115 protein-coding genes, 13 tRNA genes and 4 pseudogenes (1 of these 132 cut by a window edge) are annotated in these 109,585 nt (G+C 62.9%); 61 read left to right on the top strand and 71 right to left on the bottom strand.

The window, feature by feature from the left end; translation table 11 throughout:
• Positions 1 to 2 precede the first annotated feature (2 nt).
• The 3 pseudogenes from HU825_RS18810 to treZ all read right to left on the bottom strand — a co-directional run.
• Positions 3 to 259 (bottom strand): annotated as a pseudogene (locus tag HU825_RS18810) (alpha-amylase family glycosyl hydrolase); the annotation flags it as partial.
• A pseudogene (gene malQ, locus HU825_RS00005) lies at positions 256 to 2,337 on the bottom strand (4-alpha-glucanotransferase). The pseudogenes HU825_RS18810 and malQ, both read right to left, overlap by 4 nt.
• Positions 2,330 to 4,099, bottom strand: a pseudogene (gene treZ, locus HU825_RS00010) (malto-oligosyltrehalose trehalohydrolase). Before treZ ends, malQ begins: the two co-directional pseudogenes overlap by 8 nt.
• Positions 4,100 to 4,436: 337 nt before the next feature.
• Here treZ and HU825_RS00015 point away from each other — a divergent pair.
• Positions 4,437 to 5,030 carry a thermonuclease family protein gene (locus HU825_RS00015; protein WP_234302668.1) on the top strand — a complete coding sequence of 198 codons (594 nt, stop codon included), beginning with the start codon at positions 4,437 to 4,439 and terminating at the stop codon, positions 5,028 to 5,030.
• A gap of 254 nt (positions 5,031 to 5,284) precedes the next feature.
• Positions 5,285 to 5,491: a carbon storage regulator gene (locus HU825_RS00020; protein ID WP_234302656.1), complete on the top strand. Its 207-nt coding sequence runs from the start codon at positions 5,285 to 5,287 to the stop codon at positions 5,489 to 5,491.
• A gap of 882 nt (positions 5,492 to 6,373) precedes the next feature.
• On the opposite strand, the gene umuC is transcribed toward HU825_RS00020, so the two are convergent.
• Positions 6,374 to 7,630 (bottom strand): translesion error-prone DNA polymerase V subunit UmuC, encoded by a 1,257-nt coding sequence (gene umuC, locus HU825_RS00025; protein WP_234302657.1) that lies wholly within the window; start codon positions 7,628 to 7,630, stop codon positions 6,374 to 6,376.
• Positions 7,618 to 8,043, bottom strand: coding sequence for a LexA family protein (locus HU825_RS00030; RefSeq protein WP_234302658.1), 426 nt, complete (start codon positions 8,041 to 8,043; stop codon positions 7,618 to 7,620). Before HU825_RS00030 ends, umuC begins: the two co-directional genes overlap by 13 nt.
• A gap of 100 nt (positions 8,044 to 8,143) precedes the next feature.
• Here HU825_RS00030 and HU825_RS00035 point away from each other — a divergent pair, with 100 nt between their 5' ends.
• Positions 8,144 to 8,848, top strand: a complete 705-nt coding sequence (locus tag HU825_RS00035; RefSeq protein ID WP_234302659.1) for an SOS response-associated peptidase family protein — start codon at positions 8,144 to 8,146, stop codon at positions 8,846 to 8,848.
• Positions 8,849 to 8,881: 33 nt separating this feature from the next.
• Here HU825_RS00035 and HU825_RS00040 read toward each other — a convergent pair whose 3' ends face one another.
• On the bottom strand, positions 8,882 to 9,226 hold the full coding sequence (locus HU825_RS00040; RefSeq protein ID WP_234302660.1) for a hypothetical protein: 345 nt from the start codon (positions 9,224 to 9,226) through the stop codon (positions 8,882 to 8,884).
• A gap of 249 nt (positions 9,227 to 9,475) precedes the next feature.
• Here HU825_RS00040 and HU825_RS00045 point away from each other — a divergent pair, with 249 nt between their 5' ends.
• The 12 genes from HU825_RS00045 to HU825_RS00100 all read left to right on the top strand — a co-directional run bounded on the left by HU825_RS00045 (position 9,476) and on the right by HU825_RS00100 (position 16,532).
• Positions 9,476 to 9,652: a hypothetical protein gene (locus HU825_RS00045; protein WP_234302661.1), complete on the top strand. Its 177-nt coding sequence runs from the start codon at positions 9,476 to 9,478 to the stop codon at positions 9,650 to 9,652.
• Positions 9,649 to 9,834 (top strand): hypothetical protein, encoded by a 186-nt coding sequence (locus tag HU825_RS00050; RefSeq protein WP_234302662.1) that lies wholly within the window; start codon positions 9,649 to 9,651, stop codon positions 9,832 to 9,834. Before HU825_RS00045 ends, HU825_RS00050 begins: the two co-directional genes overlap by 4 nt.
• The gene (locus HU825_RS00055; protein ID WP_234302663.1) at positions 9,831 to 10,040 is read left to right on the top strand and encodes a hypothetical protein; all 210 of its coding nucleotides are present in this window, start codon (positions 9,831 to 9,833) and stop codon (positions 10,038 to 10,040) included. The genes HU825_RS00050 and HU825_RS00055 overlap by 4 nt, the downstream gene beginning before the upstream one ends.
• Positions 10,041 to 10,056: 16 nt before the next feature.
• Complete coding sequence (locus tag HU825_RS00060) at positions 10,057 to 10,911, top strand: coiled-coil domain-containing protein (protein ID WP_234302664.1); 855 nt, start codon at positions 10,057 to 10,059, stop codon at positions 10,909 to 10,911.
• 139 nt (positions 10,912 to 11,050) lie between these two features.
• Positions 11,051 to 11,248 carry a hypothetical protein gene (locus tag HU825_RS00065; RefSeq protein WP_234302665.1) on the top strand — a complete coding sequence of 66 codons (198 nt, stop codon included), beginning with the start codon at positions 11,051 to 11,053 and terminating at the stop codon, positions 11,246 to 11,248.
• A complete protein-coding gene (locus HU825_RS00070; protein ID WP_234302666.1) occupies positions 11,224 to 11,562 on the top strand; it encodes a hypothetical protein in 339 nt (112 codons plus the stop codon). The genes HU825_RS00065 and HU825_RS00070 overlap by 25 nt, the downstream gene beginning before the upstream one ends.
• Positions 11,559 to 13,604 carry a tape measure protein gene (locus HU825_RS00075; RefSeq protein ID WP_234302667.1) on the top strand — a complete coding sequence of 682 codons (2,046 nt, stop codon included), beginning with the start codon at positions 11,559 to 11,561 and terminating at the stop codon, positions 13,602 to 13,604. The genes HU825_RS00070 and HU825_RS00075 overlap by 4 nt, the downstream gene beginning before the upstream one ends.
• A gap of 73 nt (positions 13,605 to 13,677) precedes the next feature.
• Positions 13,678 to 14,529, top strand: a complete 852-nt coding sequence (locus HU825_RS00080) for a S49 family peptidase (RefSeq protein WP_234302669.1) — start codon at positions 13,678 to 13,680, stop codon at positions 14,527 to 14,529.
• On the top strand, positions 14,526 to 15,227 hold the full coding sequence (locus HU825_RS00085; protein ID WP_234302670.1) for a hypothetical protein: 702 nt from the start codon (positions 14,526 to 14,528) through the stop codon (positions 15,225 to 15,227). Before HU825_RS00080 ends, HU825_RS00085 begins: the two co-directional genes overlap by 4 nt.
• Positions 15,228 to 15,573: 346 nt before the next feature.
• Positions 15,574 to 15,771 carry a hypothetical protein gene (locus HU825_RS00090; RefSeq protein WP_234302671.1) on the top strand — a complete coding sequence of 66 codons (198 nt, stop codon included), beginning with the start codon at positions 15,574 to 15,576 and terminating at the stop codon, positions 15,769 to 15,771.
• 186 nt (positions 15,772 to 15,957) lie between these two features.
• Positions 15,958 to 16,164: a DUF4224 domain-containing protein gene (locus HU825_RS00095; RefSeq protein ID WP_234302672.1), complete on the top strand. Its 207-nt coding sequence runs from the start codon at positions 15,958 to 15,960 to the stop codon at positions 16,162 to 16,164.
• A 152-nt stretch (positions 16,165 to 16,316) separates the two neighbouring features.
• Positions 16,317 to 16,532, top strand: coding sequence for a hypothetical protein (locus tag HU825_RS00100; RefSeq protein ID WP_234303427.1), 216 nt, complete (start codon positions 16,317 to 16,319; stop codon positions 16,530 to 16,532).
• A gap of 234 nt (positions 16,533 to 16,766) precedes the next feature.
• On the opposite strand, the gene HU825_RS00105 is transcribed toward HU825_RS00100, so the two are convergent.
• A tRNA-Arg gene (locus HU825_RS00105) sits at positions 16,767 to 16,843 on the bottom strand.
• A gap of 464 nt (positions 16,844 to 17,307) precedes the next feature.
• On the opposite strand from HU825_RS00105, the gene HU825_RS00110 reads away from it, so the two are divergent.
• Complete coding sequence (locus HU825_RS00110) at positions 17,308 to 17,496, top strand: PA3371 family protein (RefSeq protein ID WP_043299236.1); 189 nt, start codon at positions 17,308 to 17,310, stop codon at positions 17,494 to 17,496.
• A gap of 226 nt (positions 17,497 to 17,722) precedes the next feature.
• Complete coding sequence (locus HU825_RS00115) at positions 17,723 to 18,049, top strand: Arc family DNA-binding protein (protein WP_003287433.1); 327 nt, start codon at positions 17,723 to 17,725, stop codon at positions 18,047 to 18,049.
• Positions 18,050 to 18,155: 106 nt separating this feature from the next.
• Here HU825_RS00115 and mgtE read toward each other — a convergent pair.
• A pseudogene (gene mgtE / locus HU825_RS00120) lies at positions 18,156 to 19,599 on the bottom strand (magnesium transporter).
• Between the two features lie 528 nt (positions 19,600 to 20,127).
• On the opposite strand from mgtE, the gene bamE reads away from it, so the two are divergent.
• A complete protein-coding gene (gene bamE / locus HU825_RS18795; RefSeq protein WP_348983338.1) occupies positions 20,128 to 20,433 on the top strand; it encodes an outer membrane protein assembly factor BamE domain-containing protein in 306 nt (101 codons plus the stop codon).
• A gap of 51 nt (positions 20,434 to 20,484) precedes the next feature.
• On the opposite strand, the gene HU825_RS00130 is transcribed toward bamE, so the two are convergent.
• From HU825_RS00130 to rnd, 11 genes are all read right to left on the bottom strand, one after another.
• Positions 20,485 to 20,561, bottom strand: a tRNA-Arg gene (locus HU825_RS00130).
• 71 nt (positions 20,562 to 20,632) lie between these two features.
• A tRNA-Arg gene (locus HU825_RS00135) sits at positions 20,633 to 20,709 on the bottom strand.
• Between the two features lie 107 nt (positions 20,710 to 20,816).
• Positions 20,817 to 20,907, bottom strand: a tRNA-Ser gene (locus tag HU825_RS00140).
• Positions 20,908 to 20,969: 62 nt separating this feature from the next.
• Positions 20,970 to 21,155, bottom strand: a complete 186-nt coding sequence (gene csrA / locus HU825_RS00145; RefSeq protein WP_003283978.1) for a carbon storage regulator CsrA — start codon at positions 21,153 to 21,155, stop codon at positions 20,970 to 20,972.
• 180 nt (positions 21,156 to 21,335) lie between these two features.
• Positions 21,336 to 22,574, bottom strand: coding sequence for an aspartate kinase (locus tag HU825_RS00150; protein ID WP_043299231.1), 1,239 nt, complete (start codon positions 22,572 to 22,574; stop codon positions 21,336 to 21,338).
• A gap of 52 nt (positions 22,575 to 22,626) precedes the next feature.
• Positions 22,627 to 25,251: an alanine--tRNA ligase gene (gene alaS / locus HU825_RS00155; protein WP_234302673.1), complete on the bottom strand. Its 2,625-nt coding sequence runs from the start codon at positions 25,249 to 25,251 to the stop codon at positions 22,627 to 22,629.
• Between the two features lie 199 nt (positions 25,252 to 25,450).
• On the bottom strand, positions 25,451 to 26,671 hold the full coding sequence (locus HU825_RS00160; RefSeq protein WP_054095137.1) for a hypothetical protein: 1,221 nt from the start codon (positions 26,669 to 26,671) through the stop codon (positions 25,451 to 25,453).
• Between the two features lie 56 nt (positions 26,672 to 26,727).
• Positions 26,728 to 27,177 carry a YcgN family cysteine cluster protein gene (locus tag HU825_RS00165; RefSeq protein WP_054095138.1) on the bottom strand — a complete coding sequence of 150 codons (450 nt, stop codon included), beginning with the start codon at positions 27,175 to 27,177 and terminating at the stop codon, positions 26,728 to 26,730.
• A gap of 118 nt (positions 27,178 to 27,295) precedes the next feature.
• Entirely contained in the window at positions 27,296 to 27,691 is a 396-nt protein-coding gene (locus HU825_RS00170) for a hypothetical protein (protein ID WP_043299225.1), read from the bottom strand.
• 89 nt (positions 27,692 to 27,780) lie between these two features.
• The gene (locus HU825_RS00175) at positions 27,781 to 28,074 is read right to left on the bottom strand and encodes a YcgL domain-containing protein (RefSeq protein WP_054095139.1); all 294 of its coding nucleotides are present in this window, start codon (positions 28,072 to 28,074) and stop codon (positions 27,781 to 27,783) included.
• The gene (rnd, locus tag HU825_RS00180; protein ID WP_193749413.1) at positions 28,071 to 29,198 is read right to left on the bottom strand and encodes a ribonuclease D; all 1,128 of its coding nucleotides are present in this window, start codon (positions 29,196 to 29,198) and stop codon (positions 28,071 to 28,073) included. The genes HU825_RS00175 and rnd overlap by 4 nt, the downstream gene beginning before the upstream one ends.
• Before the next feature lie 144 nt (positions 29,199 to 29,342).
• On the opposite strand from rnd, the gene HU825_RS00185 reads away from it, so the two are divergent.
• On the top strand, positions 29,343 to 30,185 hold the full coding sequence (locus tag HU825_RS00185) for a sulfurtransferase (RefSeq protein WP_234302674.1): 843 nt from the start codon (positions 29,343 to 29,345) through the stop codon (positions 30,183 to 30,185).
• 171 nt (positions 30,186 to 30,356) lie between these two features.
• On the top strand, positions 30,357 to 31,604 hold the full coding sequence (locus HU825_RS00190) for an OmpP1/FadL family transporter (protein ID WP_234302675.1): 1,248 nt from the start codon (positions 30,357 to 30,359) through the stop codon (positions 31,602 to 31,604).
• Between the two features lie 37 nt (positions 31,605 to 31,641).
• Here the strand turns inward: HU825_RS00190 and HU825_RS00195 are convergent, their stop codons facing one another.
• Entirely contained in the window at positions 31,642 to 32,190 is a 549-nt protein-coding gene (locus tag HU825_RS00195) for a glutathione peroxidase (protein ID WP_234302676.1), read from the bottom strand.
• A gap of 212 nt (positions 32,191 to 32,402) precedes the next feature.
• Between HU825_RS00195 and HU825_RS00200 the strand changes: the two genes are divergently transcribed.
• Entirely contained in the window at positions 32,403 to 32,774 is a 372-nt protein-coding gene (locus HU825_RS00200) for a DUF6746 family protein (RefSeq protein ID WP_234302677.1), read from the top strand.
• Positions 32,775 to 32,824: 50 nt separating this feature from the next.
• On the opposite strand, the gene HU825_RS00205 is transcribed toward HU825_RS00200, so the two are convergent.
• Positions 32,825 to 33,262 (bottom strand): hypothetical protein, encoded by a 438-nt coding sequence (locus HU825_RS00205; protein ID WP_043299212.1) that lies wholly within the window; start codon positions 33,260 to 33,262, stop codon positions 32,825 to 32,827.
• Between the two features lie 99 nt (positions 33,263 to 33,361).
• Entirely contained in the window at positions 33,362 to 33,556 is a 195-nt protein-coding gene (locus HU825_RS00210) for a hypothetical protein (RefSeq protein WP_043299210.1), read from the bottom strand.
• 336 nt (positions 33,557 to 33,892) lie between these two features.
• On the opposite strand from HU825_RS00210, the gene HU825_RS00215 reads away from it, so the two are divergent.
• Positions 33,893 to 34,291 carry a hypothetical protein gene (locus HU825_RS00215; protein ID WP_043299208.1) on the top strand — a complete coding sequence of 133 codons (399 nt, stop codon included), beginning with the start codon at positions 33,893 to 33,895 and terminating at the stop codon, positions 34,289 to 34,291.
• A gap of 230 nt (positions 34,292 to 34,521) precedes the next feature.
• On the top strand, positions 34,522 to 35,787 hold the full coding sequence (locus HU825_RS00220; RefSeq protein ID WP_054095145.1) for a DUF445 domain-containing protein: 1,266 nt from the start codon (positions 34,522 to 34,524) through the stop codon (positions 35,785 to 35,787).
• A gap of 6 nt (positions 35,788 to 35,793) precedes the next feature.
• Here HU825_RS00220 and HU825_RS00225 read toward each other — a convergent pair whose 3' ends face one another.
• The 4 genes from HU825_RS00225 to HU825_RS00240 all read right to left on the bottom strand — a co-directional run bounded on the left by HU825_RS00225 (position 35,794) and on the right by HU825_RS00240 (position 38,706).
• Complete coding sequence (locus HU825_RS00225; RefSeq protein ID WP_234302678.1) at positions 35,794 to 36,447, bottom strand: ABC transporter ATP-binding protein; 654 nt, start codon at positions 36,445 to 36,447, stop codon at positions 35,794 to 35,796.
• On the bottom strand, positions 36,440 to 37,201 hold the full coding sequence (locus HU825_RS00230; protein WP_234302679.1) for an ABC transporter permease: 762 nt from the start codon (positions 37,199 to 37,201) through the stop codon (positions 36,440 to 36,442). Before HU825_RS00230 ends, HU825_RS00225 begins: the two co-directional genes overlap by 8 nt.
• Positions 37,198 to 38,163, bottom strand: coding sequence for an ABC transporter substrate-binding protein (locus HU825_RS00235; protein ID WP_234302680.1), 966 nt, complete (start codon positions 38,161 to 38,163; stop codon positions 37,198 to 37,200). The genes HU825_RS00230 and HU825_RS00235 overlap by 4 nt, the downstream gene beginning before the upstream one ends.
• A gap of 99 nt (positions 38,164 to 38,262) precedes the next feature.
• A complete protein-coding gene (locus HU825_RS00240) occupies positions 38,263 to 38,706 on the bottom strand; it encodes an HIT family protein (protein WP_234302681.1) in 444 nt (147 codons plus the stop codon).
• A 109-nt stretch (positions 38,707 to 38,815) separates the two neighbouring features.
• Here HU825_RS00240 and HU825_RS00245 point away from each other — a divergent pair, with 109 nt between their 5' ends.
• Positions 38,816 to 39,508 carry an MOSC domain-containing protein gene (locus HU825_RS00245; protein ID WP_234302682.1) on the top strand — a complete coding sequence of 231 codons (693 nt, stop codon included), beginning with the start codon at positions 38,816 to 38,818 and terminating at the stop codon, positions 39,506 to 39,508.
• Between the two features lie 30 nt (positions 39,509 to 39,538).
• Here the strand turns inward: HU825_RS00245 and ttcA are convergent, their stop codons facing one another.
• Positions 39,539 to 40,363 carry a tRNA 2-thiocytidine(32) synthetase TtcA gene (gene ttcA, locus HU825_RS00250; protein ID WP_008569930.1) on the bottom strand — a complete coding sequence of 275 codons (825 nt, stop codon included), beginning with the start codon at positions 40,361 to 40,363 and terminating at the stop codon, positions 39,539 to 39,541.
• A gap of 133 nt (positions 40,364 to 40,496) precedes the next feature.
• Between ttcA and HU825_RS00255 the strand changes: the two genes are divergently transcribed.
• The 12 genes from HU825_RS00255 (at position 40,497) to HU825_RS00310 (ending at position 49,436) form a co-directional block, all read left to right on the top strand.
• A complete protein-coding gene (locus HU825_RS00255) occupies positions 40,497 to 41,090 on the top strand; it encodes a DNA-J related domain-containing protein (protein ID WP_234302683.1) in 594 nt (197 codons plus the stop codon).
• A gap of 139 nt (positions 41,091 to 41,229) precedes the next feature.
• Positions 41,230 to 41,829, top strand: a complete 600-nt coding sequence (locus tag HU825_RS00260) for a Yip1 family protein (RefSeq protein WP_043299194.1) — start codon at positions 41,230 to 41,232, stop codon at positions 41,827 to 41,829.
• A gap of 148 nt (positions 41,830 to 41,977) precedes the next feature.
• Positions 41,978 to 42,649 carry a Yip1 family protein gene (locus tag HU825_RS00265; RefSeq protein ID WP_138300266.1) on the top strand — a complete coding sequence of 224 codons (672 nt, stop codon included), beginning with the start codon at positions 41,978 to 41,980 and terminating at the stop codon, positions 42,647 to 42,649.
• 41 nt (positions 42,650 to 42,690) lie between these two features.
• On the top strand, positions 42,691 to 43,185 hold the full coding sequence (locus HU825_RS00270) for a SprT family zinc-dependent metalloprotease (RefSeq protein WP_043299191.1): 495 nt from the start codon (positions 42,691 to 42,693) through the stop codon (positions 43,183 to 43,185).
• 276 nt (positions 43,186 to 43,461) lie between these two features.
• The gene (gene napE, locus HU825_RS00275; RefSeq protein ID WP_008569939.1) at positions 43,462 to 43,638 is read left to right on the top strand and encodes a periplasmic nitrate reductase, NapE protein; all 177 of its coding nucleotides are present in this window, start codon (positions 43,462 to 43,464) and stop codon (positions 43,636 to 43,638) included.
• A gap of 72 nt (positions 43,639 to 43,710) precedes the next feature.
• On the top strand, positions 43,711 to 43,971 hold the full coding sequence (locus HU825_RS00280; RefSeq protein WP_043299190.1) for a chaperone NapD: 261 nt from the start codon (positions 43,711 to 43,713) through the stop codon (positions 43,969 to 43,971).
• Positions 43,971 to 46,475, top strand: a complete 2,505-nt coding sequence (napA, locus tag HU825_RS00285) for a nitrate reductase catalytic subunit NapA (protein ID WP_234302684.1) — start codon at positions 43,971 to 43,973, stop codon at positions 46,473 to 46,475. The genes HU825_RS00280 and napA overlap by 1 nt, the downstream gene beginning before the upstream one ends.
• Positions 46,476 to 46,486: 11 nt before the next feature.
• Positions 46,487 to 46,975, top strand: coding sequence for a nitrate reductase cytochrome c-type subunit (locus HU825_RS00290; protein WP_054095155.1), 489 nt, complete (start codon positions 46,487 to 46,489; stop codon positions 46,973 to 46,975).
• 10 nt (positions 46,976 to 46,985) lie between these two features.
• On the top strand, positions 46,986 to 47,582 hold the full coding sequence (locus tag HU825_RS00295; protein ID WP_054095156.1) for a cytochrome c3 family protein: 597 nt from the start codon (positions 46,986 to 46,988) through the stop codon (positions 47,580 to 47,582).
• Positions 47,583 to 47,713: 131 nt separating this feature from the next.
• Entirely contained in the window at positions 47,714 to 48,520 is an 807-nt protein-coding gene (locus HU825_RS00300; RefSeq protein WP_054095157.1) for a dienelactone hydrolase family protein, read from the top strand.
• A gap of 77 nt (positions 48,521 to 48,597) precedes the next feature.
• Positions 48,598 to 49,032, top strand: a complete 435-nt coding sequence (locus HU825_RS00305; protein ID WP_234302685.1) for a hypothetical protein — start codon at positions 48,598 to 48,600, stop codon at positions 49,030 to 49,032.
• Positions 49,029 to 49,436, top strand: coding sequence for an META domain-containing protein (locus HU825_RS00310; protein ID WP_043299179.1), 408 nt, complete (start codon positions 49,029 to 49,031; stop codon positions 49,434 to 49,436). Before HU825_RS00305 ends, HU825_RS00310 begins: the two co-directional genes overlap by 4 nt.
• 206 nt (positions 49,437 to 49,642) lie before the next feature.
• Here the strand turns inward: HU825_RS00310 and dinB are convergent, their stop codons facing one another.
• The 8 genes from dinB to uvrB all read right to left on the bottom strand — a co-directional run bounded on the left by dinB (position 49,643) and on the right by uvrB (position 55,687).
• A complete protein-coding gene (gene dinB, locus HU825_RS00315) occupies positions 49,643 to 50,641 on the bottom strand; it encodes a DNA polymerase IV (RefSeq protein WP_231736850.1) in 999 nt (332 codons plus the stop codon).
• Between the two features lie 155 nt (positions 50,642 to 50,796).
• On the bottom strand, positions 50,797 to 51,246 hold the full coding sequence (locus HU825_RS00320) for an acyl-CoA thioesterase (protein ID WP_054095159.1): 450 nt from the start codon (positions 51,244 to 51,246) through the stop codon (positions 50,797 to 50,799).
• Positions 51,247 to 51,460: 214 nt separating this feature from the next.
• Positions 51,461 to 51,536, bottom strand: a tRNA-Glu gene (locus HU825_RS00325).
• 45 nt (positions 51,537 to 51,581) lie between these two features.
• Positions 51,582 to 51,657: transfer RNA gene (locus HU825_RS00330), tRNA-Ala, on the bottom strand.
• A 50-nt stretch (positions 51,658 to 51,707) separates the two neighbouring features.
• Positions 51,708 to 51,783: transfer RNA gene (locus tag HU825_RS00335), tRNA-Glu, on the bottom strand.
• A 50-nt stretch (positions 51,784 to 51,833) separates the two neighbouring features.
• Positions 51,834 to 51,909 (bottom strand) — tRNA-Ala (locus HU825_RS00340).
• Between the two features lie 178 nt (positions 51,910 to 52,087).
• Complete coding sequence (gltX, locus tag HU825_RS00345; protein ID WP_234302686.1) at positions 52,088 to 53,569, bottom strand: glutamate--tRNA ligase; 1,482 nt, start codon at positions 53,567 to 53,569, stop codon at positions 52,088 to 52,090.
• A gap of 102 nt (positions 53,570 to 53,671) precedes the next feature.
• Entirely contained in the window at positions 53,672 to 55,687 is a 2,016-nt protein-coding gene (gene uvrB, locus HU825_RS00350; RefSeq protein ID WP_043299175.1) for an excinuclease ABC subunit UvrB, read from the bottom strand.
• Positions 55,688 to 55,896: 209 nt separating this feature from the next.
• Between uvrB and HU825_RS00355 the strand changes: the two genes are divergently transcribed.
• Both HU825_RS00355 and HU825_RS00360 read left to right on the top strand, forming a co-directional pair.
• Positions 55,897 to 57,093, top strand: a complete 1,197-nt coding sequence (locus tag HU825_RS00355; protein ID WP_234302687.1) for an amino acid aminotransferase — start codon at positions 55,897 to 55,899, stop codon at positions 57,091 to 57,093.
• 101 nt (positions 57,094 to 57,194) lie between these two features.
• Positions 57,195 to 57,270, top strand: a tRNA-Asn gene (locus tag HU825_RS00360).
• A 105-nt stretch (positions 57,271 to 57,375) separates the two neighbouring features.
• On the opposite strand, the gene HU825_RS00365 is transcribed toward HU825_RS00360, so the two are convergent.
• The 4 genes from HU825_RS00365 to HU825_RS00380 form a co-directional block, all read right to left on the bottom strand.
• Positions 57,376 to 57,738 (bottom strand): VanZ family protein, encoded by a 363-nt coding sequence (locus tag HU825_RS00365; protein ID WP_138300273.1) that lies wholly within the window; start codon positions 57,736 to 57,738, stop codon positions 57,376 to 57,378.
• A gap of 197 nt (positions 57,739 to 57,935) precedes the next feature.
• Positions 57,936 to 58,688 carry a BamJ family beta-barrel-assembly machinery protein gene (locus HU825_RS00370; protein WP_431978481.1) on the bottom strand — a complete coding sequence of 251 codons (753 nt, stop codon included), beginning with the start codon at positions 58,686 to 58,688 and terminating at the stop codon, positions 57,936 to 57,938.
• A 265-nt stretch (positions 58,689 to 58,953) separates the two neighbouring features.
• Positions 58,954 to 59,030: transfer RNA gene (locus HU825_RS00375), tRNA-Asp, on the bottom strand.
• A 13-nt stretch (positions 59,031 to 59,043) separates the two neighbouring features.
• Positions 59,044 to 59,119, bottom strand: a tRNA-Val gene (locus HU825_RS00380).
• Between the two features lie 211 nt (positions 59,120 to 59,330).
• Here HU825_RS00380 and rdgC point away from each other — a divergent pair.
• Complete coding sequence (gene rdgC / locus HU825_RS00385) at positions 59,331 to 60,251, top strand: recombination-associated protein RdgC (RefSeq protein WP_234303428.1); 921 nt, start codon at positions 59,331 to 59,333, stop codon at positions 60,249 to 60,251.
• 54 nt (positions 60,252 to 60,305) lie between these two features.
• Here rdgC and HU825_RS00390 read toward each other — a convergent pair whose 3' ends face one another.
• From HU825_RS00390 to HU825_RS00405, 4 genes are all read right to left on the bottom strand, one after another.
• On the bottom strand, positions 60,306 to 61,667 hold the full coding sequence (locus HU825_RS00390; RefSeq protein ID WP_156715148.1) for an MFS transporter: 1,362 nt from the start codon (positions 61,665 to 61,667) through the stop codon (positions 60,306 to 60,308).
• Positions 61,668 to 61,674: 7 nt separating this feature from the next.
• On the bottom strand, positions 61,675 to 62,001 hold the full coding sequence (locus HU825_RS00395) for an AzlD domain-containing protein (RefSeq protein WP_043297618.1): 327 nt from the start codon (positions 61,999 to 62,001) through the stop codon (positions 61,675 to 61,677).
• Positions 61,998 to 62,714, bottom strand: a complete 717-nt coding sequence (locus HU825_RS00400) for an AzlC family ABC transporter permease (RefSeq protein WP_043297617.1) — start codon at positions 62,712 to 62,714, stop codon at positions 61,998 to 62,000. Before HU825_RS00400 ends, HU825_RS00395 begins: the two co-directional genes overlap by 4 nt.
• Positions 62,715 to 62,890: 176 nt before the next feature.
• The gene (locus tag HU825_RS00405) at positions 62,891 to 63,451 is read right to left on the bottom strand and encodes a GNAT family N-acetyltransferase (RefSeq protein WP_043297616.1); all 561 of its coding nucleotides are present in this window, start codon (positions 63,449 to 63,451) and stop codon (positions 62,891 to 62,893) included.
• Positions 63,452 to 63,730: 279 nt separating this feature from the next.
• On the opposite strand from HU825_RS00405, the gene HU825_RS00410 reads away from it, so the two are divergent.
• Together HU825_RS00410 and HU825_RS00415 are read left to right on the top strand one after the other, a co-directional pair.
• Entirely contained in the window at positions 63,731 to 67,198 is a 3,468-nt protein-coding gene (locus HU825_RS00410) for a hybrid sensor histidine kinase/response regulator (RefSeq protein WP_234302688.1), read from the top strand.
• Positions 67,199 to 67,271: 73 nt separating this feature from the next.
• Positions 67,272 to 68,519, top strand: a complete 1,248-nt coding sequence (locus HU825_RS00415; protein WP_077684009.1) for an MgtC/SapB family protein — start codon at positions 67,272 to 67,274, stop codon at positions 68,517 to 68,519.
• Positions 68,520 to 68,525: 6 nt separating this feature from the next.
• Here the strand turns inward: HU825_RS00415 and rmuC are convergent, their stop codons facing one another.
• Positions 68,526 to 69,878 (bottom strand): DNA recombination protein RmuC, encoded by a 1,353-nt coding sequence (gene rmuC / locus HU825_RS00420; RefSeq protein WP_177325165.1) that lies wholly within the window; start codon positions 69,876 to 69,878, stop codon positions 68,526 to 68,528.
• A 156-nt stretch (positions 69,879 to 70,034) separates the two neighbouring features.
• The gene (locus HU825_RS00425; protein ID WP_008567628.1) at positions 70,035 to 70,388 is read right to left on the bottom strand and encodes a tetratricopeptide repeat protein; all 354 of its coding nucleotides are present in this window, start codon (positions 70,386 to 70,388) and stop codon (positions 70,035 to 70,037) included.
• Between the two features lie 548 nt (positions 70,389 to 70,936).
• On the opposite strand from HU825_RS00425, the gene HU825_RS00430 reads away from it, so the two are divergent.
• From HU825_RS00430 to HU825_RS00445, 4 genes are read left to right on the top strand one after another with little or no spacing between them, the layout of a single operon-like run.
• Positions 70,937 to 73,498, top strand: a complete 2,562-nt coding sequence (locus tag HU825_RS00430) for an intermembrane phospholipid transport YdbH family protein (RefSeq protein ID WP_234302689.1) — start codon at positions 70,937 to 70,939, stop codon at positions 73,496 to 73,498.
• 35 nt (positions 73,499 to 73,533) lie between these two features.
• Positions 73,534 to 73,725 (top strand): YnbE family lipoprotein, encoded by a 192-nt coding sequence (locus HU825_RS00435; protein ID WP_008567630.1) that lies wholly within the window; start codon positions 73,534 to 73,536, stop codon positions 73,723 to 73,725.
• Between the two features lie 8 nt (positions 73,726 to 73,733).
• Positions 73,734 to 74,078: a YdbL family probable chaperone protein gene (locus HU825_RS00440; RefSeq protein ID WP_043297611.1), complete on the top strand. Its 345-nt coding sequence runs from the start codon at positions 73,734 to 73,736 to the stop codon at positions 74,076 to 74,078.
• A gap of 49 nt (positions 74,079 to 74,127) precedes the next feature.
• Positions 74,128 to 75,672, top strand: coding sequence for a phospholipase D family protein (locus HU825_RS00445; protein ID WP_234302690.1), 1,545 nt, complete (start codon positions 74,128 to 74,130; stop codon positions 75,670 to 75,672).
• A 40-nt stretch (positions 75,673 to 75,712) separates the two neighbouring features.
• On the opposite strand, the gene HU825_RS00450 is transcribed toward HU825_RS00445, so the two are convergent.
• Positions 75,713 to 78,079, bottom strand: coding sequence for a DNA polymerase II (locus HU825_RS00450; RefSeq protein ID WP_234302691.1), 2,367 nt, complete (start codon positions 78,077 to 78,079; stop codon positions 75,713 to 75,715).
• A 51-nt stretch (positions 78,080 to 78,130) separates the two neighbouring features.
• Positions 78,131 to 79,102, bottom strand: coding sequence for a GlxA family transcriptional regulator (locus HU825_RS00455; protein ID WP_234302692.1), 972 nt, complete (start codon positions 79,100 to 79,102; stop codon positions 78,131 to 78,133).
• A 106-nt stretch (positions 79,103 to 79,208) separates the two neighbouring features.
• On the opposite strand from HU825_RS00455, the gene HU825_RS00460 reads away from it, so the two are divergent.
• The 3 genes from HU825_RS00460 to HU825_RS00470 all read left to right on the top strand — a co-directional run bounded on the left by HU825_RS00460 (position 79,209) and on the right by HU825_RS00470 (position 81,620).
• Positions 79,209 to 79,757, top strand: a complete 549-nt coding sequence (locus tag HU825_RS00460) for a cysteine hydrolase family protein (protein WP_234302693.1) — start codon at positions 79,209 to 79,211, stop codon at positions 79,755 to 79,757.
• 347 nt (positions 79,758 to 80,104) lie between these two features.
• Positions 80,105 to 80,821 (top strand): hypothetical protein, encoded by a 717-nt coding sequence (locus HU825_RS00465; protein ID WP_234302694.1) that lies wholly within the window; start codon positions 80,105 to 80,107, stop codon positions 80,819 to 80,821.
• A 40-nt stretch (positions 80,822 to 80,861) separates the two neighbouring features.
• The gene (locus HU825_RS00470; RefSeq protein WP_234302695.1) at positions 80,862 to 81,620 is read left to right on the top strand and encodes a TIR domain-containing protein; all 759 of its coding nucleotides are present in this window, start codon (positions 80,862 to 80,864) and stop codon (positions 81,618 to 81,620) included.
• Positions 81,621 to 81,730: 110 nt separating this feature from the next.
• Here the strand turns inward: HU825_RS00470 and HU825_RS00475 are convergent, their stop codons facing one another.
• Positions 81,731 to 81,967, bottom strand: coding sequence for a DNA-binding protein (locus HU825_RS00475; protein WP_081104932.1), 237 nt, complete (start codon positions 81,965 to 81,967; stop codon positions 81,731 to 81,733).
• A 152-nt stretch (positions 81,968 to 82,119) separates the two neighbouring features.
• On the opposite strand from HU825_RS00475, the gene HU825_RS00480 reads away from it, so the two are divergent.
• The 6 genes from HU825_RS00480 (at position 82,120) to HU825_RS00505 (ending at position 85,682) form a co-directional block, all read left to right on the top strand.
• The gene (locus tag HU825_RS00480; RefSeq protein WP_234302696.1) at positions 82,120 to 82,338 is read left to right on the top strand and encodes a DNA-binding protein; all 219 of its coding nucleotides are present in this window, start codon (positions 82,120 to 82,122) and stop codon (positions 82,336 to 82,338) included.
• Positions 82,335 to 82,550 (top strand): hypothetical protein, encoded by a 216-nt coding sequence (locus HU825_RS00485; RefSeq protein ID WP_165594146.1) that lies wholly within the window; start codon positions 82,335 to 82,337, stop codon positions 82,548 to 82,550. The genes HU825_RS00480 and HU825_RS00485 overlap by 4 nt, the downstream gene beginning before the upstream one ends.
• A complete protein-coding gene (locus HU825_RS00490; RefSeq protein ID WP_175415048.1) occupies positions 82,543 to 82,929 on the top strand; it encodes a hypothetical protein in 387 nt (128 codons plus the stop codon). The genes HU825_RS00485 and HU825_RS00490 overlap by 8 nt, the downstream gene beginning before the upstream one ends.
• 108 nt (positions 82,930 to 83,037) lie before the next feature.
• Entirely contained in the window at positions 83,038 to 83,319 is a 282-nt protein-coding gene (locus HU825_RS00495; protein WP_234303429.1) for a hypothetical protein, read from the top strand.
• Positions 83,320 to 83,388: 69 nt separating this feature from the next.
• Entirely contained in the window at positions 83,389 to 84,669 is a 1,281-nt protein-coding gene (locus HU825_RS00500; protein ID WP_234302697.1) for a hypothetical protein, read from the top strand.
• Entirely contained in the window at positions 84,669 to 85,682 is a 1,014-nt protein-coding gene (locus HU825_RS00505; RefSeq protein WP_234302698.1) for a phage integrase, read from the top strand. The genes HU825_RS00500 and HU825_RS00505 overlap by 1 nt, the downstream gene beginning before the upstream one ends.
• A gap of 54 nt (positions 85,683 to 85,736) precedes the next feature.
• On the opposite strand, the gene HU825_RS00510 is transcribed toward HU825_RS00505, so the two are convergent.
• From HU825_RS00510 to dapA, 4 genes are all read right to left on the bottom strand, one after another.
• Positions 85,737 to 85,826, bottom strand: a tRNA-Ser gene (locus HU825_RS00510).
• A 108-nt stretch (positions 85,827 to 85,934) separates the two neighbouring features.
• The gene (locus HU825_RS00515; protein WP_156715161.1) at positions 85,935 to 86,804 is read right to left on the bottom strand and encodes a phosphoribosylaminoimidazolesuccinocarboxamide synthase; all 870 of its coding nucleotides are present in this window, start codon (positions 86,802 to 86,804) and stop codon (positions 85,935 to 85,937) included.
• 91 nt (positions 86,805 to 86,895) lie between these two features.
• Complete coding sequence (bamC, locus tag HU825_RS00520; protein WP_043297604.1) at positions 86,896 to 87,993, bottom strand: NlpB/DapX family lipoprotein; 1,098 nt, start codon at positions 87,991 to 87,993, stop codon at positions 86,896 to 86,898.
• Positions 87,994 to 88,010: 17 nt separating this feature from the next.
• Positions 88,011 to 88,889 (bottom strand): 4-hydroxy-tetrahydrodipicolinate synthase, encoded by an 879-nt coding sequence (gene dapA / locus HU825_RS00525; RefSeq protein ID WP_234302699.1) that lies wholly within the window; start codon positions 88,887 to 88,889, stop codon positions 88,011 to 88,013.
• 222 nt (positions 88,890 to 89,111) lie between these two features.
• On the opposite strand from dapA, the gene HU825_RS00530 reads away from it, so the two are divergent.
• On the top strand, positions 89,112 to 89,672 hold the full coding sequence (locus tag HU825_RS00530; protein WP_043297601.1) for a glycine cleavage system transcriptional repressor: 561 nt from the start codon (positions 89,112 to 89,114) through the stop codon (positions 89,670 to 89,672).
• 11 nt (positions 89,673 to 89,683) lie between these two features.
• A complete protein-coding gene (locus tag HU825_RS00535; RefSeq protein ID WP_054094978.1) occupies positions 89,684 to 90,157 on the top strand; it encodes a peroxiredoxin in 474 nt (157 codons plus the stop codon).
• Positions 90,158 to 90,205: 48 nt separating this feature from the next.
• Here the strand turns inward: HU825_RS00535 and HU825_RS00540 are convergent, their stop codons facing one another.
• Complete coding sequence (locus HU825_RS00540) at positions 90,206 to 90,457, bottom strand: sulfurtransferase TusA family protein (protein WP_043297597.1); 252 nt, start codon at positions 90,455 to 90,457, stop codon at positions 90,206 to 90,208.
• Positions 90,458 to 90,564: 107 nt separating this feature from the next.
• Between HU825_RS00540 and HU825_RS00545 the strand changes: the two genes are divergently transcribed.
• On the top strand, positions 90,565 to 91,995 hold the full coding sequence (locus HU825_RS00545) for a M48 family metalloprotease (protein ID WP_054094979.1): 1,431 nt from the start codon (positions 90,565 to 90,567) through the stop codon (positions 91,993 to 91,995).
• An 83-nt stretch (positions 91,996 to 92,078) separates the two neighbouring features.
• Here HU825_RS00545 and nadA read toward each other — a convergent pair whose 3' ends face one another.
• From nadA to aspS, 16 genes are all read right to left on the bottom strand, one after another.
• Positions 92,079 to 93,137, bottom strand: coding sequence for a quinolinate synthase NadA (nadA, locus tag HU825_RS00550; protein WP_234302700.1), 1,059 nt, complete (start codon positions 93,135 to 93,137; stop codon positions 92,079 to 92,081).
• 237 nt (positions 93,138 to 93,374) lie between these two features.
• A tRNA-Lys gene (locus HU825_RS00555) sits at positions 93,375 to 93,450 on the bottom strand.
• A 58-nt stretch (positions 93,451 to 93,508) separates the two neighbouring features.
• Positions 93,509 to 94,183 carry a 7-cyano-7-deazaguanine synthase QueC gene (queC, locus tag HU825_RS00560; protein WP_234302701.1) on the bottom strand — a complete coding sequence of 225 codons (675 nt, stop codon included), beginning with the start codon at positions 94,181 to 94,183 and terminating at the stop codon, positions 93,509 to 93,511.
• A gap of 46 nt (positions 94,184 to 94,229) precedes the next feature.
• Positions 94,230 to 94,877, bottom strand: coding sequence for a 7-carboxy-7-deazaguanine synthase QueE (queE, locus tag HU825_RS00565; RefSeq protein ID WP_054094982.1), 648 nt, complete (start codon positions 94,875 to 94,877; stop codon positions 94,230 to 94,232).
• A 113-nt stretch (positions 94,878 to 94,990) separates the two neighbouring features.
• Entirely contained in the window at positions 94,991 to 95,809 is an 819-nt protein-coding gene (gene ybgF / locus HU825_RS00570) for a tol-pal system protein YbgF (protein ID WP_234302702.1), read from the bottom strand.
• Between the two features lie 6 nt (positions 95,810 to 95,815).
• The gene (gene pal, locus HU825_RS00575; RefSeq protein ID WP_008567647.1) at positions 95,816 to 96,319 is read right to left on the bottom strand and encodes a peptidoglycan-associated lipoprotein Pal; all 504 of its coding nucleotides are present in this window, start codon (positions 96,317 to 96,319) and stop codon (positions 95,816 to 95,818) included.
• Between the two features lie 58 nt (positions 96,320 to 96,377).
• Complete coding sequence (gene tolB, locus HU825_RS00580; protein WP_054094983.1) at positions 96,378 to 97,679, bottom strand: Tol-Pal system beta propeller repeat protein TolB; 1,302 nt, start codon at positions 97,677 to 97,679, stop codon at positions 96,378 to 96,380.
• Positions 97,676 to 98,677 (bottom strand): cell envelope integrity protein TolA, encoded by a 1,002-nt coding sequence (tolA, locus tag HU825_RS00585; RefSeq protein ID WP_043297587.1) that lies wholly within the window; start codon positions 98,675 to 98,677, stop codon positions 97,676 to 97,678. Before tolA ends, tolB begins: the two co-directional genes overlap by 4 nt.
• A complete protein-coding gene (gene tolR, locus HU825_RS00590) occupies positions 98,677 to 99,129 on the bottom strand; it encodes a protein TolR (protein WP_054094985.1) in 453 nt (150 codons plus the stop codon). Before tolR ends, tolA begins: the two co-directional genes overlap by 1 nt.
• An 11-nt stretch (positions 99,130 to 99,140) precedes the next feature.
• Positions 99,141 to 99,833: a protein TolQ gene (tolQ, locus tag HU825_RS00595; RefSeq protein ID WP_008567652.1), complete on the bottom strand. Its 693-nt coding sequence runs from the start codon at positions 99,831 to 99,833 to the stop codon at positions 99,141 to 99,143.
• Between the two features lie 2 nt (positions 99,834 to 99,835).
• Entirely contained in the window at positions 99,836 to 100,279 is a 444-nt protein-coding gene (gene ybgC, locus HU825_RS00600) for a tol-pal system-associated acyl-CoA thioesterase (protein WP_054094986.1), read from the bottom strand.
• A gap of 51 nt (positions 100,280 to 100,330) precedes the next feature.
• Complete coding sequence (gene ruvB / locus HU825_RS00605) at positions 100,331 to 101,383, bottom strand: Holliday junction branch migration DNA helicase RuvB (protein WP_043297584.1); 1,053 nt, start codon at positions 101,381 to 101,383, stop codon at positions 100,331 to 100,333.
• A gap of 4 nt (positions 101,384 to 101,387) precedes the next feature.
• Positions 101,388 to 101,993, bottom strand: coding sequence for a Holliday junction branch migration protein RuvA (gene ruvA, locus HU825_RS00610; RefSeq protein ID WP_054094987.1), 606 nt, complete (start codon positions 101,991 to 101,993; stop codon positions 101,388 to 101,390).
• A gap of 71 nt (positions 101,994 to 102,064) precedes the next feature.
• Entirely contained in the window at positions 102,065 to 102,589 is a 525-nt protein-coding gene (gene ruvC, locus HU825_RS00615; RefSeq protein WP_003290080.1) for a crossover junction endodeoxyribonuclease RuvC, read from the bottom strand.
• Positions 102,590 to 102,753: 164 nt separating this feature from the next.
• Positions 102,754 to 103,503: a YebC/PmpR family DNA-binding transcriptional regulator gene (locus tag HU825_RS00620; RefSeq protein ID WP_043297581.1), complete on the bottom strand. Its 750-nt coding sequence runs from the start codon at positions 103,501 to 103,503 to the stop codon at positions 102,754 to 102,756.
• Positions 103,504 to 103,632: 129 nt separating this feature from the next.
• Positions 103,633 to 105,408, bottom strand: coding sequence for an aspartate--tRNA ligase (aspS, locus tag HU825_RS00625; RefSeq protein ID WP_054094988.1), 1,776 nt, complete (start codon positions 105,406 to 105,408; stop codon positions 103,633 to 103,635).
• A 301-nt stretch (positions 105,409 to 105,709) separates the two neighbouring features.
• Between aspS and HU825_RS00630 the strand changes: the two genes are divergently transcribed.
• Together HU825_RS00630 and HU825_RS18745 are read left to right on the top strand one after the other, a co-directional pair.
• Positions 105,710 to 106,180 carry a Dps family protein gene (locus tag HU825_RS00630; protein ID WP_008567659.1) on the top strand — a complete coding sequence of 157 codons (471 nt, stop codon included), beginning with the start codon at positions 105,710 to 105,712 and terminating at the stop codon, positions 106,178 to 106,180.
• Positions 106,181 to 106,425: 245 nt separating this feature from the next.
• On the top strand, positions 106,426 to 107,037 hold the full coding sequence (locus tag HU825_RS18745; RefSeq protein WP_043297579.1) for a cold-shock protein: 612 nt from the start codon (positions 106,426 to 106,428) through the stop codon (positions 107,035 to 107,037).
• Positions 107,038 to 107,087: 50 nt separating this feature from the next.
• Here HU825_RS18745 and HU825_RS00640 read toward each other — a convergent pair whose 3' ends face one another.
• Positions 107,088 to 107,294 (bottom strand): SlyX family protein, encoded by a 207-nt coding sequence (locus HU825_RS00640; protein ID WP_008567663.1) that lies wholly within the window; start codon positions 107,292 to 107,294, stop codon positions 107,088 to 107,090.
• Between the two features lie 3 nt (positions 107,295 to 107,297).
• On the bottom strand, positions 107,298 to 107,720 hold the full coding sequence (locus HU825_RS00645; RefSeq protein ID WP_054094991.1) for an HIT family protein: 423 nt from the start codon (positions 107,718 to 107,720) through the stop codon (positions 107,298 to 107,300).
• Positions 107,721 to 108,127: 407 nt separating this feature from the next.
• Between HU825_RS00645 and HU825_RS00650 the strand changes: the two genes are divergently transcribed.
• Together HU825_RS00650 and HU825_RS00655 are read left to right on the top strand one after the other, a co-directional pair.
• Positions 108,128 to 109,375 (top strand): OprD family porin, encoded by a 1,248-nt coding sequence (locus HU825_RS00650; RefSeq protein WP_234303430.1) that lies wholly within the window; start codon positions 108,128 to 108,130, stop codon positions 109,373 to 109,375.
• A gap of 166 nt (positions 109,376 to 109,541) precedes the next feature.
• Positions 109,542 to 109,585, top strand: partial view of a proline--tRNA ligase gene (locus tag HU825_RS00655; protein WP_043297574.1) — the 5' portion only. It continues 1,672 nt past the right edge of the window; 44 of the gene's 1,716 nt are visible here — the first part of the coding sequence; it begins with the start codon at positions 109,542 to 109,544; its stop codon lies off the right edge, out of view.

A 109,585-nucleotide genomic window follows, 5' to 3' on the forward strand; every position in this document is an offset into this window, starting at 1 on the left:
TCGAGGATCAGCCCCATGCCGCGTGCCCGCAGTGCCTCGACCAAGCGACGCAGCGCCGCCTCGCCGCCCAGCTCGGGATTGATGCGGGTCGGGTCGATCACGTCGTAGCCGTGCATCGAGCCGGGGCGGGCGGTCAGCAACGGCGAGGCGTACAGATGGCTGATGCGAGTGCGGCGAAGTAGTCGACCAGCGCGGTGGCGTCGTCGAGGGTGAAGTCGCGGTGGAACTGCAGGCGCAGCGTGGCAGTGAGCGGCTTCATCGACGGCTTCCTTCGCGGTGATCGTGGCGGGCCTTGTTCAGGCAATGCAGGCGGCGGCTGCAGACGGGTGGTCGAGCGGGTGGCGCTGTCGTACGGGTAGCGCCGTCGCCAGTTCGGATGGATTTCGACGATGCGGGCATATTGGTCTGCTCGCTGAGGCCGAGCGCATCCTCCACCGGCAGCAATGCCAGCGGCGCGGGGGTATGGCCGAGGAAACAGGCGGCGGCATCGACCGCCTGTTGAACCTCCAGCAGCTGCCCGGGATCGCGCCCGCCGTCTTCGCAGAGCACGCGCTTCAGCCGGATGCTCGCGCTCGTCGGCGCGCTCGTGCTCGAGTGCGCGCAGAGAGACTCGCGCTCCGCTTCGCTAGCTGGCCGATCCTGATCGCCAGTCGATGTCATGCCCGCTCCACCACCCGGCGAGCGGCGGAATATCGTGGGTGGTGCTGGTCGCCAGCGCCTGATCGGAGTACTGACCGGCGCGCTGGAAATGGCCGTCGTGCTGCTCGAACAGCAGCACGCGCATGCCGAGTATGCCGCGCGCGGCGAGCACCTCGCGCAGGCCTTCGGGGATGGTGCCGAGGTCTTCGCCGAGGATCACCGCGCGGTGCCGCCAGGCCTCCAGGCAGAGCAGGCGCAGCATGTCGTCGAAGGGGTAGTTGAGGTACACGCCGCGCTTCGGATCGGCGCCGGCCGGCATCACCCACAGGCGCTTGAGGCCCAGCACGTGGTCGATGCGCATGCCGCCAGCGTGCGCAAGGTTGGCGCGCAGCATCTCGATGTAGGCGCGAAAGCCGTGGCGCTGCAGGCCCCAGGGTGAGAACGCGGAGATGCCCCAGTTCTGCCCGGCGCGATTCATCACGTCCGGTGGCGCGCCGACGCTGAGCGCAGCCAGGAGTTCGGCCTGCCGGCTCCAGGCCTGACTGCCGCCGCCATCGGCGCCGACGGCCAGATCCGAGATCAGGCCGATGCGCATGCCGGCGCTACGCGCGGCGACATGGGCGCGTTGCAGGCCGCGCGCCATCAGCCATGGGCCGAAGGCGTGGTAGCTGACCGCATCGGCGTGTTCGCGGGCAAACGCGGCCACCGCCGGGCTGGCCGGATCGCGGTATTCGGCCGGCCAGGCATTCCAGTGCTGCGGGTTGCCCTCGGCATCGCGCAGGTGGTCGTGCAGCGCCTCGAACCGGCAGTGGTTTTCCAGCGCTTCGCCCCGCTGGCGCGGAAGCTGTCGAAATCGACCTGCTGCGCATTGCCGCCGCGATTGAAATCCTCGAACAGCTGACGCAGCAGGCGCTGACGGCTGAGCGCCACGGCCGGCCAGTCGATCAGCTCCAGCTGCTCCAGACGCTCCGCTCGCGGCCCAGATCGCAGGTTTGGATGCCTAGCTGCACCGGGCGCTCGCCGAGGATTGCGCCGGGCGCGGCGTGCAGCACATTGAGGAAAAGCCGGCTGGATGGCGAGTAGGGGCTGTACTGATGGGGATAGGCGCCGAACATGGCGTGCACCGGCTGATGCCCAGCGCGTCGGCACCATGGGCGGCGGCACTGCGGGCCAGGGTTTCCAGCGCCTGGGTATCGCCCAGGCCGCCGTCGCCTGGCCGGCGCAGGGCATACAGCTGCACGGTGAGGCCCCAGGCGTCGGGACCGGCGATGTCCGCACAGTCGGGCAGGCATGCGGCGCCACCGCCACGGTCAGCTGGTGCTCGGCGATGCTCAGCTGGTAGTAGCCGGGAGTGCCGATCGCCGGCAGCCGCGCCTGCTCGTCGAGCTGGCCGTCACGGGCTTCGCCGTCCTCGGACGTCAGCTGGTAGTGGCTCGCCGGCGCGAAATAGCTGCCCAGTTCCAGCGCGGCGTGCTGGTCGCAGGTCAACAGCGGCGGCACGCCGCCGTGGTTGTACTGTTGCGCGAGCAGATCGAGGCTGGCCTGAATGTCGGCTTCGCTGTGCGCGGCCAGCCCGAGGCAGCCCAGCACCTCGCGAAGCACCTGCGGCTCGACGCGTTGCGGGCAGTTGTCGGCGTCCGTCCAGTCGACGGACAGCCCCGCGGCAGTGGCCAGGCGGATCAGCGATTCGTCACTCATGGTCTTTCTCCAGATACAGCCTGGCCAGACGCGGCGCCAACGTATCGCGTGCATCGACCACCTCGCGGCTGGCGAACAGCAGTTGGGCAACGGCGGGGCCTCCGACAGCGGCGCGGCCTGCTCGCCGAGATTCAGCTCCAGGCGCAATCGGCAGCCGCCGCCGAGGCGCCAGTGCACCAGCACCGCTGCATCGCCCAGCACACAGGCATCGAGAAAACGCGCACCGGCAGGCGCGGCACGATCTCGCGCCGACGAATGTCCAGCAGCTGGCGATACAGCGCCTGCCATTCGGCATGCCCCGGCTCCTGGCGCGCGCCGAAATCCGGGCACGAGGCGTCGAAGGTGGCGATGGCGTTGGGGTCCGGGATGCGCTCGCGGGTGTTCTCGTCGGCGAACTCGGCAAAACTCGGCGAACTCGTTGCGGCGGCCTTCGCGCACGGCGTCCGCCAGTTCGCCGTGGTGGCTGGTAAAGAACAGGAACGGCTGGCGCGCGCCCATTCTTCGCCCATGAATAGCAGCGGAATCATCGGCGAGAGCAACAGCACGGCCGTCGCGGCACGCAGCGATTGCGGGTCGGCGAGGCTGATCAGGCGCTCGCCGAAGGCGCGGTTGCCGATCTGGTCGTGGTTCTGCAGGAACAGCACGAAAGCGGTCGGGGACAGGTGGCCGCTGGGTTCACCGCGCGTCTCGCCACGGCGGTTGGCCTCGCCCTGGTAGATGAAACCCTCGCCGAGAAAGCGCGCCAGCTTGGCCGTGGCGTCGCCGTGGTAGTCGGCGTAGTAGCCCTGGCGCTCGCCGGTGAGCAGACAGTGCAGGACATTGTGGCCGTCGTCGTTCCACTGCGCGGTGAAGCCCTGGGCCAGCAGGCTGGCGCGGTTGTCCTCGTTCTCCAGCACCAGGTGGACGTGCCGGCCGGGTTCGGTTGCCTCGCGCACCCGGGCCGCCAGTTCGGTGAGGGAAGCTGCGTTCCGGGATGGCGTGCACGGCGTCCAGGCGCAGGCCGTCGAAGCGCGGTATCCTGCAGCCACATCAACGCGTTGTCGATGAAGAAATCGCGCACCTCGCGGCGGCGGAAGTCGATGGCATCGCCCCAAGGCGTCTGCTGGTCATGGCGGAAGAAGTGCTTGGCGTAACGGCCGAGGTAGTTGCCGTCCGGGCGAAGTGGTTGTAGACCACATCGAGGAAGACCATCAGGCCGTGGCCGTGGGCGCTGTCGATCAGCTGCTTGAGCTCGGCCGGCGAGCCGTAGGCCGCCTCCGGGGCGTAGGGCAGTACGCCGTCGTAGCCCCAGTTGCGCTCGCCAGGAAATTCCGCCAGCGGCATCAGCTCGATGGCCGTGACGCCAGCGCGGCGAGGTCCGCCAGGCGCCGCTCGACCCCGGCAAAGCCACGAGCAGGCCAGCATGCAATTCGTAGAGCACCGTTTCGTGCCACGGGCGGCCCTGCCAGTCGGCGTGACGCCACAGGTAGTCGTGGGGTCGACCACCACGCTGGGGTCGTGCACATCGCCGGCCTGCGCGCGTGACGCCGGGTCGGGCACCTGCAGTTCGCCGTCGATGAGGAAAGCGATTACAGCGTACCCGCGCCATACGGAGCATCCACGCCGTACCAGCCATCCGCCTCGGGCTGCATCGGCAGCGTTTCGCCGCCAACGATAACCAGCGCCACGCTTGCGGCATCCGGCGCCCAGAGCCTGAAGCGGGTGTGTTGCAGTCCAGCAGTTGTGGGCCGTGTCGTCCGATGGGGGCACGCATGGATGGCATTGACTGTCTCGGTGGCGCACTCAGGAAATGGCGTGGGCGGCCTCGCGGTGGACGCCCAGCAGTGCTGGTACAGGATGGTCGTACGGGGCGATGGCGTGGCGCCAGAAGAATCGGTGGCCATCCCCGGCAGCGCATGGCGCACAGCCGCTCGGCCCGAGAAGCTACAAGCTCCCCATGGAGCTTGCAGAAGGGATGCGCCAGGCGACCAAGAATTGGCAGGATCTTTACCAGATGCCTGAAAGAGGGCACTCAAGCAAAAACGCCCCACTCGCGTTTGATCGACTGTAAGCAAGGCCCGCATCTCGCGGGGCTTTTTACGCTAGCGCAAGGAAGCGCCATGTATCGAATCGCTGCAACTCTGCTACTCCTTCCCTTACCAGTTATCGCCGCACAGCTTGAATGCCGAGTGATTGGGATTTCTGACGGCGACACCATCAACTGTCTAACCGCCGACCGCGTGCCCGAGCGAATACGCCTGCGAGGGATTGATGCACCCGAAAGCAAACAGCCCTTCGGTGCCCAATCTAAGCAGCACCTGTCCGGGCTGGTGTACCGGAGGACGGTGATCGTTGATTCAGCTAGCCGCGACAGATGGGGCCGCATCATCGGCACCGTATGGGTAGAGCCTGCTGATTGCGTCAACTGCGGCCCAACGCTGGATGCAGGCCGGGCGCAACTCGCCTCTGGTATGGCTTGGTGGTTCAGGCGCTACGCGAAGCAGCAACCATTGGAGGAGCGGCTCTCGTATGAGTTTGAGGAGAAAGAGGCCTCACTCGTCGAATCGGGCTATGGCGTGACCCTCAGCCTATTCCGCCTTGGGACTGGCGCCGCGGAAAACGGTGATCCTCACTACTTAGTAACTGATGACAGACTCAACCCGATCAGTGATCGGCTTATAACCCCCCGCTACGAATCTCAATGCGACTCATAGCTCTGGCTCTCACTACCATATTCACCATTAGCGGCTGCGCTATGCACTCAGAGAAAGCCTCGTTGTCCTCCGGCCAAATTGGCTGCGCTCCTTCGCAGATAACGATATCGGACGACGACGTCACCTTCAGAACCGCTTCATGGGTAGCCACTTGCAAAGGCAAGAGGTTCTATTGCGTTCGAAAGGCTTACGACGACACCAACTGCACCAAAGAACTGGATTAGTCCAACGGGCTGAGGCAAGGAAGCGTAAACATGAGCTATCTGGTGCTAACCCGCCGACAAGGCGAAAAAATCACTCTGCGCGTTCAGCCAGGCACGAATGCCGAGGATCTCCTAGCCGAGCTCTTGTTGGACGGCATTACCGTTACGGTTAAGGAGATCAAGGGCAGCAAGGCGCAGATAGCGATTGAAGCTCCGCTCGATTTGCAGATTCTGCGGAGAGAACTGGAAGAGCGGTGAGAGGCACGTCGTTTGCGCATGATCCCGTCGGGACGGCAAGCACATGGTCAATACCAATACAGCAATTCTGAAAACTGAGGTGCGTGTTGGCTGTAGCTGGGTTGATTAAAGGTATCGAGACACTATCGAACCGGTTAGCGTCGGCTAGGAAAGGAATCATTTACCTTCCAAGGGCGCTTTATACCTCAGGGTTTGTCGCTGTGCTCGCAGCATTCTTAAAGCGAAACAAGGCAGCGCCGGCACGTTTGCTTCCATCATATGACCAATTAGCCCCGCACTTAGCGGGGCTTTTTGTATCTGTCCTGCGCCTGTTATTCGTAATCAGTGCAAGCCTGACCGGCTGTGGCCTTTAACCCAAGTCGGGGACTGCCAGGCCGGCGGAAGGCGCAGTCACCTTTCGCCTCCTTGTGTATGAAGACCCCTCTCTTTGATTTGTGGGTCGTCTTCGGGCCAGTCCAGTACTTACAGCTACCGCAACGATTTAGGAGATGAGGGCTATCGATCGCCAGGTGATTGAGTTGAAAACTGGTCAGGTCGTTAGCTGCGCTCGCCGGGGTCTCCTAGCGCTTGATCGCTCTTGCTTGTCCCGCTTTTCCTGCTTGTCGAACCAACCATGAATAATCGGCGCAAGCACCACAGCCACGATCATGAACAGTGGTGACTTGGTCAGATCGCTAAGTAGAAGCGCGGCCCCGACCAAACCGCCTATCCATAGCCATCGCTTCATTTCTTTCCCTCGAAATTCATATCCAAGCTAGATCGGCCAAAGGGCAGAATCCTTAACGCCAAGAAAACTTCACCGCATGACGTAAAACGCACCACGCGGGGCTTTTCGTTTCAGGTCCCTGCCCTAATTCCTCCACACCAACCGCACCCACGGCCCTACCGTACCACCATCAACTCATCCCACCTCGTCGTATAACGCTGGCTCATCAGCTCACGCTTCATCGACCACTCAGCCGTGGCCGGGATGCGACCGAGACGAACCGTGCCCCTACCCTCACGCGCGTTGATTCGGTCGACAACTTCCATCAGCCGGTCGGCACCGAGTCGAGGTGCATCCGCGAACAGGTCGCCAGTGAATTCGCCGCGCTGACGCAGATCCATCAGCAGTACCTCTGCCTTGCTGTAGGCGTAGCCGAGCCGAAAAATCGCTTCCAACCCACGAACAGCCGCGGCGGCGAGCACCCGGGTGTCATCGGTGGGATATGGCAGAGGGCAGCTAATTGCGTTGGCGTAGCGCGGCTGATTGGGGTTGTGCATACCGGTGCGGATGGCCAACTGCAGCGCACCGGCCAGGCTATTCTGCGCGCGGAGCTTCTCGGCAGCCTTGGTGACGTAGGCCACGACAGCTTCGCGGATTGGGGCGATGTCACGCAGGCGGCTGCCGAACATCTTCGAGGAGCAGATCATCTGCCGGGGCGGTACCGCCTCCTCCAGATCGAGGCAGGAGATTCCGCGCAGCTCGCGCGCAGTTTTCTCCAGCACCACACTGAACTGCCGGCGCAGCGATGCCGGGTCGCATTGCGCCAGATCCCAGGCCGTTTGGATGCCCAGCGGACGCAGGCGAGCAGTTAGCCGTCGGCCAACGCCCCATACCTCGCCAACCTCTGTCATCCGCAACAGCCTGTCGCGCCGCTCCGGGTCACGCAGGTCGATCACGCCGCCGGACTTGCGCCAGGTCTTCGCTGCCCAGTTGGCGAGCTTGGCCAAGGTCTTCGTCGGCCCGATCCCAACCCCCACCGGTATACCGGTCCAGCGCAGCACTCGCTCTCGCGCCTCATGCCCCAGCGGCAACAGGTCGCCCGTCATCCCTGCCAGGTCGGCGAACGCCTCGTCGATGCTGTACACCTCGATACGCGGAAACATCCCCTCCAACGTCGTCATCACCCGGGCACTCATCTGCCCGTAAAGCTCATAGTTGCTTGAGAAACAGACCACGCCCCACTCGCGCATCTGGTCGCGCCATTGGAAATACGGAGCGCCCATCGGAATGCCGAGCCGTTTGGCCTCTCGGGTACGAGCGATTACGCAGCCGTCGTTGTTGCTCAGCACCACGACCGGTACGCCATCCAGCCACGGACGGTAGACGCGTTCACATGAGCAGTAGAACGAGTTGCAGTCGATCAGCGCGAACATAGCTGGTGCAGATTGTGAGTGGCCACACCCCAAACGTGCAGGGACTCGGTAACGCGGATAGCGCGGTAATCGGGATTCTCGGCCTGCAGCCACACGCCTTCCTGCGACACCTGCAGTCGTTTAACAGTCATGCCGCCGTCGACGTAGGCAACGACAATGTGCCCGGCGCGCGCCTCCAGTGCCCGGTTCACCACGAGCACATCGCCGTCGTAAATGCCGGCGCCGACCATACTGGGCCCCTCTACCCTCACCAGATAGACGTGTGGCGTACGCAGGTCGACCAGCTCATCAATAGATAGCGTGACCTCCTCATAGTCCGCCGCGGGCGAAGGAAAGCCCGCGGGAACGCGAGTGTCGACGAACTGGAGGAATGTTGACGACGGGCCAAGCTGGCCGAGGATAGTGGCGCGCATGATACTGCTCTGCGATTACTGTATATGCGTACAGTAAACCGTGAGCACTTCATGCGGTCAATGAAGTAAGGCAGCCATCCGATAGCAGGCTGGAGGGGATATGTGCGGTCGCTTTACACAGTACCGAACAGCGGTCGAGTACCTAGATGCGCTGCGCTATGACAAGCCGATCGAAAGCGCCATCAATCCAGAGCCGATAGACCGCTTCAACGTAGCGCCGCGCTCGAAGGTAATGATTTTCTACGAGACAGACACCGGCTTACGAATGGCGCGGTTACCGTGGGGCTATCAGCCATTTTGGGCAATGGGAAAACGACCGCCAGCCATCAACGCGCGTGTCGAGACGGCAGCGACCAGCCGGTTTTTCCGAGACATCTGGGCCACCGGTCGAACGCTAGTTGCGGCAGATGGGTGGTTCGAGTGGGTAAAAGACCCCACCGACCCGAAGAAGAAACAGCCTTACTACATCCGTCGCAAGGACGGCGCGCCGCTATGGTTCGCCGCGCTGGCTCAGCTGGATCGCACCGGCCTGACCGATCACAACGGGGATGGGTTCGTAATCATCACCGCCGACAGCGACCAGGGGATGCTAGACATCCATGATCGACGGCCTGTCGTGTTTGAGGCTGACCGCGCGCGAGAATGGATCGAGCCGGACCTGTCTTTAGAACGAGCCGAGGAGCTGGCTCGCGACTTGGCATTACCGGTCGACGCCTTCGAATGGTTCGCTGTAGATAAGGCAGTCGGCAACGTTCGTAATGAGGGGCGGCATCTGATCGAGCCGACATCCGCACCCTTGCTCTGACCCTAGGTTCGGGCTTCGTTCCAGCAGGCGCTCTTAGTAGTGCCCCGATTTGGTCCCGCCGCACATCATGCACTTGCTGTAATCGCCCCAACGGCCTTCAAGGTGCCTGACGAATCCGCCGCATCGATGACAACCGCCATCGGCGCCGTTCTCCCATCGGTACAGGAGGACCAAGCGCCAGGCGAACCAAAGAGCGCCCAAACCAGATAGTCCGGCCAGAAACCACCTGGCAGGGACAATCACCGTCTCAAGCGTCGGGCTAAGGGTGTCCATCGCGCCGCCGGTGAAGGCCAGCAGAGCGAGCCCGAGCAGCATGAGTGCCGTTGGTAGCGCGAATAGCCGAACAGATCGCTCGACAGCCGTTACGTTGATTTCCACCTGAAATACCTCCGTGTATGTGATAGCCAAACGCTAGCCATAAAGCGCGTGGTTGTCTCCCCTGGGGGAATCTGACGTGTCTACTTTTCGCACGGGTTCTTCCTCTCGGCGCTATCGCAGCCCCGTCCCGGCAATCCCCACACCCGCAAATACTGGATACCCAACCAGTAAAAAGCTTGCATAAGGCCAAATCGAGAGTAACATGACGTTAATTACGACATGTCTTGTTGATTTACAGTGAGGCAGCTTATGAGCACTATCGACAAGCCGAGAGGCCGCCAGGTGCGCCCCAACCGAGCCGAACTAACCGCAGCCTGGTCACGCATTCGTGATGCGGCAGATAAGGGCAGCATTCCCGCCAGCGCCCTTCTCATCGCACTTAGCGAGAACAAGCCCTTTGTCAGCTGCCGGGAGCTTTTCGTATGAGCACCAGAGCCGCACAACTCGCAAACAAGCGCGACGACATACAGCGGCTCGCCGAGCAGCGAGGCCTGCAGATTGAAACGCTTCCCTCTGGCCACATTCGCGTCTTTGGCGTTGGCGTCGATATCCGCGTGGTCGACCTGGCGTACCTGAGCAGCTACGACCTGCTCCCGGCGACCCGATGAGCGCGCTCGCCATCACCGCGCATGACCCGCACCCAAGGCCCTTCCACAAGGGATTTGCACCGAAGTATCACGCTCGCCTAAAGCACGACGGCCGGACCCTGGCAGTGCTCCAAGGCGATACCCAGGAGAGCGCATTCAGCCGCGCCGAGCGCCTAACTGAAGCTCTCTTACTCAATCGCAGCAGCGTCTCGATCGAAGACGCCTGACTCAAGGAGACATACCGTGTTCGGACTGAAACTGCTCAGCGAGCCTCAAGAACCCACCCTCGAAGATCAGCTTGAAGAAGCGCACGCGCTCGCTGATTCCTTGCGCAGCGAAATCGAAGCCGCAACGAACGACAGCACAGCTGCCAAGCGTCCCATCAGTGGGATGCACGACGATCTCCGCGCCACTGAAGGCGAGATTGATCGGCTCGGCCGCGAAATCGTGAAGCGCGACGACCTGCTGAATTGGAAGGCGGCGCGAGACAGCGCCGACGCAGACATCAAGGCCGCTAAGAAAGAGATGGACGCAGCAGGCAAAGCCCTGGCGGCGCTTGATGCTGACTATGAAAAGGCGAGTGCCAAACTGACCAAGCTGCAAGCCGCTGCCGATGCAGAACTCGCCGAGGCCAAACATAGCGAGAGCCAAGCTGCAGAGGCCTACGCAGCCGCAATGGCGCAGGGCAGCGAGTCTGAAGAAGCCGCCGCCCTGGACACGCTAAATGGTCGTTCCGAAGCGCTTGAGCAGGTCCAGCGCAAGACCGCTCGGCAGGCCGTCATCCTCCAAGCACTGCAAAGTCAGGTCGATTCGATTGAGCAGAAGCGTGCCGCTGAAAGGCAGCGCTTTGAGAGCGCCCGCGAGCGCCGGCTGCTCGCCGTACGACACAAGCTCGGCGCACGGTGGGACGCGATGGCAAGCGAGATGTCGGAGCTGGCCGCTCAAATCGTCGCCGTGGATTGGGCAATTAGCCGCAATTCTCGGGCGATGGACGACCTGCACATCCCCGTCACTGCGAAAGACGGTGGTGCGCCGATTACTGCGAGGAAAGTACGAGACTCCAGCGGCGCCATTGATGTCGACGCGCTGCGTCCCTGAGTAAACCTGCAAGGCGCCCAGTCGGCCAGTGGCGTAGTAACCCCGACAGCCGGCGCGCTCCTACCTTTGGGGGCGGTGGTCGGCACTACTCCAGGCAACTCATGCCAACCGCGACCGCCCGCCCCAAGAGGACAGCGCCATGACCATCGATCTCAACAATGATTTTCTGCTGGACGGGGCTATCCGTTACGCCCTGGCGGATATGGAGAAGCAGCGCGATTGCTTGCTCCGAGCCTTAGCAGGAAGCCAGGTCGACCGAGAATTCGTCCGCGGCATATTGAATCTTGCTCTCCCACTCATGGAGGACGGGGAATGTCTCGCTACCTCGGCGCACTAATCGACCTGGCCTTCGATTTGTGGGATGAGGCGCGAGAACTACTGTTTGATCGCCTTAATAAGCCAGAACGGTCAATCAGCACGCCCCAACCGAATTTTGTCATCGCCGAGCGTACAGAAGACCGAGCACTCGACGAGGTTTTGCTCGTCGCTCTTGAGGAGCTGAATCTAAGGGCTCCCGGTATGGATCCAGACGACGTGACAACGCAGCGCACGCATCTGCTTGCAGCGCTAGCTGGCAATAAGGAGCACCGACTCATAGCAGCGCAAGTCCTCAAGGATCTTCACGTCGAAACAGAAGGGGCCGTCCAGTGAAAAACGTAGCAACGCAGGTCGTCATCGACGGTAAGAACAACACGCGCTCTGCCTTCGACGACCTCAACCGCCAGATTGACCAGACCAATCAAAAACTGGCCGTAGCCGGCAGGGTTTTTAAGGCTGCCTTTTCAGCTGCCGCTGTTACTGCCGCAGCTCGAAGCTACTCGACGCTGGCAGACCAAAGCACCCAGATCAATTCTCGGTTGAAGCTGACGGCGAGGTCCCAGGAAGAATTCAACCGCGCGCTAGGCGATGTGCGCCGGATTGCGAACGAAAACGGCGCCTCGATTACGTCGGTCACGCAGCTATATTCCCGCCTAACCCCCGCTCTGCGCGAAGCCGGTCGCAGCCAAACCGACGTCGCCAAGGTGACCGAGGCAGTTACCAAGGCAATGCGCATCTCTGGCGCGTCAGCATCAGAGTCCGCTTCAGGTATCCAACAGTTCGCCCAGGCCCTGGGGGCCGGTGTGCTGCGCGGTGACGAGTTCAACAGCATCGCTGAAACCGCGCCACGCCTGATGCAGGCGCTGGCTGATGGGCTTGGTGTACCAGTAGGAAAGCTGCGCGAGATGGCCGCCGCGGGCCAGCTTACGGCCGAAGTTGTCACGAATGCGTTGCTCACTCAGCTGCCTAAACTGACGGCCGAGTTCGAGGCGATGGGCGAAACGTTCGGCACGGCCGGACAGCGTCTTGAGAACGCTGCTATCGATATGGTCGGCGCCTTCGACAAGATGACCGGCGCATCTTCAGCGGCCACGAAGGCAATGAATGACCTTGCCGAAGCCATGAACAAGGTTTCGAGCGGTGAGTTCCTCGATACCTTCCGTGACGAGAAGCAGACAGTAGGCGGAATCAACACCGAGATATCGGTTCTGCTCTCCAAGCTTCGCGAGCTCAACAGCCAGCGAGACAAGCTGAAGAGCGGAAACTGGTTCGAACGCTTGGCTATGTCGCTGAGGGGAGTCACAGAGGAATCCATCAAGACCGAGGAGCAGCAAACCAAGCGGCAGATTCAATCGCTCCGTGACCAACTGAAGGGGCGGGCCGACGTAAACGAAGAGATATCGGCTGAAGAAAAAGCCCACGGCGACCGGATTGGCCAGCTGAAAGCCAATCAGCTTGAGTCCCTGAAGAAGAACTTAAGCGACGAAGAAAAGGCGCAGAAGGCTGCCAACGACAGAATGGCAAGCCTCAAAGCCGAACGCCTCCGGATTGAGGAAGAGTTCGCCACCTCGATTAACAAGACGAGTGCAGGAGCAAGCGGAGAGCCGAGTTTCAACGGCGCCATGGGCCTGAAAGCCGGGGCGCGCGAATCCCTCCTGGTCGATAAGAACGGCGAGCAGACAGTGCGCCAGGCGAGAGAAGCGCTATCCATCCTGGAACAGCTCGAATCGGCCGGCGTGAATAGCTACGGATTCAAAGGCCTGAAGGAAGAGCTGCAAGCACTAGCGTTAGCTGGTAATGACCTGCAGCAGCAACAGGCACAAGAGAACATCGACCAGATTGGTAGCAGCATCGACTCGCTGAAAACGAAGATCGACAGCCTGCCTAAGGTGGTCGTCGGCTTCGAGTACTCATCGGAAGACGACGCGACTATCAGAGGGATGATCGACCAGCTTGCGGTTGATCTGACGAGGCGGCTCACCATTCCCGTCAATGTCACCGGGCAGGCCGGCGCCATTAACAGTGATGTTCCGGATGTCCCGCAGTACGCAACTGGCGGCTACATCAGCGGCCCCGGCACCGGAACCAGCGACAGCATCCCGGCGCTCCTCTCGAATGGCGAGTACGTCATACGGGCGGCAGCCGTACGCAAGCTGGGCAAGAACGCGCTCGACCTACTCAACCGCGGGATCCACATCCCACGGTTTGCCGATGGCGGGATGGTTGGGACCGTTGCGAGCTTAGACACCGGGCCGCGCAATCTCGGATCGCTTGATATCAACCTCGGCGGCGATACGTTCCAAGTGCTGGCGGACTCCGCCCAAGCCGACCAGCTGCGCCTGGCCGCTAAGAAGTTCGGTCGCACCCACCGATGACCCGCTCATGATAGATATCCTCACGTCCGCAACAGACAGTCGGTGGCTCCTCGTCCCATGGCTTAATGATGAGATGGCTCAACCCCTGCAGACAGTCCAAGCCTTCCAGCTGACTCACAGCCATCGCCTACCGGGCACGCTCGTTACGATGACGGCGAACGGTACCGCGATCATTCATATCATTGGCCCGATCCTACGTTATGCGAACCGCAAGTACGTCAGCACGGAACAGTTAGCTCTCGACTTCAAAGCTGCTTTGGATAGCACTGCTGTGCGGTCGATCGTGCTCAACGTGGACAGTCCCGGCGGCCAAGTTGCAGGCATCAATGAGCTAGCCGAACTGATCTACCGGGCGCGCCCAAGAAAGCGAATCACGGCCTATGTCGGTGGCACTGCAGCAAGCGCGGCTTACTGGATCGCCAGCGCAGCGCATCGGATCGTGATCGACGAAACCGCCCTGGTCGGCGGTATCGGCGCGGTGGCAGAGTACGCCGGCCGCACCGGCACCCTTCAGATCGTCAGCCGCAATGCTCCGAACAAGCGACCGGATCTATCTACCGAGCAAGGCCGCGCGAAGGTAGCCGAGACGATCGATGCGATCGGGGAGTTTTTTGCTCAACGGGTCGCTCGGAACCTCGGCGTAAAGCCTGAGCAGATTGCAAAGATTGGCGATCAAGGCGGGCTCCGAATGGGCGCTGACGCGGTTAGAGCTGGTCTAGCTCATGGCCTCGGGTCTCTGCAGACCGTGCTTGCAGGTAAGCCAGCAACGCTGCCGCCAGCGCGCAAGATCGCCCAGCCATCCAAGGCATCTACCGCAGCCATATCCGTACCAGCACCGGCAGCGCCTGAGCCTACCCCTGAAAATCTCGCGTCCCGCTCAGAGATAACGACGGCAAGCATCTGGCAAAAGAGGAACTGCCGATGATCCGCATCGTCGCCAAGGGATTCAAAGAGGCTAAGAAGGAGCTTGCCAGGATCGAGAAGCAGATCCCGTATGCCACAGCCCGGGCGCTCACCTTCACGGCCAAGGCAGCTAAGCAGGACATTGAGAGCGAGATGCGCTCGGTATTCGACCGTCCTACCCGCTGGACGCTGAATAGCCTCTATCTGGAAGCAGCGCGCAAGGACAAGCTGCAGGCTCGGATAGGTGTGAAGGGGGATGCAAGCCGGGGCGATCCGCCAAGCAAGTGGCTGACCCCCGAGGTTCATGGTGGGACACGAACTCCAAAGCCCAGCGAACGCGCACTGCGTCAGCGTGGCTTGCTCCCTTCGGGCAAGTATGTGCTGCCAGGCAAGGGCATGAAGCTCGACTCGTTCGGCAACGTCAGCGGCGCCAGGATGAAGAGCATCCTCGAACGGATCGGACTCAAGCCACAGCAGGAAGACGGCAAGCCAAAGAACCGTCGAAGTGTCTTTGTCATTCGTCGAGGGAATCAGCCCATCGGAATTGCTGAGCGCACTGGCAAGGGGGCCGACAAGATGAGCGTGATCCTCGCCTTCGGTAGGCGCCCCACCTATAAGCGCCGACTGGACTTCTACCGCATCGCTGACAAGGCGATCGCCGTGAACCTGAACCGTGAGATGAAGAAAGCCTTGGCTCATGCCCTACGGACGGCTAGGTAGCCCACCCCCATTGGGTCCTTCCAGACCCACCCCCCTATCGCGGGTCAATTCGCGCGCGACCATTCGCTACTTACGAGCCTTTCTCAGGGGTTGGTTGTTGTTTAGTAGTGCGAGTCCACCCCCTCCCCGCTTCCGCCCCGCTTGGGGCCTTGAGCCAGGCAGGCCGCGCCTTAAAACAACAACCGGAACCGGAAGCGGTCTGTCCTGTAAAAGTTCATATGTAGCGATAGGCCGCGCGCGAATTGACCCGCACTACCCCTCCCCTCCGGAAGGACCCAAGCCCCCCTGTACGGCTGAGATCAAATAGAGCAAGCCCGATAACCCCCATCGCCAACGGAGAGAATCAATGTCGATCACCTACGGACGACCAGCGCAAGAAACCGTCCCGTTTCCGAGAGAACTTGCTGTCCTGATCGTAAAGAAGGCGTGTCGGATGGCAGAGAAGTTCGAGAACGAATGCATTGACACAATGCAGCGTGATGCCAGCCGAGCCCTCCAGCGTGGCACCGATCCTGCCGTAATTGTTCGCCAGCTTGGCCTCTGATAAACAATCATTGGATATCAAGTGGAGGGGGCAGTCGGCAGATGCGACCCAAGCGAACCCCCTGTCGGCACTATATTATCTAGTTGCCGAGTGGGGGCCACCCGGCACTGTCATCTACGTAGGGGGCTAGTCGTAAACGGGAGACTGCATTCAACCGCCCTCGCTCACACTGCTAAGGAGAGCATGATGTTCCTTACGTCTGAAGAGCTTGAGCAACTAACCGGATATCAAAAGTCGTCAGCCCAGGCTCGCTGGCTGGCACGCGAACGCCTGCCATTCGTCAAAGGTGGAGACGGTAAAATGAAGGTATTGCGCCAAGCAGTTGAACAGCGACTAGGTTTGAAACCCGAAGCCTCGAAGCCAGAACCCAGGCTGAGACTCACTAGTATCTGACCGCACCCGCCCCTCGCCTGCTCAGTTTCGTCTATGACTACCAAGCACTTCAGGTTAGGAGTTACGGCGTTGCGATCTACGCATAGTTACCACGTCGGTCGGGCCGCCGCCCCTAGGATCGATGTGCCGGCGATTCCTTAATGGGCAACACCATGAAGATAGAGCTAATCAAGATCAGCGAATTTCAACGGCGCCGCTGGGGTGAGAACGGGACGCCTATGTGTGCGCAAGCGATCCGAAAGCAAATCAAGGATGGGAAGATTCCCGGAGAGCGGATCGGGAAACTTTGGTACGTAGACTGGACCGCCTACAAAAATGCAAATGGGAACGACCTAGTCGCGATGGTTCTGAGACGCGCTTTCGATTGATCGAAGAGCAGCTCAAGCGGGTCGTGAGGCGTCCCAGCAGACGTTTCCTTTTCCGCTGTGGCTTCTGACTTTGAAGAGGCCCTAGCTAACCAGAGGCGCTCGACTAGCTGTAAGTCTATTTACAGGAGTGCTTAACGAGCGGCCTGGCAATGCCTGCTGCAGATTTTCTGCACCCATGGCGCACCCATGGATTTGCGGAAAAATTCAAGAAACCAGCTAGGAGGCCTAGATATATGGCGTCCCAGGCGAGGTTCGAACTCACAACCTTCCCCTTAGGAGGGGGACGCTCTATCCAATTGAGCTACTGGGACGTGCGCGCGGCATGTTAGCGAGCCGAGCCGTTTTTGTCATGTCACGTCACCCATCAGCCAGCATGCAAAATGCAATTCCGATTTTTGAAATCATGCATCCTGCAATGCGCCACCGCCTCATAGTTATTCTAACTTGTTGATTTTAAAGTCATTTATTTTAGCCAGCCACTGGCATGACGTGTGCTTACTATGGGATAGCCCATCAGCGAAGGATACGCATTATGTGGAAAATGATTTGCCTGCTCGGCATGACGCTCGCGGTCGATGCAGCCATGACACACCCTCCGACGGAACACAGCACCGAATTTAGAACAGCGAATGCAGCGCAGTCAGGCGTGCTAAGCCTCGAAGCGCCTGCCGCACGCGTTTTGAACATGAGCGGAATCGGCCCAGCGAGCGTCAGCCAACCACAGCGATGGATCTTCTGATCGATTTAGCCAACGACTAACCTAGAGGGAGCCGCAATGTCTTATTTCGCCATCTTCTATTTAGCCATTGGGGCAATCTTCGGCGCCTTTCTCATCCTCGTCGATCCACAAGTCGCCAAAGGCTGGTACATCGCTGCGCAGGCAGGACTAGGCATCTGCAGCCTAGCCTTTCTAGGCGCCATGTTGATTGGGCGACGCATCAAGTTCGACCCTTTGCTGCGTTGACATGATTCGCACCTGCCTGGCAATTATCTGGGTGCGGCGGATCACAATCGGCGCGCGCTAATAGCAAAATGCCTTTACCCGCCTCGCATAACCGCCGTACAATTGGCGCCACCAACCCGTCCCAAAAGTTTTTCTACGCACACGGAACAGCGCGGGACGGCGGTTGTCAGACCAATGACCTTTCACGGCAATAAGCCACCACGCCAACCTGACTAACCGGTTTATTATGCGCCCTATGAAGCAGGCAGTTTATTCCAGCCGAACGGCTGACAAATTCGTGGTTCGACTGCCCGACGGCATGCGTGAGCGCATTGCCGACGTCGCGCGCAACCACCACCGCAGCATGAACTCTGAGATCATTGCGCGCCTGGAGCAGAGTCTCCTCCAGGAAGGCGCATTAGATGATGACCTGAGCATGCGCCTGGACAGCCCAGAACTGTCGATGCACGAGCGTGAGCTGTTGCAGCGCTTCCGCCAGCTCACGCATCGCCAACAAAATGCCCTGATCGCCCTGATCGCTCAGGACGCAGAACTGGCTAAAGAAGAGGCCTGAGTACCAGCAGCCGCAAAGGTGGCCTTGCTAGTTGCGATGAGTGCCAATAAAAAATCCGATGCCCCTTTCGCAAGGACATCGGATTTTTTATGCCCGGACGACGGGACTAGAGAAGGAAAACTGTCGCCAACCCCAAAAAGATGAAAAAAACCACCGCTGTCGGTCATAGCCGTGATCATCACACTGGCCCCCATTGCCGGATCGCGCCCCAGACGGGCAAGCGTCATGGGAATAAGTACCCCCATCAGCGCAGCCAGAAGCAGATTCAGAGTCATCGCGGCCGTCATCACCACGCCCAGCGACCAGCTGCCGTACAACCAGTAGGCCACAAGGCCAATCACCCCGCCCCAAACCACGCCATTGGCCAGGCCCACCCCCAGCTCCTTGCGCAACAAGCGGGCCGTATTGCCGGTACCAACCTGATCGAGCGCCATAGCGCGCACGATCATGGTGATTGTCTGGTTACCCGAGTTGCCACCGATCCCAGCCACAATCGGCATCAGCGCGGCAAGCGCCACCAGTTTCTCGATCGAGCCATCGAAGAGACCGATCACACGTGAAGCAATAAACGCGGTAACCAGATTCACCGCGAGCCAAGCCCAACGGTTGCGAACTGATTTCCACACTGACGCGAATATATCCTCCTCTTCGCGCAGACCAGCCATGCTGAGCACTTCGCTTTCGCTCTCTTCGCGAATCAGGTCGACCATCTCATCGATCGTGAGTCGCCCAATCAACTTCCCACCCTTGTCAACAACAGGCGTGGAAACCAGGTCATAGCGCTCAAAGGCTTGCGCCGCCTCATAGGCGTCTTCGTCAGGATGAAAGGTGACGGGATCGCTGGCCATGACCTCAGCCACCTGTTTTTCCGGGTCATTGACCAGCAGCCGCTTGATCGGCAGCACCCCTTTGAGCACGCCGTCGTAATCGACCACGAACAGCTTGTCGGTATGACCAGGCAGCTCCTTGAGGCGACGCAGATAGCGCAGCACGACCTCCAGACTGACATCCTCGCGGATGGTCACCATCTCGAAGTCCATCAGCGCACCGACCTGATCTTCCTCATAGGACAAGGCCGAGCGAACCCGCTCTCGCTGCTGTGCGTCGAGCGTTTCCATCAGCTCGTGAACGACATCTCGTGGAAGTTCGGGCGCGAGATCAGCCAGCTCATCGGCATCCATTTCCTTGGCGGCCGCGAGCAGCTCGTGATCATCCATGTCGGCGATCAGCGTCTCTCGCACCGCGTCGGAAACTTCGAGAAGGATGTCGCCGTCACGCTCGGCTTTTACCAGCTGCCAAACGGTAAGACGATCGTCGAGAGGAAGAGCCTCGAGAATATGCGCAACGTCAGCCGGATGTAGCGCATCGAGCTTGCGCTGCAATTCCGCCAGATTCTGCCGATGCACCAGGCTCTCCACCAGCTCCTGATGCTCGCCCTCCTGGCGATGGGTGAGATCCTCGACCAGGCGGTGCCGATGCAATAGCTCGATCACCTGCGCCAGGCGATCCTGCAGCGTTTCTTGCGTTTTTTTTGCTTCTACTTCTGTCATGGCGCACTCCACCCTCAGCGCGAGGGGCACGCCAAGAGGATCAATCAGTCATGTGATTGGTAAGCAGGATTCTCAAGCGACTACTGGGTAAGTCCATGGGATGGTTCGATTCCACAAGCCCGAAGGCGAACGCCGCAATGATACCACCGCTCTTTCGGCAAGGCTGTTCAAATGACTGCAGATACAACTGCTTGCGCGGCACTACAGCCCCGAACATCGGCAACAACAAGCTAGGCCCATCTGTCGACGCCTTCACGCCACAGCGAGGCACAGCTGCACAAAGAAGAATTTTGCGCCTAGGCTTATGCCCTTTCTTCGTCACGGAGGACGAACATGCACTCCCCCCTTTCCGCCACCCTATTCACCATCACCGTACTGATCAGCCAGACATCTGCCGCAGCAACGGTATTTCGCTGTACGGACGCCACTGGGTGAATCACCTACACTCAGCAAGGCTGTCCAGGTGACACCAACATACAGAAGCAGCAGGCTTACAACCCCACTCCAGGTAGCGGCAAGGCGGTGAGAATGGCTTCGACCAACCCGACACGCAATCCGCACAAGGCAAGCCCTCCGTCCACCCACCAGCTCACCATCGTTGCCGAACGGCACGATGGCTGCGGCAACCGCATCAGCGGCGGAGAGCGCCGCGACGCGATCATCAAACAGCGGATACTTAGCGGGATGACCCGCTCAGACGTGGAGAGCGCCCTAGGACGCCCCAATAGCGTCGTCAGCATCAATGGTCGCACTCGCTATCGCTACGAGAAGAGCGAAGGCCGAGGACGCACCGTAACCTTCGATGAAAACGGCTGCGTTACCGGTAAACGATGATCGGCTCAGAAACGAAAAAGGGCCTGCATTTACTGCAGACCCTTTTTGGTATGGCGCACTCAGGAGGATTCGAACCTCCGACCGCTCGGTTCGTAGCCGAGTACTCTATCCAGCTGAGCTATGAGTGCGTAAGCGCTTGATAAGCCAGTTCGCTTCTGGCTGCAGGAGCTTCGATGAGAAACCAAAGCTTCTTACATAATGGCGCACTCAGGAGGATTCGAACCTCCGACCGCTCGGTTCGTAGCCGAGTACTCTATCCAGCTGAGCTATGAGTGCGCTGAGCGTGCGCATTATAGGGAGTTGAGAATGTCGGTCAAGCATTTTACCCTGGCGCCTTCAATCGAAGACAGGTATCCGCAAATCAAAAACCCTGTAACGCAAAATGGCGGAGAAGGGGGGATTCGAACCCCCGACACCCTTTTGAGGTGTACTCCCTTAGCAGGGGAGCGCCTTCGGCCACTCGGCCACCTCTCCGCAACACGGGGCGCATCATAACCATCTTTACCCCGTTTGCAAAGCCAGAAATTACATAAAAATTAGTGGCTTGGTTCTTGGTCCTTCTCTTTCTGGATGCGCTGATAAATCTCTTCGCGATGCACTGCAACCTCCTTGGGTGCATTCACACCGATGCGTACCTGGTTCCCCTTCACACCCAAAACAGTGACAGTCACATCGTCACCCACCATCAGGGTCTCTCCGACCCGGCGAGTCAGAATCAGCATTCCTTTCTCCTTAAAACGGATTCAGTCAGTAAGCAGTCTGCAAAATAAAAGGCGGATAATGCGCCGCGACACGCTTAGCGTACAGCTTGCACCAGCTATTGACCTTCTGGCGAGGCGGTAAAGTTCCTCGGCCCACAGCCAATACGACAGAAGGCGCGTACTAGACGCGCCTTCTGTGCTTCACTCGGCTGTTTTGGCAGCCGGGGCATCCAGTTCGAATGCAGTATGCAGCGCGCGCACGGCGAGCTCGAGATACTTTTCCTCGATCACCACCGAAACCTTGATTTCGGAAGTCGAGATCATCTGAATATTGATGTTCTCCTTCGCCAGCGCCTCGAACATACGACTCGCAACGCCAGCGTGCGAGCGCATGCCGACCCCGACGATCGATACCTTGGCGATATCGGTGTCGCCGATTACCTCCCGAGCCCCCATCTCGTTCGCAATGGTCTGCAGAATCTGCAACGCGCTGTTGTAGTCGTTGCGATGCACGGTGAAGGTGAAGTCCGTGGTGTTATCGTGCGCCACGTTCTGCACAATCATGTCGACTTCGACATTGGCGGCACTGATCGGACCGAGAATCTTGAAGGCCACGCCCGGCGTGTCCGGCACCCCACGGATGGTCAGCTTGGCTTCGTCGCGATTGAAGGCGATGCCTGAGATGATCGGCTGTTCCATGGATTCCTCTTCATCAAGGGTGATGAGGGTCCCGGGACCCTCCTGAAAGCTATGCAGCACGCGCAGAGGCACGCTGTACTTACCGGCAAACTCGACGGCGCGAATCTGCAGCACTTTCGAGCCCAGACTGGCCATTTCGAGCATTTCCTCGAAGGTGATCTTGTCCAGGCGCCGAGCCTTGGCGACGACACGTGGATCGGTGGTATAGACGCCGTCGACGTCCGTGTAAATCTGGCACTCATCGGCCTTGAGTGCGGCGGCCAGCGCCACGCCCGTAGTATCCGAGCCGCCGCGACCCAGCGTGGTGATATTGCCTTTCCCGTCCACCCCTTGGAAGCCTGCCACCACCACCACACGACCTGCCTTAAGCTCGCGCTGGATGCGCTGCGAATCGATCTGCAGGATGCGCGCCTTGGTGTGTGCGCTGTCAGTCAGAATGCGCACCTGATTGCCCGTAAACGAAACCGCCGGCACGCCGCGCTTGATCAACGCCATAGCCAGCAAGGCGATCGTTACTTGCTCGCCGGTGGAAACCATCACGTCCAGCTCGCGCGCTACCGGCTGATCGCTGATCTGCTTGGCCAGATCGATAAGACGATTGGTTTCACCGCTCATGGCCGATACCACAACGACGATATCGTCTCCGCCGTTGCGGAACTTCTTGATCTTCTCGGCCACTTGCTCGATGCGCTCCACGGAGCCGACCGACGTGCCGCCAAATTTCTGTACGATCAAAGCCATTTCACTACCGCCTACGCCCCATCAAGGGCAGTCGTTAACTGTCCAGCTCGTCTCAGAGCCCCTGCTCGACGAAAGAGCGCGCAAGACCGAGGGCATCGTCCAGCCGCCCAGGCTCGCTACCGCCCCCCTGGGCCATATCCGGACGCCCGCCGCCCTTGCCGCCCACCGCTGCCGCGGCCTGCTTCATGAGGTCGCCCGCTTTGAATCGAGCCGTAAGATCCTGGGTCACGCCCGCCACCAGGACCACTTTGTCGTCCTGCACGCCACCGAGCAGGATCACCGCACTGCCAAGCTTGTTTTTGAGCTGATCGACCAGCGCGAGCAGAGCCTTGCCATCCAGCCCATCCAGGCGCGACGCCAGCACTCGCACGCCCTGCAGCTCGATTGCCGAACCGGCAAGATCATCGCCAGCAGCACTAGCCGCTTTGGCCTTGAGCTGCTCCAGCTCCTTTTCCAGCTGACGGTTGCGCTCAAGCACACCGGACAGCTTGTCGAGTAGGTTCTCCCGGCTGCCCTTGACCAGGCTCGCCGCTTCTTTCAGCTGCTCCTCGGCATCGTTCAGATATGCCAGCGCCTGCGCCCCAGTTACCGCCTCGATACGCCGGACTCCGGCAGCTACGCCACCTTCGCTGACGATCTTGAACAGGCCGATGTCGCCTGTACGCGACACGTGGGTGCCGCCGCACAGTTCCACCGAGAAACCGCCACCCATGCTCAGCACCCGCACGGTGTCGCCGTACTTCTCGCCGAACAGCGCCATCGCGCCCTTCGCCTTGGCGGTATCGATGTCGGTTTCCTCGATATCCACTGCGGTATTGCGGCGGATCTCGGCGTTGACCTTGTCTTCGAGGGCCTTGAGTTGTGCGGGCTTGATTGCCTCGAAATGGCTGAAATCGAAACGCAGCCGCTGGCTATCTACCAGCGATCCCTTCTGACTCACATGCTCACCGAGCGTCTCGCGCAGTGCGGCATGCAGCAAATGGGTTGCCGAATGATTGAGCGCCGTGGCCTGGCGCACCGAGGCGTCAACAGTCGCATCGACGCTGGCGCCGACGCGCAGGTTGCCGCTGTCGAGTATGCCGTGGTGTAGAAACGCCCCGCCGGCCTTGCTGGTGTCGCGCACATCGAAGCGCAGGCCTTCGGCCGCGAGATAGCCGCAGTCACCGACCTGACCGCCCGATTCGGCATAGAACGGCGTCTGGTCTAGAACCACCACGCCCTCGTCGCCAGCGCTCAGGCTATCCACCGCCATGCCTTCCTTGAACAACGCCAACACCGTGCCCTGACCGACCGTACCCTGGTAGCCCGTGAAACGGGTTTCGCCCTCGACCTTGACCAGGCTGTTGTAGTCCATGCCGAAGGCACTGGCCGAGCGGGCGCGCTCGCGCTGGGCCTGCATTTCGCGCTCGAAGCCTTCCTCATCGAGGGTAAGCTCCCGTTCGCGGGCAATATCCGCGGTCAGGTCCACCGGGAAGCCATAGGTGTCGTACAGCTTGAACACCACATCGCCCGGAATGATGCTGCCCGACAGTTCGGCCAAGTCCTGCTCGAGAATCTTCAGTCCCTGCTCGAGGGTCTTGGCAAACTGCTCTTCCTCGTTCTTAAGCACGCGTTCGATATGCGCCTGCTGCTGTTTCAGTTCCGGGAAAGCCTCACCCATTTCGGCAACCAACGCCGCAACGATGCGATAGAAGAAGCTACCTCTGGCGCCCAGCTTGTTGCCGTGGCGACAGGCGCGGCGAATGATGCGCCGCAGCACGTAGCCGCGCCCCTCATTGGACGGGGTCACCCCGTCAGCGATCAGAAAGCCGCAGGAACGGATGTGGTCCGCGACCACTTTGAGCGAAGCCTGGCCTTCGTTGGCGCAACCGATGGCCTCGGCTGCCGCGTTGAGCAGACGCTGGAACAGGTCGATTTCGTAGTTGGAGTTCACGTGCTGCAGCACGGCACTGATGCGTTCCAGCCCCATGCCGGTATCCACGCTCGGCGCCGGCAGCGGATGCAGGACGCCATCGGCGGTGCGGTTGAACTGCATGAACACGTTGTTCCAGATTTCGATGTAGCGGTCACCGTCCTCTTCCGCAGAGCCAGGCGGACCGCCCCAGATATGCTCGCCGTGGTCGAAGAAAATCTCGGTGCAGGGACCGCATGGGCCGGTATCGCCCATCGCCCAGAAATTGTCCGAGGCGTAAGGCGCACCCTTGTTGTCACCGATGCGTACCATGCGCTCGGCGGGAATCCCGACTTCCTTAGTCCAAATGTCGTAGGCCTCGTCGTCGGTGGCGTAGACGGTGACCCAGAGTTTTTCCTCGGGCAGGTTCAGCCACTTCTCGGAGGTAAGGAATTCCCAAGCATAGGTGATGGCGTCGCGCTTGAAATAATCGCCGAAGCTGAAGTTGCCGAGCATCTCGAAGAACGTGTGGTGCCGCGCGGTGTAGCCGACGTTTTCCAGATCGTTGTGCTTGCCGCCGGCACGCACGCATTTCTGGCTGGTAGTGGCGCGGGTATAGGCGCGCTTCTCCAGGCCGAGAAAGCAGTCCTTGAACTGGTTCATGCCGGCGTTGGTGAACAGCAGCGTCGGATCGTTCGCCGGAATCAACGAACTGGAGGCCACACGGGTGTGCCCCTTCTCTTCGAAGAAGCTCAGGAAGGCTTCACGGATTTCTGCGCTTTTCATAGATTTCTTCCAGAGGACTGCGGCCGAACGCCACAAAACGGCACGGTGCGACGGCACCGCGAGCTGTTATGCAACCATCCAAACGGATATCGGCAAAGGGCCGCATTATATCGGCACGGCGCACCGGGTATAGGGGATAAATGCGATTGAATCAACCCATTTGACCGCAGGCGCAACGCGCGTTTGCGCAGCGCCGACCTCAACGCAACAGCGGCGTGGCAAGCACCTTGGAGGCACCGCCGAGCAGCGCCGCAGTGATATCGATGAAATCATCGGTGCTGACCTTGTCCAGACGCATCAGCCCACGACTGACATCGTCCAGCGAATGCCGCCCCTTGCTGCGCTGGCGGATTTCCCGATCCAGCTCCTGCAGCAGCAGCACCGCCCGGGCGGTGACCGGCCCGGTGGCTCGCTCGGTGCGTAGACTGGTGATTCCGCGGCTCCACTCCGCAAGGTGCTCGCGCACCGCCTGGTAGCGCCCCTCGCTCATGCCGCCGGCACGACGCATCAGCTCGATCGCGTAGTACTCGGCCAGTCCTTCGCTGATCCAGTCGCTGCGGTCGGTGTCGCTGATGCGGCTGAAGACGTGTACCAGCTCATGAACCAGTGAGCTGGTGCCATTCTCGCTGACCAGCGGGCGGTCGGCGTGCAGATAAAGGGAATTCGGCGCGGAGAGCCCGCCACGCCACATCGGATCGCCGGCGCCGACGATCAACAGCTTGTCCGGGTCGCGCGGAAATACGTTCTGCAGCTCCGGCCAGACGAAGGTCAGCAGTGTGAGGATGTCCATGCGCCGCACGCCCTCGCCCACCGGCGCGGCGACCGTGACATCAGTTTCGCCTAACCGTGCGCGGCGGCTGCCCAGCTTGCCGGCAAGCATCCAGCCGGTGGGGCGATCGAAGATTCGCTCGGAGTTGTCGATACGGAAGCGGTTCTTGCCGATACGCGGCCAGCCGGTTTCGACGCTTTTCCAACCCTCCGGCAGCTCGAAGCTAAGGCGCGAAACCAGTTTCGTACCCTCCACCTCATCGAGCCGTGCCGCCGGCACCAAATCATCGCCGCGAAACAGCGCCCAATCCGCCGTCATCCGCGCATCGAAACGGCCATTGTCGCGAGGATGGCTGATGCGCACGCGGTAGGTCAGCCGGGCCTGACCCTTGGCCGGCCGCCAGATGCCCCGTTCAGGCGACTGCTGCAGCCATTCGCCGTCCGCCTGGAAGTCGCTGTAGTAACCTTCGTCGCCGAGGTTCAAATCGAGGCTGCGTATTACCTCGCCTTTCTCCAGCGTCAATTGCACTTCGGCCTGATCCTGCTCGGGGAAAAAACGCACGAGGTAATCGAGATCGACCCGCTGCCCGGCCCACGCCGGTGTCGCGCCGAGCAGCAGAACGGCAAGGAGGGAAAGCAGATGAACGGGCATCGGGGCTGTGACTCCGGGACTGGGGGGGACAGATAGATATCAGACAAGCGCCGGACTCATCCGGCACGGAAGATCAGGTGATCCTCCCAATCCTCTTCGGCAACGCTGCCTTCAGCGAGCATCCGACCGGCTTGCGATATACGTTCGACGTGCACCGCGTTGCGGTCGCCACAGACGAGGTGGTGCCAGAGCGGCAGATCCTTGCCCTCGGCGACCAAACGGTAGGCGCAGGTCGGCGGCAACCATTTGAATTGCGCGGCATCCCGCGCATTGAGCTGGATGCAGTCCGGCACGCTGGCGCGGCGATTGGGGTAATCGCTGCAGCGACAGCTATCCAGATCCAGCAACTTGCAGGCGATGCGCGTGTAATAGACGCTGCCGTCTTCCTCGTCTTCGAGCTTCTGCAGGCAGCACAGACCACAGCCGTCGCACAGCGACTCCCACTCCTCGGCGTCGAGTTCGGCAAGAGTTTTGCGCTTCCAGAAGGGTTCGACTTTGGCGGCCATTACGACTGAGGTTCCCGGCAAAACTGCGAGTCTAGCCCTTGGCCCGTGACGGGCCAAGGGCGGCCGGATGGCGTGCTACTCGGGCCGCCGGGCGCGGCCCGGGTAGCACGCGGGATCATTACTGGTCGAGCATCTGACGATGGCTGCGCATCTGCTCGAGCATCTGCTCCATGTGCTGAATACGCAGATCGAGCATCTCCTTGGTCGGCGCGCCCATCATGCCCCCGCCCATCATGCCCTTGCCGCCCTTCATGCCCATGCCTGGACCGCCAGCCATCGGGCAGCCGCCTATCATGCCCATGCCGGATTGCATGCTCTGCCAGTGTTCGGCCTGCAGTTTCTGCCGTTCCTGCGGGGTCTTTGCCGCCTGCCAGGCCTGCCGATACTCCTGCATCTGCTGCCAGTGCTGCTGCCAGGCCGCGGAATTGTCGGCCGCGGCCGGTGCGTCTTGCGCCTGGGCCGTCAGCGCCAGGCCAGCGAACAGGGAACCGAGTAACCACGATTGGATGTTCATGAACCGTCTCCTTTGTTCAGGGGACTTTCAGCATAGGCCCGAAAACCGCTCGCAACCCGATCCAGGTCAAGCTCGACTGCGTAACGTTGTCACAGCGGATCGTTCATGCGCAGCAGCTCTTCGGGCAGGTGCTCGATGTAATCGTCTTCGGCCGGCGGCATCTGCAGGTGGTAGCCCTGCGTCTCGAGATTGGCCAGTACCTTGGCGATGTCCTCGCGCGCCAGCTGGCGCTCCGGCGTCAGTACCAGTTCGAACGCGAGCTGTGGCGTGCCGAATGCGGCGAGCAGCCCCTCGGGCACGCGAGAGAGCGCGTCGCGCTTGTCGACGTACAGGTACATCCCGTTCTTGCGCAGACTTTTATAGATGGAGCAGATGCGTTTCATGATGGCGATTTTTCCAGTACGTCGAGCAATGCCTGCCCCATGCGCTCGCGGCGCCAACCGCGCAGCGACTCGGGGAGACTGTAGGGACCGTCGGGATAGCCGCTCTTGAGCAGCGCCTCGAGAATTTTCTTGCGCAGCATGATCTCCGGCGCGATATCCAATTCCTTCGCCGTGCGCTGGCCGACCGCACGCAGCTTCTTCAATACGGACGCCGCTTCCAGCGGTAACGGCTCGGGTAACGCGGCAGGCCATTCCTGCGCCGGCAGCGCGGCGGCCTGGCGAATCAGCTCGAGCAGCGCCTCGCCATCCTGGCGCACCGTGCGCGGATGCATGTCTTCGATACGCGCCAGCGCTACCAAGTCCTTCGGTTGCGTGCGCGCCAGCGGCCACAGGCTCGCCTCGCGCAGGATGCGGTTGCGCGGCTGATTGCGCGCACGCGCCTGTCGCTCGCGCCAGGCCGTCAGTACACGCAGCACGGCAAGTTGCTGCGGTCGCAATCGCCAGGCCTGTTTGACCTCGCGATATGCTTCGTCCGGATCGGTTTCACGCTGCAGGTTGGCAACCAGCTCGGCGCCATCCTCTATCACCCAGCGCCGCTTGTCTTCGCTGAGGCGCGGCAGCAGCGCGGCATACAGTTCGGCCAGATGTTGCACATCTTCCGCCGCGTAGCGCATCTGCATCTCGCTCAGCGGGCGCTGCAGCCAGTCGGAGCGGGTTTCATCCTTCGGCAGATCAAGTCCCAGCACCGCGTGCACCAGGCGCGAATAGCCCATGGAAAAGCCGAGATTGAGGTAGCCGCCGGCCAGCTGCGTATCGAACAGCGGTGCCGGCAGTTGCCCGGTCAGACGCGACAGCACCTCGAGGTCCTCACCGCAGGCGTGCAACACCTTGACCACGGCAGTGTCCTGCAACAGCCCGGCGAACGGCTGCCAGTCCTTTATTGTCAGCGGATCGATCAGATAGGCGCATTGCCCATCGCCGATCTGCACCAGACCGGCGATCGGGTAGAAGGTGTCGACGCGCATGAACTCGGTATCGAGCGCCACGAAGGGCAATTGCCGCCACTCGGCGCACAGGCGGGCCAGATGCGCATCATCCAGGACCCATTGAGTTTCGATGGCCACACGGCCCTCCTTGATTCGGCTGACGACCGGCGCGCGGCCGAACGAGGCGCGCAGTATATATCGCGACTGCCGCGCGCCGGGGGCATTCATCGGGCGCTCACGGCCTGCTAGTGTGCAGCACTCATCGCCGACCGGAGCCCGTCCATGTCTCTTGCCCAACTCATCAGCGCGCAGCAACTGGCCGAACGCCTGCAGCAGCCGCAACTGCGCATTCTCGACTGCCGCTTCGCGCTGGAGGACCCGGCATACGGCCGACGTAGCCATGCGCAGAGCCATATTCCGGGAGCGCAGTTCGCCGATCTGGAGCAGGACCTTTCCGGCCCGGCGATCAACGGCGTGACCGGCCGCCATCCACTGCCAGAAGCCGCGGAGCTCGTAACCCGCCTGCGCAGCTGGGGAATCGATAACGACAGTCAGATCGTGCTGTACGACGACGGCCCCGGCGCGTTTGCCGCACGCGCCTGGTGGCTGCTGGCCTGGCTCGGCAAGCACGAAGACGTGTTCGTGCTTGATGGTGGTTTCAAGGCGTGGAGCGCGGCCAGCCTGCCACTCGACACACAGCCAGCCATGGCACGGAACGGCAACTTCTCCGGCGCGCCCGACAATCGTCTGATCATCGAGGCGCAGCAGCTGCTTGCCCAACTCGACACGCTCGACCAACCACTGCTGGACGCGCGCGCGCTGCCGCGCTTTCGCGGCGAAGTCGAGCCGATCGACCCGGTTGCCGGGCATATCCCCGGGGCGATCTGCGCGCCGTTCACCGACAACCTCGCGGCCGACGGGCGCTTCCTTAGCCCGGCGCAGCTGCGCGAACGCTTCGCAAGCCTGCTGCACGGCTATACCGGCGAGGTGATCGCCTACTGCGGCTCGGGCGTGACCGCCTGCCACAACCTGTTCGCCCTGAGTCTGGCGGGTTATCCGCTGGGACGACTGTATCCCGGCTCGTGGAGCGAGTGGATCACCGACCCCGCCCGGCCGCGTGCCTGACGGCGCGCCACCAGACCGATCAGTCAGTTTCGGAATATTCGGTTTTCACCCTAAACTCGTGTTTTTTCACGACCGATCGTCGTGTGATTTACGAAAAATTGCACTGTTTCATTTGCGGCTCGTCAGAAAAGATTGCTAGGTTCCGGCGCGTTTTTTCTAAGGAGTACAACAATGAAAACAACATGGTTGAAGACCGCTCTAGCCTTGGCCGTGGGCGCAATGTCCAGCCAGACCATGGCCGCTGGTTTCGCCCTGAACGAACAGAGCATCAGCGGCATGGGCACCTCCTACGCCGGCCGATCATCTTCGGCTGACGACGCCACCACCCTGTTCGGCAACCCGGCCGGCATGTCCCGCCTGACCCGTGAAGAAGTCAGCTTCGGCGCAGCGGCGATCGAGGCCAACTCGGATATCGACGACACCAGCAGCTTTCCGGCGACCGGCTCCAATGATGGCGATATGGTGCCAGCGACCGCTGTGCCGATGGGTTATTACGTCAATCCGATCGACGACAAGTGGGCACTGGGCGTCGGCATCTATGTGCCGTTCGGTCTGGCGACCGATTACGAAAGCGGCTTCCAGGGGCGTTTTTTCGGCGATTACAGTGAGGTTCGCGTAATCACCGTGCAGCCGACCATCAGCTACCGTTTCAACGACAAACTGTCGTTCGGTATCGGTCCGACCCTCAACCGCATCGATGGCGAGCTGCAGAGCGCCACACTCAACGGCGGCCGGGTCAAGGTCAAAGGTGATGACACCGCCGTCGGCTTCAATGCGGGGGTGCTCTATGAGTTCACGCCGCACACGCGTATGGGCGTGACCTACCACTCGAAGGTCGAATACACCCTTGAAGGCGATACCAAGCTCAGCGGAGCAGGCTTCGGTCCGTTCGCCGGCAAGTACGACGCCTCCCTGGATCTGACCACCCCGGAATCGGTCGACGTCTCCCTGACTCACGAGCTGAATGACCGTTGGACCCTGTACGCAGGCGCGATGTGGACACGCTGGAGCCGTTTCGAGGCGATTGTCATCGAGAACGAGTCGCTTCCGGGCCCGCTGCAAGGTGGCAGTCTGGACCCGATCATCGAAGAGCAGGACTGGCACGACACCTGGTCCTATGCGCTGGGTGCAGCCTTCAAGCTGAACCAGCAATGGACCCTGCGCAGCGGCCTGGCCTTCGATCAGAGCCCGACCAACAACACCCACCGTTCGCCACGCATCCCATCCGGCGACCGTACGGCGGTAAGCTTCGGTGTGGCTTGGGACCCAACCGAGGACGTCACGGTCGATCTGGCCTACTCCTACCTGTGGGAAGAAGACACCAAGATTCGCCGTAGCAGCCCCACCCGTGGTGTCTACAACGCCACCTACGAAAACAGCGCCCACGGTTTTGGCGCTTCGTTGAGCTACCGCTTCTGATGCAAAAAAAGCCCCGGTCCTACCGGGGCTTTTTGTTTCAGCGCTGTAGCGCCTGCTCCACCGCCGCCAGCAGACGCGGGTCGTCTGGCTTCACTTTGCTGGGAAAGTACGCCACCACCTGGCCGTGGCGGTCTACGACGTACTTGTAGAAGTTCCAGCGCGGCGCCACGCCGGCCTGTTCGGCGAGTTGGCGAAACAGCGGCGTAGCATCGCTGCCGCGCACCGGCTGCGTCTGCGTCATGGCGAAGGTCACGCCGTAGTTCACATAGCACACCTCGGCCGTCTCGGCCTCGTCATCGGATTCCTGAAAGAAATCGTCCGACGGCACGCCCAGCACTTCCAGCCCCTGGCCTTTGTAGCGCTGGTAAAGCGCCTCGAGCCCCTTGAACTGAGGTGTGAAACCGCAGTGGCTGGCGGTATTGACGACGACCAGCGCTTTACCTTGGAACTGCCGGCAAAGATCGATGGTTTCCTTCGAACGCAGCTTGGGCAGTTCGTGCTGCAGCAATGCCGGGCATTCACTGGCCACCGCCGAAACAATGGGTGATGTCAGTGCAAGCAAAGCGACGAGGGTCAGGGCCTTCATGGCTGATCTCCGCAGGGTTGGATGTCCACGCTACTCCGCCGCAGGTTAACGGGCAAATCGCAGCAACCGTGCCGCTGGTGCGACCAAACCGATCGAGCAGCAGCTAGACACTCGTTCCAGGGCTGCTCGCCTGCGCCAAACTGTGCACTGCTGCACAGCGACAGAATTGGCAGATGATACTTTCGCGCCCCTCATTACCAGAGGGACCTGCCGTGAAAACGCTCATCCAGACTGCCGTTCTGGCACTTGCCGCGACCATCGCCTCCAACACCTTCGCCGACGACGGCGCCGCACCGGTTCACGGCGTTCCGTCTCGCACGCTGACCGAGGCCGTCGCCAATTTCTCCGAATACAACCAGCGACTCGAAAAAGCGCTGGCACAAGAACCGACAGCGGAACGCCTGCAGGAAATCCACGAGCTGACCTACACGCTGCAAAACGCGCTGGAAAAGATCAACGAAGATATGGACGGCCTGACTGACACGCTCGAAGAGATTCACATCAGCTCGGAAGCTCAACAAGCCGACGCGGTACGGGAGCACGCAAACGAATTCCTGAAGACCGCACGCACCGTTATCAAGTAAGCGCAGCAGCATGAAAAAGCCCGTCGATCTGACGGGCTTTTCTTCCGAGCTTAGCGCCCGACGTCAGGGGCCACGGGCAGGATGTCGAAGCCGACATCGTTACCGCTGATAACACGAAATTCCAGCGTTTGCCCTGCCACGACCTTCGCCAGCTTCTCGCGGCGCAGACTCAGCTTGCCGCACAGACTGTCATCCAGCGGGTCAGTGCCGATGCCGACGATACGAGCGCCCGCTGGCACCTGAAAGCGCACCCGCTCACCGACATGAATGCGCGCCGCCAGTTCTCTGTCGATCAGCAGCGCGATGTAACAACCGCCACCGCGCCAGCCGAAATCCCGTGTGACCACTATCTCGCCGGCATTATCCAGTGGTTGCTGGAAGGCCAGGACGCGCTCCGCGGGCACCGGCTTGATTTCTTCCGGTTGCGGTTGCCACGACGAGCAGCCCGCCAGCATCAGCAGGCAGGAAACGGCAGACAGCAGGCGCATGGGCGAATCCTCGGCGACACAGCGAAGCGACAAGCCTAGGCCAAGCATTGATCGCCAGCACGCAAAAAGCGCGGCCGCTCTGCGCGTTACCAGGTGAGGTCAGGCGCCGGGCCCGCTGGAACCATCGTTGCCGAGGATATCGGGATCGTCCGGCAGCACTTCGGGCTCCCGATCATCCTCGATCGGAGGAGACGGCTTGTCGTCGAAATCCGGATCCTCACCGGGATTTTTCTCGCCGGCGTTCGTCATCGTCACATCGGGTTCTTCGTTCGGCTGATCGTCGTTGCGACTCATGGCGTCCTCGGGTCTGCGGGTTCGGCTGTCGATAGCCATTGGAGACGGCAAACCGCGCGACGTTCGGCATGCCTCCTGCCGGCGGTCAGAAGGCTGCCGCTTGCGACGTCTCGCCGACCAGGACTAAAGCGCTGCGGGCGGCAGTCTGCTGGCCGCGAATTTCGTATCCAAGTCGACCATTTCCACGCCTGAAGGCAGACGAGGCAAGCCACACGTGGCGCCGGGCTGCGCCGACGCTGCGGGGTTTCGCCGAAACGTGCGACCACGCTTCCGATTGCACTGCCCTGGCGGCTCCACCACACTGGCCGCTCACACCCAACCGCAGTCGGAGATTCCATGCAGACACTCACCCCCCAATCCCGCGCGGCCATTCTCGAAAACCCGGACGCCCTGGAATGCACCCTGTACCGCCCCGACGAATACGACGAGGAAGCGGAAGAACAGGACCTCGGCGACGCGCGCATCATCATTAGCGGCCCCTTTGAAGCACCTGCCGAATGGGACGCCAAGGACCGTGACGACTATTTCGACGGTACCGCGCCGGAAGCCTTTGTCGTCGCTCGCATCGCCTGCGAAGCCGCGCCTGGCTCCGGCGCCTACTTCACCGTCGTGCCTGGCGACTATGCGGCCGTCACCGAGCAGCCGGGCAAGGTCTCGATGTTCTATGTCTGGGACTGCCTGAGCGACGCCGAAGGTCAGTACGTCCTGATCCGCGAGGAAGAAGAGCAGCTCTGATCACACCGCGTCCGCCGTTCGGCATTTCGGTGGATGTAAAAAGCGGCATCCACCCTACGGGTTCACAACGGACCGTAGGGTGGGCTTCAGCCCACCCATGAACCGCAACACTACCGGCCGACTGAATCCGTCCTTCGAAGCGGTACGCCCTTCGGCTACCCGTACCGACCGCGTAACCCTGCTTCACTGTCTATTGCATACCTGCCCCACCATCAACGACGAGGAATCCCATGCGTTTGTTGATCAGCGCCTGGCAATCGCCGGTTTCTCGCATGAAGCTGGTCGCCGGCCTTCTGCTGCTGTTGGCCGCCCTGCTCTACGTCATCGCGACCCACTTCGAGGCCGCGCATCCCGCCTGGGGCTACCTCGCCTCGTTCGCCGAAGCGGCAATGGTCGGCGCAATCGCCGACTGGTTCGCCGTCACCGCATTGTTTCGCCATCCGCTCGGCCTGCCGATCCCGCACACGGCGATCATTCCGCGCAGCAAGGCACGCATCGGGCAGAGCCTGTCGGGTTTCATCACCACGCATTTCCTCGCCACACCGCTGGTGCTGGCCAAGCTGCAGGAACTGGACCTCGCTGCGCGCCTGGCGGGTTGGCTGCGCCATCCGGCGAATGCCGAAGCGGTCGGCCGCCAGCTCACCGGGGTTGCGCATTTCGGCATCGCCGCGCTGCATGATGAGCGCGTGCGCGCCTTCGTCGAAGCCAAGGTCATCGGCCGCGTCCGCAAGTTCGACCTCGCCCCGCCGCTGGCCCAGGCGCTGCGCGTGCTGACCAGCCAGGGCCGGCATCAGGCGATGCTCGACGAGCTGATGTTGCGCCTGGATTCGATCATGCAGGACGAGGACACCCGCGCGCTGGTGGCGGACGCCATCAGCCGGGAGATCCGCACGCTGCGCTATCTGGGCCTGAGTCGCCCGGTCAGCGGCTGGTCAGCCAACAAGTTCGTAGACGGTCTGTCCGCGCTGATCGCCGAAATCGCCGCCGACCCGGAACATCTAATCCGCCAGCGCTTCGACGAGCACGTCGGCGAATACATCGAGCGCCTGGAACAGGACCCGGATTATGCGCTGGAAGTCGAACGCATCCTCGCGCAGCTGCTGGACCACCCGGCCACCAGCACCTATTTCCGCGACCTCTGGGCGGAGCTGACGCAATGGCTGGAAAGCGATCTGGCCAGCACCGACTCACGCATCGGCCGACGCATCGTCGCGCTGTGCCGCGGCCTGGGCGACGGGCTGGCGGCCGACCAGGCCATGCGCAACTGGATCAACGAACAACTGCTGGCCGCCGCACCCGGCCTGCTGGAACGCTATCGCGGGCAGATCGGCACCTACATCGCCGAACGCGTGGAGAACTGGGAAAGCCGCGAGCTGGTCGAGCAGCTGGAGCAGAGCGTCGGCAAGGACCTGCAGTACATCCGCATCAACGGCACGCTGGTCGGCGGGCTGGTCGGGCTGCTGCTGCATGCGCTGACGCAGCTCGTCGCCGGTTGAAGCGCGTCAGGCGCTGCGCAGCCGCGCGCTGATCTGGCTGGCGCTGGCCGAACCGGAGAGGCGCTCGTCACAGCGCAGCGTCGCCGGCGTACCGCTCAGGTACCACAGGCGGTTGGCCAGCTCATCCGCATCGCGCGGGTCGTGGGTCACGCAGATCATCGCCATGTCGGGATGCTGATCCAGCAGACGGGTGATCAGCTGGCGCAGCTCGCCGGCGCGTTCGGCGTCCAGCGAGGCAAAGGGCTCGTCGAGCAGCAGCAGGTCGGGTTTGATCGCCAGGCTGCGCGCCAGCGCCGCGCGGCGCGCCATGCCCAGCGACAGCTGCTCCGGGAAGCAATCGCCAGCGCCAACAAGCCCCACCTCGGCCAGCAGCCGCTCGCTGTCCGCAGCACTGGCACCGACCATTGCAAGGTTCTGCCGCACCGTGCGCCAGGGCAGCAGGCGATGCTCCTGGAACAAATAGCCGACGCGTAGCTCCGCACGACGGCGGATCAGCGAGCTGAGCTGCGAATCGAGACCGGCAATGGCGTTGAGCAGCGTGGTCTTGCCGACACCGGATGGGCCGAGCAGACAGATGCGGTCGCCGGCGCGTACCTCGGCCTCGATCACGCCAAGTATCGGATGGCCGACGCCGGGGCCGTCCAAGCGTAGATCAAGCATGACGCACGCCCGCTTCGCGCCAGGCCGAGGCGCGCCGCTCCAACGGTTGCAGCAGCGCCAGCTCGATCAGCTGCACCACGGCGATGAAGGCCAGGCTGTAGGCGAGGATGCTGGCCACGTCGAATACCTGGAAGGCCATGTGCAGCTGAAAGCCGATACCATCCGAACGCCCAAGCAGCTCCACCACCAGCACAATCTTCCAGATCAGCGCCAGCCCGCCGCGCGTCGCCGCCATCAGGTAGGGAAACAGCTGCGGCAGCCAGACATCGACGACCCGCTGCCAGCGGCTGAAGCCATAGACCCGCGCCATCTGTTCAAGCTTGGGATCGAGGCTGCGCGCGCCTTCGCGCACCGTCACCGCCACGTTCGGCACCTTATTGACCACCACCGCCAGCACCGCCGCCGCCTCCACCAGACCGAACCAGACATACAGCAGGATGATGGTGACCAGCGCCGGCAGGTTGAGAAACAGCACCAGCACCGGATTGAGCAGCGCATTGGCCAGCCGCGAACGGCCCATCCACACGCCGAGCAGCGTGCCCAGCGTCATCGCCAGGGCGAAGCTGAACAGCACACGGCGCAGGGTCACCAGCAGGTGTTCGGGCAGCTCGCCGCTCTGCACGGCCTGCCGGAAGGTATCGAGCACCGCCGCCGGACTCGGCAGCAAGGGCGTCTGCACCGCCAGCGCCACCGCCGCCCAGAGTGCCAGCAGCACCGGCAGGGCGATCCAGCAGGCCCAGCGCGAGCCGTTCATGGCGCGCTCTGGAACGCCGTGGCTGGCATCAGCCTCGCCGGATCGGCGCCGGTCAGCACCAGCAGTCGCTGCAGGTCGGCGAGGCGCGCCGCATCCAATGGCGGCGGAATGCCTTCGACAAAGCTGCCACGCAAGGCGGCGAACACCGCGTCGCTCTCGGCGCGCATCAGCGGACGCAGCGCCTGCCAGTGTTCCGGCTCGCGAGCCAATTCGTTCTTGGTCTGGCGCAGTGCGCGGGCGAAGCGCTGCAGCAGGTCTTCGTGGCTCTGCGCCCAGGGCTCGGGGAACAGATAGCCGAGTACCGGCAAGTGCGTATCAAGCTCAAACGACTTCATCAGGTCGGCCAGACCGAATGCGCTCTGCACCCCGCCCTCGCCACGCATGCGCGCGGAGAAATGCCAGAAGGTCAGCAGCGCGTCCAGCTGACCGCGGCGCAGTGCCTGACCGAGCAGCGGCGGTGCGGCGTACTGCACCTGCGCCTCCCGAGCCAGATCGATACCCTGCCTTACCGCCGCCTGCTGCAACAACCGCCAGCCCAGCCCGTCGGGGCCACCGGCAACACCGAGGCGCTTGCCGCGCAGGTCCGCCAGCTGGCGAATGGCACTGCCGGTGGGCACCAGCACTTCGCCGATCTGCGCGGAAAACGGCAGGTAGCGGTAGGCTGAGCCGGCTTGGTAGCGCGCCTGGGCCCAGAGCAGGTCGCTCACCGCACCGTCGGCACTGCCACTGGACAGCGCCAGCCGCGAGGCAGGCACATCGGCCACCAACCGCACCCGCAGCTCGAAGCCGTTGGCACGGTCCAGCTGCTGGCGCTTGAGGTGCTCCAGCTCCCAGTGCGGCGTGCCGAACTGCAGCACGCTGAGGGTCAGCACCGGCAGCTCCTGCGCCTGCGCGCACAGCGGCAGCAGCACCAGCGTCAGGCGCAGAAGGGATCGGATGAGGGCGGGCAATGAAGGCATCATGCCCGCAGGTTACGAAGCCACCCGTGGGGCACGAATAGTACTTTGGTGCCTGTTGCCTGCTGCGATGGTCGCCCCGCGCCACGACCCTCGCCGCATGACTCAGGCCAGCGCGGCGATGCGCCGCTGCAGACGCACCTGCAGTTTTTCCAGCTCGGCCGGATCGGCCTTGCCGGCGGCGTGGATGCCGAGCCCCTCGCCGGCGTAGCGCGGGACGATGTGCATGTGGATGTGGAACACCGTCTGCCCCGCCGGGGCGCCGTTGAACTGCGCGACCTGCACGCCGTCCGGCTGCAGCTCGGCGACGATCGCGCGGGTCAGCTGCTGCACCACGCGCATCACGGCCGCCAGCGCATCGCTGTCCACGTCGAGGATGTTGCACGCCGCCGAGCGCTTGGGGATCACCAGCGTGTGGCCGAACGATTGCGGAAACAGATCGAGAAAGGCGAGCACCTCGTCATCCTCGTAGAGCTTGTAGCAGGGCGCGTCGCCGCGGATGATCTGGGCGAAAATGTTCTGCGGGTCGTAACTGGCGATCAGGGACACCGGACTTCTCCAGGCTGAGGACGAACGCAGACCATAGCCGGAGCCCGCGGCCAGGCCAAGCGTCGCCGCGGCCGCCGGCCCGATCTTCCACTCAGCCAAGGAGCCGCGCATGCAACTGGCCAGAATCGAACACCTGCTCGTCGGCAAGGCCGTCCCCTATACCCGCCCGGGCAGCCACAGCGCCATCGCCAAGCAGCCGGTGGCCGGGCCGCTGGCGGTCGGTGTCGAGGGGCTGGCCGGCGACGAACAGGGCGATCGACGCGTGCATGGCGGCATCCACAAGGCCGTGCATCACTATCCTTACGAGCACTACCAACGCTGGATCGAGCAGCTCGGTCGGCTGCCGGTGCTCGAACAGCCCGGTGCGTTCGGCGAGAACATCAGCACCCGCGGGCTCAGCGAGGCCGATCTGTGCCTGGGCGACGTGCTGCGCTGCGGCGACGTGTTGCTGCAGGTGGCGCAATCGCGCCAGCCGTGCTGGAAGCTCAACGATCGTTTCGGCGTCACCGACATGGCGCTACGCGTGCAGCAGAGCGGCATGACCGGCTGGTATTACCAAGTGCTGGAGCCCGGCGAGCTGCAGGCCGGACAGAGCCTGATGCTGGAGCAGCGCCCCTACCCGCGCTGGTCGCTGACCAGGGTGATGGACGTGCTCTACCGCCACACCCTCGACCACGCCGCCCTGCAGGAACTGGCCGAGCTGCCGCTGGTGCCGAACTGGCGCAAGCTGGTGGAGCGGAGGCTGGAGGTCAACGCGGTGGAAGACTGGAGCAAGCGCCTGTACGGCGCGCCGGACGCCTGAGCGGCCCGGCGCGAGCAGGCACGGCGCTGGTTACAGGCTCATCACGTCGACGAAGCGCGGTGTGGCGCTGTCGTCGATGCGCAGGCTCTTGAAGTCGAACAGGTTGCGGTCGGCCAGCTGCGAGGGCACCACGTTCTGCAGCGCACGGAACATGATCTCGGTGCGCCCCGGCGACTTGCGCTCCCACTCCTGCAGCATCTCCTTGACCACCTGGCGCTGCAGGTTTTCCTGCGAGCCACAGAGGTTGCAGGGGATGATCGGGAACTCCTTCATCTTCGAGTAGGCCTCGATATCCGCCTCGTTGCAGTAGGCCAGCGGACGGATCACCACGTTGCGGCCGTCATCGGAGAGCAGCTTGGGCGGCATGGCCTTGAGCGTGCCGCCGTAGAACATGTTGAGGAAGAAGGTTTCCAGGATGTCGTCGCGGTGATGCCCGAGCGCCATTTTGGTCGCCCCGATCTCGTCGGCGAAGGTATACAGCGTGCCGCGACGCAGGCGCGAACACAGCGAGCAGGTGGTCTTGCCTTCCGGAATTTTCTCCTTCACCACCGAGTAGGTGTCCTTCTCGATGATGTGGTACTCGATGCCGAGGCCCTTCAGGTACTCGGGCAGCACGTGTTCGGGGAAGCCCGGCTGCTTCTGGTCCATGTTGACCGCCACGACCTCGAACTTGATCGGCGCGACCTTCTGCAGATACAGCAGCACGTCGAGCATGGTGTAGCTGTCCTTGCCGCCGGACAGGCAGACCATGACCTTGTCGCCGTCCTCGATCATGTTGAAGTCGGTGACGGCCTCGCCGGCCAGGCGGCGCAGGCGCTTCTGCAGTTTGTTCTGGTTGACCGAAAGGGTGCCCATGCTGGAAATCCGGAGGAATGCGAAAGCCGCGCATTTTACGCGCAAAGCGCGTGCGGCCCCAGCCCATCCGGCAGGCGCGACGCTGTGAAGCGCCGCAGACTTGGCCGGGGATACGCTGTGCTAGGCTGCGCGCATGGACGACCTCTCCCCCGCGATGGACCTGCCAGCGCAACTGCTCATCCTGCTGCGCGAGCAGCCGCAAGGCTTCAGCGAATTCGAGCTGATCCAGCAGCTCAAGCGGCGCCACTGCACGCACATTCCCCACTTGCCGCTGACCGACAAGCTGGTGCTGTTCCGCACCCACTTTCTGCTGTTCAACGCGCTCTATCAACTGCGCGACCAGCTCTGGCGGGATGCCGGCGGCCATCTGCACATCACGGCGCTCTGCATCCAGCTGCATCCCTACGACGCCGGCACCCACGCGCTGGTCGAAGAAGACCCGCTGCGCGCCTACTACCTGGACCTCAGCAACCTGCGCGACACCGACGAGCCCGCCGTCGAACGCCTGCTGGCCAGCTTCTGGACCCGCATGCAGGGCGACGAGGACAAACGCGCGGCGCTGGAGCTGTTCGAGCTGGATCGCCTCGCCCAGCCGCTGGACATGCACATCATCAAGCAGCGCTACCGCCAGCTGGTGAGCCAGCATCATCCCGACCGCGGCGGCAGCACGCAGCGCCTGCAATCGATCAATCTGGCGATGGAAATTCTGCAACGCTATTACCGTTGACCACCTAGCTTCGATTCGCTCTAACCAAGCACCTGCATCCTCGGCATGCCTCCCTATACTGCGGCATAAGGTCGCACGTTGCCGTCGCTCGGACGAATTGCCAGGCGCGCGGCCGACCAATAGCAGAGGAGACGCTGGCATGATCAATCACGTGTGGGGCCTGTTCACCCATCCCGGTCAGGAATGGCGTGAGATCCGCGGCGAGAATGAATCCATCGGCCGCATGTACCTGGGACATGTGCTGCTACTGGCGGCCATTCCCGCGATATCCGCCTTCATCGGCGCCACCCAGGTCGGCTGGAGCATCGGCGGCGGCGAGCCGGTCAGGCTGACCGAAGCGAGCTGTCTGCAATTGGTGATCCTCTCGTACCTCGCCATGCTCGCGGGCGTCGCGGTCATGGGTGGTTTCATCCACTGGATGGCGCGCACCTATGACGCCAGTCCGACGCTCAGCCAATGCATCGCCTTCGCCGCCTACACCGCAACTCCGCTGTTCATTGGCGGTCTGGCGGGGCTATACCCGCATGTCTGGCTGTTCATGCTGGTGGGCACCGCGGCGATCTGCTACACCGCCTACCTGCTCTACGTCGGGTTGCCGAAGTTCATGAACATCCCGGAGGACGAGGGCTTCATGTTCTCCAGCTCGGTGCTGGCCGTCGGGCTGGTAGTGCTGGTGGCGATCATCGCGATCTCGGTGATCACCTGGGGCATGGGCTTCGGGCCGGTCTACGTGCGCTGAGCGTTCAGCGGCATCCATCAGGGGCCGCCGTGGGCGGCCCTTGCATGTATGGTGGCGAAACCCTTGCGGCATCCGCCGTTCTACATCTGTAACGCGACCGCGCCCGCTACGGCGGCCGGCCTCTCCCGCACGCAGATGGAGACTCGGTATGACCCCGCACCTGTTCACCTTGCTGACCCGCCCTGACAAGGCGTGGACCGACATCCGGCGCGACGAGGCCAGTAACAGTTCCAACTATCTGCTGCATCTGCTGCTGTTCGCCCTGCTGCCGGCGGTCTGCATGTTCATCGGTACACGTCTGGTGGGCTGGAGCCTGGTCGAGGACGAGCGCATCCGCCTGGATACACGCAGCGCGCTGCAACTGAGCGTGGTGATCTACCTGAGCATCATCCTCGGCACCTTTGTCATGGGCTGGTTTCTGCGCTGGATGTCACGCTCGTTCGAGGCGCGACCGACATTCAACCAATGCGTCGGCTTCACCGCCTACGTCATCACGCCATTCTTCCTCGCCGGCCTGGGCGCGCTGTATCCGACGCGCTGGCTCGCGCTCGTCGTGCTGATTGCCGCCGGACTCTATGCGACTTATCTGTTGCTGGTCGGCCTGCCGACGTTCATGCGCCTCGACAGCCGCAACAGCTTTCTCTATGCCGCCAGCGCTTGGGGCGTCGGCCTGCTGGTGCTGGTCAACATCAAGATACCGATGATCCTGTTCTGGATGCTGGTACTCGACCCGAACTACGAGCGCGATCTGGTGCAGGATCAGAGCTACGGCACCCAGGAGGAGCGTCCGCGCCAGGAGCCGCCGGGCCTGCAGCGCTGAAGCCGGCTTTGGCATAATGCCCCACCCGCGGTGGAGCCCCCATGCCCGAACGACTCAACGCCCGTGTCGAAGCCTGTTACCAGCAAGCCGAGGCCTTTTTCAAGCAACGCTTCGAACGCCCGCAGGTGAGCTTCCGCCTGCGCGGACAGAAGGCCGGCGTGGCGCACCTGCAGGAAAATCTGCTGCGCTTCAATCCGCAGCTGTACCGGGAGAACAGCGAGCACTTTCTCCGGCAGACCGTTGCCCACGAAGTTGCCCACCTGATTGCCCACCGCGTCTTCGGCCCGAACATTCAGCCACATGGCGCGGAGTGGCGGCTGATCATGCAGGGCGTCTACGAACTACCGCCGGAGCGCTGCCACAGCTACACGATCGTCCGACGCCAGCGCACGCTGTACCTGTATCGCTGCGCGTGCACGGAGCGCGACTTCCCCTTCACCGCACAACGCCATGCCCTGGTGCGCAAGGGCCGTCGCTACATCTGCCGCAGTTGCCGGACGACGCTGGTCTTCACCGGCCAGCAACGCGTCGAGTAACGGCGCAGCGCCGCTCCGGCGACCGTTCCCTGCCCGTCGCGCCCGAGAATGCATTACCGAATGTAACCGTGACCAAAGCGGCACCACGTCGCGCGAATCCGATAAAACCCCTCGCCCCTGCGTCGAAAAGTCGCAACATTGCGCTGTCAGGATTAATCTGCGCGCCCACTGCTGTTCACGCGGCGGAGCGTGCGACGCGCGCTAATCGGATGAACGCCGATTGCCATCCGGAGGTCACTGACTAGACTGCCTTGCACGTCGGTTCGGAGTACGAAAATGACAACAACACCCGATACGCCTGACTCGTCGCCCTCGCAGAAGCGCGATGAAACCCGCCTGTTCATCTTCCTCATCGTCTTCCTGTTCCCCTTGCTGAGCATCGCGCTGGTCAGCGGGTACGGCTTCATCGTCTGGATTTCGCAGATGTTCTTCGGTCCGCCGGGACCGGCCTGACAAGCGCCGCGCTATCCGTGTTTCTCGCCGGGGCTCGCGTCCCGAACTCATCGATCAGCCGGAACATTACCGATGGATCACACCCTGCATATCGCCAGCCTGCTGGTGCATTGCCGCCCCGAAGTGCTGCCGGCGGTCAAGGCCAACCTGCGCCGCCTGCCGAACCTCGAACTGCATCAGGAGAGCGCCGCCGGCAAGCTGGTGGTGGTGCTCGAAGCCGAGCATGAACGCCACATCCTGAACGCCATCGACCAGATCCAGCAGCTGCCGGGCGTACTCAACGCCGCCCTGATCTACCACGAAGAACTTCTCGGCCTCGAAGGAGAAGCCTGATGAGCATGACCCGTCGTCAATTCGCCAAGGCCAACGCGGCGGCCATCGCCGCCACCGTCGCCGGCATGCCGATCGCCACCAGCGCGGCCAACCTCGTCACCGAAGCGGACGCCACCAACCTGAACTGGAACAAGGCGCCCTGCCGTTTCTGCGGCACCGGCTGCAGTGTGATGGTGGCCACCCGGGAGAACCGCGTGGTGGCCACCCACGGCGACGTCAAGGCCGAGGTCAACCGCGGCATCAACTGCGTCAAGGGCTACTTCCTGTCGAAGATCATGTACGGCAGCGACCGCCTGACCCAGCCCCTGCTGCGCATGAAGGATGGCAAGTTCGACAAACAGGGCGAGTTCCAGCCGATCAGCTGGGAGCAGGCGTTCGACATCATGGAAGAGAAGTACAAGGCCGCACTCAAGGCCGGCGGCCCGGAAGCCATCGGCATGTTCGGCTCCGGTCAGTGGACGATCTGGGAAGGCTACGCCGCCAACAAGCTGATGAAGGCCGGCTTTCGTTCCAACAACATCGACCCCAACGCCCGCCACTGCATGGCCTCGGCGGCGTTCGGCTTCATGCGCACCTTCGGAATGGACGAACCGATGGGCTGCTACGACGACATCGAAGTGGCCGACGCCTTCGTGCTCTGGGGCTCGAACATGGCCGAGATGCACCCGGTGCTGTGGACGCGCGTGACCGACCGCCGCCTGAGCGCGCCGCACGTGAAAGTCGCGGTGATGTCGACCTTCGAGCATCGCAGCTTCGAGCTCGCCGACATCCCGATGGTGTTCAACCCGCAGACCGACCTGGTGATCCTCAACTACATCGCCAACCACATCATTCAGAGCGGCGCGGTTAACAAGGACTTCATCGATAAGCACACCCGCTTCGCCAAGGGCGCGCAGAACATCGGTTACGGCCTGCGCCCCACCGACCCGCGCGAGCTGAAGGCGGAGAACGCCAAGGTCGCCAACACTTGGAGCGACATCAGCTTCGAGGACTACGCCGAGTTCCTCAAACCCTACACCCTGGAACACGCGGCACAGGAATCCGGCGTACCGGCCGAGCGCCTGCGCGCGCTGGCCGAGCTGTACGCCGACCCGAAGACCAAAGTCATGTCGTTCTGGACGATGGGTTTCAACCAGCACACCCGCGGTGTCTGGGCGAACAACATGATCTACAACATCCATCTGCTCACCGGGAAGATCAGCGAGCCGGGCAACAGCCCCTTCTCGCTCACCGGCCAGCCATCGGCGTGCGGCACCGCACGCGAAGTCGGCACATTCTCCCATCGTCTGCCGGCTGACATGGCGGTGGCCAATCCCAAGCACCGCGCCACCGCCGAGAAGATCTGGAAGCTGCCCGAAGGCACCATCCAGGAAAAGCCCGGCTTCCACGCCGTCGAGCAGAGCCGCATGCTCAAGGACGGCAAGCTCAAGGTGTACTGGACGCAGGTCACCAACAACATCCAGGCCGGCCCCAACCTGATGCAGGAAACCCTGCCGGGCTGGCGCAATCCCGAGACCTTCGTCATCGTCTCCGACGTCTATCCGACCGTCTCGGCGCAGGCCGCCGACCTGATCCTGCCGAGCGCCATGTGGGTAGAAAAGGAAGGCGCCTACGGCAACGCCGAGCGCCGCACGCAGTTCTGGCATCAGCTGGTCGATGCGCCCGGCGAGGCGCGCTCGGATCTCTGGCAGCTGGCGGAGTTCTCCAAACGCTTCAGCGTCGACGAGGTCTGGCCCGCAGAACTGCTGGCCAAGGCACCGGAACTCAAGGGCAAGACGCTGTTCGACGTGCTGTTCAAGAACGGCAAGGTCGACCGCTTCCCCGCCGCTGATATCGCCACCGGCTTTCGCAACCGCGAGGCGGAGGCCTTCGGCTTCTACCTGCAGAAGGGCCTGTTCGAGGAATACGCCGAGTTCGGTCGCGGCCACGGTCACGACCTGGCGCCGTTCGACACCTATCACGAGGAACGCGGCCTGCGCTGGCCGGTCGTCGACGGCAAGGAAACCCGCTGGCGCTATCGCGAAGGCCACGACCCCTACGTCGAGAAAGGCAGCGGCGTGCAGTTCTACGGCTACCCGGACAAGAAGGCGATCATCTTCGCCCTGCCCTACGAGGTGCCCGCCGAGGTGCCCGACGCCGACTACCCGTTCTGGCTCAGCACCGGCCGCGTCTTGGAACACTGGCACACCGGCAGCATGACCCAGCGGGTCGACGAACTGCACCGTGCGGTACCCGACGCGCTCGTCTACATGCACCCCGAGGACGCACGCAAGCTCAACGCGCGGCGCGGCAGCGTGGTGAAAGTGATCAGCCGGCGCGGCGAAATGCAGGCACGGGTGGAAACCCGCGGGCGCAATAAACCACCGCAGGGTCTGGTGTTCGTGCCGTTCTTCGACGCCAACAAACTGATCAATAAAGTCACTCTCGACGCCACCGACCCGATCTCCAAGCAGACCGATTACAAGAAATGCGCCGTCAAGATCGAAGTGGTCAGCATCGCCTGAGGAGAGCCGCCATGAAATTCCGTTTTCTGCCGCTGAGCCTGCTCGCGGTGTTCGGCCTGGCCATCGCCGCCGAAACCAATTATCCGCTGGACGCCCCCGCGCCGGACGGGCGTCGTCCCGGCGGGACGCTGACCCAGGAGTTCACCCCGCCGCCCTTGCACGACGAGGAGAACAAGGACCTGCGCCGCGAGCGCAACTACCCGGAGCAGCCACCGACCATCCCGCATACCATTCGCGGCTATCACGTCGACAAGAACGCCAACAAATGCCTGTCCTGCCACAGCCGGGAGAACAGCGCGCGCACTCAGTCGCCGATGATCAGCATCACCCACTACACCGACCGCGACGCCCAGACCCTGGCCGCCGTGGCGCCACGGCGCTACTTCTGCACGCAGTGCCACGTACCGCAGCAGGACGTGAAGCCGCTGGTGGAGAACGAGTTCAAGAACATCGACGAACTGCTGTACCGGGAAACCTCGCAACCCGGCAACACACCGTGAGGGCCCGCCGATGAAGTCGATACTGCCGTTTCTCAAGCGCTACTGGACCGTCCTGCGCCGCCCGAGCGTGCATTACAGCCTGGGCGCGCTGGTGCTCGGCGGGTTCATCGCCGGCATCGTGTTCTGGGGCGGCTTCAACACCGCGCTGGAAGCCACCAACACCGAGGCCTTCTGCATCTCCTGTCATGAGATGGAAGACAATGTCTACGTGGAGATCAAGGACACCATCCACTACAGCAACCGCTCCGGCGTGCGCGCGACCTGTCCGGACTGCCACGTGCCGCATGAATGGACCGACAAGATCGCGCGCAAGATGCAAGCGTCCAAGGAGGTCTGGGGCAAGATCTTCGGCACCATCAGCACCCGCGAGAAGTTCCTCGACAAGCGCCGCGAGTTGGCCGAGCACGAGTGGGCGCGGCTGAAGGCCAATGATTCGCTGGAGTGCCGCAACTGCCACGACTTCGATTACATGGACTTCACCCGGCAGAGCCCGCGCGCCGCCAAGTTCCACTCCACCGCGCTGGCCAGCGGCGAGGCCACCTGCATCGACTGCCACAAGGGCATCGCCCACAAACTGCCGGACATGCACGGCGTACCGGGCTGGTAAGCGCACGACGCGCAGGTTCCAGGCTACGGCCTGGTGCCTGCCGAACCGTTGCGCCCGCAGTCAGTCCAACAGCCGCTATTCTTGTGACACACCACCCATTGCCCGTCCGCTCGCCCGTCAAGGAGTCCCCGATGCGCCATAGCCTGTTCGGCCTGCTCATGGTCGCCAGCCTCACCGCCAACGCTGCGGTCCAGACCCAGGAAATCCCCTACACCGCCGCCGACGGCACGCAGATGAAGGGCTACTTCGCCTATGACGACGCCATTGACGGCCCGCGGCCGGGCATCGTGGTGGTGCATGAATGGTGGGGGCTCAACGACTACGCCAAGCGCCGCGCGCGCGATCTCGCCGAACTAGGCTACAGCGCTCTGGCCATCGACATGTACGGCGAGGGCAAGAACACCGAACACCCCAAGGACGCGATGGCCTTCATGCAGGCCGCACTGAAGGATGCCGACGCCGCCCGGAACCGCTTCGTCGCCGGGCTCGACCTGCTCAAGGCGCAACCACAGACCGACACCGCCAAGCTCGGCGCCATCGGCTACTGCTTCGGCGGCAAGGTGGTGCTGGACATGGCACGCCAGGGCGTACCGCTGGAAGGCGTGGTCAGCTTCCACGGTGCGCTCGCCACCGAGACCCGCGCCGTACCGGGCAGCATCAAGGCGCGCGTGCTGGTCGAGCATGGCAGCGAGGACAGCATGATCAGCACCGATGACATCGCCGCGCTGAACGTGGAAATGGTCAAGGCCGGCGCCGACTACCAGTTCGTCAGCTTGCCCGGCGCGAAGCACGGCTTCAGCAACCCGGCTGCCGACACGCACCAGAAAGACGGCCTCGACGTGGCCTACCAGAAGGCTGCGGACGAACGCTCCTGGGCGGACATGCAGCGCTTCTTCGAGCAGACCTTCGGTACCGCGCAAGCCGCCACAGCGCAATGACCCCGCTCGCCCCACCGCCCGGCGCGGCGGGGCGACGTGGTAGCATGGCCGCCTGATTCTCTTGCCGATCCCGAGTCATGGCCGAACACGACTTCCGCTACACCCTGCTCAATCCCGCGCACACCCTCACTGAATGCCGCGCCCTGGCGCCGGGCCGCTACCAGGTCACCGGCAACGGTGGCTCGATCCGCACTGGCGACGTACTGATCGTCACACTCAAGGGCAGCCGCGATCTGTCGCAACACCTGACCGTGGACAAAGTCCGCCACCTGATCAGCCCGCCCGGGCAATGGGTAGCGGTCTGCCGCGGCCCAGTGTTCCGCGAGCTGGCGATCCTCAACTGGCAGGTCGATTGCGACGGCTGCGGCAAACGTCTCGACTTCGAATTCGCCGTGGACGCCGCGCTCGGCGAGTCGGCGCGCGCACCGGCGGCGCAGGCGCGCATCGTCGAGCTCGGTTGGCGCGAACGGGACGGCGGCCATTTTTGCTCGAACTGCCAGGAGGCCAAATGAACGTTTCGCACACCCTTACCGCTACCCTGCTCGCCGTGGGTCTCGCGGGCTGCGCCGTCGAGCCCTTGAAGCTGCAGAAGGACGTCACCTACATCGCCGAATGGATCGGCGACGACCCGGTGATCGGACGCACGCCCGTCTCACTCACGCTCAGTGACGGTCGCGCGTACGGCAATGCCGGCTGCAACCACTGGTTCGGCAGCTATGAACTCGACGGTCAGCGGATTCGCTTCAGCAATCTGGGCAGCACGCGCAAGCTATGCGCCGAAGAGATCATGGAGCAGGAACAGCACTTCCTCGACGTCCTCTCGCGCGTAGAACGCTGGGATGTCTCTAACATCGACCAGCTGCGCCTGTGGCCCAGTGACGGCACCGCGGTACGTTTCTGGCCCGAACAAGGCTGAGCTGTGCCAAAACCGCGCAGATCAGCCGGTCTGCGCACCAACCTCGCGCGCGCCAACGCGCTCGCGTCGACCTGAACGTCCGCTCCACGCCGCGCTCAACCTGCTGGCACAGACTGTGCAGAACGTCCTCAGACAGTTTCGGGGACCTCGGTACAGGCAGGCCGGGCAATCCCCCCTTTAATTCGCCGCCGCGACCGCAATGACGGTCAGAACAGTTTCAACTGTTCGAAGCCCGCGCGCAGATCGATCAGCCGCACCCCGACGCCGATCAGCCGAACCGGCCGCGCCCCGCGGGCGAATGCGCCGGCAAGCAGATCGGCGTAATCCTCCAGCGCCAGGCCGGCGCCGGCCTGCTCCAGGGTGGTTTGAGTGAAGTCGTGGAACTTAAGTTTGACGAACGGTTTACCCGCCCGGTAGCCGCTGTCCAGCCGCGCCATCCGTCGCTCGAGCTGCGCCAGCAGTTCGGGCAGCTGTGCACGGCAGGCGGCGAGATCCGGCAGGTCCTGATCGTAGGTCTGCTCGACGCTGACCGATTGCCGTCGGCTTTCCACCTGCACGGGGCGTTCATCGATCCCCCGAGCGAGGTGCCACAGCCGCTCGCCGAAGGCGCCGAACTCACGCACCAGCTGCAGCTTGTCCCAGGCAAGCAGATCGCCGCAGCTGCGAATGCCTAGTCGGGCGAGCTTCTCGGCAGTCACCCGGCCGACGCCGTGCAGACGATTGACTGGCAGCTCCCTGACGAAATCTTCCACCTCGCCCGGCGTGATCACGAACAGCCCATCAGGCTTGTTCCAGTCGCTGGCGATCTTGGCCAGGAACTTGTTCGGCGCCACGCCGGCCGAGACGGTGATGCGCAGCTGCTGCCAGACGCGACGGCGAATGTCCTGAGCAATGCGCGTGGCACTGCCGGAGAAATGCTCACAGGCCGATACGTCTAGATACGCCTCGTCCAGTGACAGCGGCTCGATCAGGTCGGTATAGGTACGAAAGATCGTATGGATTTCCCGCGAGGCCTCCCGGTAGGCATCCATCCGCGGGCGCAGGATGAGCAGGTCGGGACAGAGCTTTAGCGCATGCGCCGAAGCCATCGCCGAGCGCACTCCGTAGGCGCGCGCCTCGTAGTTGCACGTCGCGATGACTCCGCGCCGATCGGCGGCACCGCCGACCGCCAGCGGCCGATTGGCCAATGCCGGGTCGTCACGCATCTCGATCGCGGCATAGAAGCAATCGCAATCGATATGGATGATCTTGCGGGACTTGCTCTGGCTCACGGCAGCGAAGTTACCGACGAAGGAAGCGACCACCACGGTCGGCGCTGCATCATACGAGCAACATCGTGACTGGGCGAGCCTGCTTCCGGTCAGAGCCCGAGCGGATAGGGTTCGATCAACGCGCGGCCATAGCCTTCGATGAACTCCGCCGGCATGCGCTTTGGCTTGCCGGAGGACATCTCGATGCACACGAACGTAGTCTGCGCGCGCAGCAGCGTCACCCCGTCCGCCGGCCGTACGAGCTGGAAATGCCGTTTCATCTTCAACCGCTGATCGGACTCGACGATCCAGGTTGCCAAGCACAGATGATCGCCCTGATAGGCGGCGGCCAGATAATCAATCTCATGGCGCAGCACCGCCATTGCGCGGTTCAGCCGGCGGTAGTCTTCCAGGCCGAGCCCCAGGCTACGCGAATGCTGCCAGGCGCAGCTTTCCAACCACGACACGTAGACCGCATTGTTGGCATGACCGAGTTCGTCGATATGTTCGGCGCCGACATCCAGCTCGATGACGAACGCATCCGCCAGATCCCACCCCATGATGTTCCCCTTACGTTAACGCCGCAGCGTGCATGAAAAACCAGCCGAGCCCCGCTGTCACTCCATAGCAAGGCACCGCTATGCCCTGACATTCAGAACGCCGAAGTATGCAGAAAAATGACGCAGAGACGGGACGGAGTATTTTCGACGCCAAAAAACAAAAGGGCCACTCCATGATGGAATGACCCCTTGAAGCCCAAGACGGGCAATAAAATGGCGTCCCCTAGGGGACTCGAACCCCTGTTACCGCCGTGAAAGGGCGGTGTCCTAGGCCACTAGACGAAGGGGACGAAACCTTCGATACGATCCGGCAAATTTGCCGAAGCGCGTGGAATTGGTGGAGCTAGACGGGATCGAACCGTCGACCTCTTGCATGCCATGCAAGCGCTCTCCCAGCTGAGCTATAGCCCCGGATTTAGCGTCTCGCGACGTGCGCTACACATCGTGCAGCAGCTGAAAAATGGCGTCCCCTAGGGGACTCGAACCCCTGTTACCGCCGTGAAAGGGCGGTGTCCTAGGCCACTAGACGAAGGGGACGCAAGCCCTTCAAAGGCGACCGATCAAATGATCGGTGTGGCAATCGAGATTGGTGGAGCTAGACGGGATCGAACCGTCGACCTCTTGCATGCCATGCAAGCGCTCTCCCAGCTGAGCTATAGCCCCATCTCGAGGACGGGGCGCATATTAGGGGCGCACCTAGGCAGTGTCAACATTATTTTCGACCGCGACCCCGAAGTTTTTGGCAACAGGAACAAATACTTAACGCCGACGAATGGCGCCATGCCGTCGCCCTCGCATGCCGCGCCCGCGTAACGGGGCGCGGCCTCAATCTGCGGGGCGATCAGCCGATCACCGCGAGCAGCTTCTCCCACTCTTTGGCTTCTTTCTTCGACGCGCCGCCAAGCAGCTCCAACGCATTGCGCAGCCGGAAGCGGGTCAGATCCGGCCCGATGATTTCCATGGCATCGAGCACCGACACCGAACTCGCCTGCCCGGTAATCGCCGCGAACATCAACGGCATCACATCGCGCAGCTTGAAACCGAGGTGCTCGGCGACCTGCGTGATACAGCCGGTGATGCGCTCCTTCTCCCAATGCCGTAGCGCCTCCAGCTTCCAGAGGATCAACTGCAGCACCTGACGCACCTGGGCTTCATCCAGTTTCTTATGCGCGAACAGCGCGCTATCGAGGCTCAGCGCGCCGGAAAAGAAGAAACCGGCCAGCGGTGCGATCTGACTGAAGGTCTCCACGCGCTGCTGCACGTGCGGTGCGATCTTCATCAGATACGCGGGATTGAACGCCCACTTCTGCACTTCTTCGGCGAAGCGCTCCACCGGCAGCTCGCGCAGCCACTGGCCGTTCAGCCAGGAGAGTTTTTCCAAATCGAAGATCGGCCCGCCGAGGGATACGCGCAGGATATCGAAGTGCTCGATCATCTCCCGCAGGGTGAACTTCTCGCGCTCGTCGGGCATCGACCAGCCCATGCGGCCCAGGTAGTTGAGCATCGCCTGCGGCAGGAAACCCATGCGCTGGTAGAAGGTGATCGAGGTGGGGTTCTTGCGCTTGGAAAGCTTGCTCTTGTCCGGATTGCGCAGCAGCGGCATGTAGCAGTTCACCGGCGCTTCCCAACCGAAGTACTCGTACAGCTTGAGCAGCTTGGGCGCGGACGGTAGCCACTCTTCGCCGCGCAGCACGTGGGTGATGCCCATCAGATGGTCATCCACCACGTTGGCGAGAAAGTAAGTGGGTAGGCCGTCGGCCTTCATCAGCACCTGCATGTCGATGCGGTCCCAGCCGATCTCCACTTCGCCGCGCAGCATATCCTTGACCACGCAGACGCCATCGCTCGGCACCTTCATGCGAACCACGTGCGATTCGCCGGCGGCCACGCGACGCTGCGCCTCTTCCGGCGCAATGTGCATACAGTGACCGTCGTAGCGCGGGGTTTCCTTGTTGGCCATCTGCTCGGCGCGCACCGCATCCAGACGCTCGGCGGAGCAGAAGCACGGGAAGGCGTGGCCCTTGGCGACCAACTCGTCCGAATACTGCTTGTAGATCGCGCCCCGCTCGCTCTGCCGGTACGGACCGTGCGGACCGCCGACGTCCGGCCCCTCGTCCCACTCGATACCCAGCCAGCGCAGCGCGTCATAGATCTGCTGCTCGGACTCGCGGGTCGAACGTACCTGATCGGTGTCCTCGATGCGCAGGATGAACTGGCCGCCGTGCTGCCGCGCGAAGCACAGGTTGAACAGCGCGATATAGGCAGTGCCGACGTGGGGATCGCCGGTCGGAGATGGCGCGATGCGGGTGCGGACCGTGGTCATGGAAGCTCTCGAACGAAGGACGGACGGAAAAATCGAAGGCGCGAATGTTAGCAGGCGCGGCGCCGGCTGCTCCAGTTCGCCCCTGGCAGCACGGCGCGGCGGCTAGACCTGCAGCAGGCGCTCGCGCAACTTGTGAATCTCGTCGCGGGCCTCCGCCGCAGCCTCGAATTCCAGATCGCGCGCCAGCAGCAGCATCTTTTCTTCCAGCTGGCGGATGCGCTTGGTGATCTCGCTCGGCGAGCGCAGCTCGTTCTCGTAGCGCGCGCTTTCCTCCGCGGCCTTGGCCTCGCTGCGCCGTTTGCGGCTGCGCGATCCGGGCACGGTGGCGCCTTCGAGAATGTCCTGCACATCCTTCTTCACGCCCTTGGGCACGATGCCGTGAGCTTCGTTGAAGGCGATCTGCTTGGCCCGGCGCCGCTCGGTTTCGTCGATGGCGCGCTGCATCGAGCCGGTGATGTTGTCGGCGTAGAGAATGGCGCGACCGTTGAGGTTGCGCGCGGCGCGGCCGATGGTCTGGATCAGCGAACGCTCGGAGCGCAGGAAGCCTTCCTTGTCGGCATCGAGCACGGCCACCAGCGAGACTTCCGGCATATCCAGCCCCTCGCGCAGCAGGTTGATACCCACCAGCACATCGAAAGTGCCCAGACGTAGGTCGCGGATGATTTCTACGCGCTCCACGGTATCGATGTCCGAATGCAGATAGCGGACGCGCACGTCATGGTCGCCGAGGTAATCGGTGAGGTCCTCGGCCATGCGCTTGGTCAGCGTGGTGACGAGCACGCGCTCTTCCTTGGCGACGCACTTGCGGATTTCCGACAGCAGGTCGTCGACCTGGGTCAGCGCCGGGCGCACCTCGATCTGCGGATCGACCAGACCGGTCGGCCGCACCACCTGCTCGACCACGCGGCCTGCATGCTCGGCCTCGTATGGGCCGGGCGTGGCGGAAACGAAGATGGTCTGCGGACAGATCGCCTCCCACTCGTCGAAGCGCATCGGTCGGTTGTCCAGCGCCGATGGCAGGCGGAAGCCGTACTCCACCAGGGTTTCCTTGCGCGAACGGTCGCCCTTGTACATCGCGCCGACCTGCGGCACCGAGACGTGCGACTCGTCGATCACCAGCAGCGCATTGGGCGGCAGGTAGTCGAACAGCGTCGGTGGCGGCTCGCCCGCCTCGCGCCCGGAGAGGTAGCGCGAGTAGTTTTCGATGCCGTTGCAGTAGCCCAGCTCCATGATCATTTCCAGATCGAAGCGCGTGCGCTGCTCCAGGCGCTGCGCCTCCACCAGCTTGTTCTGTCCGCGCAGGTAGTCGAGCCGCTCGCGCAGCTCGTCCTTGATCTTGTCGATGGCACCGAGCAGCGTCTCGCGCGGGGTCACATAGTGGCTCTTGGGGTAGAAGGTAAAGCGCGGCAGCTTGCGGATCACCTCGCCGGTCAGCGGATCGAACGCCGACAGGCTCTCCACTTCGTCGTCGAACAGCTCGATGCGCACCGCCTCGAGCTCCGATTCGGCCGGAAACACGTCGATCACGTCACCGCGCACACGGAAAGTCGCGCGGGCGAAATCCATGTCGTTGCGCGTGTACTGCAAGCCAGTCAGCCGGCGCAACAGCTCGCGCTGGTCGAGGCGATCGCCACGATCGACGTGCAGCACCATTTTCAGGTAGGACTGCGGATCGCCGAGGCCGTAGATGCAGGAGACGGTAGTGACGATGATCGCGTCCGGTCGCTCCAGCAGCGCCTTGGTCGCCGACAGGCGCATCTGCTCGATATGGTCGTTGATCGAGGCGTCTTTCTCGATGAAGGTATCCGACGAGGGCACATAGGCTTCGGGCTGGTAGTAGTCGTAATAGGAAACGAAGTACTCCACCGCATTGTTCGGGAAGAACGCTTTGAATTCGCCATACAGCTGGGCCGCCAGCGTCTTGTTTGGCGCCAGCACCATCGTCGGGCGCTGCACCTGGGCGATGACATTAGCGATGCTGAAGGTCTTGCCCGAACCGGTCACCCCCAGCAGCGTCTGATGCGACAGCCCAGCCTCGATACCCTCGACCATCAGGCGGATGGCCTCCGGCTGATCGCCAGCCGGCTTGAATCGCGTGACCAACTCGAACTTGGACATCTCGCCCCTCTGAAAAAACATGCGTGATCCCAGGATTCGCACCCCGCCAACAGGCTGTCGGAGCACGAGCCGCGCGGGGCAGAAAACCACTTAAGCATATCGCAGGCTGCCGGAGTGACCGCTATACTACCGCCCCGTTTGCGCATCCCCCTGCGCGCCAGTGCGGGGGTCGATGTTTCCGCCACTCTTGTCTTTCGAGCCCCCTCACCATGAGTTTGTTCTCTGCTGTCGAAATGGCGCCGCGTGATCCCATCCTCGGCCTCAATGAAGCCTTCAATGCCGACACGCGGCAGAACAAGGTCAACCTCGGTGTCGGTGTCTATTACAACGAAGAAGGCCGCATTCCGCTGCTGCGCGCCGTCGCCGAGGCCGAACAGGCACGCATCGCCGCACATGCACCGCGTGGTTATCTGCCAATCGAAGGCATTGCCGCCTATGACTCGGCAGTACAGAAACTGCTGTTCGGCAACGATTCGGCACTCCTCGCCGAGGGTCGCGTGGTCACGGCCCAAGCCCTGGGCGGCACCGGCGCACTGAAGGTCGGCGCCGACTTCCTCAAGCGACTGCTGCCCGACGCCACCGTGGCGATCAGCAATCCGAGCTGGGAAAACCATCGCGCACTGTTCGAATCCGCTGGTTTCCTGGTGCAGAACTACCGTTACTACGACGCCGCCACCCACGGTATCGACCGTGACGGCCTGCTCGCCGACCTGCAGAGCCTGCCGGCGCGTTCCATCGTGGTGCTGCACGCCTGCTGCCACAACCCGACCGGCGTCGATCTCACGCTGGAGGACTGGAAACAGATTCTCGACGTGCTTCAGGCGCGCGGACACATCCCGTTCCTCGACATCGCCTATCAGGGCTTCGGCGACAGCATCGAGGAAGATGCCGCGGCCGTGCGCCTGTTCGCCGCCTCGGGCATGACCTTCTTCGTGTCCAGCTCGTTCTCCAAATCCTTCTCGCTGTATGGCGAGCGGGTCGGTGCGCTGTCGATGGTCACCCAGAACCGCGAGGAGTCGGCGCGTGTGCTGTCGCAGGTCAAGCGTGTGATCCGCACCAATTACTCCAACCCGCCAACCCACGGCGCAACCATCGTCGCCTCGGTGCTCAACAGTCCGGAGCTGCGCGCCATGTGGGAAGCCGAGCTGGCCGAGATGCGCGAGCGTATCCGCGAGATGCGCCTCGGCATGGTCAAGCAATTGGCCGCCAAGGGCGCGAAGATCGACTTCAGTTTCGTCGCCGCCCAGCGCGGGATGTTCTCCTATTCGGGACTCACGGCGGAGCAGGTCGAACGCCTGCGCGCCGACTTCGGCGTCTACGCCATCAGCACCGGCCGCATCTGCGCGGCCGCACTGAACCGCAACAATCTGGATATCGTCACCGACGCTATCGTTCAGGTTCTGTGAAGGTCGCCATGGGCAGGCACCACCCGGCCTGCCCATGGCGTTGAGAGGCAACCCGGAGGGGTTGACTTCTCCTTTCCAAACAGTAGGATACGCACCGTTGTTCCGCGATAGCTCAGTCGGTAGAGCAAATGACTGTTAATCATTGGGTCCCTGGTTCGAGTCCAGGTCGCGGAGCCAAATTCGAAAGCCTCGGTTAAAACCGGGGCTTTTTTGTGCCTACCGAAATCGCACCACGGGCCGCGGCCCTGCAAACTCCCGCACACCCGCCGCGAACCGCCCTCGTCATTCCGTGAGCGGCTGCTCAGCGCGCAGGCGCAACCAGCCCTGTACCAGCAACGAGCACCCCCACCCCAGCAGCACGCCCAGCACGTTGGCCAGCATGTCCCAGCGTGACGCCATGCGATGCGGAAGCAGGCTCTGCGCCAACTCGATCAGCAACGCCGCGGCGACTGCGAAACCGAAGCCCCACAGAAACGAAAGCCGGGCAAACGCCAGGCGCAGTGTGAAGGCCAGCGCGGCAAACCCGAGCAGGTGATGCAGCTTGTCCTGCTGGTCAAAGAACTGCGGCACCGGTTCCGGTCGCAACCCACTTGCCAACACCACCGCCAGCACAATCAAAAAAGGCAACACACGCAAATACGACATGGAACAGGGAAGCCCTCTTGATCAATACAGTGGTCAGTTCGTCCATCCTGCCATCAACGCAGGAACGGCGACGACCAGGACACAGACCACGGAATCTGCATATCGATCAATCAACCGAGCGACATTCGATCGACGCGAGCATGCAGCACAAACAGAAACGCCCCACGAGGGGGCGCTTCGGATGGAGGCTGTTGCGATCACTCTTTGGTGGCAGCATCCGCCGCACCAGCGGGAGTTTCTTCGGCCGCCGGCGCCGCGTCGTCACCCTTGATCCCGAGCAGTTCCAGCTCGAAGACCAGCACCGAGTTGGCCGGAATCAGCGGGCTCGGGCTCTGCTCGCCGTAGGCCAGCTCGCTCGGGATGTAGAGCTTGTACTTCTCGCCCACGTGCATCAGCTGCAGACCTTCGACCCAACCCGGAATCACGCCGCCGACCGGCAGATCGATCGGGCTGCCACGCTTGATCGAGCTATCGAACACAGTGCCGTCGGTCAGGCTGCCCTCGTAATGCACGGTGACGATGTCGTCGGCCGTCGGCTGCGCACCCTCGGCAGCCTTGATCACTTCGTACTGCAAGCCGGACTCGGTGGTCTTCACGCCTTCGCGCTTGGCGTTTTCCTCGAGGAATTTCTTACCGGACTCGACTGCCTTGGCGTTCATTTCAGCCATGCGCTCTTCCGAACGCTTCTGCAGGAAGGCAAACGCCTCCATCAGCTGCTCGTCGGTCAGCTTCTGCTCCTGCTTGCCGATCGCATCTTCGATGCCCTGCGCCACTGCCTGCGAGTCGAGATCATCCATCCCCTCCTGCGCCAGGCTCTTGCCCATATTCAGGCCGATCCCGTAGGACGCCTTCTGCGCAGGAGTTTCCAGCTTGACACTGGTCTGCGAGTCGCAGCCGGCCAATACCAGGCCAACCAGGGCGACCGCTGATGCCAAACGATGATGTCTCAGTCTCATGCTGTTTCCTTTTTACTCTGGCAGGGACAGGCCCCGAAAAGACGTCGAGCTTAGCAGGCGCGCGCAAACACTGGCTACCGCGCACCCTGGCCGGGATAGTAAAGAGAGTGCAAAGAGAGACGCGGGCATCAGCATCGATGCAGAAGAGATCACGGCGGCGGGCTGTGCTCGCTGAGCAAACGGCGGACATAAAAAAAGCGGCCATCAAGGCCGCTTCTTTCGATGCTTCCGGGCGTTCAGTGGACCCATGAAGCGAATATGGCGCAGCGGACGGGACTCGAACCCGCGACCCCCGGCGTGACAGGCCGGTATTCTAACCGACTGAACTACCGCTGCGCTTAACCTCGAGTGGTGGGTGATGACGGGATCGAACCGCCGACCCTCTGCTTGTAAGGCAGATGCTCTCCCGGCTGAGCTAATCACCCTTTGCTCTCGAAGTGGGGCGCATTCTAGAGAGGCATCCGAGCCTTGGCAAGCCCCTTATGAAAAAAAAATTGCAGGCGTTCCAAAGACTTAGGAAAAGCCTGGGTTTGCTGCCGTAATTCCCTTTTGTACAGGCCGGGCCGACCGACAGGGTTGGCCTGTGATCCGCGGGGAGGAATAATGCGCGCTTTGCTTTCGGAGAATCACCCTGCCATGTGGTTTCGCAACCTGCTCGTCTACCGTCTCACCCAGAATGTTCCTTTCGATCCCGAGACACTCGAAACCGCACTCGCCGCCAAGCCTGCCCGCCCCTGCGCCAGCCAGGAACTGAGTACCTATGGCTTCGTCGCGCCGTTCGGCAAGGGCGAGGATGCCCCGCTGGTGCATGCCAGCCAGGGTTTCCTGCTGATCGCCACGCGCAAGGAGGAACGCATCCTGCCGGGCAGCGTGGTCAAGGACGCGCTGAAGGAGAAGATCGACGAAATCGAGGCCGAGCAGATGCGCAAGGTCTACAAGAAGGAGCGCGACCAGATAAAGGACGAGATCATCCAGGCCTTCCTGCCGCGCGCCTTCATCCGCAAGTCCGGCACCTTCGCGGCGATCGACGCCGAGCGCGGCTTGATTCTGGTGAACTCCGCGAGCCCGAAGAAGGCCGAGGACCTGCTGTCGACCCTGCGCGAAGCCATCGGCTCACTGCCGGTGCGACCGCTGACGGTGAAGATCGCGCCCAGCGCCACGCTTACCGAATGGGTCAAAGCGCAGAAGGCGGCCGATGACTTCTTCGTGCTCGACGAATGCGAGCTGCGCGATACCCACGAGGACGGCGGCACGGTGCGCTGCAAGCGTCAGGACCTCACCAGCGACGAGATCCAGCAGCATCTGGAGGCCGGCAAGCAGGTAACCCAGCTGGCGCTGGCCTGGCAGGACAAGCTGTCCTTCGTGCTCGACGACAAGACGGTGATCAAACGCCTGCGCTTCGAGGAACTGCTGCAGGATCAGGCCGAACAGGATGGCGGCGACGACGCCCTGGCCCAGCAGGACGCCAGCTTCCTGCTGATGATGATGACCTTCCGCGAGTTCCTCCCGGCACTGTTCGAGGCACTCGGCGGCGAAGAGATTCCGCAGGGCATCTGAACCGCCCCGCGCGGGCGCGGCTCCGCTGGCCGACAGCGGCAGTTCCCGCCCGCGCTAGCCCCGACGCACACGCAAGCGCAGCGCCAACGCGCCACCCCGGCGCGTGCCCAGCAGCCAAAGCAGAAACCGCTCGATGAATTCCGGCACCGACAGGAACAGCGCGCCGGTCACCGCGAGGCTCAGCAGCGAAACGACGAGAAACAGCTGCGGAATCGTCAGTTGCAACAGCACCAGCAGCACGATGGCCACCAGCGCCGACGCGACCATGAACAGCGCATTGAGGATGTTGTTCGCCGCCACCACCCGAGAGCGCTCGTGAGCCACGCTGCGCGACTGGATCAGCGCATACAGCGGCACGATGTACAGCCCGCCGAACATGCCCAGCCCGAGAATGTCCGCCAGGATCAGCCAGGCCAGCGGCTCGTCCAACAGCGTCAGCCAATCCTGCGTGCCAGCGACCGCCGGAAACGCCGCCGCGTGCCACCACAGCAATAATCCGCACAGGCTCAGACCCAGCGCGCCGAAGGGCACCAGGCCAAGCTCGACGTGATGCCGCGACAGCCGCTCGCACAACAGCGAACCCAGCGCGATGCCCACCGAAAACAGCGTGAGGATCAGCGTCACCACGCTTTCGTCACCGTGCAGCAGCTCCTTGGCGAACGCCGGAATCTGCGTCAGATAGGTCGCGCCGAGGAACCAGAACCAGGAATTGCCGAGCATGGCGTGCGAAACCGCGCGCTGCTGGCCGAGCCCCAGACGCATCACCCGCCATGACTGGCGCAGCACGTTCCAGTCGAGCTTCAACTGCGGCAGCGCCGCCGCGGTCCGCGGAATGCCGAGGCTGGCGAGATAGCCCGCCAGCGCCAGGGCCACCACACTGAACGACACCAGAGCGACGTAATGCTCGTTGGCCATCAGCAGCCCGGCGCAGAGCGTGCCGCCGAGAATCGCCAGAAAGGTACCCATCTCCACCAGGGCGTTGCCGCCCACCAGCTCGTCGTCATCGAGCTGCTGCGGCAGGATCGAGTACTTCACCGGACCGAACAGCGCCGACTGCGTGCCCATGCAGAACAGCACCAGCAGCAGCAACGGCAGATTGCCCAGCAGCAGGCCGCAGGCGCCGGCGAGCATGATCGGAATCTCGGCGAACTTGATGCGGCGAATCAGCCAGGCCTTCTCGAACTTCTCGCCGAACTGCCCGCCCAGCGCGGAGAACAGAAAGAACGGCAGGATGAACAGCAACGCGCAGAGATTGACCAGCAGGCTCTTGTCCGCGCCGCCGGCGAGGCGGAACAGAATCGCCAGAACCAGCGCCTGCTTGAACACGTTGTCGTTGAACGCACCGAGCAGCTGCGTCAGGAAGAACGGCAGGAAACGCCGCTTGCCGAGCAGGGTAAATTGCGAATGCATGCTCATCGTCGGCTCACAGGGTCAGCTGGCCGAAAGCCCAGCGCAGCAGGAAGAAGCACAGTAGCCCGCCGGCGATGGTCGCCAGCAGGTTGCGCGTCAGCACCGCAACCGCGATCGCCAGCACGCCGGCCAGCAGGTAGGCGTTGCGCCAGTGCAACGCCCACTCGCCTTCGGGCAGCAGCATGCCGGGCACGACGATGGCCGTCAGCACCGCCACCGGCACATAGTGCAGCCCCTGCTCCACCAGCCGTGGGAAACGCAGGTTCGGCCAGGCGAAGAAGGCATAGCGCGTCAGGAAGGTGATGGCGAGCATGCCGAAGATGAGCAGCCAGGTATTCATAGTTCCCCCCGAGCACGCGCGGCCGCTTCGGCGCGCTGCTCCAGCCAGACGCCGACGACGATGCCCGCCAGCGCGGCGGCGATCAGGCCGAGCTTGTACGGCAGCTCCCAGGTCAGCAGCGCGACGATGCCGGCGCACACTGCCGAGGCCACTTGCGGGCGGGTGGTCATCATCGGCACAGCGATGCCGATGAAGGTAGCGATCATCGCGAAATCCAGCCCCCAGCTCGCCACATCCGGCACCGCCTGGCCGAACAGCACGCCGACCAGGGTCGACAGCTGCCAGTTGATGAACATCGTCAGCGCCGCGCCGAGGAAGAACCAGTGCTTGTGCGGCGAGGCATCGTCGCGGGCATAGCGCTGCTGCACCACGGCGAACGCCTCATCGGTCAGCAGGAAGGCCAGCGGCGCGCGCCAGCGGCCCGACAGGTGGCGTACGAACGGCTGCAGTGCCGCGCTGTAGAGTGCATGGCGTAGGTTGACCACGAAGGTGGTCAGCAACACCACCGCCGCGCCCACGCCGCCGCTGATCAGGGTCACGGCGATGAACTGTGCCGAGCCGGCGAACACCAGCGCCGACATGCCGAGCGTCTGCCAGAACGACAGGCCCGCGGCGATGGACAGGGTGCCGAAGATGATGCCGAAGGGGATCGCACCGAGCACCAGCGGCAGGATATCGCGACAACCGTGGAGGAACTCTTGCGAACGCGACATCGAATCATCCTGACGATGACAAGGCACAACGACTGCAGCGACGCTGCGCCGGTCGGGCGAGCGTAACGGACAGTCGGGACAGTTGAATGACCGGAGCGACGGCCCGGCAAAGGACGAACCTTACCGCAAAGTCCGCCGCAGGGGCGACGGCCTGCACGCGCCACGCGGAAGGCAAATCAGCCGGCTGTCATTTGCGCCTTGAGCGCCGGCCATTCCTGATCGGTGATGCTGTACAGCACCGTGTCGTCGAGCCGGCCGTCGGCTAGCCGCCGATGATTGCGCAGCAGCCCTTCGCGCTGCGCGCCGAGCTTCTCGATGGCACGCTGCGAGCGCAGGTTGCGCGCGGCCGTCTTCAGTTGCAGGCGTACCAGCTGCCAGTCCTCGAACGCGTGACGCAGCAGCAGCGCCTTGACCGAAGCATTCAGGCCGCTACCGTGCTCGGCACGGTCGAGCCAGGTCCAGCCGAGTTCGGCGGCCGGCAGGCTGGGCATGAAGTCGGCGAAGCGGGTGGTGCCGACAATGCGTTCGGCCAGCCGCACGGTGAACACCACGGCGCGCTCCTCGCGCTGCTCGGCCAGCGCGAGGCGATACCAATCCGGGCGCAACGGCCCGTTCATGTAAATCAGCTCGTCGCGATTCGCTTCGGCCAGCGACACCAGCTGTGGGATGTCGGCTTCAACCATCGGCTCCAGGCGCAAGGCTCCGCGTTGGAGCATGAGCGGACGCGGCGTGAACATGCATGATCTCCCGGTAGTGGACAGGCTGGTCGATGCCAGCCAGATTCAGACAGCGACGCGACGCCAAGTGCACCACGCAGAGCCGCCGGCGATGCTGCCGCCAGGGCCGTGCCAACCCCATGCGACCTTGGTCGCACGCTGCGACACGGGCTGCACGAATGCTGCGAAACTGCGCCGATTCATCATACTGACAACCCGGCAGCCCCCGGTCTTGAGCGTTCGGCACGATTGCCGTCGCCGCCCCGCTGGCCTGTCGCTACTTCATCGTTCGGAGCTGGCATGACCCTGTCTGGCGGGCTGATCGCACTGGTCGCCCTCATCTACATGACCATTCTGTTCGCCATCGCCTTCTACGGCGATCGCAAGCGCGAGTCGTCGATGTCGCCGCGTCTGCGCGCCTGGGTCTACAGCCTCTCGCTGGCGGTGTACTGCACCAGCTGGACCTTCTTTGGCGCAGTCGGCCAGGCCGCCGAGCAGCTGTGGGCGTTTCTGCCGATCTACCTGGGCCCGATCCTGCTGCTGCTGTTCGCCCCTCACGTGATCCAGAAGATGATCGTGATCAGCAAGCAGGAGAACATCACCTCGATCGCCGATTTCATCGCCGCCCGCTACGGCAAGTCGCAGCTGCTGGCCGTCGTCGTCACGCTGTTCTGCCTGGTCGGCGTGGTGCCCTACATTGCGCTGCAGCTCAAAGGCATCGTGCTCGGCGTCAACCTGCTGATCGGCACCAACATCGATGCCACCGGCACCGGTACCGGCGACACGGCGCTGATCGTTTCCATCGCGCTGGCGCTGTTCACCATCCTCTTCGGCACGCGCAACCTGGACGTCACCGAGCATCACCGCGGCATGGTGCTGGCGATTGCCTTCGAATCGCTGGTCAAGCTGCTGGCGTTCCTGGCGGTCGGCGTCTTCGTCACCTTCGGCCTGTTCAACGGCTTCGGCGACCTGTTCAACCACGCCCACGACTCGGCCGAGCTGGCCGATTACTGGGCCGAGACGGTCAACTGGCCGTCGATGCTGGTGCAGACCGCCGTGGCCATGATGGCCATCGTCTGCCTGCCGCGGCAGTTTCACGTCGCGGTGGTGGAGAACATCGAGCCGCGCGACTTCCGACTGGCGCGCTGGGTGTTTCCCATCTATCTGATACTGGCAGCGGTGTTCGTCGTGCCGATCGCCCTGGCCGGACAGGTGCTGCTGCCCGCCGGCATCTCGCCGGATTCCTTCGTCATCAGTCTGCCGCTGGCCGAGGCGCATCCCGGGCTTGCCCTGCTGGCCTTCATCGGTGGCGCCTCGGCCGCCACCGGCATGGTGATCGTCGCCAGCGTGGCCCTGTCGACGATGGTCTCCAACGACATGCTGCTGCCCTGGCTGCTGCGCCGCCAGGAAACCGAACAGCCGTTCGAGGCCTTCCGTCATTGGATGCTGTCGGTGCGTCGCATCAGCATCGTCGCCATCCTGCTGCTGGCTTACGTCAGCTATCGCCTGCTCGGCCCCAACGCCAGCCTCGCCACCATCGGCCAGATCGCCTTCGCCGCCATCACCCAGCTGGCACCGGCGATGGTCGGCGCGCTGTACTGGAAGCAGGCCAACCGTCGCGGCGTGTTCGCCGGCCTCGCCGCGGGCGCGGCGATCTGGTTCTACACGCTGATCCTGCCGCTGCTCGGCTGGCCGCTGGAGATGTTTCCGGGGCTGGTGTGGATGTACAGCGGCTCCATCGGCTTCGACATCAGCCCGCTGACGCTGGGCGTCACGCTGTCGCTGATGGGTAACGCCACCCTGTTCTTCTGGGTCTCGATCCTCACCCAGACCCGCGTCGCCGAGCACTGGCAGGCGGGGCGCTTCATCGGCCAGGAGGTCACCTCGCCGAGCAGCAACCGGCGCCTGCTCGCCGTGCAGGTCGAGGACCTGCTGACGCTCGCCTCGCGCTTCGTCGGCGCTGAACGTGCCGAAAGCAGCTTTCAGCGCTTCGCCCGGCGTCATGGCCAGGACTTCTCGCGCCGCCAGCAGGCCGACGGCCAGTGGATCGCGCACACCGAGCGGCTGCTCGCCGGCGTGCTCGGCGCCTCCTCCACCCGCGCGGTGGTCAAAGCCGCGCTGGAAGGCCGCGACATGCAGGTCGACGACGTGGTGCGCATCGTCGGCGAAGCCTCGGAAGTGCTGCAGTTCAACCGCGCGCTGCTGCAGGGCGCGATCGAGAACATCACCCAGGGCATCAGCGTGGTCGACCAGTCGCTGCGACTGGTGGCCTGGAACCACCGCTACCTCGAGCTGTTCGAGTATCCGGACGGACTGGTGTACATCGGCCGGCCCATCGCCGACATCATCCGCTACAACGCCGAACGCGGCCTGTGCGGCCCGGGCGACCCCGACACCCATGTCGCCAAGCGCCTGTACTGGATGCGTCAGGGCCGCGCGCATACCTCCGAACGGCTGTTCCCCAACGGCCGGGTGGTCGAACTGATCGGCAACCCGATGCCCGGCGGCGGTTTCGTCATGAGCTTCTCGGACATCACCGCCTACCGCGAGGCCGAGCGCGCGCTGAAGGACGCCAACGAGGGTCTGGAACAGCGCGTCAGCGAGCGCACGCAGGAGCTGTCGCAGCTCAACCAGGCGCTGATCGAGGCCAAGAGCACCGCGGAGGCGGCCAACCAGTCGAAGACGCGCTTCCTCGCCGCCGTCAGCCACGACCTGATGCAGCCGCTCAACGCCGCGCGACTGTTCTCCGCTGCCCTCTCCCACCAGCAGAACGCCCTGCCGGAAGAGGCTCAGGAGCTGGTGCGCCACCTCGACAGCTCGCTGCGCTCGGCCGAGGACCTGATCACCGACCTGCTGGACATCTCGCGTCTGGAAGGCGGGCGAATCATGCCGGACCGCAACGCGTTCCCACTCGCCTCGCTGTTCGACACGCTGACCACCGAATTCACGGTGCTGGCGCGCGAACAGGGCGTGGATTTCCGTGTACACGGGAGCCGGCTGCGCATCGACAGCGACATCCGCCTGCTGCGCCGGGTGTTGCAGAACTTCCTGACCAACGCCTTCCGCTACGCCAAGGGCCGCGTGGTGCTCGGCGTGCGTCGCCAGGGCAAGCACCTGCGTCTGGAGGTATGGGATCGCGGCCCGGGCATTCCGAAAGACAAACTGAAGGTGATCTTCGAGGAGTTCAAGCGTCTGGACAGCCACCAGACCCGCGCCGAGAAAGGCCTGGGCCTGGGGCTGGCGATCGCCGACGGCCTGTGCCAGGTACTGCACCATCCGCTGGAGGTCCGCTCCTGGCCGGGCGTGGGCAGCGTGTTCAGCGTGACCGTGCCGATCGCCCAGAACGCCAAGCCACGCCAGGTGAAAGGACCTCGCGACGTCCAGCACACCGCGCTGACCGGCACCCAGGTGTTGTGCATCGACAACGAGGACAGCATCCTGATCGGCATGAACAGCCTGCTGACGCGCTGGGGCTGCCAGGTCTGGACCGCGCGTGACCGCGCCGAATGCGAAAGCCTGCTGGCAGAGGATGTGCGTCCGCAGCTGGTGCTGGTCGACTATCACCTCGATCACGGCCAGACCGGCACCGAGCTGATGGCCTGGCTGCGCACCCGCCTCGGCGAGCCGATACCGGGCGTGGTGATCAGCGCCGACGCACGCCCCGAACTGGTGGCGGAAATCCACGCCAGCGGCCTGGATTTCCTCGCCAAACCGGTGAAGCCCGCTGCCCTGCGTGCGCTGATGAGCCGTCACCTCACGCTTAACTGAGGCCGCGCGCGGGCAGCTCTCGCCGGCCGCCGCGGTTACACTGATGGCCGTTTGCTGCAACGGCCGGGTAGCCATGAACTCCGAACTTCTACTCAACCTCGCCACCGCACTGGGTGTCGGCCTGCTGATCGGCACCGAACGCGACTGGAACAATCGCCAGCAGGCTGGTGGCGAACTGGTCGCCGGGCTGCGCACCTTCGGCCTCGGCGGCCTGCTCGGCGGACTAGCGGCGCTGGGCGTGACGCATTTCGGCGCGACGGTGTGGATCGCCCTGTTCGTCATGTTTGCCCTGCTGGTGATCGTCGGCTACCTGCTCGACGCGCAACGCAGCGGCGACCACGGCATGACCACCGAAGTGGCGCTGCTGGTGACCTTCCTGCTCGGCAGCCTGGCGGTAGCCGAAAGCCGCCTGCTGGCGGCCTCGTTCGCCATCGTGGTGGCTTTGCTGCTAAGCCTGAAGGCGCGCCTGCACGGCGCCCTGCAGCAACTCAACGAGGCAGAGCTGGGTGGCGCACTGAAGCTGCTGTTCATCTCCGTGGTGCTGCTGCCGGCGCTGCCCAACCAGGGCTATGGTCCCTGGCAGGCGCTCAATCCGTACACCACCTGGCTGATGGTGGTGCTGATCACCGGCATCGGCTTCGCCGCCTACGTGGCGATCCGCCTGTTCGGCGCCCGCCACGGCCTGCTGGTCACAGCGATACTCGGCGGTATGGTGTCGTCCACGGCGATGACGCTGACCCTGGCCCGGCTGGATACCCCCAAGCTGCGCTGCGCGCTGGCGGCCGGGCTGCTGGCCACCTCGGCGCTGATGTTTCCGCGCGTGCTGCTGGAGGTCGGCGTGGTCAACGCGGCGTTGCTGCCGTCCCTGCTGGCGCCGATGCTGACGGCGGGTGGCATTTATGCCGGCGGCGCGCTGGTGTACTACCTGCGCGCTGCTCAGCAACCGGACATCAACACCGAGCCGCCACTGAAGAACCCCTTCGAGCTCGGCCCGGCACTGCGCTTCGCTGCGCTGCTGGTGGCGATCCTGGTGATGGTCGAAGGGGCTCGCCGTTGGCTGGGCGATATCGGCGTCTACCTGGTCGCCCTGCTCTCCGGGATGAGCGACGTGGATGCGATCACCCTGTCCCTCGCCAACAGCGCGCAGGCCGACCTCGATGCGCATATCGCCGTACGCGGGATCTTCCTCGCAGCGCTGAGCAACAGCCTGGTCAAGGCCGTGCTGATCGCCCTCGTCGGCGGTCGGGCACTCGCCCTGCGCACCGTGCCGGTGATGCTGGGCGGCCTGCTCTGTGGTCTGGCGGTGCTGATGCTGGTGTGAGCGGCGTTATTCGCCCGTCTCGCCCAGAGCCCCGGCACGCTCCAGCCAGTCGCCAGGCAGGCGCTTGCTCGCCCGGGCGCCCAGCGCCTTCAGCTGCTCGGCACGCCCGACCAGGTTGCCACGCCCCTCGGTGAGCTTGCCGCGCGCGGCGAGATAGGCCCGGTCGAGCTGCTGCAGGCGGCTGCCGACTTCGTCCAGATCCTGCAGGAAGGCGGTGAACTTGTCGTACAGCGCCCCGGCCTTCTCGGCGATCTCGCGCGCGTTCTGATTCTGCCGCTCCTGCCGCCAGAGACTGTCGATGACCCGCAGCGTGGCCAGCAGCGTGGTCGGGCTGACGATCACCACGTGCCGTCCGAACGCTTCCTGGAACAAGTCGGGATCAGCCTGCAGCGCGGCAGCGAACGCCGCTTCGATCGGCACGAACAGCAGCACGAAATCCAGGCTCTGCAAACCCTCCAGACGCTGGTAGTCCTTGAGCGAAAGACCCTTGAGGTGATTGCGCAGCGACAGCACGTGCTGCTTGAGCGCCAGCGCCCGGCTGTTCTCGTCTTCGGCACAGGTCAGCGCCTGGTAGGCGGTCAGACTGACCTTGGCGTCGACCACCACCTGCTTGTCGCCGGGCAGTCGGATCAGCACGTCCGGCTGGAAGCGCTCCCCATCGGCGCTCTTCAGGCTGACTTGCGTATGGTATTCGCGGCCCTTCTCCAGCCCGGCGTGCTCCAGCACCCGCTCGAGCACCAGCTCGCCCCAATTGCCCTGGGTCTTCTGCCCTTGCAGCGCACGGGTGAGGTTGGTCGCCTCGTCGCCGAGGCGCTGGTTGAGCTGTTGCAGACGCTCCAGCTCGCGTGCCAGCGAGAAGCGCTCGCGCGCCTCGCTCTGGTAGCTCTCCTCGACGCGTTTCTCGAACGCCTGGATGCGCTCCTTCAGCGGATCGAGCAACTGGCCGAGGCGCTCATGGCTGGTGTCGGCGAAGCGCTGCTCGCGCTCGTCGAAGATTTTCCCGGCCAGCTCGGCGAATTGCGCACGCAGCTCATCGCGCGCCGCCTGCAGGTCCTGCAGGCGCTGCTGATGCGCCGCCTGTTGCTCGCGCAGCTCCGCGGTAACCGCCGCATGCGCCGCGCTCAGGCGGAGCAGTTCGGCCTGCTGGGTGTCGCGCTCGACCTGCAGCTCATCGAGCCGGTCGCGGTCGTCGCCATGACGGCTCTGCAGCCACTGCGCCTCGCGCCGCAGGGCCGCAAGTTCGGCCTGCTGCGCCGCCTTGATCTCCTGCAGCTCGGCCTGTTCCAGGCGGACGCTTTCCAGCTGCGCGCTCAGCCCTTCCTGTGCCAGCGCGGCCTGGGTCAGCCGCTCGTCGAGCAGTGCCCGCGCAGCCTCGGCCGCCGACAAGCGGCGCTGCAGATAGAACGCAGCGACCACCGCGCAGACGCAAACGAACGCCAGCCCGGCCAGCAGGAAATCGGAATCGAGAGACATGAAGGGCTCCGGCAAAATGCCGGGCAGTATAGCGAGCGGCCGTCAGGCGCGCTGCGACAGGCGCTGAAGCCAGCGGGCAGCATCCTGCGAGCCCTGCGCCGCGGCCTGCTCCAGCCAGAGCCGCGCCTTGGCCGGTTCGCGGTGCTGCGGTTGGCAGTACAGCCGCCCCAGCTCCAGCTGGGCCTGGCAGTCGCCCGCGCGAGCGGCCTGGCGCAGCAGCTCGAAACCGATACGCCGGTCGCGCTGGCTGTCGCAATCCCGGCAGAGCAACTGCCCCAGGCGGCTCTGCGCCTCGATCACGCCTTCACGCGCCGGCTGCTTGAGCAGCCGCCCGGCGATCCGTTTGACGCCGACGGCGCGCCCCAGACGCTCGCTGTCGAGCAGCCAGACGGCCATGCGCACCGGCAGCGGCGAGCCGGCGGAAGGAACGGTGGTAGGACGCATCGTCATGGATCGAAGGCGCGGCAGAGGATGAGGGCGCGCACTCTACACCTTTTTGCCAAGAGTTGAAGTCTTGCCAAAAGCGGCAAAACACGATCTAGATCACATTCTGTTTTTCATCCACAGAACCTGTGGATAACTCGGTGGACAATCGGCGAACAAATCTCCGCAAGCCCGGTGTTTCGGGGCCTGCGGTTAAACTGGCGGTTTTTTCACCACAAAAAATTATCCTTTAAATTCAATTAGTTACGCTAGATCCCAGCTAGCACGCGGGTTTGCGACAGTTTGTCATAAGCGCTTGACAAAGCTGCCCGGCGAATGTGCACAAGTCTGCGGCAAAGGGCTGCGAGAGCCTTGGCCCGAGGGTTTGCGCGGCTCCGGCAGATCGCCCTGCGGGAACTTTTCCGCGCCCTCCCGGTCCTCGGCGCACAACGCCGCCGGCACGATTGCATACATCTTTTGCGGCTATGCTGTGCCGTCGGAACGAGCACGGATCGGGAGCAATGAGCAGAAGGCGCAAGCGCTGGCTCTGGATGTCATTGGGCCTGCTGCTGGTGGTCTGCGCGGCATTCATCTATGCCCAGCATCGCTGGCAGCAGCTGGCTCGGGCGCAGGGCATCGAAACCCTGCACTGGCAGGGTCTGGCACTCGCGCGCGACGGATTGTCGCTGCAACGCCTGAGCTATGCCCAGCAGACGAGTGGCGGGGGCCGACTCGCGCTGCACGCTGAAGGCGTTTCGCTGCGTTTGGCCGGTCTGCTGCGCGGCCTGCCCCCGCAAGCGCTGGAGGTCGCCCAGCTCGAACTGGACTGGCAAGCGCCTGCCTCCCCCCCTCCGGCGACAGCGAACACTGCGCCGAGCGCTGCGCAACTGCGCCGCTGGGCCGCCTGGCTGCCGCACACGCTGACCATTCACGACCTGCAGCTGCGCCTGCCCTGCGCCAGCGGAACCTGCCAGGAACAGGCGCGCCTGCGCCTGCAGCGCACCGGCGCCGAGCTGCTGCCGCTGAGTGGCGAGCTGACGCTGTCGCGTGGCGATCATCGGGCGACCCTGCTGATCGAGGCCATGGCCGAGGGCGTCGCGATCCGCGCGCAGGCACGATTGCTGCTCGACGATCAGCCACGCCTGAGCCTCGACAGTCAGGCGACGCGCGACGACACACAGCAGCACTGGCGCGGCACGCTGGCCCTGAGCGGCCTGCCCGAGGCGCCCTGGGTGCTGGAATGGCTCGGAACCTGGCTGGAGTACGACCCCGCAGCGTTCGGCGAGCTGCCCAGCGACATGCGCCTCGGTGTCGGCTGGGCGCTGGCGCGACCGGCGAGCGCTGCCCTGGACGACTGGCGCCAGCTGAGCGGTGAGCTGCAGCTGTCGACCGATCTGCCACTGTTCTGGCCACTGCTCGACCTCGGCGAGCTGCGCGGCCGGCTCGACCTCGGCGCACGCGCCAGCGCTGGCCTCTGGCTGCCAACTTCATTGACCGCCGATCTGCAGATGCGCCCCGGCGCGCGGCTGCTGCAAACGCTGCCGGAAACGCTGCGGCCGGACCTGCTGCGCCTGGCCATCACGCCTGCCGGCAACGCACAGCCCGGCGCCCCACTGACGCTGCAGCTGCGGCTGGAAGGCGAAGGCGCCAGCCCGGCCACCCTGCAGGCGCAACTGCAGGTCGAGACCGGCGTAGCGGAGCCCGGCCTCGTCGTAGAGGATGCCCGTCTCCAACTGCGCAGCCCGCACCTCGCGCAGGCGGCGCTCGATCTGCGCAACCTGCAGGCCGACCTGCGCCTGCACGGGCGCATCGCTGCCGCACACAGCGAGCTGAACCTCGGAGCAAATTCACGGCTGAACATCGAGCGACTGGCCGCCGGTACGCTGCTGGCGCACCAGCTCGACGCCGAACTCGCCGGCCTGCAACTGCAGTTCGGCGCCACTGCCGACACCATCCCGCAACTACGTCTGTACGGCCCCGCCAGTCTGCGACTGGCACGCCTGCAACAGCCGCAGCTGGTTGCCCAGGGCTGGCAATGGAACGGTCGGCTCGACCTCGACGCCAATCGCCTGCGCGCCAGCGGCGCGCTGGGCAATGCCGCCGGGCTGGCGCTCGACATCGAGCTGGAGCAGGCCTGGAACGGCGCGCTGCAGATCGACGGCAAGCTGCCGGAGGTATTTCTGCGCGCCGGCAATCCGCTCGCCGGCACCCTGGCCGACTGGCCCACGCTGCTGCAGCTCGACAGCGGCCGGCTGCAGGCGGACGGCCGCCTGACCGTACCCGCCGGCAACGCGCCGCTTGCGGCCAGCCTGGCACTGCGCGGCAACGGGCTGGCAGGCATCTACGACCGTACCGAACTGAGCGGTCTGGATCTGCAGCTCACCCTGAGTCTGGCGCGCGAGCAGCTGCGCCTGGAACTTCCCGAACTGCAGCTGCAGCGCGCCAATCCCGGCTTCGACTTCGGCCCGCTGCGCCTGCGTGGCGACTACCAGGCCAACCTCGCGCAACCGGCGCAGGGCCGGCTCAGTTGGCAAACGGCGGAAACCCGGCTGTTCGATGGCCACCTGTGGCTGCAACCCGGCAGCCTCGATCTCGCCGGCCAGCCGCAGCCGCTACAGGCCCGACTGGAAGGCCTGCAACTGCCGACGCTGCTGGCCGCCTACCCGACCGAAGGGCTGAGCGGCAGCGGCATCCTCGATGGCAGCCTGCAGCTGCGCTACCTGCCTGCGGGGCTGGTGATCGACGATGGCCAGCTCGCCGCGCGGGCGCCCGGTGGCGTGCTGCGCTTCCGGTCGCCGAAGATCGATGCCCTCGCCCAGGCCAATCCGGCGATGAAGATCGTCGCCGACGCCCTGCACGACTTCCATTACGATCTGTTGGCCAGCGACGTCCGCTATGATGCCAACGGCAAGCTGAACCTCGGGCTGCGTCTGCACGGCCGCAATCCGGGCCTGGAAGGCGGCCGGCCGATCAACTTCTCGATCAATCTCGAAGAGGACATCCCGGCGCTGCTGACCAGTCTGCAACTGAGCGACCGGGTCAGCGAAACCATTCAACGGCGGGTGCGCGAACGCCTCCAGTGAGGCGCGGCAGCCGCGATACCACAGGAGAAGTCGCCATGCGCGCGCACCACCCGCCGATCCTCCTGACACTGGTCCTGCTCGCCAGTGCCTGCACGCCCCGTGTGGAGCTGGCCGTGCCGAACGAGCCGATCAACATCAACCTGAACGTGAAGATCGAGCACGAGATCTACATCAAGGTCGACAAGCAGCTCGATTCGATCATCAACGAAGACAGCGGACTGTTCTGAGGAAAGCCATGAAAACCTACCTGAAACTGGCCAGCCTGCTGCTTGCACTCGGTCTGGCGCTGCCGGCCGCCGCTATGACGCTCAACGAAGCCATGTCGGCGCTGGGAACCGCCAAGGCCGCTGGCCTGCTTGGCGAGAAGCCCGACGGATATCTGGGCGTGGTCGAATCGCGCGGCGATGCCGAGGAGATCGCCAGCCAGATCAACCAGGCACGCCGGGCCGAATACCACCGTGTGGCCAAGCAGAACGGAGTCAGCGTTGGTGACGTCGAAGCCATCGCCGGCAAGAAGGCCATCGAGAGAACCCCGCCCGGGCAGATCATCCAGCTGAACGGCAGCTGGGTTCGCAAATGATCGGTCGGCCACGGGCTGCCGCCTGCGGGCGGGGCTGGCGCCCGTACCGATGACGTCCAGCCTGCATCTGCGTCTCGCCCTGCTCTGCAGCCTGCTGCTGGCCGGCTGCACGCTGCCGCCGCTGGAGGGGCGCACCCACTCCAGCGCGCCGAGCGCGGCCGAAACCGCCGACACGCCGCTGGGCCGCGCACTCGCGCCGCTGCTCGCTGCACATCCGGGGCGCAGCGGTATCCATCCATTGAGCGACCCGCGCGATGCATTTGCCGCGCGCGCGATGCTGGCCAACGCGGCCGAGCGCACGCTCGACGTGCAGTACTACATCTGGCGCAACGATCTCACCGGCACGCTGCTGTTCGAAGCGCTGCACGATGCCGCCGACCGCGGTGTCAGAGTTCGCCTGCTGCTTGACGACAACGGCACCAGCGGCCTCGATCACTGGCTGGCGACGCTCGATGCGCATCCGCTGATCGAGGTGCGGCTGTTCAACCCCTTCGTGGTGCGCCGCCCGAAGGCCATCGGCTACCTCAGCGATTTCGCCCGCGCCAACCGGCGCATGCACAACAAGTCGTTCACCAGCGACAACCAGGCCACCATCGTCGGCGGGCGCAATATCGGCGACGAGTATTTCGCCGCCAGCGAGGGCATGCTCTTCGCCGATCTGGACGTACTGGCGGTCGGCCCGGTGGTCGATGAAGTCTCGCGCGACTTCGACCGCTACTGGGCCAGCGACTCCGCCTATCCGGTGACCGGCATCCTGCCCGCCGCAAGCGAGACGGCACTGGACGAGCTGTCGGCGCAGGCGTCGATCATCGAGCGCGACCCGGCCGCCGGCCGCTACATCGAGGCGCTGCGCGACTCCGCCTTCATCCGCGACCTGCTCGCCGGCCACCTGCCGTTCGAGTGGGCGACCACGCGCATGGTCAGCGACGATCCGGCCAAAGGCCTCGGCCTGGCCGAAGGCGAGGGGCTGCTGACCTACCAGCTGGGGCAGATCCTCGGCGAGCCGCGCCGTGACGTCGAACTGGTCTCGCCCTATTTCGTACCCACCGCGACCGGTACCGAGGCCTTCGCCGCGCTGGCAGGCAAGGGCGTGAAGGTGCGCATCCTGACCAACTCGCTGGACGCCACCGACGTCGCCGCCGTGCATGCCGGCTACGCCAAGCGCCGCAAGGACCTGCTGCAGGCCGGCATCGTGCTCTACGAGCTGCGTCGGCTGGCCGATGACAACGAGCCGAAAGACAAGGCCGGCCCGTTCGGCAGCTCCGGCTCCAGCCTGCACGCCAAGACCTTCGCCGTGGATCGTGAGCGGGTCTTCGTCGGCTCGTTCAACTTCGATCCGCGCTCGGCGCACCTGAACACGGAATTGGGCTTCGTCATCGACAGCCCGCTGCTCGCCGCACGCATCGAAGCGATGTTCGACGGGCGGATTCCTGCCAGCGCCTACGAGGTGCGCCTGGCCGATGACGGCCGACTCTACTGGCTGGAGCGCCGCAACGGCAGCACCGTCCGCCACAACAGCGAGCCGCAAGCCGGCTTCTGGCGGCGCGCCTCGGTGACGCTGCTGTCCTGGCTGCCGATCGAGTGGCTGCTGTGAACCACTGAGGTTCGCTCGGCCTGCGCAAACGCGGGCGCGCTCAGAACAGCTCGAGCTGCCCGTCGATCAGCGCGGAGAAATCATCGCCGACGAACGGCAGAATCGCCTCGGCCACCGGCTGCAGCTGGCGCGTCAGGTAGTGGTCGTAGTCGATCGCGGCACGGCGGACTTCCAGCGGCTCGGGGCCGGCGACGGTAATCACGTATCGAATCCAGCCACCGTTCTGATACTGCCGCGGTCGGCCCAGGCGATCGTTGTACTCGTCGGCCAGGCGCGCCGCGCGCACATGTGGCGGCACGTTGCGCTGGTAATCGGCAAGCCGGCGGCGCAGGCGCTTGCGGTAGATCAGCAGCTCGTCGAATTCGCCCGCCAGCGTGCGCTGCACGTAATCGCGCACGAAGTCCCGATAAGGCTGGCGATGAAAGATGCGTCGGTACAGCTCCTGCTGGAAACGCTGGGCCAGCGGCGACCAATCGGTGCGCACCGTTTCCAGCCCCTTGAAGACCAGACCGTCGCTGCCGTCCGGCAGCGTGACGAGGCCGGCGTAGCGCTTCTTGCTGCCCTCCTCGGCGCCGCGGATGGTCGGCATCAGGAAGCGCCGGAAGTGCGTCTCGAACTGCAGCTCCAGCGCGCTCTCCAGGCCGAACTCCGCACGCAGCTGGGCGCGCCAGTCATCGTTGATCTGCTGCACCAGCGCGCGGCCGATGCGCGCGGCCTCCTCGTCGGAATGCGCGCGGCGCAACCAGACGAAGGTGGAGTCGGTGTCGCCGTAGATCACCGTGTGGCCCTGCGCCTCGATCAGCTCGCGGGTGCGCCGCATGATCTGGTGCCCACGCAGGGTAATCGACGACGCCAGACGCGGATCGAAGAAGCGGCAGCCGCTGGAGCCGAGCACGCCGTAGAAAGCGTTCATGATGATCTTCAGCGCCTGCGCCAGCGGCTTGTTGCGCGCACGCTTGGCCGCCTCGCGTCCCTGCCAGATGCGCTCGACGATTGCCGGCAGGCAATGCCGGGTACGCGAGAAGCGTGCGCCGCGAAAACCCGGCACCGAGGTCTCGTCGGCCGGCTGGCGCAGCCCCTCGATCAGTCCGACCGGATCGATCAGGAAGGTGCGGATGATCGAGGGGTACAGGCTCTTGTAATCGAGCACCAGCACCGATTCGTACAGCCCCGGCCGCGAATCCATCACGAAGCCGCCCGGGCTGGCTTGCGGCTCGCGCTCGCCGAGGTTCGGCGCGACGAAGCCCTGGCGATGCATCAGCGGCAGGTACAGATGCTCGAACGCAGCCACCGAGCCACCGCTGCGGTCGGCCACCAAGCCGGTGACGCTCGCCCGCTCGAGCAGGAAGTCCAGCAGTTCGGCATGGGCGAAGATGCGCGTGACCAGCTCGCAGTCCTTGAGGTTGTAGCGGGCCAGGGCCGGCTTGTCCTCGGCGAACATGCGGTCGATTTCGGCCATGCGCTGGTAGGGGTTGTCGATCGCCTTGCCCTCGCCGAGCAGGCTCTGGGCGACGTTTTCCAGACTGAACGAGGGGAAGCTCCAGGTCGCCGAACGCAGCGCCTCGATGCCGTCGATGAGCAGCCGCCCCGCCGCCGCGGCGAAGAAGTGGTTACGCCGCTGGCCGTGCTCGCGCCACTCCATTTCCGCCCCGCCGCGGCCCAGGCGCAGCGGAATCTGCAAGCGCTGGGCGTGCTCGTGCAGCACACGCAAGTCGAACTGCACGAGGTTCCAACCGATGATCGCATCCGGGTCGTGCGTCGCCAGCCAGGCGTTCAGGCGCTCGAGCAGCTCGGCGCGGCTCTGGCAGTAGTCGAGGCGAAAATCCACTTCGGCGTCCGGCCCGTTCGCTGGCCCGAGCATGTAGACCTGCCGCTGGCCGCAGCCCTCCAGCGCGATGGAGTAGAGATCGCCGCGGGCATTGGTTTCGATGTCCAGCGAGACCAGCCGCAAGCGGGGCCGGTAGTCGGCGGCCGGTTTGAGCCGCGCGTCGGTCAGGCCCTCATCGCCGGCAGGCTTGCCGCTGAAGCACACTGGCGCGGTGATGAAACGCTCCATCAGGTAGCGCTCCGGCGGGCGGATGTCGGCCTCGTACACATCCACACCGGCATCGCGCAGCAGCCGTGCGCAATCGAGCAGGCGCCGGTACTGCCGGCAATACAGCCCCAGCACCGGCCGCTGATGGAAATCGCGCAACGCCAGCGGACTCAACTGGACATCGGCTTCGCGTCGCAGCAGCGCCTCGGCCCGCGCGCGCTCGTGCGCCGGGATGAAGGCGACCACCGGCCGGCTGGGAACGCGCACCAGCCGCGCGCCGGCAGCGGTGGCGAGCCAGAAGCTGATCTCGCAGCCCTCGGCGGTGTCGCGCCAGTGCCGGGTCAGAATGAACCCCTGCGGTAGATCCGCCATTACTCTCTCGGTCGCTCAGGCAAAGGCGGATTCTACGTCAGCACGCGGCGATCAGCCGGCCTGGAAGCGCTGGCGATACTCACCCGGGGTCAGCCCGACGATGCGCGTGAAGACCTTGCGAAACGCCCCCGGGTCGCCATAACCGACCTCCCAGGCGACCCGCTCGATGGGCAGGCGGCCGGCCTGCAACATCTCCCGCGCCCGCCCGACGCGCAGGCGCTGGCAGTATTCTGTGGTCGTCATGCCGGTGGCCTTCTGGAAGCGCCGCAGAAAGGTGCGGGCCTCCAGCCCGGCGCGGCGTGCCAGGTCGGCGAGCACAACGTCCTTGGCGTCGGTTTCGGCAAGCCAGTGCTGCACGGCGAGCACGGCGTCGTCGCCATGCGTCAGGCGCGGCGCGAAAGCGCTGTAATAGCGCTGCTGGCGCCCCGGCGGATCGACCAGCAACATCCGCGCGGTGTCGATCATGATCGCCGCGCCGAGATAGCGGTCCACCAGGCGCAGTCCCAGGTCGGTCCAGGCCATGATGCCGCCGGCGGTGATGATGTCATCGGCATCGATGATGAGCTGGTCGACATCCACCCGAACGTCCGCAAAACGGGCCAGCAGCCGCTGCGCGTAGTTCCAGTGAGTGGTAACGGTGCGGCCGCCGAGCAAGCCGGTTTCGCCAAGCAGGAAGGCGCCGGCGCACACTGATGCCAGCGTCGTGCCCGCCGCATGCTGCGCCCGTAGCCAGTCCCGGTAAGGCGCTGCCGCCTCGGATGAAAGCGGCTCTTCCAGACTGGGCGGCAGGATCAGTACTTTCGGCGCGCCGCACCCGCCCGGCAACGAATCGCGGATGCGCACCGGCGCATCGTCGCCGGCCCGTTGCTGCCAATGACTGACACGCAGCAACGCGCCGGGTACCGGCCGCTCGTCGGCGATGCGCTGAGCGATCGCGAACAGATCGCTCAGGCCCAGCACGGCCGCCATCTGCGCGCCGGGGTACAGCAGTATTCCGATCTCGATGCTGTTTTCCTGCGCCATATGTCTCTTTCGCCCCGCAAGTTGTCGATCGCGCCACTTCGCAGCGTGCCGCCGCTGGCCAAGGATAGCCAGACCCTTTTTCACCAAAACGCAAAGGAATTCCCACATGAGCAAACGAGCCGTCATCGTCATCGACCTGCAGAACGAATACACCCCGGCGGGCAAGCTGCCTCTGACGGGCATCGAGGCCGCCGTTGCCAACGCCGCGCGGGTTATCGACGATGCCCGTGCCAAGGGCATCGCAGTCATCCACGTCCGCCACGAATTTGCCCACGGCGAAAAACCGGCATTCACGCCCGGCACCGATGGCGTGCTGATCCAGTCCGAGGTCGCGCCGCGCGAAGGTGAGCCGGTCGTCATCAAGAACCACGTCAACGCCTTCCGCGAAACACCGCTGCAGCGCCTGCTCGATGAGCAGAACGTACGGGAACTGGTCGTCGTCGGTGCCATGAGCCACATGTGCGTCGATGCAGCGGTACGCGCCGCGGCGGACTTGGGCTACACGGTCACCGTGCTGCACGACGCCTGCGCGACGCTCGATCTGGAATTCGGTGGCGTAACGGTACCGGCCGCACAGGTCCACGCCGCGATGATGGCAGCGCTCGGCTTCGCCTACGCAACCATCCGCTCGACCGACGAATACCTGTTCGTTTGAGATGACCGAGGAAAAGACCGTCCCCGAACGCGACGACCTTCGCATCCCGTCGCTGTAAATCGAGCACGCAAAAACACGAAACCCCTGATTCCTCAAAGAAATCAGGGGTTTCGTGCATCGATATAATGGCGGAGAGATAGGGATTTGAACCCCACTTTTTGCTCTGCGTTGTCCTGCAAAGCCCGGCATTACTGGGCCTGTCGCCCCGTTTCGCCCGCATTGTACCGCGTTGGTCCGCAGTGATTTCGACAGTTTTTCGACGCTTACAATGTCATTGTCTCAAGATAGGCGCACGAGCTACTCTTCGAGTCGTTCGATCTAGTACCTCGATCTTTCAGGAGCAAAACTTGCGCCTTCCTTTCATCTGTAATGAATGTTTGTTTGGGCAGGGCGAGGTCGCCTCTCCGCCTTATCCGAGCTATGTTGAGTTGCGTGACGATGGACGTTACGAGTTTCTTTGCCCTCAAGGGCATAAAACAATAACGGTACTACAGCAACAAAAATTCGAAATCCTATTCGAGATTGGTGCCTACGCCTTGATTGATGGTTACTACAGAGAGTCGGTAGCCTCGTTTACGGCGTCGCTTGAGCGGTTTTACGAATTCTTTCTTCTGGCAAAAGCCTTCCAAAACAAGATGGGCGACAAAGTATTTGATTCATCATGGAAGCTAATATCCGCACAATCCGAACGCCAACTAGGGGCGTTTATTTTTTCTTATACAGAACAATTCTTAAAACCCCCTGAACTATTGAATCAGAACAAGGTAAGGTTTCGGAACAGCGTAATACATAAGGGTACAATCCCGTCTAGGGAAGAGGCCCTTGACTATGGCCAGGCCGTACTAAACACGATCAACCCGCTGCTGGTAGAAACTTTGTCAGCGTTTCCAGATGGGGTTCAGCAAACTATTTTCAAACACATTCTTGAGCGTCGTGAATCCGGCGATACTTCTGCCAGCACTATGAGCATGGCAACTATTTTGTCAATAAATGACAGTCAGGGCCGAGAGAAAAACCTCGAAGCAGAACTCGAAAATCTGCGTTGGTGGCGGCAACGATGGTAGTTCCCCAGAATAAACAGCACGACATATTGAGGAGGCACGAATGGCAAATGAAGGCTCAATAATATTCGTAAGCCACGCGGCGGCGGATGCAGAGATTGCCGCCCAGTTTAAAAATGATATAGAGAAATCTTTTCTTGGCTTGTGTAAGCTTTTTGTTTCATCCAATCTGGACAGTCTTCAAGGCGGCAGAGAGTGGATGCAGGAAATAAAACAGAATCTTTCCGAAGCAAAAATCTTCATCGGGCTTTTGTCTCCACTAGCTTTGAATAGGCCATGGATATATACGGAGTTCGGCGCCGGATGGATTCGAAACATTCCAACTATTTCAGTGTGTCACTCAGGGCTCGACAAAGGCCAGCTTCCCATTCCACTCTCCCATTTTCAGGCATTAAACCTCACTGACAAGGTCCACCTCGAACATTTGTATGGGCAAATCAGTCAAGCTATTGGTTGTCAAAAACCTGAGCGAGCACTTGATTATGATGTAGAGCGTTACCATACGATTACAGAAAGTAATCGGATTCAGCGGCTCCTTCGGGATTGGGCTGCGCAAATCAGCGCATGGAATCCCGGTTTCAACAAAATATTTGAGGGAGAAACCGTTGAGATTCTCATACCTGGAGAAGCGGACTCAGCATTTCGAAATTTCAAGATGGAAGTGGAACGCTTGGGGTATATACAAGTTAATCCGAAAGGATTTTCCATTGGGACATCAGTGGGGATGCAAGCCATGAACTGGGAGATTACGCCCGGGCACAACTTCAAAGAGTTTAAAGAAAAGGTCTCGAATGAGGGCTAGGTAAGAAGGAAGTTCCTCTTATCGATCGCCCTCGATTAAATATTTCTGCTAATTGAACTGAGCTTCCTGCGCTCGGGCATACCATCGCCTAGCTACTTTCCGTGTGATTGCTATCCCGCGCTGGGTTGGCTCAAGTTTCGGTTGGCCTCGTCATAGGCCGGGCTGGTCTGTCCGATCTCCGGAGCAATCTGCCCGCTGGCCAGCCATAGGGCGTACTGGGGGTAGATCTTCACCAGTACGTCTATCTCGTCCGCGCTTACGCGCACCGCACCCTTGCTGACGTTCCGCCAGCGCTCGTAATCACCACCTTGTTCGCTTGCCCGCTTGGGGCCAATCAGCTTGAGCAACGCGCGTGCTCTATCGGATGCGCTGTGCATGCAGAAAAATTTTCCTGAGTAGCTATTGCTCCATCTTGCAAGATGGGTAACAATCGCTCCATGGGTAGTTGTTACCCAATGATTGGTTGGTTATCAAAGCCGAACATAGTGGAGTAAAGCGGATGGATACGGAAGGTTTTGACCCGCAAAAGCTGCACGGCGCCCCGCCCCTGATGCCGTGGCCGAAGTTCGCCGAGTGGATCGGCATGGGCGACGAACCTGTCGTGGTGCGCAGCTGGGTGGAACGTGGCTACCTGCCGTCCAAAAGGGTCGGCAAACGCACCATGGTCAATGTCGCCCTGCTGACCCAGCAGCTTCTGGAACAGGAGTGGACGCTATGAGCAAGGCAGACGACAGCCTCGACCTGTGCAGCCTCAAGACCTTCGCCGAGATGAGCGGCGTATCCGTCGAAGAGGTTGCCGACTGGGCCGCCACCGGCACCATCCCGACCATGCGCCTCGCTGACTTCCGCATGGTCAACCTCGCGCGCCTGCGGGCCGACCTGAAGAAAGGCAAAAAGGAGTTCAAGGAAGGAGACTACAGCCATGCGTAAGCCCGTCACCCTGGATGCCGAAACCGCGAAGGCTTACATCGGCCAGTCCGTTCTCCTAGAGCTGCATATGGACGAAGACGAGCCGCCTTACTGGTGCTGCGTGCACATCGTCGGCGTCGTGCTGGCGAAGGAAGGCGTTTGGGATTACCCCTATTTCATGGCGGTGAGCTTCGTCGACGACGGGCGCACGCCGAGCGAAATCCCCTTCGTGGACATTCTTACCATCAGGGCGATGCGGTACCGCGACCGGCACGGTTCCGGCAACGTACTGGGCCGCGTCGCCCTCCCTAATGCCGGGAGGTCAGGGGCCGCGCTCCCGGCTCGTCGGGACAGCTTCACCGTCCCGTCGAACGGAAGCACGGGCGCAGCGCACCCTTGACCCTGCACGCCCATGAACAGCCTATCGCGGGGAGTGTGGGGTAGCTTTACCACCCCGCGCTCCCGAGCCCTCGGCGGCAAGAGCGGGATGACAAGGGCAGCGCCCTTGGTGTTATTCGTCCTCGCGCGCCGCGCCTATCTCTGCCTCCCGCACCTGCTTCTCGGGCTGGCCAGCCTCGTGCTCTGCATCGCCTTGGCCGGCACGCCGCCGCCCGACCGTCCATACCTCCCGCCATTCATCCAGGAACAACCCTGCCTGGAAGACCCAATCGAGTTCTTCATCGACGCCGTTACTGCATGGCAGCTAATGAGCGCGCGCACGGCAGCACAGTTCTACGCCGAGCGTAGCGAGCGCGTCGCCTGTGCCGGCGTGCGCGCGCCCCCGCGCTGACGTCCCTGTAGCACGTCAGATAAACCCAGATGAACTACCGCATTAGTCAGCATTAGGAAGTAAAACCAAATGTCCAAGCCAAAAGATTTTCTCCGCCTAGACATGCTTGCCCGTGAAGATCGCAACGGGCGCCTGTTCGTCGATCCGGGCACGGCAGCATTCGTGGATCTGTCCAAGGTCCGGTTGCTGCGTTGCGGCGTGGATACGGTCCGCCAGCTGTACCGCGGGCTGATTCGCCCCGAAATCATGGCGCTGTTCGAGAAGCCGGGCGCGATGGTCGAGTTTGCCGGGGAGATCTGGCACGCCGGGCGTGTGGGCCGGGACTCGGGCTACCAGTACAAGCTGCAGAACGCCGACCTGGGCTTCGTGCTGCTGATCAAGAACTTCAACGCGAAGCTCGAACAGATCGGGCCACACCTGAAAATTGAAGTGTCACCGCACGCCATCGACGCGCTGTCCCCGGAACGGCTCCAGGAACGCATGGATTACTACGCTGCCGCCGTGATGACCCACCGGGAGCGCAACCAGTGTGCCGTGCACCTAGCGCTGGATCTGCAAGGCTGGACGCCTCCCGCTGACCTGACGGCCCGCATGCACTGTCGTGCACGTGCCAACCGCGATATCTCGGGCATCAAGGAAATCCAGTGGACCATGGAAGCGGCGACCTACGGCAAGGGCCAGTCCTTCCTGTTTGGTTCTGCCGGTGGCGTACAGCTCGGGATCTACAACAAGACCCTGCAAGCCCGCGCCCATGACAAGCTGGACTACTGGGAAAGCGTCTGGCGCCGCCGGGATTCGTTCGATGCCAAAGACCCTGAGAACTACGATCCGACCCAGGACGTGTGGCGCGTCGAGTTGCGTTATCACCATTCGGTCATCCAGCAGTTCGCCAGCGGATCGACTGACGTGAAGACTGGCCAGACCATCGATACGGACTCGTTCGCTGCCTTCTCGGCCCATCTGGAAGGCCTGTGGCGCTACGGCATGAGTCAATTCAAGCTGCTCGCCCGGCCCGGCTACTTCGAACCCATCTGGACGCTGCTGCGTGAAGACGCACGGGTTGATCTGCCGGTGGACTCCCTGGTCGATGAGACGGAGTACAAGCGGTACTACAAGACGAGCCGGGGCTTCTCCGGCAAGAACGTGGAACTGTTCCTGGGAAACTTCGTAAGCCTGCTGGCAAGGGAGCGAGTGGGCGCTAAGAAAGCATTCGAGACCTTGAAGCAATGGGATTGCTGGCCGGTCATCCGCGATCACTACGCCGCCAAGGATATGAGCGAGCGGGATCTGTACAAGCACATCAAGGATCTGCTGCAGGAACGCCATGTGAGGTGGGGGCGCGCTATCTGATGGCGATCCAGCAAACGGACGATGGCCGCTGGAAAGTCGATGTAGAGCCGATCAAGGGTAAGCGCTTCCGCAAGACGTTCAAGACCAAGGGCGAAGCCCAGCGGTTCGAGGCGACGTGTCGGGCGAAGGTGATAGACGCACCGGACTGGTCACCCAAGCCGAAGGACGCTCGCCGCCTGCTGGATCTCGTCGATCGCTGGTTCGTGTTGCACGGCCACACCCTGGCAGACAGCGAAGCACGCCGGCGCCTGCTCGATGAAATGGCCAGACAGCTTGGCAACCCGATAGCGCGTCGAATCAACGGCAACCAGTACGCCGAGTACCGCGCCGCCCTCCTCGCCAATCGGGCCAACCCGAAGACGCTGAACAATCGCCTTGGCTACCTGCGCTCGGTTTACAACGTGCTGCGGCAGCTCGGCGAGATCGATTACCCGAACCCGCTGGCCCAGGTACGCCCGCTACGCCTGCAGGAAAAGGAACTGGCCTACCTGACGGATGCCGAAGTCGCCCTGCTCTTTCAGACCATCCACACGCGCTGCAAGACGCCTCACGTTGCCATGGTGGCTGCGATCTGCCTTGCGACGGGTGCGAGATGGGGTGAGGCTCAAGCGTTGGCGCCTGAACGGGTGCGGTCGGGTCTGGTGACGTTCGTGAACACGAAGGGTAAGCGGGTCCGGTCGATTCCGATTGATCCCATCCTGGAACAGCGGATCTCCGAGCACTTCAAGCGACACGGCCAGTTCTCGAACTGCCTGAACAGCTTCGACAAGACCCTGACGGCATCAGGTATCACCCTGCCCGCTGGGCAATCGTCGCATGTGCTGCGGCACACCTTCGCCAGTCGCTTCGTCATGAATGGCGGGAACATCCTGACCCTGCAGAAGATCCTGGGTCATGCGTCGCTGGCAATGACGATGCGCTATGCCCATCTTGCGCCAGACCATCTGCGAGACGCGGTAGCCTTTGGGCCTGTACGCGACTTTCGACAGTTCTTCGACAGTTGGCCGGGCTAGAAAAGCAAAAGCCCCCGAAACTCTAGGAATTTCAGGGGCTTAGGCTATATGTAATGGCGGAGAGATAGGGATTTGAACCCTAGGTACCCGCGAGGGTACAACGGATTTCGAATCCGTCCCGTTCGGCCACTCCGGCATCTCTCCAGCGGCGCGCATGATAGCAGCTCGGTTCCCGTTGGCGAACCCCGGCTGGAGACATTTTTTTCAACTTTTCAGCATCTTGCGCATTCGCCACCCCGATTCGCCACGCGTTCAGGCGGTAAGGCGGGTCAGGGCCTCGCGGTATTTGTCCGCGGTCTTGCGTGCGACCTCAGCAGGCAGCGCCGGCGCCGGCGGCTCCTTGTTCCAGCCGGTGGACTCCAACCAGTCGCGAACGAACTGCTTGTCGAAGCTCGGCGGATTGCTACCTTCAGCGTAACTGTCGGCTGGCCAGAAGCGACTGGAGTCAGGCGTCAGTACCTCGTCCATCAGCGTCAGTGTGCCGTTTTCGTCGAGGCCGAACTCGAACTTGGTGTCCGCGATGATGATGCCGCGGGTGGCTGCATACTCAACGGCGGCGCTGTAGAGCGCGATGGAAACGTCACGCACCTTTGCGGCCAGCTCTGCGCCGATAATGGCTTCGCATTGGGCGAAGGAGATGTTTTCGTCATGATCGCCCACGGCCGCCTTGGTCGAAGGCGTGAAGATCGGCTGCGGCAGTTTGGCCGCCTCCTTGAGTCCTGTCGGCAGCGGGATACCGCAGACGGTGCCGCTCTTCTGATACTCCTTCCAGCCGGAGCCGGCGATATAGCCGCGAACAATGGCTTCCACCGCAACCGGCTTCAGGCGCTTGGCCACGACCGCGCGGCCCTCCACCAACGGCAGCTCAGCGGGCGGAACCACATCCTCGGCGCGATCGCCGGTGAAATGATTGGGCACCAAGTCTTTTAGCTTGTCGAACCAGAAGTTGGAAATAGCCGTGAGAATCTTGCCCTTTTCGGGAATCGGCTCGGCGAGAATCACGTCGAATGCCGAGAGACGATCGGTGGCGACCATGAGCATGCGCTTGTCATCGATCGCGTAGAGATCACGGACCTTGCCCGAATAGATCTTCTTCAGGCTCAGGGTGGAGGGAGTGGTCATAGGGAGATTCCGCTGTTGGCAGGTCGTCAAAACAAAACAGGCGAAACCGAAGTTTCGCCTATTGGGATCGGTACAGGGCTGCCGGCTTCCTTTAGCCCAGGTTGTCCTTGATCAGCGACAGTACGCGGCGCGCCACATCGGCTGGAGCCACGGCGTCGATACCCTTGTCCAGTGTCACCAGCACCTTGTCGCCTGCGCGAGTCAAACGCAGCTGATAACGCTCGGCACGCGCCTCGATCTCTTCCTTGTCTTCTCCGCCGAACAACCGTCCGAAGAAGCCCGGCTTTTCCTGTGGGTCCTTCGCGCCTTCGGCGAGGTTGACGTAATAAACGCCCAGGCTGCGATCCAGGTCATCGACCCGCACGTCGCCAGCCTGCAGCGCACGACCGACACTTGACCAGGCGCGGTCGAAGTCGGTCTCCAGCTGCAGCACCGGAATGCCTGCACCGTCGTCGCTAAGCGTGACACGGCTGGGCGCGTCGAAGTCGCGTTCGGCGAGCAACGACACGGAGCCGCCCTGCTCGGCGCTGCTGGCCAGCTTGGCATGCAGTTCGTCCAGCAGCACGCGATCAAGCTCCGGGTTGCTGGCGGTCTGCGGCCAGGCAATCTCCTCGCTGCTGCCGAGTGGGCGCTTCACGCTGAGCAGGTAGACTTCGCTGGTATTGCGCTGCACGCCGGGCTCGACACGCACGCGCACCCGCGCTTCATCGTCCTGCAGGCCGAGATTGCGCGCGACGGCTGGATCGAGCTGATCGCCACGTTGCCAAGCGGTGCTGAATTCGCCGGTCTGCGGACGCTCGTCGGCGATGTCGAAGCCGTTTTGGACGAAAAACTGCCGCGTCGCCGCCCACACCTGGGCTGGCGCACGCTGGGCGACCAGCCAGCGGGCGTCCTCGGAGCTCTGGATGCTGAAATCGCTGACCTGTGCCGCCACCTGCAGACGCTGCGGACGCGGTACTTCGTATTCGCCGGTATGCGTGGAGTCAGCGACCTGGCTCGGGATCGGCAGCAGCGGATCGAGCGGGCGGATCTGGCCTTCTACCGGCACCTGCATCGGCGCGACCTGGCGCGCTGAAAGATAATCGCTGCCGCGATCGCGGAAATATCCGTCTTCGCCCCACAGCCAGCCGCAGCCGCTGGTAGCAGAGATGATCAGGGCTAGGGTCGAGAGTCCGGCCAGTCGCTTCATGCGTATTCCTTTGTTGTTCAAGCCAGCACGCCGGTATGGCGCATTGCCTGGCGTAGCGGTTCCTGGTAGCACGCACTCAGCCAGGTCAGTGGCAGGCGAATGCCATTGCCCATCAGACCCATTTCATGCAGCGCCCACTTCACCGGAATCGGATTCGACTCAAGGAACAACGCACGGTGCAGAGGCATCAGGCGCTCGTTGATGGCGCGGGCCGTCACCGCATCGCCGGCCATCGCCGCGGCACAGAGATCGCTCATAGCACGAGGTGCCACGTTGGCGGTCACCGAGATGTTGCCCTTGCCACCGAGCAGCATCAGCTCGACGGCGGTAGGATCGTCGCCGGAATACACCAGAAAATCCTTGCCGACCCGATCCAGTACTTCCTGGCCGCGCTTGAGATCGCCGGTCGCTTCCTTGATGCCGATGATGTTCGCCACCTTGGACAAACGCTCGACCGTCTCCGGCAGCATGTCGCACACGGTGCGGCCCGGCACGTTGTAGAGAATCTGCGGAATCGCTACTGCTTCGGCGATGTGCTTGAAATGCTGGTACAGGCCTTCCTGGGTCGGCTTGTTGTAATACGGTGTGACCAGCAAGCAGGCATCGGCACCGGCGGCACGGGCGTTTTCCGTCAGCTCGACGGCCTCGCTGGTGGAGTTGGCGCCAGTGCCGGCGATGACAGGAATACGGCCGGCAACCTGGTCAACGACGCGACGTATTACCTCGATATGCTCAGCCACGCTGAGGGTCGCCGATTCACCGGTCGTTCCGACGGCAACGATTGCATTCGTACCTTCCTGCAAATGGAAGTCGACGAGTTTGCTCAGGCTATCCCAATCCAGACCACCCTGTGCGTCCATGGGGGTGACCAGCGCCACCATACTGCCCGCAATCATGCAACCGCTCCTGCCGGAAAAAGAGAGGCGTAATGGTACAAGGCTCCATTGCGCTTTGCGAGCACACCGCGTAGTCCGAACGCAATGACCGGATGCACTCGCCAGCCCACGTTTCCACGCCCACCGACGGTACGACACATTCCCACACGCAGCGCTTTTCGCTACTCTTAGCCGTTTTCGGCTTGGCTAGCCGACCCGATTCATCACCGCCAGGAATGTTGCATGTCCACCCCTCCAGTACCCCGCGAACAGTTCCTCGTCATCAGCGCCCTGGGCGCAAGTCCCATGGAGCTGACCAATGTGCTCTGCCGGGCCAGCAACGAGAACCGTTGCGCCGTCGTCAGCACGCGGCTGACTCGCCACGGCGCCTGCAGCGCGCTGGTGCTGGAGATCACCGGCAGCTGGGACGCCCTTGCGCGCATGGAAACCGCCCTGCCCAGCCTGGCCAAGAAGCACGGCTTTACCGCCAGCGTAGTGCGTAGCGAGGCCCTGGAAAGCCGCCCGCAGGCGCTGCCGTACGTCGCCTATGTCAGCGCCGTGTACCGACCGGATATCCTCAACGAACTGTGCCAGTTCTTTATCGATCACCGCGTTGAGCTGGAAAACCTGACCTGCGATACCTACGAGGCACCGCAGACCGGCGGCACCATGCTCAATGCGACACTGACCGTTACCCTTCCCGCCGGCACCCAGATCAGCTGGCTGCGGGATCAGTTTCTCGACTTCGCCGATGCGCTGAATCTCGATGCGCTGATCGAGCCGTGGCGCCCGCAAAACCCGTAAGGAATTCCGATATGGCAATCGAACTCGACCAACCCGTCGCGACCTTCCAGGCACAAGCCACTGGCGGCTTGCAGGTCGATCTTGCCGCGCTGAAGGGCGAACAGGTCGTGCTGTACTTCTACCCCAAGGACAACACGCCGGGCTGCACCACCGAAGGACAGGATTTCCGAGACCGCTATGAGGCCTTCCGCGCGGTCAATACGCGGGTGTTCGGCGTCTCGCGCGACAGCCTGAAGACTCACGAGAACTTTAAAAACAAGCAGGGCTTCCCCTTCGAGCTGATCAGCGATCAGGACGAGCAACTCTGCCAACTGTTCGAAGTGATCAAGCTGAAGAAGCTCTACGGCAAGGAATATCTGGGCATCGATCGCAGCACCTTTCTGATCGACCGCAACGGCGTGCTGCGCCAGCAATGGCGCGGCGTCAAGGTTCCGGGACATGCCGAGGCGGTCTTGCAGGCTGCCCAGGCGCTGAACGACGCCTGAACCGAACGGGGCGATTTTTCGCCCCTCACAACGTTGATCACTCGTCCCTCAGGCCTTCCTCAGCCAGTAGCGATAAAGACCGTCCTGTTCCTCCTCGTGTAGCAATGCGTGCCCGGCCAGCCTGGCGAAACTGCGAAAGTCCCGTTGCGAGCCCGGATCGCTGGCGATCACCTTCAGCACCGCACCACTGGGCAGGCCGTTGAGCTCCAGCTTGGCCTTGAGCAACGGCATCGGACAGGCGAGCCCTACCGCATCCAGCTCGGCGTCGAAAGCAAGAGTCGGTTCGTTCGCCTCGGTCATGGTCCAGCCTCCGCAAAAGGAACGCAGAATACCGAGCACGGACGCCCTCTGGCCAGCCGCCCGAACACAAGGCTACAGTAGCACTCCACTACGATGAGCCCGCCTGGATGAATCTGCTGCGCCCGACCCTGCTGACGCTCGCCTGCCTGCTCGCCTCCCCGCTACCCGCCAGCGATCTGCCGTCGCTGGGCGATGCCAGCTCGAGCATCGTTTCACCCGAGCAGGAGTATCTCCTGGGCCGCGCCTGGCTCAGCCTGCTGCGCGGACAGGTCCGGCAGCTATCCGATCCGTTGCTCAAGGATTATGTGGAAAGCAGCGTCTACCGCCTGGCGGAAACCAGCCAGCTGCAGGATCGCCGCCTCGAGTTCGTTCTGCTCGAGAGCCCGCACCTCAACGCTTTCGCCGCACCGGGTGGAATCATTGGTGTCAACGGCGGCCTGTTCATTCATGCACAGACGGAGGCCGAGTACGCCTCGGTGATGGCACACGAACTGGCGCACCTGTCGCAGCGACACTTCGCTCGCGGCCTGGAAGCGCAGCAACGCATGCAAATACCGATGATGGCTGCCATGCTTGCCGGTGTGGTGGCTGCCGCGGCCGGAGCCGGCGATGCCGGCATCGCCGCGATCGTCTCGACCCAGGCTGCGGCGATCCAGGCACAGCGCCGCTTTTCACGGCAGAACGAGCAGGAAGCAGACCGCATCGGCATTCTCAACCTTGAGAAGGCCGGCTACGATCCACGCGCCATGCCACAAATGTTCGCCCGCCTGATGCGTCAGTATCGCTACGACCAGAAACCGCCGGAATTTCTGCTGACGCACCCGGTTACCGAATCGCGCATCGCCGACACCACCAACCGCGCCGAGCAGCTCGCCAACGGCGGCATCGAGGACAGCCTGCGTTACCAGCTGATCCGCGCGCGCACACAGCTGCGTTTCGAAACCACGCCCGGCCTCGGCGCCAAACGCTTCCGCGCACAGCTCAACGAGAATGCCGACCTCGACGCCGCGCGCTATGGCCTGGCGCTGGCACAGATCAAGGGCGGGCAACTGGATGAAGCGCGCAGCACCCTCGCGCCGTTGCTGAACAAGGCACCGGACGAATTGATCTACAACCTCGCCCAGATCGAACTGGAGATCACCGCCAACCGTCTGCCTCAGGCGGAGCAATACCTGCAGCGCATGTTGCGCCAGTACCCGGGCAGCTACCCGTTGCGCCAGGCACGCATCGATCTGCTGATCAAGCAGGGACAGACCACCCAGGCAGCCAAGGAACTCGATCAGTTGGCTGCACAACGCAGCGCCGACCCGGACATCTGGTATCAGGTCGCCGAGATTCGCGGGCTGACGGGCAACATCGTTGGCGTTCACGAAGCCCGTGCCGAGTATTTCGCGCTGGTTGGCGATTACGACCAGGCTATCGAGCAGCTGGATTTCGCCAAGCGGCGCTCCAGCAACTTCCAGCTCGCCTCTCGAATCGATGCCCGCCAGCAAAGGCTGATGGAAGAAAAACGCATGGTCGAGGACATGCTGCGCTGATCGCCGTACCGGGGCGAGCTCGCCGACTGGACGAATTCGCCTCTCCTCCAACTCCCCCTTGGCACCCTCTTCGCAACAGTCGCTTAGGCGTTGCCAGCCTGGCGCAGGCGCGCCGCCTGGGTGAAGTCGAGCATGCGTTTAAGCGGCCTGACCGCTCGCGGTATCAGCGCCGGATCCACGCGAATCTCGTTACTGCCTTGGCGTAGGCAATCAAGCGTGCGCTCAAGGGTATTCATCGCCATCCACGGACAGTGCGCGCAGCTGCGGCAGGTCGCGCCCTGGCCGGCAGTAGGCGCCTCGATGAAGGTCTTGCCAGGACACAGCTGCTGCATCTTGTAGAAGATGCCACGGTCGGTCGCGACGATAAACGATGTGTTCGGCAGCGTCTGTGCCGCCTTGATCAGCTGACTGGTCGAGCCTACGGCATCAGCCAGCTCGATTACCGCTTCTGGCGACTCGGGATGCACGAGAATCGCCGCATCCGGATATAGCGCCTTCATGTCTGCTAGCTGCCGCGCCTTGAACTCCTCGTGAACGATACAGGCGCCATCCCACAGCAGCATGTCCGCACCGGTTTCACGCTGCACGTAGCTTCCCAGATGCTTGTCCGGCGCCCAGATAATCTTCTCGCCGTTATCCATCAGGCTTTCGACGATCTCCAGCGCGCAGCTGGAGGTGACCACCCAGTCGGCACGCGCCTTGACCGCGGCTGAAGTATTGGCATAAACCACCACGGTACGCTCCGGGTGCTGATCGCAGAAGGCCGCGAACTCCTCGACCGGACAACCAAGGTCGAGCGAACAGGTGGCATCCAGCGTCGGCATCAGCACGCGCTTCTCGGGATTGAGAATCTTCGCCGTCTCCCCCATGAATTTGACACCGGCGACCACCACTGTCTGCGCCGGATGCTCGTTGCCGAAGCGCGCCATTTCCAGCGAGTCGGAAACACAGCCGCCAGTCTCCTCGGCCAACGCCTGGATAACCGGGTCGGTGTAGTAGTGCGCAACCAGGACCGCGTTCTGCTTCTTCAGCTCGGCGGCGATCTCGCTGCGTAGTTGCGCCTCCTGCTCGGGCGACAGCGGCTTGGGCTGCTTGGCCGCGAGATGAGCCTGCACAAGAATGCGTTCGGGTATTTGCGTCATGTTGCGGGTCCTGCGTGCACATTTGCGTGAAGCGCCGAGTATACCCGGGCATCGAACGGATTCGGCAGTTGGCGCCATTAAAGCACTTAAGCGAGCAGATGCTGGCGCAGCAGCCGCGCGCCCCGTCATGCGCTTCGGCCACCCAATCACCGCAAAAGCGCTAATCGAGTCACGCAGAAACAAAAAAGCCGGCGACCCTAGCGGTCTCCGGCTTCATGGCTCTCTTAAGAGAGAATCTGGTGGGTCGTGTAGGATTCGAACCTACGACCAATTGGTTAAAAGCCAACTGCTCTACCAACTGAGCTAACGACCCGATGCGGGCGCATGATACTGATTTGATTGATGAAATCAACGACTTTTTTATTTTTTCTTCACCGATAACGCGTCGGATCGGCGATTCCGGCTGCAGCAAATCCGGCTGCCCGCAAACGACAGCTGTCACATTTGCCGCAGGCGCGCCCATCATCATCTGCCTGATAGCAGGACACAGTCATCGCATAGTCCACGCCCAGGCGCGCTCCTTCCTGCACGATTTGCGCCTTGCTCAACTGCAGCAATGGCGCCCGGATACGGAACCCGCGGCCCTCGACGCCAGCCTTGGTCGCGAGATTGGCCAGCCGCTCGAATGCCTCGACGAACTCTGGCCGGCAGTCCGGATAACCCGAGTAATCGATCGCATTGACCCCGATGAAGATGTCATGGGCATCCAGCACTTCCGCCCAGCCGAGCGCTAGTGAAAGGAAAACTGTGTTGCGTGCCGGCACGTAGGTAACCGGAATACCCTCGCCGGGGAGCTCGGGCACCTCGATGCGGTTATCGGTGAGCGCCGAACCGCCGATGCCATCGAGATTCAGCCCGATAACCTTGTGCTCGACCACGCCAAGCTGGCGCGCGACTCGCTCGGCAGCCTGCAACTCAGCGCGGTGACGCTGCCCATAGTCGAAGCTCATCGTGTAACAGCTATAGCCCTGGTCGCGGGCGATTGCCACGACCGTCGCCGAATCGAGGCCACCCGACAATAGGATGACCGCTCTTTTCTCGCCCATGCCTATTCCTCAAAGGGTTGATAGTCGGCCGCAGCAGCGCCGGAACTCAATGTCCGGGCGCGTCGTTCCAGATGATCTTGTGCAGCTGTAGCTGCAGGCGCACCGGCAGATTGTCGTTGACGATCCAGTCCGCCAACGCACGCACATCGACCTGCCCATGACTGGGCGAGAACAGCACCTCGCCCGCACGCCGCTCCAGCCGGTACTCGATCAGCTTCGACACCGCCCAGTCATAGTCTTCGCGCGAACAGATAACGAACTTCACCTGATCGTTCGGGGTAAGCAGCGCAATGTTCTCGTAGCGGTTGCGCGCGACTTCGGCGGAGCCCGGTGTCTTCAGGTCGAGCACGCGACTCACCCGTTCGTCCACGCCGGCGATGTCCAGCGCTCCGCTGGTTTCCAGCGACACGCCGTAACCGGCATCGCACAGTCGTTGCAGCAGCGGCAGACAATTGGGTTGAGCTAGCGGTTCGCCGCCAGTGACGCAGACATAACGCGGCGAGTAGGCGGCGACACCCTCGAGGATCGCCTCGAGCGTCATCAGCTCACCACCGTTGAAGGCGTACGCGGTATCGCAGTACTGACAGCGCAGGGGACAGCCGGTCAGGCGAACGAACACCGTGGGTAGGCCACTGGTGCGCGTCTCCCCCTGCAGCGAGTAAAAAATCTCGGTAATTCGCAGAGTCTGGTGCATATCAGCCACGGGCGTGACGGCTAAACAGGCCATCCGCCTCCGTTGCAGGTAAAGGGGGCGCCGATTCTAACGAAAAAACCCGCCTTGTGTGCGGGTTTCGTTTGATCGAGCAATCAGCGGTTGAGCTGTCGCTGCGCCAGCTGCGCCGCCGAGCTGTTCGGAAACTGAGCAATGACCTGCCGCAGAATACCCTGCGCCTTGTCACGGTTGCCCAGTCTCAACTCGACATCGGCGAGCTTGTACAGCGAATCAGGCACTTTGTTGTGCTGCGGATAAAGCTGACTGACCTTGGCAAAAGCCTGCCCGGCTCCCTGCAGGTCGCCTTTTGCAAGATTAACCTCGCCCAACCAGTACTGGGCATTGCCCGCATACTGACTGTTCGGATACTTGCGCAAAAAAGCACCGAATGCCTGGCTGGCCTTGTCGAAATCCTTGGCCTTGATCAGATCGAAGGCAGCGTCGTAGTACAGCTTCTCCTTCGCCGGATCGCCTGCCGAATCGCCCGAGGGCGCCGGGGCATTTGGTGCAACACTGCCGCCGCTGGCGCTCTGACCAGCATCGGCAACGGAATTCTGACCTGACGCGGCACTACCAGCGGCACCACTGGCTAAGCGACGATCGAGATCCTGGTAACGTTCCAGTCCTTCCTGTTGCAGGCGCTGGATCTGGTTCTGCTGCTCCTCGAGCATGCCGCGCAATTGCGCGATTTCTTCCTGCATCTGCTGCAGCTGCTGGAAGATCATGCCCTGTGCCGAGGCTGGAGCAGCGGCTCCACCCCCGACATAGGCACCACCACTCTCCGGTGCGACCGTGGAATAACCCGAGTTGCCGTAAGCGGCTCCCGAATCACTCTCAACTACCGGCACCTGGGCAACCGCGATCAGCGGCATTCCGAATACTGCGAAACTCAGAGCGTGGCGGTACTTGCGCATGACAAATTACTTACGCAGTTCGACGCGGCGGTTCTGAGCCCAGGACTGCTCGTCGTTGCCCATGGCAACCGGACGCTCTTCGCCGTAGGAAACCAGTTCCAGCTGAGCCGGGGAAACACCTTGCAGCACCAGGTAGCGCTGAACGGCCTTGGAGCGACGCTCGCCCAGAGCCATGTTGTACTCACGGGTGCCGCGCTCGTCGGTGTGGCCTTCCAGAACGACGCGAGCGCCGTTGCCTTTCAGGTCCTTGGCGTGTACGTCGAGGGCACGCATGGCTTCCGGCTTGAGGTCGGAGCTGTCGTATTCGAAGTAGAAGGTGGTGATGGCGCGCAGAGCAGCTTCTTCGCTCATGCTGCCGTCAACGGAACCAGCGTCCGCACCGTAGCCAGCGTTAGGATCGATAGCGCCCGAGCCTTCGCCGGAATCGTCGCCGCCCTTGGAGGAACAGCCAACAGCGACAGCCATGGCCAGAGCCAGCGCGGTGAACTTACCGAATTTCAGCATTTCCATCTGTAACAACCCCAGGTGTGGTTTTTGGTTTGTTGGTTAAAAAAGCGTTGGTACCGCATCAGTTCAGGTAAGGGGACCAGGATGGCTCTCGGACTTCGCCTTGAGCAGTAGGAAGCGGGAGCCTCACTCGCCCATTGATGGACACGAGCATCAGGACTCCCCGGCCCTGCTGGCGGGTTGCGTAGATTAGCATGGTGCCATTAGGCGCAACAGTGGGCGACTCGTCCAGAGTGGTCTCCGACAGCAGGCGCAGGCTGCCCCGCTGAAGGTCCTGAGCGGCAACTTTGAAGTTGGTGTAACCATCCTGCCGATGAATCATTACCAGCGTCTTTTCGTCAGCCGACAGTTTCGGGTTGGCGTTGTAGTTACCGACGAACGTAACCCGCTCAGCCGCACCGCTGCCCAGTCGCTGCTTGTAGATCTGCGGCTTGCCAGCGCGGTCGGAGGTGAAATAGATGGTCTGGCCATCAGCCCCCCAGAACGGCTCGGTGTCGATCGAATAGTGGTTGGTCAACCGCTGCAGCTGCCGCGAACCCAGATCCATCACATAGATTTCCGGATTGCCGTCTTTGGACAGCACAAATGCTAAGCGATTGCCGTCCGGCGAGAATGCCGGGGCACCGTTCAACCCTTCGAAACCGGTGACTTGCTCGCGCCGACCGGTGTCGATGTGCTGGATGAAAATGCGCGGCCGCTTCTGCTCGAACGAAACATAGGCGATGCGCCGACCGTCAGGCGAGTAGCGCGGCGACAGGATCGGTTCGCGCGACTGCAGCAGCGTCACCGCGCGCGCGCCATCATAGTCAGAGCGCTGCAGGGTGTAGCGGGTGTTTGCGCCACCAAGACGCTCCGCCGTCACGTACAACAAACGGGTAGAAAAGGCGCCCTTGATGCCTGTGAGCTTTTCGAACGCCTGGTCGGAGACGTAGTGCGCCATGTCGCGCAGCTGATCCGGAGAACCACCGACACTGCCGGTCATGACCTGCTGCTCGGTGGTCACGTTGAATACACCGAACTGCACCTGCAGACGGCCACCGGCCGGCTGGATATTACCCACCACGACATACTGGGCGCCAAGTGCCTTCCAGTCACGGTAGATGATCTCGCTGCCGCGGGTCGGCATGCTGATCATATTCTGCCGCGGGATCGGCTGGAAAATTCCGGAATTACGCAAGTCATTGCCGATGATATCGGCCATGTCCTCGGGCAACACGGTGCCACCCTGCCAGCCGAACGGAACCACTGCCACCGGAATGGCGCGATCGGTACCGCTGGTGACGACGATGTTCTTCTCCTGCGCCACCGCCGTTCCCAGCAGGCAGCAGAGAAGGACGAGTAAACCTCGAAGGGAGTTGATCACAACGCTAGATCCTCTGGCGTAAACGTCATTTTGAACGACCGGTAGGGTTGGAAATCCTGCGGGCTGAGCCCCTGCATCTCCGTCAACCGACCAATATTCCTCACTGCAGCGACCGCGGAGTTGTCGAATGGCACATCGCCGCTCGACCTCGCCACGCTGACTCCGGTAATGGTGCCATCAGGCAACATGTTCACCTGCAATTGCACCGACATGTTGTTACGCGCCGAAGGCGGACGCGTCCAGCCTTCGGCAGCACGCAGGCGAATCAGGTCATCGAAGTTGCCCGCCACCTGATCACCCTGACTGTCGGCCAACGCCTGCTGGCGCTCAGTCGTGTCCGATAGCAGCTCAGCCAATGCCTGCGCCTTCTTCTCCTCGGCCGCTTTACGCGCAGCCTCTGCCGCAGCCTTCTTTTTCGCCGCTTCGGCCGCCGCCTTTTTCTTCGCGTCTTCAGCCGCTTTCTTCTTCGCCTGCTCAGCCGCCGCCTTTTTCTTCGCTTCCTCGGCAGCCTTCTTCTTGGCCTCTTCAGCTGCTTTTTTCTTCGCCTCTTCGGCCGCCTTCTTCTTGGCGATATCGGCCTGTTTCTGCTGTTCGACCTTCTTGGCTTCGTCAGCCTTCTTCGCCTCGGCAGCCTTCTTGGCAGCAGCCGCTTTCTCCGCTTCGGCCTTTCGAGCCTGCTCGGCCTTCTTTTGTTCCGCAGCCTTGGCCGCCGCCTGCTTCTGCTGCTCGACCTTGCGCTGCTCCATCTGCTCGGTCTCGTACTGCTTGGCAGCGGTCTTCTTGGCTTCGCCAGCGATCTTTTGATTAGTCTGGGTCGTTGCCTGGCTTTGCGACTTCAGCTGATACAGCGTGGCCTGGACGATGGGCTTGGATGGCGGCAAATCGGGCGTCATGGCGAAGCTGACGAAAAGCAGGCCGAAGATGATGACATGCAGGCCTACCGCCAGAACGACGGGCCAGAAGTAGCTTTCCGCAGGAGAGCGTTCAGCGTGCTGCATCAGGGCGCCTCGGTGATCAGGCCGACGTTGCCCACGCCCGCTTCCTGCAGCCCACCCATCGCGGCCATGACCGAGCCGTAATCGACCGCCTTGTCACCGCGCACGAATACCTGGATCTGCTTACCCTGGCTGCGGTTCTGATTCATGATCGCCGTGACCGCCCTGGTCATTTCGTCAAGCGTCAGCGCACGATCCTGCACGGTATCGGTGTCCACCTCGCTGCCCATATTCCAGTAATAGGTCTTGTCGGCCTTGATCGAAATGGTCAGCACCTGGGCGTTGTTGTCCTGCGGCAGCGCCTCGCTGCTGACCTTGGGCAGATCGACCTTCACGCCCTGGTTGAGCATGGGCGCGGTCACCATGAAGATCACCAGCAGCACCAGCATCACGTCGATGTAGGGCACCACGTTCATCTCGGCGACGGGCTTGCGTCTGTTGCGAATTCTGGCCATTACGTGAGGCCTCAATCTTCGGTGGTGTGAACTTTGCGATGCAGGATCGCCTGGAACTCGTCGGCAAAGGTGTAGTAGCGCCCGATCAGCATCTCGCCGCGAGCGGAGAAACGGTTATATGCGATAACCGCCGGAATTGCGGCGAACAAGCCGATAGCGGTGGCGATCAGCGCCTCGGCGATACCCGGGGCCACGGTCGCCAGGGTGGCCTGCTGCACTTGGGCCAGGCCACGAAAAGAATTCATGATGCCCCACACGGTACCGAACAGGCCGATGTAGGGACTGGTCGAACCGACGGTGGCGAGAAACGGCAGGCTCTGCTCGAGCTTTTCTTCCTCGCGGGAAATGGCCACGCGCATCGCACGATTGACGCCGTCCATCACCGCATCGGGATCAACGCCCTGCTGCTGGCGCAGCCGGGAAAACTCCTTGAAACCGGCGCGAAAAATCTGCTCAACGCCCGAGTCCGGATCGGGATTGCTACCGGCCTGGCGGTACAGCTTGGACAGATCGATGCCCGACCAGAAGCGCTCTTCGAAGGCATCCAATGAACGCTTGGCGGCACGCAGCAGATTGCCACGCTGGAAAATCATGATCCATGAGGTGACCGAGGCCCCCACAAGGATCAGCATGACCAGCTGCACCACGAAGCTGGCGTTGCTGATCAGGCTCCACATGGACATATGATCGACGTTGGCTTCCACGCTTACTCTCCTGCAGGGGATAGACCCGAGCCGGCGAAGGCTTCGCGCAGCGCTTCGGGAATGACTCGGGGTTTCAGACTTTCGGCACGCACGCAGGCCACCAGGACCTGACCTTCACACAGTAATCGCCCATCCGCGGCACACTTGACCTGCTGATTGAAACGCAGGCTGGCACGCTTCATTTCAACCACCTCGGCACTCACCAGCAGCTCGTCGTCCAGTCGCGCCGGGGCGTGATAACGCGCCTCGCACGAATGCACAACGAATAGCAGGTCCTCCCCGACGAGCTGCGACTGGTCGAAACCCAGATCGCGCAGGCGTTCGGTACGAGCCCGTTCCATGAACTTGAGATAGTTGACGTAATAGACGATGCCGCCCGCGTCGGTGTCCTCGTAATAGACCCGACAGCGATGGACGAACGGCTCAGCGTTGATTCGCGCGCGCATACTAGTGCCCGGCCTGGAAAATGCCAATTGGGTGGGTGAACAATATTTTCATCAATCCGTGTCGCCGCTGAACAGGTCCGGCGTGGGCGATTCGGCCAGACGCCGCGGCAGATTCAGACCGAAGTGCAGATAAGCGTGTCGCGTGACCACGCGCCCACGAGGCGTACGCATGATGTAACCCTGCTGGATCAGGTAGGGCTCGAGCACATCCTCGATGGTATGGCGCTCTTCACTGATGGCCGCAGCCAGGCTGTCGACGCCAACCGGCCCGCCGTCGAACTTCTCGATCAGCGCCAGTAGTAGGCGACGATCCTGGTGATCGAAGCCACGCTCGTCGACATCCAGCATATTCAACGCCAGGTCGGCAATCTCGCGGGTGATCTCGCCACGCCCGCGCACTTCCGCGAAATCGCGGACACGGCGCAGCAGGCGGTTGGCGATGCGCGGAGTGCCGCGCGCGCGACGGGCGATCTCGAAAGCTCCCGCCGCCTCGGTCGGCAGCCCGAGGATGCCTGCCGAGCGACTGACAATGGTCGCCAGGTCCTCGGTCGAGTAGAACTCCAGGCGCTGCACGATACCGAAACGGTCGCGCAGCGGATTGGTCAGCATGCCGGCGCGAGTGGTTGCACCGACCAGGGTGAAGGGCGGCAGATCGAGCTTGATCGAGCGCGCAGCCGGTCCCTCGCCGATCATGATGTCGAGCTGAAAATCCTCCATTGCCGGATACAGCACTTCCTCGACGATCGGGGAGAGACGATGGATCTCGTCGACGAACAGCACATCGCCCGCTTCCAGATTGGTCAGCAACGCGGCGAGATCGCCCGGACGCTCGAGGACCGGGCCGGACGTACTCTTGATCGAGACACCCATCTCTTCAGCAATGATGTTCGCCAGGGTGGTCTTGCCGAGGCCTGGCGGGCCGAAAATCAGGGTGTGGTCCAGCGCTTCGCCGCGGCCCTTGGCGGCGCGGATGAACAGGTCCATCTGCTCGCGCACCACTGGCTGGCCGATGTATTCGGCAAGCCGTAACGGGCGGATGGCGCGGTCCAGCTGCTCGTCGCGGTCACGACTGCTGGCGGTGATCAGGCGGTCGGCTTCGATCATGGCGCTACACCATGCCCTTGAGGGCACGGCGAATCAATTCTTCACTGCTCAAACCGTCTTCCTGTATGGCGCCGACTGCCCGACTGGCTTCCTGCGGCTTGAACCCCAACGAAATGAGGGCGCTGACCGCATCGTTCTCGGCGCTTGTGACTGCCCCGGCGCCGCGAGGTTCAACCACCAGCGTGGCGATCGAGGGCATGGTTTCCCAAGCCTTGAAGCGATCCTTGAGTTCAACCAGCAGGCGCTCGGCAGTCTTCTTGCCGACTCCGGGGATTCTCACCAGGGTCGACGTGTCCTGCGCCTGCACGCAACGCACCAGCTCGTCCACCTCCAGCCCGGACATTAGCGCCAGCGCCAGCTTCGGCCCTACGCCATTGAGACGAATCAGTTCGCGGAACAGCTCGCGCTCACGTTTCTCGAAGAAACCGTAGAGCAGCTGGGCGTCTTCGCGCACCACCAAATGGGTGTGCAGCGTGACGCTTTCGCCAACGCCGGGCAGGCGATAGAGCGTGGTCATCGGCACCTCGACCTCATAGCCGACGCCGTTCGCATCGAGAAGCAGATGAGGCGGCTGCTTTTCCGCCAGGGTGCCACGCAAACGTCCGATCACGATTCCGCTTCCTCCAACGTCGCCGATCTCGCTCGGCGACTGCCAAAACTGTCCTACCGCTCCGACCGTGGCTACAAGCGCAGACGTCCGCCCCGGCGCTTGGCGCCACTCAAACCGTGCGGAATCAGGCTCTGCCGATGATGCGCATGGCACAGCGCGATGGCCAACGCATCGGACGCATCGATCTGCGGCTTTTCCAGCAGCTTGAGCAGGTGCATGACCATCATCTGGACCTGCTGCTTGTCCGCCCCACCGGTTCCGGCGATTGCCTGCTTGACCTGGGTCGCCGTGTACTCGGCGATTTGCAGGCCGGCCTCGGCGCCGGCGACGATGGCCGCGCCGCGAGCCTGGCCGAGCTTGAGCGCCGAATCGGCGTTGCGCGCCATGAACACCTGCTCGATGCCCATCGTCACCGGCCCGTAGGTTCGGATCACCTCGCTGACGCCGCTGAATACAGCCCGCAGCCGCTCGGCCAGCTCGCCGCTGCCGGTGCGAATGCAGCCTGAAGCGACGTACTCGCAGCCGCGCCCGGTGTCACGCACCACCCCATAGCCGGTAATTCGCGAGCCGGGGTCGATTCCCAAAATCAGCGTCATGCCCGTGGTCGCGCTGTCTATTTATCCAGTGCGCGAGTATACGGCTGCGCCTCCCGACGCGCCACCGCAGAGCCCATTCATGCCCACGATTTCGTCAGACCGGCGCACATAAAAAAGCCGGAAGCGCCGCTGGACGTCTTCCGGCCTGCGTCTCCCAGACGTCGTCAGCCGAGCTGCTCCATGATCTCGTCGGCGATCTCGGCGTTGTGGTAGACGTTCTGTACGTCGTCCAGATCCTCCAGCGCATCGATCAGGCGCAGCACCTTCTGCGCAGTCTCGACATCGGTGATCGGAGCGGTGATCGAGGGGATCATCGCGACTTCAGCCTCATCGCCCTTGAAGCCGGCTTGGGTTAGCGCCTCGTTGACCGAGAGGAAGTCGGCGAAGCTGGTGTAGATCTCTACCGAGCCGTCCTCCTGGCTGACCACGTCATCGGCGCCCGCCTCCAGCGCTGCCTCCATCAGCGCGTCCTCGTCGACACCCGGCGCGTAGCTGATCTGCCCTTTGCGATCGAACATGTAGGCCACGGAACCATCGGTGCCGAGGTTGCCGCCATTCTTGCTGAAAGCGTGACGCACCTCGGCCGCAGTACGGTTCCGGTTATCGGTCATGGCCTCGATGATGATAGCCACGCCGCTCGGTGCGTAGCCCTCATAGGTCAGCTCGGTCATGTTGTCGGCTTCGTTGGAACCAGCACCACGGGCGATGGCGCGATCGATGACGTCGCGCGACATGTTGGCGGTCAGCGCCTTGTCCACCGCCAGGCGCAGGCGCGGATTGTCCGCGGGTACGCCACCGCCGTGCTTGGCCGCCACGGTCAGTTCGCGGATCAGCTTGGTGAAGATCTTGCCCCGCTTGGCGTCCTGACGCTCCTTGCGGTGCTTGATGTTGGCCCATTTGGAATGACCAGCCATAACTCACTCCATTTCTTCAACTGAATCAGAAGTTCTAAAGCCCAGACACGAGCGGGCTTCGCCGAATCGCCTGGCAAACCGCTACTGCCAAGACGAAGAAGCCTGGCAAAACCAGGCTTCCGATGGTGCTTATTCCGCCTTGGGCTGCTCGCGCAGGCGAATATGCAGGTCGCGCAGCGCCTTGTTGTCCACCGCACCCGGCGCCTGGGTCATCACGTCCGCAGCGCTCTGGGTTTTCGGGAAGGCGATCACTTCGCGGATCGACTGCGCGCCGGTCATCAGCATGACCAGCCGGTCCAGGCCGAAGGCCAGACCGCCGTGCGGCGGTGCACCGAACTTCAGTGCATCGAGCAGGAAGCCGAACTTCTCTTCCTGCTCGGCCTCGTCGATACCGAGAATGCGGAACACCGCCTGCTGCATTTCCTTGCGATGGATACGGATGGAACCGCCGCCCAGTTCGGTACCGTTGAGCACCATGTCGTAGGCGCGCGACAGCGCAGCGCTGGGGTTCGCCTCGAGTTCCTGCGGCGTGCACTTCGGCGCAGTGAACGGGTGGTGCAGCGCGCTCAGCGAGCCGTCGTCGTTCTCCTCGAACATCGGGAAATCCACCACCCACAGCGGCGCCCATTCGCAGGTCAGCAGCTTGAGATCATGGCCGAGCTTGATGCGCAGTGCGCCCAGCGCTTCGGAGACGATTTTCGCCTTATCGGCGCCGAAGAAGACAATGTCGCCATCCTGCGCACCGACGCGATCGAGGATGACGTTGAGGTTGTCTTCCGGGATGAACTTGACGATCGGCGACTGCAGACCTTCGACACCCTTGGCACGCTCGTTGACCTTGATGTAGGCCAGGCCCTTGGCGCCATAGATGCCGACGAACTTGGTGTAGTCGTCGATCTGGCTGCGCGGCATGCTCGCCGCACCCGGCACGCGCAGCGCGGCGACGCGGCCCTTCGGATCGTTGGCCGGGCCGGAGAAGACCTTGAACTCGACCGCGTTGAGCTGATCGGCGACGTCCACCAGTTCCAGCGGGATGCGCAGGTCGGGCTTGTCCGAGCCATAGCGGCGCATGGCCTCCTCGAACGGCATGTGCGGGAACTCGCCAAATTCCAGGCCCAGCACTTCCTTGAACAGCTTGCGGATCATGCCCTCGGTGATGGCGATGATGTCCGCCTCCTCGAGGAAGCTGGTCTCGATGTCGATCTGGGTGAATTCCGGCTGGCGGTCGGCGCGCAGGTCTTCGTCGCGGAAGCACTTGGCGATCTGGTAGTAGCGATCGAATCCCGCCACCATCAGCAGCTGCTTGAACAGCTGCGGCGATTGCGGCAGAGCGAAGAAGTTGCCCGCATGGGTGCGGCTCGGCACGAGGTAGTCGCGCGCGCCCTCGGGGGTCGGGCGGCCGAGGATCGGCGTCTCGACGTCGAGGAAGCCGTTCTCATCGAGATAGCGACGGATGCTGGCGGTGATGCGAGAGCGCAGCTTGAGCTTCTCGGCCATCTCCGGGCGACGCAGATCGATGAAACGGTAGCGCAGACGAGTTTCCTCACCCACGTCGCTATATTCGTTGAGCGGGAACGGCGGGGTTTCCGCCTCGTTCAGCACGTCCAGCTCGTAGCCCAGCACCTCGATGGCGCCGGAGGCGATGTTCGGGTTAACCGCACCGGCCGGACGCAGACGCACCTTGCCGCGAATGCATACGACGAACTCGCTGCGCACGCGGTCGGCGACGGCGAAGGTTTCCGCGCGATCCGGATCGAATACCACCTGGGCCAGACCTTCACGATCACGAATGTCGAGGAAAATCACCCCGCCATGGTCGCGACGGCGATGTACCCAGCCGCAGAGAGTGATTTCCTGGCCATCCAGGCTTTCATTGAGTTGGCCGCAATAGTGGCTGCGCATCATGGTGGTGTTCGCTTCTCGTATCTTTGATTCGTTAGGTCGCTGGAGCCGCGGTGCCGGCGCACCATTGCCGGGCGCCGCCTCCTGGCTATCGAGCCGCCGGGCACAAGCGCGGGATTATATCCGCATAATCGTCACGACGCAGCCGTTGCCCGGCAACCGAGCCCGGGCATTCGCTCGCAGGGAACCCACGGCGAAGAGCCCCTTCCAAAGCCAGGTGGCCTGCCGCGGCGCCACATCAGCAACAAACGACGCGGTTTTTCTGGCATAACTGCAACCGGATCACCCACCAAGGAGAACGACCATGGAAATCGATATCGGCATCGCCGAACAGGACCGTGCCGCCATCGCAGAAGGGCTGTCTCGTCTGCTCGCCGACACCTATACGCTGTACTTGAAGACCCACAACTTCCACTGGAACGTCACCGGGCCGATGTTCAACACGCTGCATACCATGTTCGAGACTCAGTACACCGAACTGGCGCTCGCCGTGGATGAGATCGCCGAGCGTATCCGCGCTCTCGGCTTCCCGGCGCCGGGAACCTACGCTGCCTATGCGCGCCTGTCGTCGATCAAGGAAGACGAAGGCGTGCCGTCTGCCGAGCAGATGATCAAGCTGCTGGTCGAAGGCCAGGAAGCGGTCGTGCGCACCGCACGTGGCATCTTCCCGCTGCTGGATAAGGTCAGCGACGAGCCGACTGCCGACCTGTTGACCCAGCGCATGCAGATCCACGAAAAGACCGCCTGGATGCTGCGCAGCCTGCTGGCAGCTTGAGTCATCCTCGCCGAGGCGGTCGCCATGCCACCCGCCTCGGCTGCAGGCTCCCTCCCCCGGGCGCACCGTCAGTGTGCGCCCGGCCAAGGCTCATTTGAGCGCCACCGGCCTTTGCTGTTAAATACGGCCGCGCTGCGGCGCCGAGTCTCTTCGCCAGTCAGGCATCTGCACGTCTGCTAGCTCATTCCCCAGGCACTCGCCTGCCGCCGCCTTTTCCTGTCGTGTATCCACTACGAGTCATAAGAATGCTCAAGATCGTCCATGTATTAACCGGCGTCCTCGCCTTACTGCTGTCATTCGTCCCTAGCCTGCGCGGCGATCTGCCGCTTCTCCTGCAACCAGCCGCACTCTGCCTGCTGATGATCGGCCTGCTGAATATCCAGTTCATTCCGTCGATTACCGCGAACACCGATCCGCGCACCCGTCCCGTTCTGCTCGGCGTATCAGTGCTGCTGGTGCTGGCCGCCGCAGCCCAGGCTCTCATCCTGCTGCTGCCGCTGGAGCAGATCGCCGGCCAACCGGCCACGCTCGCCAGCCTGCTGCTGGTATTCGTCGCCGTACTCCTGCACCTGGCGACCACTCGCACCCAGCGCCAGCCGCAGCGCGAACGCCCGCGGCAGCAGCGCGCACCCGCCGCCAGCGTCAGCGGCGCCGGCCGGGAAACCGGTACGGTGAAGTGGTTCAACACGTCCAAAGGTTTCGGCTTCATTTCCCGCGATAGCGGCGACGACGTGTTCGTGCATTTCCGCGCGATTCGCGGCGAAGGCCATCGCGTGCTGACTGAAGGCCAGCGCGTCGAATTCACCATCATGATGCGTGACAAGGGCCTGCAGGCCGAGGACGTGGTCACGCTGTAATTGCGACGCCGGCAGGTCTGCAGGCCTGCCGGCCTCTTGCGCTCCACCCGTCAGTAATGCGGTGGCGGCGCCTCGTCTTCCTCGCCCCCGATGCTGCTCTGCATTTCTTCCAGCCGCCTGGCCAATGCCTGCAACTGCAGCTGCATTCGATCAACCAGACGCCGCTGCTCGACCAGCACATCGTTCAGCGTCTGGATCGTATCGTCCTGAAATGCCAGTCGCGCCTCCAGATCGGCGATTCGCGATTCCACGTTCATAACTCACTCTCCGAAGCGAAACTGATCGGTCAACACAGTCTTGAGGCGGGCCCTGATCGCCGCCGCCTGATCCTGCGTATAGGGCTTGGGCTGATGCCGCCCCCACACCGGCGCCGGCCACGCCGCATCATCGCGGGAGCGGGCAATGACGTGCATATGCAGCTGGCTTACGACGTTGCCCAACGTCGCGACATTCATCTTGTCCGCGCCGAAACTGTCCTTGACGATTTCTGCAAGCGCGGTGGTTTCATGCCACAACTTCTGCTGGTCCGCCGCGTCCAGCTGAAACAGCTCGCTGACCGCCTCACGCCGCGGCACCAGTATGAACCACGGGTACTGTGCATCATTCATCAGCAGTAGCCGACACAACGGAAAGTCGCCAATCGGCAATGTGTCCTGCTCCAGACGCGAATCGAGAATGAACATAACGGCGCTCCTGTATGACAAGTCAGGCGCGGTCGAACCCACGCTGACGCCAAGAATACCCTTGCGCGCAGGTCTGCGCCCTGTCGGAGCAGAGTCAAGCGCGCATGCCCCACCATGCAGCACATGCTACCGCCTGCCCAGATGGGCATTCGCGCAGCTTCAGGCCGACACGACTTGAGTACGTTTCTTGCTAGACCGTGATTGGTTAAGTCCTGCACGTAAGCCGAAAGCAGGCTTGGCAAACTTGCTCTAGCCTATCGACGCAGCTAAACAGTACATTCTGCGAATGGCTTGATACGAAGAAGCGTAATACGCCGAAATCGAGCCAGATTCGGATAACAAGAAGCGATCTCTGCGTGCGTCGACACGAGAGCAAGCACCGTTTTGAACCAATGGAGCAAATCACGATGAAAGTGATGAAGTGGAGCGTAATTGCCCTTGCCGTTGCGGCGGGCACATCCCAGATGGCGCTGGCCAGCCAGCAGTCGGAAGCCAAAGGCTTCGTCGAGGATGCCAAGCTGGATCTGTTGCTGCGCAACACGTATTGGAACCGTGACCACAAAGATGGGGCAGACGACCGCAACACCTGGGCGCAGGGCTTCATCACCACGTTCGAGTCCGGCTTTACCCAAGGCACTATCGGCGTAGGCATCGATGCCTACGGGCTGCTGGGTGTCAAGCTCGACGGCGGCCAGGGCGACATGTTCCCCGGAGAGCCTAAGAATTGGGAAGACGATCTCTCCGAAGCGGGCGCCGCGGTGAAATTCCGCCTTTCCAATACCACGCTCAAGTACGGTAATCAGTTCGTCAATCTTCCGGTCATCGCCTCCGATGACTCCCGTCTGCTGCCTGAAGCCTTCACCGGCACCATGATTACCAGCAGCGAAATCGAAGGGCTTGAACTGAACGCCGGTCACTTCACCGCTGACAGCCCGATGGGCTCCCCCGCACGTGACGACTTCGGCCTGAAGAGGCTCGACGTCTTCGGCGGTACTTATGCCTTCACCGATAATCTCAGCGCCTCGCTGTACTTCTCCGATGTCGAAGACACTTACGACAAGAAGTACGCCAACGTTAATTACGTGATGCCGCTGGCAGACGACCAATCGCTGACCTTCGACTTCAACTACTACAGAACTGACGATATCGACCAGAGCTTCGTAGGTAAGGACGGAGCGGCGGTTGACGACAACACCATCTGGAGTTTGTCAGCCAAGTATGCAGTCGGGGCCCATGCGTTCATCGTTGCGCACCAGCGTGTCTCCGGCGATACCGGCTATCTGTACGATAACGGCGACGGTGGCGGCTCCATTTGGGTAGCCAACTCCTACCTCTCCGACTTCAACTTCAAGGACGAGCGCTCCTGGCAAGCCAGCTACGAGCTGGATTTCAGCGGCTACGGTGTGCCTGGCCTGCAATGGAAGACTGCCTACCTGCGAGGCGACAACATCGATTCAGGTTTCTACGAAGCTGGCAACGATGGCGAGGCGACCGAGCGTGAAATCTTCAACCAGGTTTCCTACACCTTCCAGGATGGCGCGGCCAAGGACCTGACCCTGCGCGCACGCAACTCCATCCTGCGCACCAACAACCCGGCCTGGAACGACGTGAACGAATGGCGCCTGTACGCCATCTATCCGATCAGCATCCTGTAACCGGCATTCATCGCAGCACCCCGGAGCCCGGCCAATTGGCCGGGCTCTCCTTTTTTATACGGCAGCCCCACGCGTCCACTCACGCGGGCCGGCTTCTGTACGCTTCTTTGCCGCGGCCGTACAATGCCGGGCCAAATTCCAGCCTCTGCAAGGACATAACGGCCACATGCGCACCAGTCAGTTCCTGCTCTCGACCCTCAAAGAAACCCC

This window comes from Pseudomonas phenolilytica, from assembly GCF_021432765.1.
Lineage (GTDB): Bacteria > Pseudomonadota > Gammaproteobacteria > Pseudomonadales > Pseudomonadaceae > Stutzerimonas > Stutzerimonas phenolilytica.

Excerpts from the sequence above, each read along its gene's own strand:
- HU825_RS00015 (WP_234302668.1), top strand. The coding sequence starts at position 4,437 with ATGTATCGAATCGCTGCAACTCTGCTACTCCTTCCCTTACCAGTTATC.
- HU825_RS00020 (WP_234302656.1), top strand. The coding sequence starts at position 5,285 with ATGAGCTATCTGGTGCTAACCCGCCGACAAGGCGAAAAAATCACTCTG.
- umuC (WP_234302657.1), bottom strand. The coding sequence starts at position 7,630 with ATGTTCGCGCTGATCGACTGCAACTCGTTCTACTGCTCATGTGAACGC.
- HU825_RS00030 (WP_234302658.1), bottom strand. The coding sequence starts at position 8,043 with ATGCGCGCCACTATCCTCGGCCAGCTTGGCCCGTCGTCAACATTCCTC.
- HU825_RS00035 (WP_234302659.1), top strand. The coding sequence starts at position 8,144 with ATGTGCGGTCGCTTTACACAGTACCGAACAGCGGTCGAGTACCTAGAT.
- HU825_RS00045 (WP_234302661.1), top strand. The coding sequence starts at position 9,476 with ATGAGCACTATCGACAAGCCGAGAGGCCGCCAGGTGCGCCCCAACCGA.
- HU825_RS00050 (WP_234302662.1), top strand. The coding sequence starts at position 9,649 with ATGAGCACCAGAGCCGCACAACTCGCAAACAAGCGCGACGACATACAG.
- HU825_RS00055 (WP_234302663.1), top strand. The coding sequence starts at position 9,831 with ATGAGCGCGCTCGCCATCACCGCGCATGACCCGCACCCAAGGCCCTTC.
- HU825_RS00065 (WP_234302665.1), top strand. The coding sequence starts at position 11,051 with ATGACCATCGATCTCAACAATGATTTTCTGCTGGACGGGGCTATCCGT.
- HU825_RS00070 (WP_234302666.1), top strand. The coding sequence starts at position 11,224 with ATGTCTCGCTACCTCGGCGCACTAATCGACCTGGCCTTCGATTTGTGG.
- HU825_RS00080 (WP_234302669.1), top strand. The coding sequence starts at position 13,678 with ATGGCTCAACCCCTGCAGACAGTCCAAGCCTTCCAGCTGACTCACAGC.
- HU825_RS00085 (WP_234302670.1), top strand. The coding sequence starts at position 14,526 with ATGATCCGCATCGTCGCCAAGGGATTCAAAGAGGCTAAGAAGGAGCTT.
- HU825_RS00090 (WP_234302671.1), top strand. The coding sequence starts at position 15,574 with ATGTCGATCACCTACGGACGACCAGCGCAAGAAACCGTCCCGTTTCCG.
- HU825_RS00095 (WP_234302672.1), top strand. The coding sequence starts at position 15,958 with ATGTTCCTTACGTCTGAAGAGCTTGAGCAACTAACCGGATATCAAAAG.
- HU825_RS00100 (WP_234303427.1), top strand. The coding sequence starts at position 16,317 with ATGAAGATAGAGCTAATCAAGATCAGCGAATTTCAACGGCGCCGCTGG.
- HU825_RS00110 (WP_043299236.1), top strand. The coding sequence starts at position 17,308 with ATGTCTTATTTCGCCATCTTCTATTTAGCCATTGGGGCAATCTTCGGC.
- HU825_RS00115 (WP_003287433.1), top strand. The coding sequence starts at position 17,723 with ATGCGCCCTATGAAGCAGGCAGTTTATTCCAGCCGAACGGCTGACAAA.
- bamE (WP_348983338.1), top strand. The coding sequence starts at position 20,128 with ATGGCTTCGACCAACCCGACACGCAATCCGCACAAGGCAAGCCCTCCG.
- csrA (WP_003283978.1), bottom strand. The coding sequence starts at position 21,155 with ATGCTGATTCTGACTCGCCGGGTCGGAGAGACCCTGATGGTGGGTGAC.
- HU825_RS00150 (WP_043299231.1), bottom strand. The coding sequence starts at position 22,574 with ATGGCTTTGATCGTACAGAAATTTGGCGGCACGTCGGTCGGCTCCGTG.
- alaS (WP_234302673.1), bottom strand. The coding sequence starts at position 25,251 with ATGAAAAGCGCAGAAATCCGTGAAGCCTTCCTGAGCTTCTTCGAAGAG.
- HU825_RS00160 (WP_054095137.1), bottom strand. The coding sequence starts at position 26,671 with ATGCCCGTTCATCTGCTTTCCCTCCTTGCCGTTCTGCTGCTCGGCGCG.
- HU825_RS00165 (WP_054095138.1), bottom strand. The coding sequence starts at position 27,177 with ATGGCCGCCAAAGTCGAACCCTTCTGGAAGCGCAAAACTCTTGCCGAA.
- HU825_RS00170 (WP_043299225.1), bottom strand. The coding sequence starts at position 27,691 with ATGAACATCCAATCGTGGTTACTCGGTTCCCTGTTCGCTGGCCTGGCG.
- HU825_RS00175 (WP_054095139.1), bottom strand. The coding sequence starts at position 28,074 with ATGAAACGCATCTGCTCCATCTATAAAAGTCTGCGCAAGAACGGGATG.
- HU825_RS00185 (WP_234302674.1), top strand. The coding sequence starts at position 29,343 with ATGTCTCTTGCCCAACTCATCAGCGCGCAGCAACTGGCCGAACGCCTG.
- HU825_RS00190 (WP_234302675.1), top strand. The coding sequence starts at position 30,357 with ATGAAAACAACATGGTTGAAGACCGCTCTAGCCTTGGCCGTGGGCGCA.
- HU825_RS00195 (WP_234302676.1), bottom strand. The coding sequence starts at position 32,190 with ATGAAGGCCCTGACCCTCGTCGCTTTGCTTGCACTGACATCACCCATT.
- HU825_RS00205 (WP_043299212.1), bottom strand. The coding sequence starts at position 33,262 with ATGCGCCTGCTGTCTGCCGTTTCCTGCCTGCTGATGCTGGCGGGCTGC.
- HU825_RS00210 (WP_043299210.1), bottom strand. The coding sequence starts at position 33,556 with ATGAGTCGCAACGACGATCAGCCGAACGAAGAACCCGATGTGACGATG.
- HU825_RS00215 (WP_043299208.1), top strand. The coding sequence starts at position 33,893 with ATGCAGACACTCACCCCCCAATCCCGCGCGGCCATTCTCGAAAACCCG.
- HU825_RS00220 (WP_054095145.1), top strand. The coding sequence starts at position 34,522 with ATGCGTTTGTTGATCAGCGCCTGGCAATCGCCGGTTTCTCGCATGAAG.
- HU825_RS00225 (WP_234302678.1), bottom strand. The coding sequence starts at position 36,447 with ATGCTTGATCTACGCTTGGACGGCCCCGGCGTCGGCCATCCGATACTT.
- HU825_RS00230 (WP_234302679.1), bottom strand. The coding sequence starts at position 37,201 with ATGAACGGCTCGCGCTGGGCCTGCTGGATCGCCCTGCCGGTGCTGCTG.
- HU825_RS00235 (WP_234302680.1), bottom strand. The coding sequence starts at position 38,163 with ATGATGCCTTCATTGCCCGCCCTCATCCGATCCCTTCTGCGCCTGACG.
- HU825_RS00245 (WP_234302682.1), top strand. The coding sequence starts at position 38,816 with ATGCAACTGGCCAGAATCGAACACCTGCTCGTCGGCAAGGCCGTCCCC.
- ttcA (WP_008569930.1), bottom strand. The coding sequence starts at position 40,363 with ATGGGCACCCTTTCGGTCAACCAGAACAAACTGCAGAAGCGCCTGCGC.
- HU825_RS00255 (WP_234302683.1), top strand. The coding sequence starts at position 40,497 with ATGGACGACCTCTCCCCCGCGATGGACCTGCCAGCGCAACTGCTCATC.
- HU825_RS00260 (WP_043299194.1), top strand. The coding sequence starts at position 41,230 with ATGATCAATCACGTGTGGGGCCTGTTCACCCATCCCGGTCAGGAATGG.
- HU825_RS00265 (WP_138300266.1), top strand. The coding sequence starts at position 41,978 with ATGACCCCGCACCTGTTCACCTTGCTGACCCGCCCTGACAAGGCGTGG.
- HU825_RS00270 (WP_043299191.1), top strand. The coding sequence starts at position 42,691 with ATGCCCGAACGACTCAACGCCCGTGTCGAAGCCTGTTACCAGCAAGCC.
- napE (WP_008569939.1), top strand. The coding sequence starts at position 43,462 with ATGACAACAACACCCGATACGCCTGACTCGTCGCCCTCGCAGAAGCGC.
- HU825_RS00280 (WP_043299190.1), top strand. The coding sequence starts at position 43,711 with ATGGATCACACCCTGCATATCGCCAGCCTGCTGGTGCATTGCCGCCCC.
- napA (WP_234302684.1), top strand. The coding sequence starts at position 43,971 with ATGAGCATGACCCGTCGTCAATTCGCCAAGGCCAACGCGGCGGCCATC.
- HU825_RS00290 (WP_054095155.1), top strand. The coding sequence starts at position 46,487 with ATGAAATTCCGTTTTCTGCCGCTGAGCCTGCTCGCGGTGTTCGGCCTG.
- HU825_RS00295 (WP_054095156.1), top strand. The coding sequence starts at position 46,986 with ATGAAGTCGATACTGCCGTTTCTCAAGCGCTACTGGACCGTCCTGCGC.
- HU825_RS00300 (WP_054095157.1), top strand. The coding sequence starts at position 47,714 with ATGCGCCATAGCCTGTTCGGCCTGCTCATGGTCGCCAGCCTCACCGCC.
- HU825_RS00305 (WP_234302685.1), top strand. The coding sequence starts at position 48,598 with ATGGCCGAACACGACTTCCGCTACACCCTGCTCAATCCCGCGCACACC.
- HU825_RS00310 (WP_043299179.1), top strand. The coding sequence starts at position 49,029 with ATGAACGTTTCGCACACCCTTACCGCTACCCTGCTCGCCGTGGGTCTC.
- dinB (WP_231736850.1), bottom strand. The coding sequence starts at position 50,641 with ATGCGTGACGACCCGGCATTGGCCAATCGGCCGCTGGCGGTCGGCGGT.
- HU825_RS00320 (WP_054095159.1), bottom strand. The coding sequence starts at position 51,246 with ATGGGGTGGGATCTGGCGGATGCGTTCGTCATCGAGCTGGATGTCGGC.
- gltX (WP_234302686.1), bottom strand. The coding sequence starts at position 53,569 with ATGACCACGGTCCGCACCCGCATCGCGCCATCTCCGACCGGCGATCCC.
- uvrB (WP_043299175.1), bottom strand. The coding sequence starts at position 55,687 with ATGTCCAAGTTCGAGTTGGTCACGCGATTCAAGCCGGCTGGCGATCAG.
- HU825_RS00355 (WP_234302687.1), top strand. The coding sequence starts at position 55,897 with ATGAGTTTGTTCTCTGCTGTCGAAATGGCGCCGCGTGATCCCATCCTC.
- HU825_RS00365 (WP_138300273.1), bottom strand. The coding sequence starts at position 57,738 with ATGTCGTATTTGCGTGTGTTGCCTTTTTTGATTGTGCTGGCGGTGGTG.
- rdgC (WP_234303428.1), top strand. The coding sequence starts at position 59,331 with ATGTGGTTTCGCAACCTGCTCGTCTACCGTCTCACCCAGAATGTTCCT.
- HU825_RS00390 (WP_156715148.1), bottom strand. The coding sequence starts at position 61,667 with ATGAGCATGCATTCGCAATTTACCCTGCTCGGCAAGCGGCGTTTCCTG.
- HU825_RS00395 (WP_043297618.1), bottom strand. The coding sequence starts at position 62,001 with ATGAATACCTGGCTGCTCATCTTCGGCATGCTCGCCATCACCTTCCTG.
- HU825_RS00400 (WP_043297617.1), bottom strand. The coding sequence starts at position 62,714 with ATGTCGCGTTCGCAAGAGTTCCTCCACGGTTGTCGCGATATCCTGCCG.
- HU825_RS00405 (WP_043297616.1), bottom strand. The coding sequence starts at position 63,451 with ATGTTCACGCCGCGTCCGCTCATGCTCCAACGCGGAGCCTTGCGCCTG.
- HU825_RS00410 (WP_234302688.1), top strand. The coding sequence starts at position 63,731 with ATGACCCTGTCTGGCGGGCTGATCGCACTGGTCGCCCTCATCTACATG.
- HU825_RS00415 (WP_077684009.1), top strand. The coding sequence starts at position 67,272 with ATGAACTCCGAACTTCTACTCAACCTCGCCACCGCACTGGGTGTCGGC.
- HU825_RS00425 (WP_008567628.1), bottom strand. The coding sequence starts at position 70,388 with ATGGCCGTCTGGCTGCTCGACAGCGAGCGTCTGGGGCGCGCCGTCGGC.
- HU825_RS00430 (WP_234302689.1), top strand. The coding sequence starts at position 70,937 with ATGAGCAGAAGGCGCAAGCGCTGGCTCTGGATGTCATTGGGCCTGCTG.
- HU825_RS00435 (WP_008567630.1), top strand. The coding sequence starts at position 73,534 with ATGCGCGCGCACCACCCGCCGATCCTCCTGACACTGGTCCTGCTCGCC.
- HU825_RS00440 (WP_043297611.1), top strand. The coding sequence starts at position 73,734 with ATGAAAACCTACCTGAAACTGGCCAGCCTGCTGCTTGCACTCGGTCTG.
- HU825_RS00445 (WP_234302690.1), top strand. The coding sequence starts at position 74,128 with ATGACGTCCAGCCTGCATCTGCGTCTCGCCCTGCTCTGCAGCCTGCTG.
- HU825_RS00450 (WP_234302691.1), bottom strand. The coding sequence starts at position 78,079 with ATGGCGGATCTACCGCAGGGGTTCATTCTGACCCGGCACTGGCGCGAC.
- HU825_RS00455 (WP_234302692.1), bottom strand. The coding sequence starts at position 79,102 with ATGGCGCAGGAAAACAGCATCGAGATCGGAATACTGCTGTACCCCGGC.
- HU825_RS00460 (WP_234302693.1), top strand. The coding sequence starts at position 79,209 with ATGAGCAAACGAGCCGTCATCGTCATCGACCTGCAGAACGAATACACC.
- HU825_RS00470 (WP_234302695.1), top strand. The coding sequence starts at position 80,862 with ATGGCAAATGAAGGCTCAATAATATTCGTAAGCCACGCGGCGGCGGAT.
- HU825_RS00480 (WP_234302696.1), top strand. The coding sequence starts at position 82,120 with ATGGATACGGAAGGTTTTGACCCGCAAAAGCTGCACGGCGCCCCGCCC.
- HU825_RS00485 (WP_165594146.1), top strand. The coding sequence starts at position 82,335 with ATGAGCAAGGCAGACGACAGCCTCGACCTGTGCAGCCTCAAGACCTTC.
- HU825_RS00490 (WP_175415048.1), top strand. The coding sequence starts at position 82,543 with ATGCGTAAGCCCGTCACCCTGGATGCCGAAACCGCGAAGGCTTACATC.
- HU825_RS00500 (WP_234302697.1), top strand. The coding sequence starts at position 83,389 with ATGTCCAAGCCAAAAGATTTTCTCCGCCTAGACATGCTTGCCCGTGAA.
- HU825_RS00505 (WP_234302698.1), top strand. The coding sequence starts at position 84,669 with ATGGCGATCCAGCAAACGGACGATGGCCGCTGGAAAGTCGATGTAGAG.
- HU825_RS00515 (WP_156715161.1), bottom strand. The coding sequence starts at position 86,804 with ATGACCACTCCCTCCACCCTGAGCCTGAAGAAGATCTATTCGGGCAAG.
- bamC (WP_043297604.1), bottom strand. The coding sequence starts at position 87,993 with ATGAAGCGACTGGCCGGACTCTCGACCCTAGCCCTGATCATCTCTGCT.
- dapA (WP_234302699.1), bottom strand. The coding sequence starts at position 88,889 with ATGATTGCGGGCAGTATGGTGGCGCTGGTCACCCCCATGGACGCACAG.
- HU825_RS00530 (WP_043297601.1), top strand. The coding sequence starts at position 89,112 with ATGTCCACCCCTCCAGTACCCCGCGAACAGTTCCTCGTCATCAGCGCC.
- HU825_RS00535 (WP_054094978.1), top strand. The coding sequence starts at position 89,684 with ATGGCAATCGAACTCGACCAACCCGTCGCGACCTTCCAGGCACAAGCC.
- HU825_RS00540 (WP_043297597.1), bottom strand. The coding sequence starts at position 90,457 with ATGACCGAGGCGAACGAACCGACTCTTGCTTTCGACGCCGAGCTGGAT.
- HU825_RS00545 (WP_054094979.1), top strand. The coding sequence starts at position 90,565 with ATGAATCTGCTGCGCCCGACCCTGCTGACGCTCGCCTGCCTGCTCGCC.
- nadA (WP_234302700.1), bottom strand. The coding sequence starts at position 93,137 with ATGACGCAAATACCCGAACGCATTCTTGTGCAGGCTCATCTCGCGGCC.
- queC (WP_234302701.1), bottom strand. The coding sequence starts at position 94,183 with ATGGGCGAGAAAAGAGCGGTCATCCTATTGTCGGGTGGCCTCGATTCG.
- queE (WP_054094982.1), bottom strand. The coding sequence starts at position 94,877 with ATGCACCAGACTCTGCGAATTACCGAGATTTTTTACTCGCTGCAGGGG.
- ybgF (WP_234302702.1), bottom strand. The coding sequence starts at position 95,809 with ATGCGCAAGTACCGCCACGCTCTGAGTTTCGCAGTATTCGGAATGCCG.
- pal (WP_008567647.1), bottom strand. The coding sequence starts at position 96,319 with ATGGAAATGCTGAAATTCGGTAAGTTCACCGCGCTGGCTCTGGCCATG.
- tolA (WP_043297587.1), bottom strand. The coding sequence starts at position 98,677 with ATGCAGCACGCTGAACGCTCTCCTGCGGAAAGCTACTTCTGGCCCGTC.
- tolR (WP_054094985.1), bottom strand. The coding sequence starts at position 99,129 with ATGGCCAGAATTCGCAACAGACGCAAGCCCGTCGCCGAGATGAACGTG.
- ybgC (WP_054094986.1), bottom strand. The coding sequence starts at position 100,279 with ATGCGCGCGCGAATCAACGCTGAGCCGTTCGTCCATCGCTGTCGGGTC.
- ruvB (WP_043297584.1), bottom strand. The coding sequence starts at position 101,383 with ATGATCGAAGCCGACCGCCTGATCACCGCCAGCAGTCGTGACCGCGAC.
- ruvC (WP_003290080.1), bottom strand. The coding sequence starts at position 102,589 with ATGACGCTGATTTTGGGAATCGACCCCGGCTCGCGAATTACCGGCTAT.
- HU825_RS00620 (WP_043297581.1), bottom strand. The coding sequence starts at position 103,503 with ATGGCTGGTCATTCCAAATGGGCCAACATCAAGCACCGCAAGGAGCGT.
- aspS (WP_054094988.1), bottom strand. The coding sequence starts at position 105,408 with ATGATGCGCAGCCACTATTGCGGCCAACTCAATGAAAGCCTGGATGGC.
- HU825_RS00630 (WP_008567659.1), top strand. The coding sequence starts at position 105,710 with ATGGAAATCGATATCGGCATCGCCGAACAGGACCGTGCCGCCATCGCA.
- HU825_RS18745 (WP_043297579.1), top strand. The coding sequence starts at position 106,426 with ATGCTCAAGATCGTCCATGTATTAACCGGCGTCCTCGCCTTACTGCTG.
- HU825_RS00640 (WP_008567663.1), bottom strand. The coding sequence starts at position 107,294 with ATGAACGTGGAATCGCGAATCGCCGATCTGGAGGCGCGACTGGCATTT.
- HU825_RS00645 (WP_054094991.1), bottom strand. The coding sequence starts at position 107,720 with ATGTTCATTCTCGATTCGCGTCTGGAGCAGGACACATTGCCGATTGGC.
- HU825_RS00650 (WP_234303430.1), top strand. The coding sequence starts at position 108,128 with ATGAAAGTGATGAAGTGGAGCGTAATTGCCCTTGCCGTTGCGGCGGGC.